The 92,625-nt window shown below is 41.8% G+C and carries 91 protein-coding genes, 1 pseudogene and 1 riboswitch; of the genes and pseudogenes, 15 read left to right on the top strand and 77 right to left on the bottom strand.

What is annotated here, in order from left to right; genetic code table 11:
* Positions 1 to 177: 177 nt before the first annotated feature.
* The 11 genes from RYK49_RS06800 to RYK49_RS06850 form a co-directional block, all read right to left on the bottom strand.
* Positions 178 to 888 (bottom strand): ABC transporter ATP-binding protein, encoded by a 711-nt coding sequence (locus tag RYK49_RS06800; protein ID WP_002894681.1) that lies wholly within the window; start codon positions 886 to 888, stop codon positions 178 to 180.
* A complete protein-coding gene (locus RYK49_RS06805; protein ID WP_314831566.1) occupies positions 888 to 1,652 on the bottom strand; it encodes an ABC transporter ATP-binding protein in 765 nt (254 codons plus the stop codon). The genes RYK49_RS06800 and RYK49_RS06805 overlap by 1 nt, the downstream gene beginning before the upstream one ends.
* Positions 1,652 to 2,605 (bottom strand): branched-chain amino acid ABC transporter permease, encoded by a 954-nt coding sequence (locus tag RYK49_RS06810; protein WP_314831565.1) that lies wholly within the window; start codon positions 2,603 to 2,605, stop codon positions 1,652 to 1,654. Before RYK49_RS06810 ends, RYK49_RS06805 begins: the two co-directional genes overlap by 1 nt.
* Positions 2,606 to 2,608: 3 nt before the next feature.
* Entirely contained in the window at positions 2,609 to 3,478 is an 870-nt protein-coding gene (locus tag RYK49_RS06815) for a branched-chain amino acid ABC transporter permease (protein WP_002897070.1), read from the bottom strand.
* 245 nt (positions 3,479 to 3,723) lie between these two features.
* Positions 3,724 to 4,884, bottom strand: a complete 1,161-nt coding sequence (locus RYK49_RS06820) for an ABC transporter substrate-binding protein (protein WP_002905096.1) — start codon at positions 4,882 to 4,884, stop codon at positions 3,724 to 3,726.
* A gap of 88 nt (positions 4,885 to 4,972) precedes the next feature.
* A complete protein-coding gene (locus RYK49_RS06825) occupies positions 4,973 to 5,242 on the bottom strand; it encodes a YlbG family protein (protein WP_002920616.1) in 270 nt (89 codons plus the stop codon).
* Between the two features lie 160 nt (positions 5,243 to 5,402).
* Entirely contained in the window at positions 5,403 to 6,020 is a 618-nt protein-coding gene (locus tag RYK49_RS06830; protein WP_223313447.1) for an ATP-dependent Clp protease proteolytic subunit, read from the bottom strand.
* Between the two features lie 80 nt (positions 6,021 to 6,100).
* Positions 6,101 to 6,730, bottom strand: coding sequence for a uracil phosphoribosyltransferase (gene upp / locus RYK49_RS06835; protein WP_002894672.1), 630 nt, complete (start codon positions 6,728 to 6,730; stop codon positions 6,101 to 6,103).
* Positions 6,731 to 6,893: 163 nt separating this feature from the next.
* On the bottom strand, positions 6,894 to 8,060 hold the full coding sequence (locus tag RYK49_RS06840; RefSeq protein WP_314865334.1) for a MalY/PatB family protein: 1,167 nt from the start codon (positions 8,058 to 8,060) through the stop codon (positions 6,894 to 6,896).
* Position 8,061: 1 nt separating this feature from the next.
* A complete protein-coding gene (locus RYK49_RS06845) occupies positions 8,062 to 9,219 on the bottom strand; it encodes a cystathionine gamma-synthase (protein ID WP_314865336.1) in 1,158 nt (385 codons plus the stop codon).
* 97 nt (positions 9,220 to 9,316) lie between these two features.
* Positions 9,317 to 10,945 (bottom strand): polysaccharide biosynthesis protein, encoded by a 1,629-nt coding sequence (locus RYK49_RS06850; protein ID WP_314865338.1) that lies wholly within the window; start codon positions 10,943 to 10,945, stop codon positions 9,317 to 9,319.
* Between the two features lie 87 nt (positions 10,946 to 11,032).
* On the opposite strand from RYK49_RS06850, the gene RYK49_RS06855 reads away from it, so the two are divergent.
* A complete protein-coding gene (locus RYK49_RS06855) occupies positions 11,033 to 12,478 on the top strand; it encodes a UDP-N-acetylmuramoyl-L-alanyl-D-glutamate--L-lysine ligase (RefSeq protein WP_314831166.1) in 1,446 nt (481 codons plus the stop codon).
* 45 nt (positions 12,479 to 12,523) lie between these two features.
* Here RYK49_RS06855 and RYK49_RS06860 read toward each other — a convergent pair whose 3' ends face one another.
* On the bottom strand, positions 12,524 to 13,279 hold the full coding sequence (locus tag RYK49_RS06860) for a CPBP family intramembrane glutamic endopeptidase (protein ID WP_314831169.1): 756 nt from the start codon (positions 13,277 to 13,279) through the stop codon (positions 12,524 to 12,526).
* Between the two features lie 220 nt (positions 13,280 to 13,499).
* Between RYK49_RS06860 and RYK49_RS06865 the strand changes: the two genes are divergently transcribed.
* The 4 genes from RYK49_RS06865 (at position 13,500) to RYK49_RS06880 (ending at position 17,412) form a co-directional block, all read left to right on the top strand.
* On the top strand, positions 13,500 to 14,285 hold the full coding sequence (locus tag RYK49_RS06865; protein WP_314831165.1) for an ABC transporter ATP-binding protein: 786 nt from the start codon (positions 13,500 to 13,502) through the stop codon (positions 14,283 to 14,285).
* Positions 14,286 to 14,364: 79 nt separating this feature from the next.
* Positions 14,365 to 15,300 carry an iron-hydroxamate ABC transporter substrate-binding protein gene (locus tag RYK49_RS06870; RefSeq protein WP_032907673.1) on the top strand — a complete coding sequence of 312 codons (936 nt, stop codon included), beginning with the start codon at positions 14,365 to 14,367 and terminating at the stop codon, positions 15,298 to 15,300.
* Positions 15,301 to 15,398: 98 nt separating this feature from the next.
* Positions 15,399 to 16,418: an iron ABC transporter permease gene (locus tag RYK49_RS06875; protein ID WP_314831164.1), complete on the top strand. Its 1,020-nt coding sequence runs from the start codon at positions 15,399 to 15,401 to the stop codon at positions 16,416 to 16,418.
* On the top strand, positions 16,408 to 17,412 hold the full coding sequence (locus tag RYK49_RS06880; RefSeq protein WP_314831163.1) for an iron ABC transporter permease: 1,005 nt from the start codon (positions 16,408 to 16,410) through the stop codon (positions 17,410 to 17,412). The genes RYK49_RS06875 and RYK49_RS06880 overlap by 11 nt, the downstream gene beginning before the upstream one ends.
* Positions 17,413 to 17,439: 27 nt before the next feature.
* Here the strand turns inward: RYK49_RS06880 and RYK49_RS06885 are convergent, their stop codons facing one another.
* The 8 genes from RYK49_RS06885 to treP form a co-directional block, all read right to left on the bottom strand.
* On the bottom strand, positions 17,440 to 17,634 hold the full coding sequence (locus RYK49_RS06885; RefSeq protein ID WP_314831162.1) for a CsbD family protein: 195 nt from the start codon (positions 17,632 to 17,634) through the stop codon (positions 17,440 to 17,442).
* Positions 17,635 to 17,734: 100 nt separating this feature from the next.
* Entirely contained in the window at positions 17,735 to 18,388 is a 654-nt protein-coding gene (locus RYK49_RS06890; protein WP_314831161.1) for a DUF1803 domain-containing protein, read from the bottom strand.
* Positions 18,381 to 18,893: a YiiX/YebB-like N1pC/P60 family cysteine hydrolase gene (locus RYK49_RS06895; RefSeq protein WP_161542827.1), complete on the bottom strand. Its 513-nt coding sequence runs from the start codon at positions 18,891 to 18,893 to the stop codon at positions 18,381 to 18,383. The genes RYK49_RS06890 and RYK49_RS06895 overlap by 8 nt, the downstream gene beginning before the upstream one ends.
* 92 nt (positions 18,894 to 18,985) lie before the next feature.
* A complete protein-coding gene (locus RYK49_RS06900) occupies positions 18,986 to 19,921 on the bottom strand; it encodes a manganese-dependent inorganic pyrophosphatase (RefSeq protein ID WP_314831160.1) in 936 nt (311 codons plus the stop codon).
* 139 nt (positions 19,922 to 20,060) lie between these two features.
* Positions 20,061 to 20,870 (bottom strand): pyruvate formate-lyase-activating protein, encoded by an 810-nt coding sequence (pflA, locus tag RYK49_RS06905; RefSeq protein WP_002905907.1) that lies wholly within the window; start codon positions 20,868 to 20,870, stop codon positions 20,061 to 20,063.
* Between the two features lie 222 nt (positions 20,871 to 21,092).
* Positions 21,093 to 23,330: an endonuclease/exonuclease/phosphatase family protein gene (locus tag RYK49_RS06910; RefSeq protein ID WP_314831159.1), complete on the bottom strand. Its 2,238-nt coding sequence runs from the start codon at positions 23,328 to 23,330 to the stop codon at positions 21,093 to 21,095.
* Between the two features lie 187 nt (positions 23,331 to 23,517).
* Entirely contained in the window at positions 23,518 to 25,149 is a 1,632-nt protein-coding gene (gene treC, locus RYK49_RS06915; RefSeq protein ID WP_314831158.1) for an alpha,alpha-phosphotrehalase, read from the bottom strand.
* Between the two features lie 71 nt (positions 25,150 to 25,220).
* Positions 25,221 to 27,218 (bottom strand): PTS system trehalose-specific EIIBC component, encoded by a 1,998-nt coding sequence (treP, locus tag RYK49_RS06920; protein ID WP_314831157.1) that lies wholly within the window; start codon positions 27,216 to 27,218, stop codon positions 25,221 to 25,223.
* Positions 27,219 to 27,406: 188 nt separating this feature from the next.
* Between treP and treR the strand changes: the two genes are divergently transcribed.
* Entirely contained in the window at positions 27,407 to 28,120 is a 714-nt protein-coding gene (treR, locus tag RYK49_RS06925; RefSeq protein WP_314831156.1) for a trehalose operon repressor, read from the top strand.
* Positions 28,121 to 28,532: 412 nt separating this feature from the next.
* Here treR and RYK49_RS06930 read toward each other — a convergent pair whose 3' ends face one another.
* The 10 genes from RYK49_RS06930 to RYK49_RS06975 all read right to left on the bottom strand — a co-directional run bounded on the left by RYK49_RS06930 (position 28,533) and on the right by RYK49_RS06975 (position 36,759).
* On the bottom strand, positions 28,533 to 28,874 hold the full coding sequence (locus tag RYK49_RS06930) for a hypothetical protein (RefSeq protein ID WP_314831155.1): 342 nt from the start codon (positions 28,872 to 28,874) through the stop codon (positions 28,533 to 28,535).
* A gap of 8 nt (positions 28,875 to 28,882) precedes the next feature.
* Entirely contained in the window at positions 28,883 to 29,176 is a 294-nt protein-coding gene (locus RYK49_RS06935; protein WP_002914579.1) for a hypothetical protein, read from the bottom strand.
* 8 nt (positions 29,177 to 29,184) lie between these two features.
* Positions 29,185 to 30,696 carry a hypothetical protein gene (locus RYK49_RS06940; RefSeq protein ID WP_314578548.1) on the bottom strand — a complete coding sequence of 504 codons (1,512 nt, stop codon included), beginning with the start codon at positions 30,694 to 30,696 and terminating at the stop codon, positions 29,185 to 29,187.
* A complete protein-coding gene (locus tag RYK49_RS06945; protein WP_314578543.1) occupies positions 30,687 to 31,295 on the bottom strand; it encodes a hypothetical protein in 609 nt (202 codons plus the stop codon). Before RYK49_RS06945 ends, RYK49_RS06940 begins: the two co-directional genes overlap by 10 nt.
* A gap of 119 nt (positions 31,296 to 31,414) precedes the next feature.
* Complete coding sequence (locus RYK49_RS06950) at positions 31,415 to 32,020, bottom strand: hypothetical protein (protein ID WP_314578541.1); 606 nt, start codon at positions 32,018 to 32,020, stop codon at positions 31,415 to 31,417.
* Positions 32,021 to 32,063: 43 nt separating this feature from the next.
* Complete coding sequence (locus tag RYK49_RS06955) at positions 32,064 to 32,672, bottom strand: hypothetical protein (RefSeq protein ID WP_314578539.1); 609 nt, start codon at positions 32,670 to 32,672, stop codon at positions 32,064 to 32,066.
* 44 nt (positions 32,673 to 32,716) lie between these two features.
* Entirely contained in the window at positions 32,717 to 33,325 is a 609-nt protein-coding gene (locus RYK49_RS06960; protein ID WP_314578536.1) for a hypothetical protein, read from the bottom strand.
* A 44-nt stretch (positions 33,326 to 33,369) separates the two neighbouring features.
* Positions 33,370 to 33,978 carry a hypothetical protein gene (locus RYK49_RS06965; protein WP_314865339.1) on the bottom strand — a complete coding sequence of 203 codons (609 nt, stop codon included), beginning with the start codon at positions 33,976 to 33,978 and terminating at the stop codon, positions 33,370 to 33,372.
* 164 nt (positions 33,979 to 34,142) lie between these two features.
* On the bottom strand, positions 34,143 to 35,483 hold the full coding sequence (locus tag RYK49_RS06970) for a hemolysin family protein (RefSeq protein WP_314865340.1): 1,341 nt from the start codon (positions 35,481 to 35,483) through the stop codon (positions 34,143 to 34,145).
* 151 nt (positions 35,484 to 35,634) lie between these two features.
* Complete coding sequence (locus tag RYK49_RS06975; RefSeq protein ID WP_002897049.1) at positions 35,635 to 36,759, bottom strand: AI-2E family transporter; 1,125 nt, start codon at positions 36,757 to 36,759, stop codon at positions 35,635 to 35,637.
* A 74-nt stretch (positions 36,760 to 36,833) separates the two neighbouring features.
* Here RYK49_RS06975 and RYK49_RS06980 point away from each other — a divergent pair, with 74 nt between their 5' ends.
* The 3 genes from RYK49_RS06980 to RYK49_RS06990 all read left to right on the top strand — a co-directional run bounded on the left by RYK49_RS06980 (position 36,834) and on the right by RYK49_RS06990 (position 39,673).
* On the top strand, positions 36,834 to 37,628 hold the full coding sequence (locus RYK49_RS06980; RefSeq protein WP_311154549.1) for an ABC transporter ATP-binding protein: 795 nt from the start codon (positions 36,834 to 36,836) through the stop codon (positions 37,626 to 37,628).
* Positions 37,625 to 39,187, top strand: a complete 1,563-nt coding sequence (locus RYK49_RS06985) for a beta-carotene 15,15'-monooxygenase (protein WP_314831153.1) — start codon at positions 37,625 to 37,627, stop codon at positions 39,185 to 39,187. The genes RYK49_RS06980 and RYK49_RS06985 overlap by 4 nt, the downstream gene beginning before the upstream one ends.
* A 111-nt stretch (positions 39,188 to 39,298) precedes the next feature.
* Positions 39,299 to 39,673, top strand: coding sequence for a hypothetical protein (locus RYK49_RS06990; protein ID WP_314865342.1), 375 nt, complete (start codon positions 39,299 to 39,301; stop codon positions 39,671 to 39,673).
* A 180-nt stretch (positions 39,674 to 39,853) separates the two neighbouring features.
* On the opposite strand, the gene RYK49_RS06995 is transcribed toward RYK49_RS06990, so the two are convergent.
* The 6 genes from RYK49_RS06995 to RYK49_RS07020 all read right to left on the bottom strand — a co-directional run bounded on the left by RYK49_RS06995 (position 39,854) and on the right by RYK49_RS07020 (position 46,790).
* Entirely contained in the window at positions 39,854 to 40,408 is a 555-nt protein-coding gene (locus RYK49_RS06995; RefSeq protein ID WP_314865344.1) for a class I SAM-dependent methyltransferase, read from the bottom strand.
* The gene (locus tag RYK49_RS07000) at positions 40,402 to 41,349 is read right to left on the bottom strand and encodes a TIGR01212 family radical SAM protein (protein WP_314830875.1); all 948 of its coding nucleotides are present in this window, start codon (positions 41,347 to 41,349) and stop codon (positions 40,402 to 40,404) included. The genes RYK49_RS06995 and RYK49_RS07000 overlap by 7 nt, the downstream gene beginning before the upstream one ends.
* Positions 41,350 to 41,408: 59 nt before the next feature.
* Entirely contained in the window at positions 41,409 to 41,708 is a 300-nt protein-coding gene (locus RYK49_RS07005) for an MGMT family protein (RefSeq protein ID WP_314830874.1), read from the bottom strand.
* A 389-nt stretch (positions 41,709 to 42,097) separates the two neighbouring features.
* Positions 42,098 to 44,731 carry an FtsX-like permease family protein gene (locus RYK49_RS07010; RefSeq protein WP_314830873.1) on the bottom strand — a complete coding sequence of 878 codons (2,634 nt, stop codon included), beginning with the start codon at positions 44,729 to 44,731 and terminating at the stop codon, positions 42,098 to 42,100.
* Between the two features lie 12 nt (positions 44,732 to 44,743).
* Complete coding sequence (locus RYK49_RS07015) at positions 44,744 to 45,445, bottom strand: ABC transporter ATP-binding protein (RefSeq protein WP_002905129.1); 702 nt, start codon at positions 45,443 to 45,445, stop codon at positions 44,744 to 44,746.
* A gap of 1 nt (position 45,446) precedes the next feature.
* Positions 45,447 to 46,790 carry an MATE family efflux transporter gene (locus tag RYK49_RS07020; protein WP_048772982.1) on the bottom strand — a complete coding sequence of 448 codons (1,344 nt, stop codon included), beginning with the start codon at positions 46,788 to 46,790 and terminating at the stop codon, positions 45,447 to 45,449.
* A 340-nt stretch (positions 46,791 to 47,130) separates the two neighbouring features.
* On the opposite strand from RYK49_RS07020, the gene RYK49_RS07025 reads away from it, so the two are divergent.
* A complete protein-coding gene (locus RYK49_RS07025; RefSeq protein WP_002923562.1) occupies positions 47,131 to 47,703 on the top strand; it encodes a TetR/AcrR family transcriptional regulator in 573 nt (190 codons plus the stop codon).
* 205 nt (positions 47,704 to 47,908) lie between these two features.
* On the opposite strand, the gene RYK49_RS07030 is transcribed toward RYK49_RS07025, so the two are convergent.
* From RYK49_RS07030 to RYK49_RS07040, 3 genes are all read right to left on the bottom strand, one after another.
* The gene (locus tag RYK49_RS07030) at positions 47,909 to 48,559 is read right to left on the bottom strand and encodes a phosphatase PAP2 family protein (RefSeq protein WP_048772978.1); all 651 of its coding nucleotides are present in this window, start codon (positions 48,557 to 48,559) and stop codon (positions 47,909 to 47,911) included.
* Positions 48,549 to 49,106: an ECF transporter S component gene (locus RYK49_RS07035; RefSeq protein WP_002923560.1), complete on the bottom strand. Its 558-nt coding sequence runs from the start codon at positions 49,104 to 49,106 to the stop codon at positions 48,549 to 48,551. The genes RYK49_RS07030 and RYK49_RS07035 overlap by 11 nt, the downstream gene beginning before the upstream one ends.
* A gap of 131 nt (positions 49,107 to 49,237) precedes the next feature.
* Positions 49,238 to 49,388, bottom strand: a riboswitch (FMN riboswitch).
* A 116-nt stretch (positions 49,389 to 49,504) separates the two neighbouring features.
* Positions 49,505 to 50,008, bottom strand: coding sequence for a tRNA (cytidine(34)-2'-O)-methyltransferase (locus RYK49_RS07040; protein ID WP_032908092.1), 504 nt, complete (start codon positions 50,006 to 50,008; stop codon positions 49,505 to 49,507).
* Positions 50,009 to 50,349: 341 nt separating this feature from the next.
* Here RYK49_RS07040 and trkA point away from each other — a divergent pair, with 341 nt between their 5' ends.
* Positions 50,350 to 51,699, top strand: coding sequence for a Trk system potassium transporter TrkA (gene trkA / locus RYK49_RS07045; RefSeq protein ID WP_314865348.1), 1,350 nt, complete (start codon positions 50,350 to 50,352; stop codon positions 51,697 to 51,699).
* Between the two features lie 4 nt (positions 51,700 to 51,703).
* Positions 51,704 to 53,143, top strand: coding sequence for a TrkH family potassium uptake protein (locus RYK49_RS07050; protein WP_314865350.1), 1,440 nt, complete (start codon positions 51,704 to 51,706; stop codon positions 53,141 to 53,143).
* 50 nt (positions 53,144 to 53,193) lie between these two features.
* Here the strand turns inward: RYK49_RS07050 and yidD are convergent, their stop codons facing one another.
* From yidD to RYK49_RS07120, 14 genes are all read right to left on the bottom strand, one after another.
* Entirely contained in the window at positions 53,194 to 53,448 is a 255-nt protein-coding gene (yidD, locus tag RYK49_RS07055) for a membrane protein insertion efficiency factor YidD (RefSeq protein WP_314830866.1), read from the bottom strand.
* The gene (locus RYK49_RS07060; protein WP_125353167.1) at positions 53,445 to 54,173 is read right to left on the bottom strand and encodes a pseudouridine synthase; all 729 of its coding nucleotides are present in this window, start codon (positions 54,171 to 54,173) and stop codon (positions 53,445 to 53,447) included. The genes yidD and RYK49_RS07060 overlap by 4 nt, the downstream gene beginning before the upstream one ends.
* Positions 54,160 to 54,729 (bottom strand): SMC-Scp complex subunit ScpB, encoded by a 570-nt coding sequence (gene scpB, locus RYK49_RS07065; protein ID WP_002894610.1) that lies wholly within the window; start codon positions 54,727 to 54,729, stop codon positions 54,160 to 54,162. Before scpB ends, RYK49_RS07060 begins: the two co-directional genes overlap by 14 nt.
* Complete coding sequence (locus RYK49_RS07070) at positions 54,722 to 55,432, bottom strand: segregation/condensation protein A (RefSeq protein ID WP_002905143.1); 711 nt, start codon at positions 55,430 to 55,432, stop codon at positions 54,722 to 54,724. Before RYK49_RS07070 ends, scpB begins: the two co-directional genes overlap by 8 nt.
* A 2-nt stretch (positions 55,433 to 55,434) precedes the next feature.
* On the bottom strand, positions 55,435 to 56,166 hold the full coding sequence (xerD, locus tag RYK49_RS07075) for a site-specific tyrosine recombinase XerD (protein WP_048772963.1): 732 nt from the start codon (positions 56,164 to 56,166) through the stop codon (positions 55,435 to 55,437).
* The gene (gene cbpB, locus RYK49_RS07080) at positions 56,163 to 56,624 is read right to left on the bottom strand and encodes a cyclic-di-AMP-binding protein CbpB (protein WP_002894606.1); all 462 of its coding nucleotides are present in this window, start codon (positions 56,622 to 56,624) and stop codon (positions 56,163 to 56,165) included. Before cbpB ends, xerD begins: the two co-directional genes overlap by 4 nt.
* Positions 56,621 to 57,142, bottom strand: coding sequence for a metallophosphoesterase (locus tag RYK49_RS07085; protein WP_002905880.1), 522 nt, complete (start codon positions 57,140 to 57,142; stop codon positions 56,621 to 56,623). Before RYK49_RS07085 ends, cbpB begins: the two co-directional genes overlap by 4 nt.
* Complete coding sequence (locus RYK49_RS07090; RefSeq protein WP_314830865.1) at positions 57,121 to 58,125, bottom strand: nucleoside-triphosphate diphosphatase; 1,005 nt, start codon at positions 58,123 to 58,125, stop codon at positions 57,121 to 57,123. The genes RYK49_RS07085 and RYK49_RS07090 overlap by 22 nt, the downstream gene beginning before the upstream one ends.
* Positions 58,122 to 58,916, bottom strand: coding sequence for a glutamate racemase (racE, locus tag RYK49_RS07095; RefSeq protein ID WP_002899734.1), 795 nt, complete (start codon positions 58,914 to 58,916; stop codon positions 58,122 to 58,124). Before racE ends, RYK49_RS07090 begins: the two co-directional genes overlap by 4 nt.
* A gap of 98 nt (positions 58,917 to 59,014) precedes the next feature.
* Entirely contained in the window at positions 59,015 to 59,263 is a 249-nt protein-coding gene (locus tag RYK49_RS07100) for a YneF family protein (RefSeq protein WP_002894600.1), read from the bottom strand.
* A 56-nt stretch (positions 59,264 to 59,319) separates the two neighbouring features.
* Positions 59,320 to 60,570, bottom strand: coding sequence for a diaminopimelate decarboxylase (locus RYK49_RS07105; RefSeq protein ID WP_314865352.1), 1,251 nt, complete (start codon positions 60,568 to 60,570; stop codon positions 59,320 to 59,322).
* A 104-nt stretch (positions 60,571 to 60,674) separates the two neighbouring features.
* Complete coding sequence (locus RYK49_RS07110; protein WP_002894597.1) at positions 60,675 to 61,358, bottom strand: Bax inhibitor-1/YccA family protein; 684 nt, start codon at positions 61,356 to 61,358, stop codon at positions 60,675 to 60,677.
* A gap of 25 nt (positions 61,359 to 61,383) precedes the next feature.
* Positions 61,384 to 61,875 carry an HD domain-containing protein gene (locus RYK49_RS07115; protein WP_314830863.1) on the bottom strand — a complete coding sequence of 164 codons (492 nt, stop codon included), beginning with the start codon at positions 61,873 to 61,875 and terminating at the stop codon, positions 61,384 to 61,386.
* 44 nt (positions 61,876 to 61,919) lie between these two features.
* Complete coding sequence (locus RYK49_RS07120) at positions 61,920 to 62,660, bottom strand: RNA methyltransferase (protein ID WP_314865354.1); 741 nt, start codon at positions 62,658 to 62,660, stop codon at positions 61,920 to 61,922.
* An 84-nt stretch (positions 62,661 to 62,744) separates the two neighbouring features.
* Between RYK49_RS07120 and RYK49_RS07125 the strand changes: the two genes are divergently transcribed.
* Together RYK49_RS07125 and yidC are read left to right on the top strand one after the other, a co-directional pair.
* The gene (locus RYK49_RS07125) at positions 62,745 to 63,023 is read left to right on the top strand and encodes an acylphosphatase (RefSeq protein WP_314830861.1); all 279 of its coding nucleotides are present in this window, start codon (positions 62,745 to 62,747) and stop codon (positions 63,021 to 63,023) included.
* A gap of 81 nt (positions 63,024 to 63,104) precedes the next feature.
* Positions 63,105 to 64,028, top strand: coding sequence for a membrane protein insertase YidC (gene yidC, locus RYK49_RS07130; protein ID WP_314830860.1), 924 nt, complete (start codon positions 63,105 to 63,107; stop codon positions 64,026 to 64,028).
* Between the two features lie 115 nt (positions 64,029 to 64,143).
* Here the strand turns inward: yidC and RYK49_RS07135 are convergent, their stop codons facing one another.
* From RYK49_RS07135 to nrdR, 16 genes and pseudogenes are all read right to left on the bottom strand, one after another.
* Positions 64,144 to 65,379 (bottom strand): cell wall metabolism sensor histidine kinase WalK, encoded by a 1,236-nt coding sequence (locus tag RYK49_RS07135; RefSeq protein WP_002913140.1) that lies wholly within the window; start codon positions 65,377 to 65,379, stop codon positions 64,144 to 64,146.
* Positions 65,363 to 66,064, bottom strand: a complete 702-nt coding sequence (locus tag RYK49_RS07140) for a response regulator transcription factor (RefSeq protein WP_314830877.1) — start codon at positions 66,062 to 66,064, stop codon at positions 65,363 to 65,365. Before RYK49_RS07140 ends, RYK49_RS07135 begins: the two co-directional genes overlap by 17 nt.
* Before the next feature lie 4 nt (positions 66,065 to 66,068).
* Positions 66,069 to 66,689 (bottom strand): GTP pyrophosphokinase family protein, encoded by a 621-nt coding sequence (locus tag RYK49_RS07145; RefSeq protein WP_314830859.1) that lies wholly within the window; start codon positions 66,687 to 66,689, stop codon positions 66,069 to 66,071.
* 153 nt (positions 66,690 to 66,842) lie between these two features.
* On the bottom strand, positions 66,843 to 67,325 hold the full coding sequence (gene greA, locus RYK49_RS07150) for a transcription elongation factor GreA (protein WP_002894584.1): 483 nt from the start codon (positions 67,323 to 67,325) through the stop codon (positions 66,843 to 66,845).
* A 145-nt stretch (positions 67,326 to 67,470) separates the two neighbouring features.
* Positions 67,471 to 68,970: an endolytic transglycosylase MltG gene (gene mltG / locus RYK49_RS07155; RefSeq protein WP_311154921.1), complete on the bottom strand. Its 1,500-nt coding sequence runs from the start codon at positions 68,968 to 68,970 to the stop codon at positions 67,471 to 67,473.
* A 50-nt stretch (positions 68,971 to 69,020) separates the two neighbouring features.
* On the bottom strand, positions 69,021 to 69,536 hold the full coding sequence (locus tag RYK49_RS07160) for a GNAT family N-acetyltransferase (protein WP_314830858.1): 516 nt from the start codon (positions 69,534 to 69,536) through the stop codon (positions 69,021 to 69,023).
* Positions 69,536 to 70,048, bottom strand: coding sequence for a GNAT family N-acetyltransferase (locus RYK49_RS07165; RefSeq protein WP_314830857.1), 513 nt, complete (start codon positions 70,046 to 70,048; stop codon positions 69,536 to 69,538). Before RYK49_RS07165 ends, RYK49_RS07160 begins: the two co-directional genes overlap by 1 nt.
* 11 nt (positions 70,049 to 70,059) lie before the next feature.
* Positions 70,060 to 71,394, bottom strand: coding sequence for a UDP-N-acetylmuramate--L-alanine ligase (murC, locus tag RYK49_RS07170; RefSeq protein ID WP_314830856.1), 1,335 nt, complete (start codon positions 71,392 to 71,394; stop codon positions 70,060 to 70,062).
* 280 nt (positions 71,395 to 71,674) lie between these two features.
* On the bottom strand, positions 71,675 to 72,334 hold the full coding sequence (locus RYK49_RS07175; protein ID WP_314830855.1) for a cystathionine gamma-synthase: 660 nt from the start codon (positions 72,332 to 72,334) through the stop codon (positions 71,675 to 71,677).
* Positions 72,335 to 72,388: 54 nt separating this feature from the next.
* Positions 72,389 to 75,490 carry a DEAD/DEAH box helicase gene (locus RYK49_RS07180; RefSeq protein ID WP_314830854.1) on the bottom strand — a complete coding sequence of 1,034 codons (3,102 nt, stop codon included), beginning with the start codon at positions 75,488 to 75,490 and terminating at the stop codon, positions 72,389 to 72,391.
* A 127-nt stretch (positions 75,491 to 75,617) separates the two neighbouring features.
* Positions 75,618 to 75,806, bottom strand: a pseudogene (gene engA / locus RYK49_RS07185) (ribosome-associated GTPase EngA); the annotation flags it as partial.
* A 385-nt stretch (positions 75,807 to 76,191) separates the two neighbouring features.
* Complete coding sequence (gene der / locus RYK49_RS07190; RefSeq protein ID WP_314830853.1) at positions 76,192 to 77,502, bottom strand: ribosome biogenesis GTPase Der; 1,311 nt, start codon at positions 77,500 to 77,502, stop codon at positions 76,192 to 76,194.
* Between the two features lie 42 nt (positions 77,503 to 77,544).
* Positions 77,545 to 78,261, bottom strand: a complete 717-nt coding sequence (locus RYK49_RS07195) for an NADPH-dependent oxidoreductase (RefSeq protein ID WP_314830852.1) — start codon at positions 78,259 to 78,261, stop codon at positions 77,545 to 77,547.
* Positions 78,258 to 79,157 (bottom strand): primosomal protein DnaI, encoded by a 900-nt coding sequence (gene dnaI, locus RYK49_RS07200; RefSeq protein WP_314830851.1) that lies wholly within the window; start codon positions 79,155 to 79,157, stop codon positions 78,258 to 78,260. Before dnaI ends, RYK49_RS07195 begins: the two co-directional genes overlap by 4 nt.
* The gene (locus RYK49_RS07205; RefSeq protein ID WP_314830850.1) at positions 79,158 to 80,312 is read right to left on the bottom strand and encodes a DnaD domain protein; all 1,155 of its coding nucleotides are present in this window, start codon (positions 80,310 to 80,312) and stop codon (positions 79,158 to 79,160) included.
* Positions 80,313 to 80,786, bottom strand: a complete 474-nt coding sequence (gene nrdR, locus RYK49_RS07210) for a transcriptional regulator NrdR (protein ID WP_002894570.1) — start codon at positions 80,784 to 80,786, stop codon at positions 80,313 to 80,315.
* A gap of 212 nt (positions 80,787 to 80,998) precedes the next feature.
* Between nrdR and RYK49_RS07215 the strand changes: the two genes are divergently transcribed.
* Positions 80,999 to 81,493 carry an excalibur calcium-binding domain-containing protein gene (locus RYK49_RS07215; protein WP_314830849.1) on the top strand — a complete coding sequence of 165 codons (495 nt, stop codon included), beginning with the start codon at positions 80,999 to 81,001 and terminating at the stop codon, positions 81,491 to 81,493.
* 36 nt (positions 81,494 to 81,529) lie between these two features.
* Here RYK49_RS07215 and RYK49_RS07220 read toward each other — a convergent pair whose 3' ends face one another.
* The 8 genes from RYK49_RS07220 to RYK49_RS07260 form a co-directional block, all read right to left on the bottom strand.
* Positions 81,530 to 82,345: an endonuclease/exonuclease/phosphatase family protein gene (locus RYK49_RS07220; RefSeq protein WP_314830848.1), complete on the bottom strand. Its 816-nt coding sequence runs from the start codon at positions 82,343 to 82,345 to the stop codon at positions 81,530 to 81,532.
* A 17-nt stretch (positions 82,346 to 82,362) separates the two neighbouring features.
* Positions 82,363 to 84,555, bottom strand: a complete 2,193-nt coding sequence (locus RYK49_RS07225; protein WP_314830847.1) for a PTS transporter subunit IIBC — start codon at positions 84,553 to 84,555, stop codon at positions 82,363 to 82,365.
* 286 nt (positions 84,556 to 84,841) lie between these two features.
* Positions 84,842 to 85,531 (bottom strand): response regulator transcription factor, encoded by a 690-nt coding sequence (locus RYK49_RS07230; RefSeq protein WP_314830846.1) that lies wholly within the window; start codon positions 85,529 to 85,531, stop codon positions 84,842 to 84,844.
* Positions 85,532 to 85,540: 9 nt separating this feature from the next.
* Complete coding sequence (gene gndA, locus RYK49_RS07235; protein WP_314830845.1) at positions 85,541 to 86,965, bottom strand: NADP-dependent phosphogluconate dehydrogenase; 1,425 nt, start codon at positions 86,963 to 86,965, stop codon at positions 85,541 to 85,543.
* Between the two features lie 696 nt (positions 86,966 to 87,661).
* Complete coding sequence (locus tag RYK49_RS07245; RefSeq protein WP_314830844.1) at positions 87,662 to 88,648, bottom strand: hypothetical protein; 987 nt, start codon at positions 88,646 to 88,648, stop codon at positions 87,662 to 87,664.
* Positions 88,641 to 89,240 (bottom strand): hypothetical protein, encoded by a 600-nt coding sequence (locus RYK49_RS07250; protein ID WP_314830843.1) that lies wholly within the window; start codon positions 89,238 to 89,240, stop codon positions 88,641 to 88,643. The genes RYK49_RS07245 and RYK49_RS07250 overlap by 8 nt, the downstream gene beginning before the upstream one ends.
* Before the next feature lies 1 nt (position 89,241).
* The gene (locus RYK49_RS07255) at positions 89,242 to 91,134 is read right to left on the bottom strand and encodes an AAA family ATPase (RefSeq protein ID WP_314830842.1); all 1,893 of its coding nucleotides are present in this window, start codon (positions 91,132 to 91,134) and stop codon (positions 89,242 to 89,244) included.
* Positions 91,135 to 91,138: 4 nt separating this feature from the next.
* The gene (locus RYK49_RS07260) at positions 91,139 to 92,377 is read right to left on the bottom strand and encodes a hypothetical protein (RefSeq protein WP_314830841.1); all 1,239 of its coding nucleotides are present in this window, start codon (positions 92,375 to 92,377) and stop codon (positions 91,139 to 91,141) included.
* Positions 92,378 to 92,625 lie beyond the last annotated feature (248 nt).

The raw sequence follows: 92,625 nt of genomic DNA on the forward strand, positions 1-92,625 counted from the left end.
CAACGACATAAAACCGTTGCTTTTTTTGGAGATAAGGGACTATTGTCCCAGACTCCTAAATGTTAAGTTACTACCGTAACTTTCTATTAACAACCTAAAAATGTATCCCAGACATTTTAAAGAAAACTCGCTGCCGCGAGTTCCCATTTGCAACCTGAAACAATCCCCCGGATTGTTTCAGCCACCTAGATATGCTTTGCGGACTTCGTCAGAAGCGAGGAGCTCTTGGCCGGTTCCGGACAGAACGATTTTGCCTGTTTCAAGAACATAGCCGCGGTCGGCGATAGAGAGAGCCTTGTTGGCATTCTGCTCAATCAAAAGCACAGTTGTTCCTTGTCGCTGAATATCTTGGATAATATCGAAGATTTCCTGGATAAAGATCGGCGCCAAGCCCATAGAAGGTTCATCCAAAAGCAAAAGTTTAGGAGTAGACATCAGCGCCCGTCCCATAGCCAGCATCTGCTGCTCACCACCTGAAAGGGTTGCAGCATCTTGATTTTTACGCTCTTCCAAGCGTGGGAAACGAGAGAAGACCTTTTTGAGATTGGCTTGATTTTCTTCGCGGTTTGTTTTGAGAAAGGCACCCATTTCCAAATTCTCCAAAACGGTCAGTCCTGGAAAGACATGTCGACCTTCTGGTACTTGCGAAAGTCCGGCTGCTACGATTTTTTGAGCAGGAACTTTTTGAATTTCATTGCCTACAAATTCAATTTTACCAGCACTTGGACGAACCAAGCCTGAAATAGTCCGGAGAATGGTTGTTTTCCCAGCGCCATTAGCACCAATCAGGGAAACGACTTCTCCTTCGTTTACTTCAAAGCTGACATCACGGACAGCCTGAATCATGCCATAATGGACAGAGAGATTCTCAACTTTAAGCATGGACATTAGGCTTCACCTCCTAGATAAGCTTCAATAACGCGTTTGTCATTCTTAATTTCATCAGGTGTTCCGTGCGCAATCAAGCGGCCGTACTCCAAAACATAGATTCGCTCAGTGACTTCCATTACCAGACTCATGTCATGCTCAATCAGCATGATGGTAATGTTAAATTCGTTTTTAATCCGTCGAATCAATGCAGTCAGCTCTGCTGTCTCCTGAGGGTTCATCCCTGCAGCCGGCTCATCCAAGAAAAGAATCTTAGGCTCTGTTGCCAAGGCCCGAACAATCTCCAAGCGACGCTGCTGACCATAAGCTAGGTTCTTAGCCAAGGTTTCTGCTTCCTTGTCCAAGTCAAAAATTTTCAGCAACTCCAAAGCCTTGTCTTTGAGTTCTTCTTCGTTTTTGTAGTAGGCTGGCAGGCGGAAGAAGGACGCCAACACATGAGCCTTATGATGATTACCAAAGGCAATCAGAACATTATCCAAAACACTAAGGTCCTTAAAGAGCCGGATGTTTTGGAAGGTTCGCCCCAGCCCTAAAGCAGCAATCTTGTAAGGAACCTTACCATTTAGCAAGTGACCATCTAGTGTCACTGTCCCTTCACTCGGCTCATAAACGCCCGTTAAGAGATTGAAAAGAGTCGTTTTTCCTGCACCATTAGGGCCAATCAGACCAACCAGCTCGCCCTTGTTGAGTTCCAAGGTCACATCGCTGACAGCAGTCAGACCGCCAAAATTTTTAGTTAGATTTTTCACATCAAGAAGTGCCATTATTCTTTGACCTCCTTATTCTTTTTGAAGAGCTTAGACAAGCTCAGCTCCCAAGTTCCTAAAAGTCCGCCTGGGCGGAAAATCATGACCAAGATTAAAGCCAAAGAATAGACAATCATCCGAATGCTGGATACATCCTGCAGCAGCATATTGAGAACTCCTAATACTACTGCAGCTACAATGGTTCCAGTCATAGAGCCTAGACCACCAAAAACGACAATAATCAAGATATTGATAGTGTTGGTAAAGGAATAGTCCTTAGGAACAACTGAACCAACGAAGCCAGCTTGAAGAGAGCCAGCAATAGAAGCCGTGATAGCTCCTAAAACAAAGGCTGTCACCTTGATTCTAGTAGTATTAACCCCAACAGACTCGGCAGCAATCTCATCCTCACGGACAGATAGAGTACTGCGACCGATAGGACTGCGCAGGAAATTCAAGGTCAAAATAGTTGTGATAACAACAAAGACATAGACCATCTGCCAAGAAGTAAAGGGCGGAATGGATAGGATACCAGCTGCGCCATTCGTCAAAGTACCGCCATTAATAATCAGAATCCGGATAATCTCTGAGACACCAAGAGTCGCAATGGCGAGATAGTCCCCTTTAAGACGTAGTGTCGGCAAACCAACTGCCAAAGCCACAATACCAGCAATGACAGCTCCCACCAGCATAGCGATGAAGAAAGCGCCATAAGTTGGCGATTTAGAGCCAATAATGGCTACAGCGTAGGCACCGATAGCCATAAAGCCAGCATGCCCAAGAGAGAATTGACCCGAGAATCCGACGATGAGATTGAGCCCCACAGCCAAAATAATATTAATTCCGATCTGCTCTAAGATTTGAATGTAAAAAGCGTTGAGAACACCGGCACTAACCAATACAGTCATCAGCAGGTAGCCGATTAAGACAAGGCCAAGCCAGAAAATATTTACCTTTAAATTCTTTTTCATACCTTACACCTTCTCTTTCACATTTTTGCCGAGGATACCAGCTGGACGGATCAGAAGAATGACAATCAAAATCGCATAGACAATGGCATCGCGGAAATCAGATAATCCAAGCGCTGTCGCAAAAGTTTCCAAAAGACCAATAACAAAGCCACCAAGCGCTGCACCAGGAATGATTCCAATACCACCGAGAACGGCCGCTACAAAAGACTTAATCCCTGGAGTCATCCCCATCAAAGGCTCCAATGAATTATAGTAGAGGGCAATTAGAACACCGGCAGCTCCTGCAAGAGCTGAACCCAACGCAAAGGTGAAGCTGATTGTCCGATTGACATTGATTCCCATCAGCTGAGCAGCATCACTGTCTACGGATACGGCCCGCATAGCCTTACCCATCTTTGTCTTCTGCACGATGAACTGCAGAGCCACCATGAGGAAAATCGAAATTCCCAAAATCAGCAGCTGAATATTTGAGATAGAAATCGGCCCTAAGTTAAAGCGTACTGTTTTAATAACCTGCGGGAAGGAACGGGTATTGGCACCGACAAAGAAAATCATGCCATACTCAAGAAGAAAAGAGACCCCAATGGCTGTAATCAAAGCCGCAATCCGAGTCGAATTTCGCAGAGGACGATAGGCTAAAAACTCAATAACCACACCGAGAATCGCTGTCCCAATCATCGCTAAAATAAGAGAAAGGAAGAAATTAAACTTCAGGATATTAATCAAGTAATAGCCCATAAAGGCACCAATCATATAGATATCGCCGTGGGCAAAGTTAATCAGCTTAATAATCCCATAAACCATGGTATAACCCAAAGCCAGAAGCGCATAAACACTACCCAGGATTAGACCGTTGACTAATTGTTGGAGCATTAGACACCACTCTTTCTATAATAAAATAAGGAATGGGAGAAAAATCAGCAGACTAGGTCGTGATTTTATCATCCCACTCCCAAAATACGAATAATAGTTGATTGAGAAACGAAGAAGAATAGATTATAAAACGATACTCTTTCAAATCCGCAGATTCATAAAGAAAGAAATCATCTACTAATTTGCTCAAGCAACTAGAAATAGAAAACAAGTCAAAGACTGGGATAGCCCCAGCCTCATAACTCTTATTCCGCTTTAACTGTTTCTACAGTATCTACTTGACCGTCTTTCAAGCCAATCATCAAAGCTGTTTTCACTGGATTGTGATCTTTATCAATAGTGATTGAACCAGTCACTCCATCGAAATCTTTAAGCTTAGCCAAGTTGTCTTTGATATCTACAGAAGTTTTAGCACCTTTGGCTGCTTCTGCTGCCATATAAACAGAGTCATATGCCAGAGCTGCAAACATAGATGGCTCTTCTTTGTACTTAGCTTTGTATGCTTCAACAAACTTCTTAGCTTTTTCTGACATTTCACCAGAAGTTGTAAAGCCAGATACATAGTAAACATTTGTAGCTGCAGCTGGAGTTGCTTGCTCAACGAACTTAGCATCACCAAAGCCATCAGGACCAACGATTGTTTGGTCAATGCCCAAACCACGCGCTTGATTGACAATTTTACCAGCTTCTGTATAGTAACCTGGAACAACCAGAGCATCAAATTCTTTGCCCTTAATCTTTGTCAAAGCAGCTTGGAAGTCTGTATCCTTGGATTGGAAAGTTTCTGTTGCTACAATCTCACCCTTGAATTCCTTCTTGAAAGCATCCGCCATTCCTTTAGCGTAGTCACTAGATTGGTCGTAGTAAAGAACGACTTTCTTAGCTTTCAAGTTATCAGTAACATACTTAGAAATGATTTTACCTTGGTAGCTATCAATGAAGGTTGCACGGTAAAGATAATCTTGCTTGTTGGTCAAATCATCCTGAGTCGCACTTGGTGTAATGATTGGTACACCTGCTTTAGCAGCATTTGCAGTAGCTGAAGCTGTAGCTCCAGAAGTCGCAGGGCCGATGATTGCATTTACCTTGCTTTGGGTAACCAAGCTAGTAGTGATGGTAGATGCTTCAGCTGTTTCTGATTTGTTATCCTTATCAGTAACTTCAATCTTCTTGCCATCCACACCGCCAGCAGCGTTGATCTCATCAACTGCCAACTGAGCACCATGTTGTTCAGCTGTACCGTAGGCTGCTACTTCACCTGATTCTTCAAAGTTGAAACCAAATTTAATCGTATCGCCAATTTCTGTACCAGTTGCAGTTGAGTTGTTATTGGATACTTCTCCACAAGCTGCGAGAAGGGCCGCACTAGCAAAAGCTACTAGGGATAGTGCAAATTTTTTCTTCATTCCGAAATCTCCTTAAGTGATTTGATTGATGATATAGTAAGAATATATCGAATTATCTGACAATTGTCAACCCTTTATAGAAATTTTATCAAATGATAACGTTTTCTTGCTCTCTATACAGGCTTCCAACAAAGTTTTGATCTAGTTCTTTTATGTGAGAAATCCGAACTTGCTTAACATAGCGCTCCTTGGGCAGATTCTCCTGTAAGTTCTGGGCTTCCTCTTGCTTGACATAGAGATGCAGATAGCGATGCTTCTTAGAATGATAAATAATATCACCGAAGTTAGCCAGCTTTTTGGCATCTCGATTATAGTAAAGATAGACAATCAAGCCCACTCTTTCTTCTCTCTCTATCATAAAACTCCTTTCCGGTCCATGTAGTTCTTAGATGATTATAGCAAAGATAGGGCAAAAAAACTAGCCCTGAAAAGCTTTATGATTAGCTTAAAACACCTGAACTTGGTAACTTGTCAGACTCAAAGCAGCCAAAAAGGAGCCGCTTTTGGCTCCTCCTATGTTAGCTTAAATTGCTATTTTCCATGATTTCGTCAATAAAGCCGTATTCCAAGGTTTCTTGAGCGCTCATCCAGTAATCGCGTTCTGCATCCTTGTGGATCTGCTCAACAGACTTACCAGAGTTTTCAGCCAAGATTTTTTCCAAGGTATTCCGAGTTCTAAGCAAATGCTCAGCTACAATGGCCATATCCGTTTGCTGGGTACCACTTCCAGCTCCTCCCATTGGTTGGTGAATCAGATATTCTGCATTTGGAAGCATGAAGCGTTTGCCCTTAGCACCACTGGAAGCAATGACCGTTCCCATGCTGGCAGCTACACCCATAACAATGGTCTGAACATCAGACTTGATGAAGTTCATAGTGTCCACAATGGCCAGACCTGCTGAAACAGATCCACCTGGCGTATTTACATAGAGATAAATATCTTTAGTATTGTCCTGTGCATCCAAGAAAAGGAGCTGGGCAATGACTGAATTAGCCATATTATCCTCTACTGGACCAGTCAGCATGATAATCCGATCTTTTAATAGCCGAGAATAAATATCATAGGAGCGCTCCCCTCGGCTGGTTTGTTCAATAACTACAGGAATCATAGTTTTCTCTCTTTCTCTTTTTAAAATTTTCTATCAAACTAGGGAATAGAATTTCAAATTACGAGACTATTATATCCTTTTGGTCAAAAAAGGTCAAATAGAAACTTTTACTTGGTACCGAAAAGACGATCTCCTGCATCTCCCAGTCCTGGTACGATATAACCATGGTCATTGAGGTGATCATCCAGGGCAGCAGTGAAAATATCAACATCTGGATGAGCTTCCTGCAAGGCTTTTACTCCTTCAGGCGCAGAAACCAAGCAGACAAATGTAATGTGGCTAGCACCACGTTTCTTGAGAGAATCCACCGCCAAGATCGCAGAACCACCAGTAGCTAGCATTGGATCTACAACAAAAATCTGACGTTGGTCAATATCTTCTGGCAGTTTCACCAGATATTCAACCGGCTTCAAGGTTTCCTCATCACGGTACATTCCGATATGGCCGACCTTAGCTGCTGGAACCAAGCTCAGAAGTCCATCCACCATGCCAATACCAGCTCGCAAGATTGGTACAATAGCTAATTTCTTCCCTGCAATCTGTTTTTGGACTGTTTTAGTAATTGGTGTTTCAATTTCTACATCTTCAAGTGGTAAATCGCGCAAGACCTCATATCCCATGAGCATTGCGATTTCATCTACTAATTCACGAAATGCCTTGGTAGAGGTATCTGTACGACGCAAGATAGACAATTTATGCTGAATAAGCGGATGAGCGATAACTTCAAGTTTTCCCATGATTGGATTTCCTTCTTTCAATTTATTCTTCTTATTATATCAAAAAAAGTGTGAAAAGGCTTGCTATAAGCAAGCCTTTTCAACGATTTTCTGCACTTTACTTCCGTAGACTATAACACATGATATAAAGGTATTTGTGAAATAAATTAAAAAATTTTTTGATTTATTTTGGCAATACCTCTGCAATACGGGAGCAGATTTCTTCAACCATGGTCTCTGGAGCAGCAACATTTAGGCGGGCATGACCTTTACCTTCTTGACCAAAATCACTTCCTCGATTCAGGACGACCTTTGCCTCTTCTCGCAGCAGCTGGAAGAGCTGGTCATCTGTCAGGCCATAATCTGAAAAGTCCAGCCAAATCAGATAAGTCCCTTGAGGCTTCATGACCCGCAGGCGCGGTGCTTCCTTGGCAAAATAATCAACCACAAAATTTACATTTTTCTCCAGAACTTCCTTGAGTTCCATCAACCAAGACCAACCGTAACGATAGGCTGCTTCTGTTGTTAAAAAACCAAGGCCAGGAATTTCATGCTGGTTATTGGCCAGCTGGCGTTTTTTAAACTGATGCCGCAAGCTAGGATTCTCAATCACTGCATAGGAATTTTTGGTCCCAGCAATATTAAAGGTCTTAGTCGCACTGGCTAAAATCAGGCTAAAGTCCTTAAAGTCAGGCGAAACAGTATTGAAAGACTGATGTTCATGACCAAACAGCGTCAAATCTTGGTGAATTTCGTCTGAGACCAGGAGGACGCCGTACTTTTGGCAGAGGCGGCCAATTTTCTCTAACACTTCCCGTTCCCAAACTCGACCTCCGGGATTGTGTGGATTGCAAAGAACATAAATCTTGACTTCATTATCTGCAATGTCACGCTCCAACTGCTCAAAGTCAATCTGAAAAAGGCCGTCCTTCTCTATCAAAGAATTGGTAATAAGCCGACGATTATTGAGCTTGACACTGCGGGCAAAAGGTGGGTAAACAGGAGTGTTGATTAGAACGGCATCACCTTCCTTGGTAAAGGCTTGGATAGCCATTGAAATAGCAGGAACAACCCCTTCTATAAATACCAAGGCTTCCCGATCAAAGGTATAGTCGTGCTCATCCCGCTCCCAATCTAGCACGGCATTAATCAGCTCTTCACTGGCATAGGTATAACCATAAACTAGCTGATTAGCATAGTCATGAACAGCTTGCTGGATTTCAGGCAGGACTTCAAAATCCATATCTGCAATCCAGGCTGGCAGAACTTCTTTGTCTTTCTCCGCTTCTTTCCATTTATAAGTATGATGCCCTACACGACAGGGTGCTTTTTCAAAATTATATCTTCCCATATTATTCATTCTCCAAGGCTGCACGTAAATCGTCTACCAAATCTCGGCTATCCTCAATTCCAATCGACAGGCGTAGCAAATCATCAGTTAAGCCATAAGAATGACGCACTTCCACTGGAATGTCTGCGTGAGTCTGGGTCGTCGGATAGGTAATCAAGCTCTCCACTCCTCCTAAACTTTCCGCAAAGGTAAAGACTTTCAGGCTATTTAGGAGATGAGGAATCTTGCTTTCGTCCACAACTTTAAAGGAAATCATACCACCCTTGCCTGGATAGAGAACCTCTTTTACCGCAGGAGATTGCTTCAGAAAAGCGACTACTTCTTGCGCATTCTGAGTAGAGCGCTCCATACGAAGAGCCAATGTCTTGAGACCGCGCAAAAGCAGATAGCTGTCAAAAGGAGACAGGACCGGCCCAGTTGTATTGAGGTTATAGAATAGCTTGTCATAAATAGCAGCATCATTAGTCATGATGGCTCCAGCCAAGACATCATTGTGTCCACCCAGATACTTGGTCGCAGAGTGCAAAACAATATCAGCTCCATCCTCCAGCGGTCTTTGATAAATGGGACTATAGAAGGTATTATCCACAATGACAGCTGCTCCTCGCTCATGAGCTGCTTGGGAAATGCGGGCAATGTCAAACTCTACCATAAGAGGATTGGTCGGTGTCTCGATATAGACAATATCTATATCCTCTGTTAGACTATTCAGAAGTTCTTCTTCTGTATTGGCATAGCTAAAGGCAAAACGCCCTTCTGCTTCAGCCTGAGCAAACCAGCGGAAAGAGCCGCCATAGAGATCCCGAACAGCCAAAACCTTGCTGCCAACTGGAAAGGCACTAAAGGCCAGCACAATAGCCGACATACCAGAGCTAGTCGCTAGAGCATAATTTGCACTTTCGATAGCAGCCAGAGTCTCTTCCAAGCTAACCCGCGTTGGATTCTTGGTTCGAGTATAGTCATAACCTGTTGACTGGCCAAACTCAGGGTGCTGGTAGGTCGTTGAAAAATGCAGGGGTGTTGTCAAAGCACCGGTTGCTTCATCTTTTTTTACCCCAGCCTGAGCCAGTAGTGTATTTAATTTTACGTCCTTACTCATATTAACCTTCCAATCCTTCGCTAATATTTCACCCTCTATTGTAACATCTTTTGAAAACATTTATCTTTTTTCTTTCCAAGAGCTAGCTATAGTTTGAAACTATAATGTTGATGTTTTAGACATAATAAAGATAAAAATTAAAAAGCCCTGCGGCTTTTTAATAGATATGAAAGCGTCGGCGCAGACTAGCCGCTTTTGAACCGATAAAGCGATCCATAAGGCGAACTTTGAGCGCCAGACCGCCATAGACAGCGAGGCCAATGCCGCCGATAAGAGCTATATAGACAAAGCTGGAAATCCGACCGCTTGGATGAAGGAAGAGACCGATAAGAAGCTCTGCCACCAAGACAAAGATGGTCATCAGAACTGTCAGAATCACTGACAGGAGGCTTCGTTTAAAGAGGTTCTTAGGATTCAGACCAGTTACCTGACGGATTTCCCGATACATGAGCAGGATTGGGATAATCAAGCCAATTGTCGTCGCAAGAAGAGGACCATAAGCTTTGAAAATATAAATCAAGGGTACTTGCAGCACCAGCTTGACTCCTACTCCATACAGGAAGTAAATAATCGCCTTTCTATTCTGGAAGAGGGCCTGAATCATCGGAGCCAACACCGTATATAGACTGAGGATAATGGTCTGCAGCATAGCAAAGATGAAAAGTCCCAGTGCTAAGCCGTCTGGCTTACCATAGAAAACGGTATATAGAGGTTCCGCTACCAAAACAGCACCAATGGTTGCTGGCAAGATAAAGAAAATCAGCATGCTGAGATTGTCCTGCACCAAGCGTGCAGCCGATCGGAAATCACCTTTGACATAGTTCTCGGTCAAGAGAGGAATCCCAACACCACCGATAGAAGTAGCCACTGCAATTAAAATCATAGTAATTTTATTAGGATTTGCTGAGAAATAGGCAAACTGAACCAGCAGCTCGGACTTGCTGTACTTGCTGATCCAGCCCATGACATGGATAAAGGTATTTTGGTCAATAATCTGAAAAAGCTGAATGGCAGATCCTGTGATAATGAAAGGAATGGCTTCTCGGATTGTATCCCAGAGGAGGGCACGGCTATTGATCTCCCCTGCATTGGTAGACTCATGAAGGATAGAAGTCAGCATACCTGTCTTCCAGAGATAGAAAGCTAAGACAGCCATGCTAGCCAGCATACCAATAAATGCTGCAAATGTTGACTGGGTAACCGCTTCTACATAGTTGCCAGAACCAATCTTCATGATAAAGAAGGCGGTCAGGAGCATCCAGATAACCCGAATGACCTGCTCCGCAATCTGACTGATGGCATAAGGCTTGAGATTGTTAAAGCCCTGGAAAAAGCCGCGGATAACACTCATGGATGGGAATATCAAAACAGCCAAAGAGAGGCTCTGCATAACAGGAACCAAGTCCGCTCCGCCGCCTGACATAGAAGCAAAAACTGGTGAGAGCAGGTACATAATCACTGCAAAGACAGCTCCCAAAAGCAACATAAACTTTAGAAACTCTCGGATGAGAGTAAAGCTGTGCTCTTCCTTGTCAATGGTATTGTACTTAGCTACCTGCTTGGCCACTGCCACTGGCACGCCGGCTGTCGAAATCAGTAAAAACCAGGCATAGATATTGTAGCCCATAGTAAAAAGGCCGTTGGCCTCAGCGCCGTGCTTGCCCATCCAGATATACCAAGGAATGATATAGATGGCACCCAGAAGACGACTGATAAAATTGCTGGCAGTTAGCCAGGCAGTTCCCCGCAGCATCTGCTGCTGCTGGCTTGTTGTTTCTTGGCTCATAGAAAACCTCTTCTATTTATTCTTCTTTATATTATAAACTTTTCCTTGCCTCTTGTAAAACCCAGCTATAAGGTTTACAATAGATTTATGATTAAAATTGAAACCGTATTAGATATTTTAAAAAAAGACCATAATTTTCGTGATATTGTCAAAAACGGAGAATACTTTTTCTCCTATAGCGGCTTGACTTTCGATAGTATCAGCTATGACAGCAGGGAAGCGGATGCCTCTACCCTCTTTTTTGTCAAGGGTGAGGCTTTTAAGAAAGAATTTCTAGAAAAAGCCGTCACAGCTGGCCTGCGCTTTTATATCAGCGAGACAGACTTTCAAGTGGGCATTCCGGTCCTCTTGGTCAACGATGTCAAGCAGGCCATGAGTCTCTTAGCCATGGAATTTTACGGCCATCCTGAGAAAAAGCTCAAACTGCTGGCCTTTACTGGCACCAAGGGAAAGACAACTACAGCTTATTTTGCCTATCAAATCTTTTCCCAAAGCCATCGTCCTGCCCTGCTCTCGACTATGAACACTACTTTGGATGGCGAGACCTTCTTCAAGTCAACTCTGACAACACCAGAGAGTATGGATCTTATTAAAATGATGGCCCAAGCCCTTGCAAATGATCGGACTCATCTCATCATGGAAGTCTCCAGTCAGGCTTATCTCAAGAAAAGGGTCTACGGCCTGACCTTTGATGTCGGTGTCTTTCTCAATATCAGCCCCGACCATATCGGCCCTATCGAGCATCCAACCTTTGAAGATTACTTCTACAACAAGCGGCTCTTGATGGACAATAGCCGATCAGTTATTGTGAATAGCGGCATGGACCATTTCCAAATCGTGAAAGAGCAAGTCGCTTCTATGGAACATGATTTCTATGGAGCAAGCTCTAGTAACACTATCACGGATTCTCGGGCTTTCAGCTTTGAAGCGACTGGCAAGTTAGCTGGCCACTACGATATCCAGCTCATTGGCCACTTCAATCAAGAAAATGCAGTAGCGGCTGGTCTTGCCTGTCTGCGTCTGGGTGCTAGCCTCGAAGACATCAAAAAAGGAATTGCCGCAACCCGAGTCCCTGGCCGTATGGAAGTTCTGACTCAGAAAAATGGCGCCAAGGTCTTCGTTGACTATGCTCACAATGGCGTCAGCCTAAGCAACCTGCTGTCTGTGGTAGAGGAACACCAGAAGGGCAAGATTATTCTCCTTTTGGGTGCTACCGGAAACAAGGGTGAAAGTCGCCGCAAAGACTTCGGTCTCCTGCTTAATCAGCATCCTGAGCTGACTGTCATCTTAACTGCGGACGATCCCAACTATGAAAATCCTCTAGACATTGCGGAGGAAATCGCATCCTACATCTCCTATCCAGTGGACAAAATAGCCGACCGTGAAGAAGCCATCAAAAAAGCTCTCAGTCTGACAGACCGAGAGGGAGATGCTGTCATTCTGGCCGGTAAAGGAGCGGATGCTTACCAAATCGTAGAAGGAGAAAAAGTAACCTATCCAGGAGACTATACCCTTGCAGAAAAGTATTTATAAGAAAAAAGGCGTGGATATCGCCTTTTTATTGTCGTTTTGTAAAAATTACCGCCATTTAATCAGAACGTACATCAAGCTGGAGCCAAACATATCCGCCAAGGCGTGCATGAGAAAGAAAGGCAGGAGGTTCTTAACCTTGTATTTGTAAAGGAAATAGTAAAAGAGGCCATATACCACTCCGATAACCAAGGCCCACAGCATGCCCTGATAGGTATGGAAAGAAATCCGAATGATAGTAGAGTAAGCCAGAGCCCACCACTTATACTTATCCTTAACAGAGGTCATAAGCCCCAGAAAGAAGAATTCCTCATAGAAGCCATTGAGAAGCCCGTAGAGAATAGCCATAGGTGTCAGTTCAGCAAATTTCCGAAAGATTTCTAGAACATCTACATAAGACCAGAGAGTTGGATCAAAGTAATTATACTCGCCGCTCAGTGTCGTCACAATATCACCAAAGAACCCTACCGCTACAAAAATAAGGGGAGTCCAAAGGAGAACCGACCAGCTCAGACGGATAGGAAGCTGCTTAAAGTCAAAGCGCCGAAGCAATAGATAAAGAATGGTCAAAAACAGCATCAGTAGCTGAAAATTGAAATTGCTAGAAAAAGCCGCTCCTTCAGTGGCTATATTGGTCACCGTTTCAGTCGCTCCTGTGCTGGCGGCTGGTGCAAAGCTAGCTAAATAAAGCTCCGTTGAGCGATAAATAAACTGCCCAAACATGAGCAGGGTAATCACTGCAATATCAAACCACCTCAGCTCTTTCAAAGGCTTAGAGGGGCGTAGGTTTGTCAATAATTTCATCATATTTCCTTTCACCACCTGTAAATTTATATCATCATTTCAGGTTCTTTTTTATATTTCTATCTTAGCATGAAAAGCTTAAATTTTTATTATTTACAAATTTATAAAACTTTTTTATTTTATTTTTATTAAATTGTCAGAAAACTCTTTTTTTAGAAAAATTTTTATGATATAATAAAAATTGAAATTCTGATAGAAGAATCAGACAGAAAGGAAGTCTATGTCCACTATCTCTGCAGCAAGTATCCAGGTCGCCTACGATCAAAAGGTTATTATTGACGGACTGGACTGCCAACTCGCCGAGGGAAAGATTACAACTATTATCGGTAGCAATGGCTGCGGTAAATCCACTCTTCTCAAGTCCTTTACCCGTATTTTGCCGACAAAAGCTGGCAGCATTACCCTGGATGGACAGTCCATCACCCTACTGCCGACCAAGGAGGTGGCGCAAAAGATTGCCTTGCTGCCACAAACCATGGAGGCGACCGATGGCATCACCGTCTATGATCTGGTCTCCTATGGTCGCTTTCCGTACCAAACTGGCTTGGGACGGTTAAGTACAGAAGACCGGGAAAAAATCTGCTGGGCTATGGAAGCAACTCAAGTCAGCGAATTTTCGGACTGGCAGGTGGATGATTTGTCTGGAGGTCAGCGCCAGCGCGTCTGGATTGCTATGGCCTTAGCTCAAGATACAGAGACTATTTTTCTGGACGAGCCGACCACCTATCTGGATATGAATCACCAGCTGGAAATCTTGGAGCTGCTCAATGACCTAAACCGACTCAGCGGAAAAACCATTATCATGGTTCTGCATGATATCAACTTAGCTGCCCGCTTTTCCCATCAGTTGATTGCTATGAAAAATGGGCGTATTCAGTACCAAGGAAGTGTTGAGCAGGTCATGACCTCGGATATTCTGAGAGATATTTTTCAGATTGAAGCCCAGATTATTCGGGATCCTATTCAGGATAAGCCGCTCTGCCTCAGCTATCAGCTCGTTAAATAAGTCATGTATTAATAGATAAGTTTCCCATATCTTCTTCATGGATACAGCTTCTAAACTTTTTATAGAATTGGAGGAAAAAATGAAAAAGTTTTTATCATTTGCTACCCTTACTGTCACCATCTTCCTTTTAGTTGCCTGCGGCAGCTCATCTAAATCTGAAAACTCTGCCTCTTCAGACAAGGTCGAGCTATCCAGCAAGCCCAAAATTGATGGATTTCACTACTACGGCGATATTCCTAAAAATCCAAAACGCATCGCCAGCCTCTCCTCTACCTACACAGGCTATTTGCTACAATTAGGCTTCGACCCTGTCACTGTAACATCCTATGATGCTAAAAACCCTGTCCTCAAGGAAAAAGTCAAAAATGCCAAGGTCTTGATGCCAGAAGATTTAGAGTCTATCGCCAAGCAAAAGCCAGACCTTATCGTGGTAGATGCCAGTGACAAAAATATCGATGAACTAAAGAAAATCGCTCCAACTATTGCCATTGATTATGGAAAAAATGACTATTTAGAAATCCTGAATCGCTTTGGCCAAATCTTTGGTAAGGAAAAAGAAGCTGATCAATGGATTGCCGATTGGAAGAGTAAAACAGCTGATATTGGCAAGCAGTTAAAAGAAAAGCTGGGACAAAATGTCACTTTCACCGTTGTCGGACTATATGAAAAGGAAATCTACCTCTTCGGTAACAACTGGGGACGAGGCGGAGAAGTTATCTACAAGTCTCTGGGATTTGATGCCCCACAAAAAGTGAAGGATGAAGTATTCCCAAGTGGCTACTTGCAAGTCAGCCAAGAAACGGTGAGTGAGTATATTGGCGATTATGTCTTGGTTGCTGCTGAAGATGATAAAACAGGCAGTGCTCTTTACGAAAGCGATGTTTGGAAATCCATTCCCGCTGTCCAACAGAACCATATCTTAAAAGTGGATGCCAACGCCTTTTATTTCAACGATCCATTGACACTTGAATACGAACTCAAAACCATTCAAGATGGCCTTGAAAAAATGAACTAGGCCATTCCTTACAGGAACTTAGACTAGTAAAAAACATTGCTAGTAAGCAATATATCTCATGTCAGCTATTTTATTTTCGACTATATAAAGGATACCAGATGACGCTTCATTCACTCTTCACTCAAAAAAATAGGCCAAACATCTTTTGGCTTGTTTTTTTCGCCTTAATTCTCCTGCTGATTGGCGGACTCTATATCTACCTACGCTTTGGCATTCCTAGCTACTCCCATCGGCAACTGATAGAAACGCTGAGCCATCCTTTCAAGGAAAGTCCAGCCCAGAACATCATCATAGATCTGCGCTTGCCTAGAGGAATTGCAGCTCTGCTAGTCGGAGCTAGCCTTGCCGTTTCAGGAGCCATCATGCAGGGGATTACCCGCAATGCCATTGCTGATCCGGGACTTTTGGGTATCAACTCAGGAGCTGGCCTAGCGCTTATCTGCGGTTATGCCTTTTCTAAGAGTATACACTACAGTAGCATCCTCCTGCTCTCTCTTGCAGGAGCCAGTCTAGCCAGTATTCTGGTTTTTAGCCTCTCCTACCATCCTAGAAAAGGTTTTGAGCAACTACGACTCGTCTTATCCGGTGCCATGGTAACAACACTCCTGACTGCTATCGGACAAGGCTTGACCATTTACCTCAACCTGACCAATGCAGTCATCGGTTGGCAAGCTGGAGGGCTTCTAGGAACCAATTGGAAAATGCTACAAATCATTGCTCCCTTTATCCTATTAGGCCTTTTACTGGCTCAGCTCTTTTCTCACCAACTAACCATTCTTAGCCTCAATGAAACAGTAGCCAAGGGCTTAGGCCAGCGAACGACTCATATGACCCTGCTCTTTCTAAGCCTTGTTCTACTGTTATCAGCGGCAGCTGTTGCCCTAGTAGGAAGCCTAGCCCTTGTCGGACTGATTATTCCACACTTTGTCAAAACCATCAGCGGAAAGAACTACCAAAAAATCCTGCCACTGACGATGCTAGCAGGAGCGCTCTTTCTACTAATCTGTGATTTTGCTGCGAGTCATATGGTCGGTCTGCCTCTTAGCTCTATTATCAGTCTCGTTACGCTGCCAGTCTTCCTGTGGCTGATGAGAAAGGGGACTTTCTATGAGAGATAAAAAACGGATTCTTTTGATTCTAGTAAGCCTCAGCCTCCTGACTTTCCTAATTTTCCTACTGTCTCTATCATCAGGCGATCAGGAATTTAATGTCGGAGAAGCTTTTCGATATCTGCTGGGGCAAGGAGATGATGGCAGCGCCTTTATCATGGAGCAGATCCGCTTGCCCCGAATTCTAGTCTGCCTTCTAGCAGGAGCTTCGCTAGGGATGAGCGGTGTACTGCTGCAGACCTTTACTCGAAATCCACTTGCCGATTCAGGAACCTTGGGAATCAATGCCGGAGCTGGTGTTATCATTACTCTTGCTATCAGCAAGCTAGAAGTGACCGATCCTTTCTATATTCGCTATCTTCCCTTTATCGCAACCTTTGGCGGTATGCTGACTGTAGCCCTTATTTACCTGATCTCACATCAAAAAGGCCAAGCTATAAGCCCCGTCAAGCTCATTATCGCTGGTGTGACCTTGTCAACCATTCTGTCTTCTAGTATGATTGCCATCACCGGCCGTGTCAATCAGAACAAACTGACCTATGTGGTTAGCTGGCTAGCTGGTAAGATTACGGGTAATAACTGGGAAAGTCTAGCTATTGCTGGCCCCTTCTTGCTTTTATTCTGGCTGCTGACCTATCTGCGCTCCCACAAGCTCAATATTCTCAGCCTAAATGATGAAACAGCTCTAGGCCTGGGGCTTCATCTAAAAAGAGAGCGGCAGATAACCTTGTTATTAGCCAGTGCTCTCGTCGCCTTTAGCTTATCTCTAGCTGGAAATATAGTCTTCATCGGTATGTTGGCTAGCCATATCAGCAAACGATTCCTGCCTAGCGATCATCGCTTACTCTTTCCAGCCGCTATGCTACTAGGTTCCTTTATCATGACAGGAGCAGATACGATCACAAGAACCTTCCTCATCGGAAGCTCCGTCCCGACAGGCATTTTGATTTCCATTATTGGAGCCCCCTACTTCCTCTACCTTATGTATCAGCAAAAAAAATAATCAGCCGAATAATCGACTGATTGTTTTTTATTTATCCAAGCTGTTTTTGATACCTTCAACGGCACCTTCTACAGCTTCTTTAGCATCTTCAGCAACTTCTTTGGCTTTAGCAACAGTTTTTTCTACAAAGCCTTCTGCTTCAGTCTTGTTATCGCCTGTAGCTTTGCCCACGCCTTCTTTAACAGCGCCTTTAGCTTGATCGAATTTATTTTCTAGTGACATAATTTTGCCTCCATTCTTTTTTACGGTTTCTGATACCGTTTACAGTAGTATATGTTTTTTCTTTTCAAAGGTCAAATATTCTGCTCATTCTATGAGAAAATCAGTCCAGCTGAAAAGTCAATCTCTCCTTATCAAAGCTGGCCTGCAACTCATACTTGCCTGCTTCGTTTTGCCGGATATAGCCCAAAATCACTAGGCTATCGACAAAAATGTCCCGCCGCTTCTGCATGAGCTCATCCTTGTGGACATACTTGAGAAGAAAGGTCGTCATATACTTTAGTGCATACTCAGGATTGACATCGCCCAAGACAGCATAGAGGGGCTTTTGTGCCTCAGACAGCGGATAGTGGCGCTGCATCTTGTAAAAATAATTAGCCAAGGTCAGCTTATCCCGCAGAAAATCTGTCTCTTCCAGCAAGACCGCCGCATTGGTCTGATTGGAAAGCTGGGTCTCAAAGCGTAGCTCCAAGAGTTCCTGATAGAGGGGACTGTCATCACGGATAAAGACTTCCTGGTCCAAACGCAAGTCCTCCAAACTTTCCACAAGAGGCAGAGTCAGGTAATAGCGCTTGTTCTCCCGCCGGATATAGCCTGCCTTAATATACTCTTCTATCGAGCGGTCAATATTAGCCACGCCCTCAAACTCTCGCTTAATCTCACGTAGATTCACAGCCTCATGCTGATCCAAATAATCAATCAGCTCCTGAAAAAAAGGCTGGCGCGTCAAACGGCTGGGATTGATGATTTTAATCATGAAGTTCTCCTTTGTAGATGAGTTTTCTTGACTGAGCCAACTGGCTAGGATTCGTCCCAGGCTGATTTAAGGGCACATCTAAGCCTAATTCTCGATAATACTCCTGCCAAAAATCAGAAATTAGATTTTCCTCGTCTCCAAACTGCATGGGAATCGTATCAAAAATCGGCAAAATTTCCGCAATATACTCCGAGCAGTAAAAACCATCGGACTGCGGATAAAAGCTGAAATTGTATGGCTTTCCTAGATGTAATTTGGCCCTTTTAAAGACAGCTTCTGCTTCAATAGCTGGATAGCAGTACACGTCATAAACATCCTCATCTTGTAAAAAATCAGACAAATCTTGATTGACAACACCCTTCTCATGGGTTGCATGATAAATCTCACCATTAAAAAAGATGGCCACATGGCTGTATGAACCAGTTGCTGCTCGGATTGCTGCAGCAATTTCTGAAGCTCCGACTGTAAAAATCAAATCTCCGTCTTGTAAATCTTGAATCTTCATTTCTCTCGCCTATCAAAAAAGGAGCCGAAACTCCTTTTTAGTATGAGGGGAATAGCCTCTCATGTAGTAACTAATCTATTCAACTGGGCTATTTAAGCATTAAAACTTGCTGTCAGTTGAGGCACCACTTGCTTCTTACGAGAAACAGCGCCTGCTAGGAAAGCATGGTTATTCTCAAGAGCAAAGTTAAAGGCTGCTTCGACCTTGTCCATATTGCTTCCGATAGCCAGAATCTCTGAGTCTGAGTTGATAATGTCTGTAATCATCAAGACGAAGTCAGAGTAGCCATTGTCAGCAATTGCTTTTTCAATAGCCGCTTCGATTTCTGCCTGACGCTCCAAAACTTCGGAAATGTCAACAGTGTTGACCTGTGCCACACGGACATTGTTTCCGTTCAATTCAAAGGTTTTAGCATCAATGTCAATCAATTCTTCTGCAGACTTGCTAGCCAAGTTTGTACCTGCCTTGAGCATAGCCAAACCATACTCTTCCAAGTTGACACCAGCCAGCTCAGCCAATTCTGGTGCAATGGCCTTGTCAGTTGGATGGGTAGTTGGGGACTTGAGCAAGAGAGTATCAGAAATCAAACCAGACAGCATCAATCCTGCGATCTCTTTTGGAACTGCTACACCGTGCTCCTTGAACATGCGGTAAACAATAGAGGAAGCAGACCCCACTGGCTCCAAGCGCATGTAAAGGGGACTAGCTGTTTCAAAGTTGCCTACACGGTGGTGGTCCACCACGCCATAAACTTCAACTTCTGCAATATCTGCCACAGACTGCTGGAATTCATTGTGGTCTGTCAGGATAACTTGCTCAGCTCCCTCTGCCTTTGCAGATGTAATCACGCGCGGTGCTGCCACGCCAAAGTAATCCAAAACAAAGGCTGTTTCTTCATTAGGCTCACCCAGAGCAACAACTTCTGTATCCAAGCCATAAGCTTCGCGAGCCAAGTAAGCAAAAGCGTAAGATGAACCAATGGCATCTGAGTCAGGATTTTGGTGACCGAAAACTAAAATTTTAGACATGATAAACCTCTTCTTTTATATAATGTTTATTGCATTTATTTTACCACAATTACAGGCATTTCACAAAAGCATAAGGACATTTTCTTAAGAAAAATGGACTGGTCAGCCCACCAGCCCATTTATTCATACTCAAAGTAGATTAGCTATTATGCACCCGATTCATATACTCTGTATAGGACTCAGTCTGCATAAGTTCCTTGGCATTCTTGACCCGATCAGCTGTCGGAGGCTTAACCCCTTCCAGCTTGTAAGGGATGCCTAGCTCCCGCCATTTGAATTCTCCCATAGTATGGTAAGGTAGAATTTCAAACTTATCAACATTCTTCAGCGTCTTTACAAACTTACCTAGCTCAATCAGGTCATCATCGCGGTCGGTCAATCCTGGCACCAAGACGTGACGAATCCAGACTGGCTTTCCAATGTCAGACAAGTACTTGGCACAAGCCAAGATATTCTTGTTGGTCTGGCTGGTCACGATTTTGTGCTGTTCTTCGTTAATCTCCTTGATATCAAGCAGGACTAAATCCGTCACTGCCATAAGCTTGTCAAATTTTTTCAGATAACGAGGCGTATTTCTAAAAGGCAGGGCACAGGTATCCAAAGTACAGTGGATGCCCAGCTCCTTAGCCTTGGTAAACAAAGCAATCAGAAAATCAATCTGCAGCAAGGCTTCTCCACCACTGACGGTGATGCCGCCTTTATTGCCCCAGAAACCCTTATAACGGAGAGCTTCTTGCAAGACATCATCCACTGTCCGCAGCTGAGATTTGTTGGTCTCCATCTCCCATGTGTCTGGATTATGGCAATACTGGCAGCGCATGTGACAGCCCTGCAAAAAAACAATAAAACGGATACCCGGTCCATCAACTGCTCCAAAACTTTCGGTGGAGTGGACCATGCCCGTTACCTTTCCATAATCAACTGCTTCTTCAATTTTCTCTTCAACCATGACGCAACCTCTTAACTCTGAAAACGTTTTATAACTAACTACATTATAACATGATTAAAGCAAAAATAGACTTAATTTGCCTATTTTTTAGAAAACAAACTGTTTTTCAGTTTCATTTTCAGTGTTTTACAACAGATAAAACTTTAGAGAGAAAGCAGTAGGCAAAAAAATCAGGGCAGAATCTTTATTCCACCCTGATTTCACTTTTTAAATTGATTTTAGTTAATTTCTACTTCTCTTTTTGAGAGTAAAAGCAAACATCAGCAAGGTCAATCCCAAGACTGTCCAGCCACTGTTATTTTGGCCGGTCTGCGGGAGTCCCTTCTTCTTGCTGCCAACTGTCTGACCTTGTCCAGTTTGATTGGACGATGGAGAATTGGTCTGAGACGGAGCTCCTTGCTCTGCTGCTACAGAAGATTGTCCAGTTGATTGAGACGGTTGGGAGCTGTCAGAAGACGAAGCTGCGACATCCTTAGAAAAGTCCAGCTGCACCACTACGGGATCATGGTCTGAAGCTCTGCCATGTTCCTCCATGAAAGAGGCATTGATATGGACAGGTGCAAAGACTGCCTTGCCTGCCAGGTTCTTCGAAATGAAAATATTGTCCAAGCTTTGGTTGCTGCCGCGGTAGAAATAGGAATAACGGTCAGCCGCATCATGCTCCTGCATAAGATTAATCAGTTCATTACCCGCCAGTGCTTTAGCCGTTTCGGAAAATTCAAAATCATTAAAATCACCAGTCAGTACAAACTTGAGATTAGGATTTTGTCTCAGCCCTTCTTGAACAAAGCTATTTAAAATTTTCGCCTGCTCAATTCGGGCTGCCTGCGTATGCTGAACTGCTGGCTGAGCAGAGCCATAAACGGCATCATCCCCAATCTTGGACTTCAAATGATTGGCAATAACGACGATATGCTGTCCCTTGAATTCAAACTCAGCTGCCAAAGATTTACGAACCTTGGTAAAGGCTGGATTTGTTGGAGCAATCCGGGCAGGATTCTTAACCAAATGGCCACCGGAAAAGCTAGCTGCTTCGTCACTCGTACCAGCTTCTTTTTCGACTAACTTCACTCGGTTTGGATCGTAGAGAAAGGCCACACGGATATTAGAGCCAGGCTTGCCTCCATCTTGACCGTCAAATGGTGCAACTTCAGTGTACTTGTAAGTTTTTCCGCCCAGTTCTTTGATGCGGGCTGCTAGTTTCTCACCGCTTTTGACACCGCTGGTCGTTCCGTCATTGACACTGCCATTCTCATCTTGAACCTCAATGAGCGTGATGATATCTGGACTGTGGATTTCATTGATGAAGGAATTAGCGATTCTAGTCACTTTTTCCTCAGGCGTTTCACCTTTTTTAGCATTAGCAGAAAAATTCTCGATATTGTAGGAAGCAATAGTAAGCTTGTCTTCGCTTGGATAGATAGGAGAGACCTGTCTCTGCAAGCCACCATCCACTAACTCAGGCAGCTGAGTCGGCTCCAATTTGTAAATCTTTCCACGATAGGTCACGACTCCGACCACATCACCATTGAAATAATCCTTGGCCTTGGCAATAAATTTATTGCCAACATAGACTGGAATGGTTGCGGTATTTTGGGCGTTTGGACGAAGATTGAGACCTCCGATATTGTTTAATGGTAAAGCCTGATAACCTTCTGGCAAGACATAAACATCACCTCGGTACTGAGGTCCCAGAATATGCGGTTTCTTCACCGTCGTCAACATTCCTTCCAAACTTTCCCAGTAGTCCAACGCTTCACTTTGAGGCTGATAATTATTAATATCGTTATCGACCGTATCCTGAGGCATATTAGCCACGATGTCAACTGGAGCAGGCAAATCAGCTTTCCCTTCCTTGGTCACCTTGGAAGCGACAAGCATGGTGACTGTCAAACTATCGCTAGGCTTGTTGAAAGTTTGCCCCTGACGAACGCTGAGCTCTTCCATATAACCTTCTTTGACGCGTCCTTCAAGACTAAGTTTGTCTCCGACATCGACTTTTTCTTTAGAAAGGACATAAAGAGCATCAGAAGTCCTGCCATTTCCATCAGGAGTCAGGTCTTGAACATAAAAACCATAGCGGTCTGTTTTCGTCACAACTACATTGGAAACTTGAACCTCTTTGTCCTCATAAGGAGAGGCTTGTGATTCTCCCTGAATGGTTCCCACATTGGGCACAACCTCTGGTCCGCTAGCCGCAGCTGGGGCTTGGTCTGCCTTTTCCACTGTCTCTGTAGAAGCTGCCTTTGACTCTCCTGATTCTGCTGATGCACTCTCTGCTTGACTGGCAACCGACGCATCACTTACAGCCGGATTCTCTGTAAGAGCAGCCGCCTCAGAAGTCGACGAACTTACCGCTTCTTCTGCTCTGACCGGTCGGACAGAAAAAAGCAGGGATAGAAAAGCAGCTAGCAAAACCGCTGTGGGAAAAAGCTGCCTGTCAGAAATTTGTTTTTTCATGAACTTCTCCTTTTTTGTATAAATGTATATTATCCTATTTAATTTTTATTATAAAGAAAAGAATCAAATGTTGCAAAGGCTTTCTTAAAATTCTGTATTAGTTTCTCTCTGTTCAGAAAAATACTTGTCTAGGCTGGCCCAACACATAAAAAAGAATCTGAAATTTTTTCCAGATTCTTTCGAGACTTTAGTTTTCACCTACTAAAATTGCCATGGTTTCGTATGGCTGCAGGGTCATCACATGGTCAATCTGAGTCTTGCCGTAATTGGATAGGAGAACCTGACCATTTTGATAATCCGGCAGGATGTCCACCGTAATCGGATCAGCATAGAAGTTGTTAAGGACTAAAAGTTTTTGTCCTTGCCACTCCCGCTCAAAGGCATAGACCTGAGGACTGTCCTCATAGGCTGGCTGATAGCTGCCCTCTGCGATGATAGGTAGTTCCTTACGCAGGGCAATCAATTTCTGATAAAAGGTAAAGATTGGTCCCTTGATTTCATTTTCCACATTGATGAGAGGATAGGATTTGCCCGCCTTCAGCCATGGAGTTCCTGTTGTAAAACCTGCATTGGCTGAATCATCCCACTGCATAGGCGTCCGAGAATTATCACGAGATTTAGCCTTGATGATCCTGAAGGCTGCTTCTGGCGATTGACCTTCAGCAAGCAGAGTCTGGTAAGCATTGAGAGACTCGACATCCATATAATCTTTCATGGAGTCATAGTCAGGATCCACCATGCCAATCTCCTCACCCATGTAGATATAAGGCGTCCCGCGCGACAGATGAATACTAGCTGCCAGCATGGTCGCTCCTTCATTACGAAAATTCTCTACATCGACAAAGCGGTTGAGAGCTCGTGGCTGATCATGGTTGTTCCAAAAGAGAGCCGACCAGCCTTCATGATTGCTCATTTCCTTACCCCAAGTATGGAAGAGGCGTTTTAACTCTTCAAAATCAAAAGCCTTAAGAGTCCACTTCTGTCCAGCTTCATAGTCCACCTTGAGATGATGGAAATTAAAAGCCATAGATAGCTCCTGCCGATCTGGATCCGTGTAAAGAATGCAATTTTCAATCGTCGTAGCGCTCATTTCACCAACCGTCATAACGGAATCGTCCTGCCCAAAGGTTGCTTCGTTCATCATACGCAGATAGTCATGGACGATTGGCTTATCGGTATAGGCTGGCTTGCCCTCCTGCTCTGGACAGTCCGTCAGTACCTCATCTTTTCCAATGACATTGATGACATCAAAGCGGAAGCCCTTGACTCCTTTATCCCGCCAAAAATTCACCACTTTAAAGAGCTCTTGACGAACATTGGGGTTGCGCCAGTTAAGGTCAGCTTGAGTCACATCATAGAGATGCAGATAATATTTGCCCGTATCCCCAAATGGCGCCCAGGCACTGCCACCAAACTTGGACAGCCAGTCCGTTGGCTCATCTCGCAGGATAAAGAAGTCCTGATAGTAGGAATCCCCAGCCAGCGCCTTTTGGAACCACTCATGCTCAATCGAGCAATGATTGAGAACCATATCCAGCATAAAGTCAATACCATGCTGCTGGCCGACCTTGACCATCTCTTCAAAATCTGCCATATCTCCAAAGATAGGATCAACCGCAGTATAGTCAGAAATATCATAACCATTGTCCCGCTGTGGACTCAGATAGAAAGGATTGAGCCAGATCATGTCCACTCCCAGCTCTTTCAAGTAGGGAAGTTTCTCAATAATCCCACGAAAATCTCCCAAACCATTGCCAGTCGTGTCTTTAAAAGATTTTGGATAAATTTGGTAGACAACCTTTGTTTTATCAAGTGTCATATTTTCTCCTTTTTTGAGAAAAGGGACAGATTTTAAAGCACCGTCCCTTTCTATAGTCATTTCATTTTTCTTTAAAGTGGCTTAACGTTCATCAACTGACTGCCTCGCTCAACTGCCCAAGGAAGTTGTTCAAGCTCCTCCACCTGATAACTGTCTGAGTTTGTAATGATGACTGGTGTTTCCGTTACATAGCCCGCTTTCTTGATCATGTCTATATCAAAGGAAATGAGCTTGTCGCCAACCTTGACCTTATCTCCCTGAGACACATAACCTTCAAAGCCTTTGCCTTCCAGATTGACCGTGTCCATTCCGATATGCATCAGGATTTCAACCCCTTCATCTGACAAGATGCCGATTGCATGCTTGGTTGGGAAGAAGACTGTTACAGTACCATTGACTGGTGAAACCAACTCACCTTGGCTAGGAACAATGACAACTCCACGCCCCATCAAACCTTGTGCAAAGACAGGATCTGTTGCCTGACTCAATTCTTTGACTTCTCCTGCCAGCGGACTAGTAATAGTTACGGGAGCTGATGAATCAGCTGCTTGCACCTCTGGAGATGACTCAGCTTTGGATGGCTCGGCAAATTCAGCCTCTTCCTGAGCTGCAAACTCTGCCTGCAATTCTGGATCTTCCTCTGTCTTCGTCAAGAAGCCTGTCTTGTGGAAAAAGAAAGTCAGGAACATTGGTACAAGAATTGCTACAAGCATAACTCCTGCAAATGGAATCATATATTTTGCTTGGATAGAAAGGATACCTGGTAAACCACCAATACCAATGGCATTTGCTGTTATATTAAAGGTTACAGAAAGCAGACCCGCAATAGACGAACCAATCATTCCCGCAACAAATGGATAAACGTACTTGACATTGACCCCGAAGAGAGCAGGCTCAGTAACACCAAGGTAAGCTGAAATGGTTGCAGGCAGGGAAATTTGCGCTTCCCGCTCATCATGGCGTTTCATAAGGTAATAAGCAAATACAGCTGAACCTTGAGCAATATTAGACAGAGCAATCATTGGCCAAAGACCAGTACCACCGGCATCAGCTACCAACTGAGTATCAATGGCATTGGTCATATGGTGAAGACCTGTGATAACAAATGGAGCATAAAGGGCACCAAATACTGCGCCAAAGAGCCATTTAACTGGACCAGTTAAACCTGCAAGTACAACTGTTGAAAGCCCCTGACCGATTGTCCAACCGATAGGACCCAAGACAGTATGAGCCAGAATCAGAGCAGGAATCAATGATAAGAATGGCACAAAAATCATAGACACTACTTCTGGAATATGTTTACGCCAAAAGATTTCCAGATAAGATAGAGATAAACCTGCTAAAAGGGCCGGAATAACCTGAGCTTGGTAACCAACACGATTGACAGTGAAGAAACCGAAATCCCAAACCCAGTCCTTAGCGATTTCAGCTGCTGGTGTCGATGCTACTGAATAAGCATTGAGTAATTGTGGTGACACCAAACAGATCCCCAAGACAATACCAAGAATTTGGCTAGTTCCCATTTTACGAGAAACAGACCAAGTGATTCCAACTGGCAGGAATTGGAAAATCGCTTCTCCCGGAAGCCACAAGAAATGGTTGATGCCAGACCAGAATTTGGATACCTCTGTGATTGTTTTCCCATCCAACATAGACCAATGCACGCCTTCAAGGACATTACGGAATCCCAGTATCAACCCTCCGACAATCAAAGCTGGAATGATCGGGGTAAAAATTTCTGCCAGAGTGGCCATAACCCGCTGAAGGGGATTTTGCTTGCTCTTAGCAGCAGACTTGGCTGCTTCTTTTGATACTCCCTCAATACCTGAAACAGCTGTGAAGTCATTGTAAAAGATTGGCACATCATTTCCAATGATGACTTGGAATTGCCCAGCATTTGTGAAAGTTCCCTTGACCACTGGAATTGCCTCAATAGCCTTGACATTGGCCTTTTTATCATCTCCAAGTACAAAGCGCATCCGCGTTGCGCAGTGGCTAACTGCTGTGACATTCTCTTTGCCGCCGATTGCATCTAGCAGATCTTTAGCTTCCTTCTCAAATTTTCCCATTTGACTACTGGCTGAATGAGAATCCAGCACTCTCCTTATATTTTTTTACGAGTCGGTTTTTCAACACACTCCTACAAATTATTGTAATCGATTTCAAAGATGTATGCAAGTTGTTCGTTGAAAAAAACTCTCATTTTTGATAAAATTTTCTAGGTTGTATGTAAAAAAGAAAACAAGTGGAGTTTATGATGAAGAAATACAAACAATTGTTCAAACAGATTGAGAAAGATATTTTAGAGGAACGTTATGCAGTCGGAGACTTCTTGCCAAGCGAGCATCAGCTGACGGAAGACTATCAGGTTAGCCGCGATACAGTCCGCAAGGCTCTGGCGCTGCTGCAGGAAGAAGGATTGATTGAAAAAGTCCGCGGACAGGGCTCCAAAGTCATCAAGCATGAACAGTTTGACTTTCCTGTATCTAAGCTGACCAGCTATCAAGAAGTAGTCAAGCAGAATAATATGCAGTCCAAAACCAATGTTGTCAGCTTGGAAAAAATTACCGTGGACCAGAAATTGTCCGACATCACTGGCTTCCCTCCCTACCGACTGGTTTGGCGAATCGTCCGTCAGCGCGTTGTAGACCAAATCGCCTCTGTCTTAGATATTGACTATTTAGACAAGGGCATCGTCCCTGACTTGACAAGGGAAATCGGTGAGCAATCCATTTACGCCTATTTGGAAAATGACTTAAAGCTCAACATCGCCTATGCCAAGAAGGAATTTACCATTGACCACGCCAATGACCGAGACAAGATACTCATGGACCTAGGCAAGGACCAGCAGGTCGTCTCAGTCAAGTCTCAGGTCTATCTGGCAGACGGCCGCCAGTTTCAATATACCGAGAGCCGCCACAAGCTCGACAAATTTCGCTTTGTAGATTTTGCTAAGCGTCAGAAAGAGTAGCCTTCTTCTTTCCATACTACAAAACCACCCCTGCCTTCCAGCTGGCAGAGGTGGTTTCTTTTATGAGTAGTCTAAGGCTGCCTTGTTTTGGAGCGACAAAGAGCCTCAAAATTTCTTTATACTTGTTTTAGGAGATTTATATGAAAAAATTAGTTAAGGGCTTCTGCTGCTTTTTAAACGTTACTGATTCGTATTACTTCCTTTCCTACTTTTGCGCCTGAGAGAATGTCAATATTTGCTTATCATATAGGGTAACTTTAGATGTCATTGGACTGTCCTCATTTCTATTTTGATGCTATTAGTATAACCCCAGAAACTTAAGACAGACTTATAAAAAACTTGAAAGAAACTTAAAAGGCTGACATTAAATATCACTTTTTCATACTGCATTGATATATGACATTTTTAAAGTCTATACTTGAGAATTCTCAGATTTCCTTCTTTTATAATATTCATCCTCCAATCGTTCTAAGTCTTTCCGATATTTAGCGGTTATTTCTTCCCTCTCTTCACTAAGTGCATCAAAAAATTTTCTGAAAGACAAATCAAATTGTTCCATATTGTCATTCATCTTACTAACTGCCCGATATATCTCATCAGTTGAATGATTTCTAGAATAGTAAAGCAATTGTTCACTCAATAAATCCGTCTTTCTCCGAGCATCTAATCTCATAGAATCCAGTACTTCTTCAACTTGCTCTATTTTCTTTAATTCTTGCTTATATTTCTCTTCTAGTCTGAATATCTGTTCCATAGCAGACCTCATTTAATAGGGTTTTGCAGATTTGGTTGTGGGATATTTGTTAGATAATTTGTCGCAGCTGTCGCAGCATTCCCAGAAAATCCACCCTTTAGACTGTTATTGAGAGTAGCAGTAGCAAAATCAGACATCTGTAGCTTTTGCTCAGCCAACCAAGCAGCTAAAAGACTAGACTGCGCTGTAACCTTAGATTTCTCCGATTGAATCAGAGCATCGATCATCTCCCGTTCTTGAGCCTTCATTAGTTCAACAAGATTATTATTCGCTGTTAATTCTATTCTTCTGAGATTTACCATAGTTCCTCCTACTTGCTACTAAACTGTATACTTCCTTGACGATCCACTTCTTCGAGTCTATCAGCTGCTTGGCGTATATTAGAACCAAAAATATCCAATTTTTGTTTGTAAGAAGCCGCCTCACTTAGCGTTGCTTCTTCAACCCCACTATCCCAACAAGTCTCCAATGTAAATTGGGACAAGATCGATTCCAACTCATCATCCGATAAATAGATTCTGCTACCATAAGCTATCAATCGGAGTGATGTCACCATGTTTTCAATATTTTGCTTATATTCACTCAATTTTTGCTTGATTAGCTCTTCAAACTCTGCTCCTTGCTGTTCAGCTAAATCCGCAACTGCAGTCACAAGATCTTTTCGCAGATAAACCAGCTGGCTCCCACTAACGCTTGAAAAACCAGACTGAGCCGAAGAAATTGTCTCAATCGCACGATTAATAGCCAATAAGCGCTTATATCTAGCCTCAGATATAAACTCACCGTATATCTTTTTATACTCTTTAACATAGTATTCTTCATCGTGTTTGTCCCAGAAAGGTGACTGTTCGGCTTTAATTTTAGCTGCTTTACGCACCTGCTTCTCCGTCATACCAACAAAGAATTCACCTTTTTTTGCATACCAGTCTAAATCCAGCATATTACCAATCTTGGGCGGAAACTTTTCATAGTATTCTCGAATGAAGTAAGCTTCATCGTGTTTGTCCCAGATAGGGGTTCGCTCAGCTTTGATTTTAGCAGCTGCACGTACCTGATCTGGAGTCATCCCTGATACAAACTCACCCCTCTTAGCATACTTTTCTGTATCAAGTCTATTGCCAACAATATAGAATGCTGCAGGGTTGTGATCTTCTGCAGGGGAATGCAGTCCTTGCGTTCCTTCACGGGAAATAATATTAGCATAAGGAATCCGTCCACCGCTACTATCCATTATGGTCGTATCTTTCGTATTAGCATCATAGGTCGTAACATGTCGATTGATATATGCTAAATCACTGGCAGTAAAATTCCCCTTATCAAGAGCAGCCTGAGCACCCCAGTCTGTATAATTGACGACCATAGGGACGTTATGTTCCGCTGCTATCTTGACAACTGGAGTTGCCGATTGACTAAAGCCACTCATGGCATAAATTCTGACCGGCTGGTTTAGCTTCTTGTCACCTACTTCTGTAATCTTCTGGACACGCTGATAAAAAGCTTCAATATCCTCATACTGAGCTGTCATTCCATCCCCATAAGCACCCCCAAATGCATTGCTGGTTGATGCCCAATGGTCTGAACTGATAGGGTTGGCAAAAACTGGCTGGGTTCCTGCGACTGTCACAATAGTCTGGGAAACAATGGGCTCCCCATTAGCATCCAAGGGAGCTACTGCAATAGCCTGAGTCACCCCCTCCATTCGGTCAATGATTTGAAAATTTTGGCCTGTAGCTTTGTTTTCAATTATCTTTTCTGATGGATTTGTTGCGTAAAATTTTGTATCAGATTGTATACGCTGAATATCCTGGTGGGTTACTCCCATTTACCTACCTCCCGTACATCTACTCGTCTGATTTCTAAATTATAGATAATCTCAGCCTTGGGACTACCTTGGCTATTTTTTTCTACTCCTTTTAGCGATCCTTTTTGTGAATAAGCAGTAATTATAGCATCAGTACTCTTATACGTCTTCAATTTTAGGTGTTCTGGGAGATGTTGATATTGTCCTACTTCAATAGATTCATTTTTTTCATTATATAAATATATAATTTCTGAACCATCATTGACATTAAAATCCAACTCAATTCCAGAAGTCAAAACATAATTAGGAACTAAAGTATCAATAGTTCCATCATTTCTAAGATAGACTTTATTACCATAAGTATCATAAACTACTGGAATTATACGAGCGTGGACAAACCCTTCCCCTCTTCCTCCACTTTTAAAAATAGGAGAAAATTCGATTTTGCTGATACCGCTGTAATGCTCTTTTAGGTAGGTTGCGATTTGTTCTTCATAGAGCTGAAAACCATGCCGGTAGAGATTATCCACTTTCATTCGATCCATATAAAATTTACCTCCTATTACTAGTACAAAAAAACAAAGCAAAGATAAAAGAATAGATTTTGTTCGTTTAGACATACAAACCTCCTTTTCTTTATATATTAATTTTACCACAAAAAAGAAGAACGAATGAAAAGAACTCAATTAATCATATGGAAAATTCTTCGTATGTATCTTTTCCTAAATAAATTAGTGTGTTACTGCCATTCGAAAGCCTCTCTTCCCTGCACTCGCCTAATTTCCAAATTATAGATAATCTCAGCCTTGGGACTGCCTTGACTATTTTTTTCAACTCCTTTTAGAAGTCCTTCATTCACATAGGCCGTCATAACTTCATCCATGATATCATCCTTCTTTAACTTTAATTCTGGAGGCAGGTGCTGATACTGATCAGCTTGTATATATTCTTTCTCATCATTTAACAAATGAATAAACTCGGAGCCACCGTACGCAAAATCTAATTCTAGACCGGAAAATGTTCCATAACGAGGTACTCCAATATCTAGGGGTCTGCCATTTTGGAGATAGGCTTTATTGCCATAATTATCATAAATCACAGGTATAACCCGAGAATGAACGAAGCTTTCTCCCTTTCCTCCACTAATAAAAATCGGAGAAAATTCGATTTTATTGATACCGCTGTAATGCTCTTTTAGGTAGGTTGCGATTTGTTCCTCATAAAGTTGAAAGCCGTGACGATAGAGATTGTCTACTTTCATTCGATCCATATAAAACTTGCCGCCTATCACAAGAACAACAAAAACTATAAAAGAAAAAAGAATAGATTTTGTTCGTTTAGACATTTAAAACTCTCCTCATTCTATCTCAACTTACTAAATTAATCGGTTACTTCCATTTATCCAAGTCCCTTTCATCAATTCGTTGAATTTCTAAATTATAACTAATCTCAACTTTGGGACTACCTTGGTCATTCTTTTCTACATCTTTAAGATATCCCTCATGAGAAAAAGCTTCCATCGATTCATCTGTTGTCTCGTGGTCTACCCATTTCAAATTTTCAGGTAGAGGTTGCCCCCAAATAACACTATTGTGTCTTCTTTTATCATCTCTTAGATTAATAATTTCCGAGCCATCATTAACATTAAAATCCAAATCAGTCCCAAATACCATCTTATAATCCACAAGAACCTTCTCAACAAAACCATCATTTCTGAGATAGACTTTATTTCCATAACTATCATAAACCACTGGAACTACACGGCCTTGTAAAAAACTTTCCCCATTTCCTCCTGTAATAAAAATAGGGGAAAACTCTATTTTACTGATACCGCTGTAATGTTCCTTTAGATAAGTCGCGATTTGTTCCTCATAAAGCTGAAAACCATGCCGGTAAAGATTGTCTATTTTCATTCTATCCATATAAAACTTACCTCCTATTACAAGTACGAAAATGCAAAGCAAAGATAAAAGAATATATTTTACTCGTATAGTCATACAAACCTCCTTTTCTTTCTAGTCCAACTTACTAAATTGGTGGGTTACTTCCATTTGCCTATCTCCCGTACATCTACTCGTCTGATTTCTAAATTATAGACAATCTCAGCCTTGGGACTGCCTTGACTATTTTTTTCAACTGCCTTTAGATGACCCTCACGGGAAAAAGCAGCCATCACTTCATCCGTAAATTCCTCTTTTTGTAATTTTAACTGTTCTGGAAGGTGTTGATATATTTCTGAGCTTACAGACTCGCGTTCATTATTTCGCAGATAGATAATCTCTGACCCGTCATTGACATTAAAGCTTAAGTCAAGACCAGCAAGGGTTCCATAATCTGGCACTGCCATATCTAGCACTCCATCATTTCGTAGATAGACTTTATTTCCATAACTATCATAAACAACTGGGACTATTCGAGCGTTTACAAAACTTTCTCCTCCTCCCCCACTTTTAAAAATCGGAGAAAATTCGATTTTACTGATACCGCTATAATGCTCCTTTAGATAAGTCGCGATTTGTTCCTCATAAAGCTGAAAACCGTGCCGGTAGAGATTGTCCACTTTCATTCGATCCATATAAAACTTACCTCCTATTACAAGTACGAAAATGCAAAGCAAAGATAAAAGAATTGACTTTATTCGTTTTGACATATAATTTTCCTCTTCTTTCTATCCAAACTTACCAAATTCGTGCGTTACTTCCATTCATAAAACTCCCTTCCCTGTATGCGTCTAATTTCCAAATTATAGACAATCTTAGCTTGGGGACTGCCTTGGCTATTTTTTTCTACTCCTTTTAAATACCCTGCACGAGAAAAAGCCTCCATCTTTTCATCAGTAATTTCATCCTTATTCAATTTTAATTCATCTGGTAGATTCTGGTAACTTTCTACACTAATAGACTCTTTCTGATTATTACGCAAATATATTATTTCCGAACCGTCATTGACATTAAAATCTAAATCAATTCCGGCTGTCATTTCATAATCTGCCACACCCATCTTTAAAACACCATCATTGCGCAAATATACTTTATTACCATATGTATCATAAACAACTGGGACTATACGAGCATAGACAAAACCTTCTCCACTTCCTCCACTTTTAAAAATTGGAGAAAATTCGATTTTACTGATACCACTATAATGCTCTTTTAGGTAGGTTGCGATTTGTTCTTCATAGAGCTGAAAACCATGCCGATATAGATTATCCACTTTCATTCGATCCATATAAAATTTACCTCCTATCACAAGCACAAAAAGGCAAATCAGTGATAAAAGAATAGATTTCACGCGTTTCATCATACAAAATACCATGTCTTTCTATATATAGTTTACCATAAAACTAGAGCCTTTTCCGCAATTTTACTATTGAATCATCTCTACCTCAATGACACAAACCTCCTTATTGGGATAATCAAAAACAGACCTTCTTTATAAGAAAGCCTGTTTGATTTACAAAGAGTCAACTATTTATTAGCTTCCTCATCGATTTCCACTTGTTCTGAAATTTCAACTTTCACCTTCGTGACACGGCCATTTTTAACCTTGTCATTGGTCAAAATGAGTTTCTTATTCTGACTTTCGACTTCGTAGCTAATGCGTTCTTTCGGATCTGGAATAGTCCCTACACAAGTCAAGTAATAACCAGCTATCGTATCTACATCGTCGCTTTCAATCTCAACTTCAAAGTATTCATTAAAGTCATTGAGGGTCATGGTTCCTAAGACGATGTAGGTATTCTCACCGATTTCATGGACTTCGATTTCAGCCTTGTCAGTCTCATCGTCGATCTCACCGACAATCTCCTCCAAGAGGTCTTCCAGTGTGACCAGACCAGCCATACCTCCATACTCATCCAAGAGAATCGCCATTTGATTTTGCGTGTTGCGCAGCTCCTTGAGCAAATCATCGACAAACATGGTTTCCGGTACAAAGAGCGGTTCCTGCAGGATTTTACGCAGAACGATATTGTCAAAACCATTGATGAATCCTTCATTGAGCAGTCGCTTGGTATGAATCAGACCGATGACATTGTCCTTATCCCCATCATAGACGGGAATTCGCGAGAAGCTCTGTTTGAGAATGCTTTCAATAATTTCTTTGGTATCGTCCTGAATGTCCACCATAAAGGCATCCGTCCGCGGCACCATCAGTTCACGCGCCATCAGCTCATCCAGAGAGAAAATCCCCTGCAGCATCTCAATTTCGTCCGCATCCAAGGTCTCTTCGCTCTTAGTCAGCATATACTCAATCTCGTCCCGGGTCATCTTTTCGTCTGCATCATCAAACTTCATCGGCGTTATCCGGCTCAGCAGGTTGGTTGATGCTGACAGCAACCAGACGAAGGGGCTGACAATCTTGCCAAGAAAGATAATGACTGGTGCAGCCCGTACAGCTAGATTGTCTTTCAGGTTCATGGCAATGCGCTTAGGATAAAGCTCCCCCAAAACAATGGAAATATAGGTCAATAGGATCAGGGCCAAGAAAGTTCCGATAGCACGTGCAGTTTCGGAATTTCCCATCCAAGAAGAGAAAAGTTTTCCCAGATTATCCGCAAAGCTGGCCCCAGACAGGATATTGATAACCGTAATCCCAACCTGAATAGTTGATAAGAAGTTATTGGGGCTTTCTAAGACTGCTAAGAGCCGGATATACTTGAGGTCGCCCTCTTCAGCCTTTTGCTCCACACGCGCCCGATTGAGCGATACCATTGCCATCTCAGCAGCTGAGAAAAAGGCATTTAACAAAGTCAATATAAACAGTAGTAAGGCTTGCCATAACATATTCTGACTGCCAGGGTCTTCCATTGATTCTTTCTCCTCGAAAAGTATAGGTAAATCTGATTATATCATATTTTTAAATTTAGTGCACAGGAAATGAAAATAAGACGGAAGGCCATTCTTCCGTCTTATTTTCTAGTCTCGAGACTCTGGATTCAATCGAATTCCAAACTCATCCTTATTTATTAATAATACCAAACTCTTCGTTTTTCTTCTGCTGCTGGGCTTCCTTGTGATTATCATAGAGGTTAGCCAAGAACTTAGCGATTTCTTTGAGGATAGAATAGGTCGGGATTGCCACAATCATCCCCAGCACACCATAGATATTGCTGGATAAGAGCAAGAGCACCATGATGGTAATAGGATGGACCTTCATCACACCACCAACGATACGGGGATAGAGGATATTTCCATCAACCTGCTGGATAATCAGCATGTAAATCAAGGCCGCCACCATCTTCTGAGGATCCGTAAAGGCATACGTAATGACCATGGGAATCAAGCCGATACTCGGTCCCACATAGGGAATCAGATTAGCCAGACTAGAGAAAATAGCAAAGACCAAAGCGTACTTGAGTCCAATGACACTATAGCCAATATAGGCCAGAGCACCGATAATCAGGGCATCGATTGAAATTCCGCTGATATAGCGGGCAACAGTAGCATTGAGATTGGTCAGTAAACTAGAGATATTGAGCTTATCCCGCTTGAGGACTGTCCGCTCCAGCATGGGCAAAAGCTTATGGCCGTCCATGAGGAAGTAAACCAAGAAAATCGGCGTCATAATCAAAATCATCAGCGTATTGACAACTGCTGACAGAACACTTCCCAGACTATTGGTCACACTGTTAAGGATATTTTGCAGAATGTCCACATAAGACAGGTTGAGCTGCTGGATGGTGGATTGGATATTCAGATTTCGAAAGAGCGGATTTTTAGATAATTGATTGACAAAACTTTGAATTTCCCAATAAAGGCCTTGCGTTGAATTAATCAGGCTGCTTAGCTGATTAATCAAAATCGGCAAGAGGTAAATAACGCCCAAAGCAATCAAGCCAAACAGAAGGCTGAGCGTAATCAGAATCCCAATCATTCGGTTGATTTTGAGCTTCTCCTGGAGAAATTTCACCAGCGGATTGGTGATATAGTAAAGGAATCCTCCCACAAGAAAGGGAATCAAGATTGTATTCACAACGCTAACAATCGGGGTTATCATATCCCCCATCTGGCGCCAGATAAAGAAGATAATCGTTAGCAAAAGGACCTCGCTGGTCCAAAACATCAGCTTACTTTTATGAAACATTTGACTCCTCCTATCAGTTATTTTACCATAAATTTTGTTATAATAAAGGAGATTTAACGAAAGAAAGAGTAAAAATGGAAAAGATTATCAAACTGGAAAATGTAAGCTTGGCTAAACAAGGCCGAACCATCTTAAAAGATCTCAACTGGCAGGTGAAAAAGGGGGAGCATTGGGCTATTCTCGGTCTCAACGGTTCTGGAAAGTCTACTCTCCTGCGCCTGCTCATGGCTGAACATTGGAAGACCCAGGGCAAGGTAACAGTTCTCGGTACTGAATTTGGTGCCGGCGACATTCCCCAGCTGCGAACTAAGATTGGAGTAGTCGGCTCCTTCATTGCTGAACGACTACCCAGCCATCTCAGTGCCGAAGAAATCGTCCTGACAGGCAAGTATAAAAGCAGTATTCTCTATGCTCCTTATGGACAGGCAGAGCTGGATCAAGCTAGGGAAATGCTGGCTTCCATTGGCGGACAAGATTTGATTGGCCGGAGCTACATCAGTCTATCTCAAGGGGAAAAGCAGCTCTTGCTGATTGCGCGCAGTCTTATGGAAAAGCCAGAATTGCTTATCTTAGACGAAGCGACCAGCGGTCTGGATCTCTTTGCCCGCGAGCGTCTGCTGGATCAGATTGGTAAGATTACACAGATGAATCAGGCTCCAACCATCCTCTATGTCACCCACCATGTAGAGGAAATCACTGCTGCTATGGATCATGTCCTGCTCCTAAAAGAAGGTGAAATCATAGCCCAAGGTCCTAAAGAAAACATACTTCAAAAAGAGGTCATGGATCGCTTCTATCCTCAGCCAGTCGAGCTGATTGAGCTGGGAGAAGACCGCTATTTCGTCAAGGTGGAGGTCAGATCCTCATGAAGCAATTTTCTAATACCATCTTCAATTTGGGCTACTTCCTGATTCTGACCATGACTGCGATTGCCTTGCTCTTCCTGTCTGGACAGATTCTGCTATCCCATACTTACATCCCTTTGAGGATTGCTGAAGGAGTCCAATTCGTCAGTAATCCTTGGTATTTCTACCCTATCCTCCTGCTCTTTCTCCTCAGCCTCTTTTTAATCCGGCCCCTATTGGAAAAGGTTCAGACCAAGCATCTTTTTTGGTTTCTGTCCTTCCTCTTTATAGCAGCAGCGATTTTTCTGATAACGGCCTACGATGGCCGCATCCGAGCTGACGCCAAGCATGTTTTCAATGCAGCGTTGGCCTTTAACCGAGGAGATTACAGCTCGCTGACAACCGTCGGAAGCTACATGTATCGTAATCCCCATCAGCTAGGACTGATGACTCTGGAGCGACTTTATGCTTTTATTTCTCCAACGACTCAGTTTGCCTTTAGCATGAATGTCGTCTGGACTTTACTCAGTCATTTCTTGATTTACAAGATTACTGCCCTGCTCAATGCCAGAGAAATGATTCAGAAATACACGATTCTGCTGACTTTTCTCTTTCTACCACAGCTATTTTTCATCCTCTTTGTCTACGGCACCATTCCTGGACTCTTCTTCTGTCTGCTCAGTCTCTATGCTTTTATCAAGCTGGACCAAAAAGGAAACCTGCTCTATGCCTTGCTGGGAGCGGCCAGTATCAGTCTAGCCTGCCTCCTGCGCAACAACTACATTATCTTTGCCATTATGCTGATTGGCGTCTACTTCCTGTCCATTTTTTATAAATGGTCTTGGAAGAAACCCTTAACCATCATCCTGATTTTAGCCGGTATCGTCCTTTCAAACAAGGGTCTGACGGCCTACTATGAGCAGCTGATTGGGGGCAAGATTGGTGTCGGTACCCCAAAAATCGCCTACATCACTATGGGCCTGCGGGATGATCCCAATCGGCAGACCTTAGGAGGCTGGTACGATGCCTACAATACCAAGATTCTCAAGCGCAACAAATATGATGAAAATTTGGCTACAGAAATGGCCACTCGGGATTTGAAGGACATTTTGATTCACTTCAGCAAACATCCTGCTTATGCGCTCAAATTCTTCTACGAAAAGGTCAAGTCTACCTGGACTGAGCCAACTTTTCAGTCTATTTGGACTGGGCCGCAGATTGAACGCCAGCAATACATGAAGCCAGCTGTCCTGCGCAGCATTTATGAGGAAAGAAAAGGTTATCAGATTGTTAATTTCCTGCTCTTGACCCTGCTAGCCAGCATCTATCTGCTCTCCTGTTTCTTTATCCTGCATAAATTTTTCGTCGCCGAGGAAAAGCTGACGCCTTTTGACCTCTATCCCTTCATCTTTCTCTTGGGGGGCGGCCTCTTCCACTTCTTCTGGGAAACCAAGAGCCAGTATGTCTATATCTATGTCCTCCTTCTCATCCCTTCCGCCGCTCAATCCTTAGTCGACCTGAGCGATTGGTGGAAGAACAAAGGAAAAGGGAAATCAACAGACCAGCTTGAGAAAAACCTATAAAACTTGAACACTTGATAAGAATTCCTTATAATTTTATAGGAACATTAAGTGAAACAAAGTTGAATTTGTAATGAAAATTTTTTGTACTTTACGAAGGGAGAATAGCGATTTATGTTTTCAATATTAGGTGCAGTATTATTTGGAGTTATAGCAATTATGACAGTTCTTGTTGCTTGCGGTCTGCCTTTGGGCGAATATACAATGGGTGGACAACATAAAATCTTACCTAAGAAATTTAGAATTGCGGCAGTCATTTCGGTGGCTATCCAAATATTTGCCATGATCATTATTTTGCAAGCCGGAGGTTTCATTCCCTTGTGGCTGTCTTTTAAGGTTACTAAATATATTTGTTTCTTCTTTGCCGCTTACCTATCCTTGAATACGATTATGAACATGATTTCAAAAAGTAAGAAAGAAAAATATGTTATGACTCCGATTTCACTTATAGCTGCAATATGTTTTTGGATAACAGCATTTCAGATGTAGTATGTAAGCGAGAATAACCTACAGTGAGTCAATTTGGACGTTGGGAATAAGAATTTGTCTAATTGAATAGAAAAATTTTTAAAACAGTAAATCACAAAGGTTTACTGTTTTTTTGCTCATTTTCCAAATAAAAGCGTCAATAAATTAAAAAGTCACTTGACCAAACGCTTCCTGAGGCGTTTAACTAAGCACTTCTCTCAATTTCTCAATCATGACCAAGAAAGGCGGGTTGTTAATCTGATTGATGGTCTTGTAGAGGGCGACGGTGAAGTCCTGCTGGGGCAACTGACTAACATAGTCAAGTACCGCATTTTTTTCAACCTCTCCACCATCATGCCCATAGTAAATCATGATAGCTGCACGGCCCCCTTTTTCCAAGCCTCGACAGACCTTTCCCAGAGCTTCCAGCGTTGTATCAGGTCGGGTAATGACTGACTTGTCCGCCGAAGGCAGATAGCCCAGATTAAAAATAGCAGCCTTGAAATAGTCTGTGTATTGGTCCAGAGTCTCATGCCCAGCCATGATTAGCTGAGCATTGTCCAAGCCAGCTTCTGCCAAGCGCTTGCGGGTCTTTTCCACAGCCTGCTCCTGAATGTCAAAAGCATAGACCTGCTTGGCCAATTGAGCCAGAAAGAGGGTGTCATGTCCATTGCCCATCGTAGCATCCACAACAGTATCTTCCTTGGTCACGACTTCAGCCAAAAAGTCATGGGCCATCTGTAAGGGTCTTAACATACGAATCTCTGCTCCTTTGCTTTACAGCCTTGCTTGCTGCCACGACGACGCATTTCTGCCTCGATGGCATTGAGAACTTCCCATTTATTGAGGCTCCACATGGGACCAATCAACATGTCTCGCGGAGCATCGCCCGTGATACGGTGGATGACAATATGCTCGGGGATAATCTCAAGCTGGTCGCAGACGATGGAGACATATTCCTCCTGACTGAGCAGCTGCAGCCGCCCCTCATGATAATCCCTCTGCATACGGGTATTAGTCATCAAGTGAAGCAGGTGGAGCTTGATTCCCTGAATGTCATTATCCGTCACGCAACGGCGGACATTCTCCAGCATCATCTCATGGGTTTCGCCCGGTAGGCCATTGATCAAGTGAGAGACAATCTCCGCCTTGGGGGCTTGCTTACGAACTCGCTGGACCGTCTCCACATAGAGCTCATAAGAATGGGCACGATTGATGAGGTCCGAAGTCTCCTCATAGGTAGTCTGAAGCCCCAGTTCCACAGTCACATGCATACGCTCGGATAAGTCAGCCAAGTAGGCTATGGTCTCATCAGGCAAACAATCCGGCCTAGTCCCGATATTGAGTCCAACGACACCCGGCTCGTTAATGGCTTGCTCATAGCGCTCACGGATTACTTCAAGCTTCTCATGAGTATTGGTGAAGTTCTGGAAATAGACCAGATACTTGCGAACATCCGACCACTTGCGGTGCATAAAGTCAATTTCCTTATAGAACTGCTCGCGAATGGGCGCATCCGGCGCCACAATGGCATCACCAGAACCCGAAACGGTACAAAACGTACATCCTCCATGCGCTACGGTTCCATCCCGATTGGGACAGTCAAAGCCCGCATCAATAGGCACCTTAAAAGTCTTTTCTCCAAAAAGTTTTCGATAATAATCATTCAAAGAATTGTAAGATTTCATACCTTTCATTCTACCACAAAAAGGGGCATAGAAACAAAAATTCCCTCTTTCATAAGGAAAGAAGGAAGTCATAGCTCCCACTGATAACGCTTGAGATCTACACAGCCATTGGCCTTCAAGTCCACTCCCTCCGCCCAGAGCAAGTGTCTCTGGTCCTCCCAGCCAGGTGCGAGGCGCCCTGCTGCATTGACTACCCGGTGGCAAGGATGTTTGCCACCATAAAGTTCCGACTGACTGAGAATCTTTCCCACCAAGCGAGCGTTTTTAGGCCGCCCAATCAAACGAGCAATCTGACCATAGGTCGCCACGCGCCCAGAGGGAATGCTATCTACTAATGCTAAAACAGCATCTATGATTTCTTGATTCAAAACGGAAATGGCCCTCCTTTTTACAAAGTAGATCAGAAAGGCCGGAACACTACCCTTCGTTTTAGAAGCTATATTATTAAACCTCTTTCATTGATGATGTACTCATATCATTTCCGAGCAACTTCCATTCCACTTATAGATATAAAGCTTTCTTGACCTCCAGTCCATGGCAAGATTGTTCCTACGATGGTAGTAATCGAAACTTACTTCTACAGCTTTATTGATTAGCTAACTCTCTAAAAAAATTCCAATAATGAAGGTTTAAGAGGTTATAAGTTTTTATACATTCCATTCTACCACAAAATCTGGCAGTGACTCGAAAAATCCCTTCTTCCATAAAGAAAAAGGGATAAAATTATACTCAAAAAAATATATAATGCAAAATATAATCAATCTACAGATTTTAATGCTTCTAACATGTTTACATTTTTTAAACGGAAATTTACCACAAAACCTAGAATAGATAAAATCAAGATTATGGTCGCTACTGGTATCAAGTATACAGTTAACTCAACCACTTTGGGATATACAGTATCTTTGCTCATCATCGTAATAATCGCATTATGTAAGTAATAACCTCCTACTATTCCCAATAAGATTCCTATGGCAGAAAGTATCATTGTCTCTCTATAGATATACATCGTTACTTCCTTATCAAAGAACCCGAGGACTTTTATAGTAGATAATTCTCTAATTCGTTCAGCCACATTTATATTCGTTAAATTATATAATATTACAATGGCTAACAATACAGAAACAACTACCAAGACCGTCATTGAAGTCCCCAAAGAATTTACTGCTGTTCTAACAGTTTTAACTAAAGCAGAGTTTTGAGATAGCGCGGATATTCCTGATTTATCCAAGAAAATTTTAGAACTATTAGAAATGTTTGAAGCAGACTTATTTTTTAAGTTAATCAAGTATGCATTGTTTTCTGCGATTTCACCAAAAGTTTTATGATAGTAATCATTACTCATAAAAATATAATGCCCAACATTCATCTCAACAATATCAGCCACTTTTATTTTGTAATTTTTCCCATTATTATCTTTAAAATTAAAATATTCTCCTTTTTTTACATTATAATAATCAGCCAGCTTTTGGGAAATCAAAGCTCCCTTATTAGAAAGTTTTAACTCTTTACCTGATTCAGTATCTCTTAATGTAATGAAAGAATCCAGTTTTCCATCACTACTTATAACAGAGATTGACTTCTTATCAATCTGACCTGAAATTTTCTCGCTAATACTTTTATAATGTATTTCTTTAAATTCATTCACTCTCTCAGACTTCAAAAGATTATCAATTTCTTTTTGCTCATCTTGACTAATATTATTTTTTTTAACAGCTAATATATCAAAACGAGTTATTTCTTTGAATTGATTATTTACTACCTTACCAATAGAAGACTGAATCCCTAATCCTGCAAAAAGTAAGGCAACAGAACCAGTAACACCCAGCACCGTCATCATCATTCTTTGCTTATATCTAAAAATATTTCTAGCTGTTACCTTTTGAGTAAAATTCAAACCATTCCAAATAAAGCCAATCCTCTCCAAAAGAATCTTTGAACCACTCACTGGAGGCTTGGGCAACAATAATTGAGCAGTATTTTCATTCAACTCTTTTCTAGCTACCAGAAAAGTAGGCATAACAGCGCTTATTAGAGTAAAAATCAATGACAAGAGTGAAAAGGAGCAATAGAAATAAAGCTTTGGACCACCTATAATCATCGTATTTGAAACAGTTCGGGTCACGATGCTAGGTAAAACATACTGACCTAAAGCGATTCCTAATAGTGTTCCGGTAAAACCAGCTACTGTTCCATAACAAATAAACTTTTTCAAAACATCAAAATCTGAATAACCGAGTGCCTTCAATATCCCTGAATTGATCCGTTCTTCGTTGACGAAGCGAGTCATCGTAGTAAAAGTGACTAGTGCAGCAACAAGGTATAAAACTACAGGAAAAAGGTTACCTATATTACCAATATTGTTTTTTATTGACTCATAAGTTCTATAGCCTTCTCCCCCTGGAAAAGTTGTACGCGTATATGTGTTATAACTAGGTGCCTCTAAAGAATCAATTTTATTTTGACCATTCTTTATATCTTCTTCAGCTTTATTAATTTTATCCTGTGCCTCAGAAAATTCCTTATTAATCCCGTTTAACTGGGTTTCTGGCAAATTCGCAACTGCTTCTCTTTTTTTAGCTAAATTCGATTTTGCTTCTTCAAGTTGAGCTTTTTTTGAATTTATTGACGATTGCTGTGTCTTTTTTATATCAACCAATCTCTGCTCTCCATTATCAGAAAGCAAGTCATCTAGTTGTTCCTGTTTTTTCTGAATGATTTCTGAATATTTGTCTGAATAAGGATTTACTCTATCAGTTTCATCATACTTTAATCGTGCAATTGTATATACATCACTTGAAAATGAATCTGAACTGACAACTCCATAAGCCGATAAAGTCCCATCACCAGCTGTTGTGTTCCCTAAGTTAGTTGTTGACCAGATTTCTGCAGAATTAACAAAACCGACAATTTCATATTCATCCCCCTTTAAAATTGAATTTTTTTCCTCTTTAAATTCAATTTTGTCTCCCACTTTATAACGATCTTTTAAATTCGATGATAAAGCAATTTCCTTACTATTTTGAGGGAATTTCCCAGAAACTAAGTCATATAAAGAGATATCCTTACTATCTGAAAAAACTCTCATTGACTTGTTACTATCTTTTATGGAAGTATCAACCATATACCCGTATTCAATAGTTACATCCTTTATACTGTCCAATTCAGCTTTATCTTTCTTATCTAAACCAGCATTTGATATGACTGCTAAATCCATCGTTTTTTGTTTATCCAAATATGCTCTAGCCGTTCTTTCCATATCTGGCGGTGTAGCTTTTAAACCGGTTAATGCAAATGAACCAAGAAACATTAACAACATAATCGAAATGAATCGTCCCTTGGATAAGGCAAAAGATTTCCTTATATCTTTCCAAAATGTCGTTTTTTTCACTTTTCATACTCCTTAATATTCTATTGATTCAATATCCTTAGGATTGTCATTAATTTCTACTGAACTAATTTTTGCATCATGCATGTAAATTACTTTATCCGCAATAGGAGTAAGTGCAGAATTATGAGTGACAATGATCACGGTTGAATTCTTATATCGAGACATATCCTGTAAAATTTTTAGCACTTGCTTACCTGTCTTGTAATCTAATGCTCCTGTTGGCTCATCACATAACAATAATTTAGGATTTTTTGCAACTGCTCTAGCTATTGAAACCCTTTGTTGCTCTCCTCCTGATAACTGAGCTGGAAAATTATTCATTCTTTTTTCTAACCCCACACTCCTCAAAGCTTCTTCAGCATCCATAGAATCTTCAACAATCTCTGAAGCAAGTTCAACATTTTCCTTAGCTGTCAAATTAGGAACTAGATTGTAAAACTGAAAAACAAAGCCAACATCCTTTCTTCGATAATTCGTCAATTCTTTCGCACTATAATCAGAAATATCATTTCCATCGATAATGACCTTTCCTTCATCATTACTATCCATGCCACCTAAAATATTTAAAACAGTTGATTTACCAGCTCCTGATGCTCCTAAAATAATAACGAGCTCCCCTTTATCTATTTTGAAATTGATATTATTATTAGCGACAATCTCGCTGTCTCCTGATTTATATCGTTTAAAAGAATTACACATCTCTATATAGGTCATTTTATGCCTCCATAATTTTTCTTAATTTAGTCATCATAAATTTTAGCCAAAACATTATAATCACAAGTATCAAAAAATCTGAAATAAAATAAGAGGACCATAGGCCAGTTATTCCAAACAAAATTGGTAAAAATAACGCTAAAGGTATTTGAAAAATGATCTGTCTCAGAATAACTAAAAAAGTAGATATCCGCGAGAAAGAAATATATTGAAAATAGTTAGTTCCGATATTGATGATTCCTTGTACAGGTAACGAAATCATAACAAGTCTTATGGCTGTACTAGAAAACTTTATAAATTTCGGATCGCTTGAGTTAAAAAGTGTAGCTATTTGCACTGCAAAAATTTGAATTACAAGGAACAAGCACAGAGAAAAAATTGTGCTGATTATTAGTGAAAGACTAAGTGATTGCTTTATTCTACTATAATTTTTTGCACCATAATTAAAACTAATTACAGGCTGAACTCCATTTGTAATAGCATTCATCAAAGAAATAATATAGCGATAGATTGAAGAAGTTATAGATAAAGCAGCAAGACCATAAGTACCAGCATAATCAAAAGCAACCCTATTATATAATATCAGTAATATCACAGATATGACAGTTGTGAGAAAGAATGGCAGCCCCATTGCAATAATTTTATTGATAAGTTTTTTATCAATAAATAATAAGCTCTTCAAATCCATTTTTAAATCGTTAGATTTTCCATTGTACTCTCTGAATGTCAAGATAAGTGCAGCAAGATTAGCCAGAACTGTAGATAAAGCTGATCCAAAAAAACCAGTATGAAGTACAAGAATTAGAACTGCACCAGTCCCTGCATTCACAAGAAATGAAATAGCATTGATATGTAAAACTTCTTTAATCTTACCTTGAGCCCGCAAACAGTACAAAAGAGTGTGTGAGACAAAATATATAGGCGCTCCAATAAGAAATGTAAGGCAAAATTCCTTAACATAATGATACAGTTCTTGTGGTGCCCCAAAAATAATCAATAAGCCTTCTAAGGAAAACCACAAAAGTATCGACTGTAGAATTGATAAAATTAAAGAAACTTGGATAGAGGAATCTAAAATTAATCGGGCATTTTTGTAATCCTTTTTGCCAAGTGAGATTGTCAACAAGGATGCTGTTCCTTCACTCGCTAGAGCTGAAAAAGCATAGACCAAAGCGTATATCATAAATGTATATGTATTAGCGGAATTTCCCTCAAGCCCTAAGGTCTGTCCAATGAATATGCCATCAACTAAATTATAAGACCCACTTACTATTGCTGTAACTAATGAGGGAATAATTAGTTGAACTAACAGTTTTTTTACAGATATATTTTCTAATTTATTCATGACTATGTCTCATTTGTTCAAAGCTCTTTCTATTCCTAAAGATTCTTCCAGTCATATACTCTTTTAGAAAACATTTCCCATTTTGATAAAGAGCATAGACACAATACAAATTACATAATAACATTTTCATTATACTGCTTCCAGTACCAAAAATTTACAAAATGTAGCCAAAATATCTCGCTTTTACAGAATAATCAAAAGCAATTTAGAAAATTTTTTACAAACTGTAATTTTTTTGTTAGTATTGAATCTAATTAATTATACTTAGACTAAAATAATTTTTTACTAATAACATTAGAAGTACTAGGCTACATATTGACTGACAAGGAGAATAACGGCAATGACCAAAGATACGCGAGAAAATATTATCACTGCTTTCTTTCGACTTTCTGAAAAATATCCTGATAAATCTAACTTTTCTTTTTCTGAGATTGCAGAAGAAGCAGGCATAGCGAGACAAACAATCTATAAAAATCATTTCAACTCTCCTAACGAAATAATTGAAGCTATTCATCATGACATCGACGAACGAATAATGTCAAAAATGCTAGATTTTGTACCAGGTTCAAATGAATCCGATAATGCTCTTTTTATTAACTACCTTGCTTCTGAAATAATACCATTAATTTATGAGAATAGAATCTGGCTAAAATATCTTTATTCAACTGCAGCTGATCCTAATTGGGAACTTTTTTTAAAGAAACAATATAAGACTTGGATCAGCCAAAACATTCAACTGTCTAGTAAAATGGGTTTATCTAAAGAGTTTACCGAAGAATTACTTGTTAATTATACTCTATCAATTATAAAGTCATGGATTACACAAGCAATTCCAGAATCTCCTGAAGTCTTTTCTAAAAAATTCAAATCACTTTGCAAGCTATCTATTCAAGATATTATTCAAAATGCTTAAAACTTAAAAAAACACCAAATGAACTACTTACCATGTCCATTTGGTGTTTTTCAACAATTCAATTATAAGTCATTTTTTAACGGCCAGTGTATGATAACTGTAAATCCAAAACTAAGTTTGAATTCTAAAACTCAAGAATTATGCCATAAATGATTTTTCGACTCTGTAACTCTGTTCTTATTGATTATTCTTATCAAAGTAAACGCTATTTCTGCTTTCCCTTGAAACGCCACTGAAAGCGCAGCTTGTCATAAAAGGGAAATTCGATATTGAGAATGGCAAAGCCCATCAAGGCCCCTCCGATAACATCTGTCGGATAATGCACGCCCAGATAGACTCTGGATGCCATAACAGTGAAGATATAGACCAGGAGCAAACCTTGTACCAAGCGCTTGATTTTTTGGTTCTGAATTCGTTGCTGAGCGATAATAATCAAGGTCCCAACAACAATGGCTGTCGCCATGGCATGTCCGCTCGGGAAAGAGTAACCACCTTCTTTGACCAAATGCGAAATACTAGGCCGACTTCTTTGGTAAACGAGTTTAATCAGCTTAATCAAAATCCCGTGTAAGACCAGATTTCCCGCCAGCAAGGCAGCCTCCAGCTTCCATTTTTTGTAAAGGAAAAAAAGGACAAGAGCTGAAACCCAGATGATAATCCCCATCGGATCAATCACACTGGTTACAAGTTTGAAAAAAGTCGTCAAAGCTGCAGGCAAGTCTCCCCGCAACCAGGTCTGAATCGGGGTGTCAAAGCTGGTCAGCTGCTCAGGATAAAACTTGACCATGTAGCCTAGAATGACGAAAAGTAAAAGGGCAAAAGAGCCCTTTGTTAGATAAGATTGTTTATTTTTCATAGCGTTTTAGGACGGGCTGTAAGAGTTTGTATATTAGCCAAAAGACGAGAGCCCAGATTACTCCTTCTAATAGGTTAAAAGGGACAATCATAGTCAGCAGATACTTGGAAAGACCAAATGCCTTATTAATATCAAAACCAGCAAACCTCGCATAGAGAGGCACAGCATAAATGACATTTAGAATGATCATAGTAATCGTTAGACCAAGTGTTGCTGCTAAGGAAGCCTTCACATAGCTAGATAAGCTATTTCTTTTTTTCCACAAGAGGGAAAAAGCACAAACAAAGACAGCTACCGCTAGTATATTCATGGGTAGACCGATTAGAGTGCCTACGCCATTATTATTCAAAGCTAGCTTTAAGACAGAGCGAATCAAGAGCACTGCTAGAGAGCTTTTTAGATCCAAGACTACCAAAGCCAGTAAAATCGGAATAATTGAAAAATCCAACTTTAGAAACTCAGTTATCAAAGGAATCTCATAAAGCATGAGTAGAAATGATAGAGCAGATAAAACTGCTACAATCGCCAACTTACGAGTATTTGTCATCACAGGTTCCTCCAATTTATAAAAATTAGAGAAGCCGGAAAGGCCACTGAAAAAAGCTTGTCAGCTAATGATTATTTAGTATAAGGCTCAGCCCTTAAATAAAGATTAAACGGCAAGAATGCTTCACTGCCTCTCGTCTTCTCCCATCCAGACTATACTGTCGGTTGTGGAATCTCACCACATCAGCTTGCGCTCGCGGACTTGATTTTGCATTAAGGAAAAAACATTTCCAAGCCAAAAATTACCGCCGGTCGGGAATCTCACCCTGCCCTGAAGACATCATTATCATAACAAAAAAAGCCTGCCAGAGCAAGCAATTTGATTGATGTAATTAAAAATGTTTCAACAATAGTATTCTATCTATTAGGAAAATTAACTGCTTAGATACATTCATTCCGCTACTTCAGCTTGTCCGCTTCATACTCATGTACCAGTTCAAGGCCAGCAAAATTCTGCTGACGCAGGGCCTCGTAAACAATCATGCAGACTGTATTTGAAACATTAAGACTTCTGACATGCTGGTCATTCATGGGAATACGCAGGGCCTTTTCTGGATGACGACGCATAAATTCCTCTGGCAACCCCTTGTCCTCACGACCAAACATAAAATAGTGCGAACCTTCTGCTGCAAAATATTCCTCAGAATAGACCTTCTCTGCAAACTTAGAAATCAGATAAAGTTTGCCGTCCATCTGCTCCATAAAATCGTCTAAACTCTCATAATAGGTGATGTCCAGCTTATCCCAATAGTCCAGCCCCGCCCGTTTCATCTTGCGGTCATCAATGGGAAAGCCCATGGGCTTGATGATGTGAAGCGGCGAATTAGTCGCGGCGCAAGTACGGGCAATATTTCCGGTATTCTGCGGAATCTGAGGCTCAAAAAGAACGATATGATTTTTCATAATAAGAATATTTTTCCTAGTATTTTTCTTTAGATAAAAAAATAGCCACACTGCCCGGAGTCAAGCTCAGCAAACAGCGTGGTTAAGGCTTCATTAACTTACATCACAACAGGTTTGAGGTAAACCAATGAAGGTACTCATTTAGTATAACACTTTCAGCCTACAAGTCAATAAAAAATGCTCAAAAAGTTGTACTTTTTTTAAAAATATCACAGGAAGATACCATTTTGGTAAAAAAATATTGGCAATTCTATAAATAAGCAAGCTATTCTGTATTTTATAGATGAAATTTAAATGAAAAAAGAGTATGATAGATACATACTTTGGAGGAATCTAAACTTATGAAAATTATCGTTGTTGGCGGCGGGAAGGTCGGAACGGCCCTCTGTCGCTCCTTAGTGGCTGAAAATCATGATGTTATCCTGATTGAGCAGGATGAGGCTGTTCTCAACCAGATTACCAAGCGCTATGATATTATCGGTATTTCTGGCAATGGAGCCAACTTCAAAATCCTAGAACAGGCGGATGTTGGGCACTGTGACATCTTCATCTCTATGACCGAGCATGATGAGGTCAACATGGTTTCAGCTGTTCTGGCCAAACGGATGGGGGCTAAGGAAACTATCGTCCGAGTGCGTAATCCTGAATATTCCAACCCTTACTTTAAGGAGAAGAACATCCTAGGCTTCTCGCTGGTGGTCAATCCTGAGCTCCTAACTGCTCGCTACATCGCTAATATCATTGACTTCCCTAATGCCCTGTCAGTAGAGCATTTTGCCAATGGGCGGGTGGCACTGATGGAGTTCAAACTCAAGGAAGACAGCAATCTCTGCCAGATGAATATTTCCCAGTTCCGTAAGAAATTTGGAAATATCATTGTCTGTGCTATTGAGAGAAAAGGGCACTTGGAAATTCCTGACGGCGACTTCACTTTGGAGGCCGGGGACAAGATTTATGTAACAGGTAACCGCCTAGACATCGTTCAATTCCACAATATGGTACGCCCTAGAGTGGTTAAGAGCCTGATGATTATCGGGGCTGGCAAGATCGCTTATTACCTGCTCAATATTCTCAAAAACAGTAAAATTGAGCTCAAAATCATTGAATCCAACCGTGAGCGGGCAAACTTTTTCAGTCAGGAATTTCCTGACCTCTATGTCGTCCATGGAGATGGTACTGCCAAGGACATCCTGCTGGAGGAACGCGCCAATAACTTTGATGCCATCGCTACCCTGACTGGTGTGGATGAAGAAAATATCATCACTTCCATGTTCCTTAATAATCTAGGTGTGCAGAAAAACATCACCAAGATTAACCGGACTAGTTTGTTGGAAATCATTGATAACCAAGATTTTGCCAGCATTGTGACGCCTAAAGGTATCGCTGTTGATACCATTATGCACTTTATCCGCGGTCGCTACAATGCTCAATTCTCTAACCTAGAAGCTCTGCACCATGTAGCCAATGGCCAAATTGAAACCCTGCAATTCCAAATCAAGGAAGAAAACAAGATGACTGGTATTCCTCTGTCTCAGCTTCATCTGAAGAAAGATGTCCTGATTGCGGCCATTATCCGTCAAGGCAAAGCCATTTTCCCTACCGGTGATGACGACCTGCAAGTTGGAGATAAGATTATCGTTACCACTCTGCTGCAAAATATCACGCAGATTTACGATCTGTTAGCGAGGTAGGCCCATGAATAGATCTATGATTCGCTACCTGCTGGCAAAATTACTGCTGATTGAGGCGGCACTGCTGATTGTGCCCATTATCGTAGCTCTAATCTACGGTGAGCCCTTAAAAATCTTTCTCTCTATCGGGGCGACCATGGCCATCCTGCTAGTTTTAGGGGGAATAGGCTCTTATTTCAAGCCCAAGGACTTGCATATCTACGCCAAGGAAGGTGTCCTGATTGTAGCCCTTTGCTGGATTCTCTGGTCCTTCTTCGGAGCTCTGCCCTTTGTTTTTTCTGGGCAGATTCCAGACGTTATTGATGCTTTCTTTGAGATTAGCTCTGGCTTTACCACCACGGGAGCGACTATCCTTAACGATGTCGGCGTTCTCTCCCATTCGCTGCTCTTCTGGCGCAGCTTTACTCACTTAATCGGAGGGATGGGAGTGCTGGTCTTTGCCCTAGCTATTATGGACAATGCTAAAAATGGTCACTTGGAGGTCATGAAAGCAGAAGTTCCGGGACCAGTCTTTGGCAAGGTCGTTTCCAAGCTTAAGCATACTGCTCAAATTCTTTATATCATCTATTTGGCTCTCTTTGCTATCTTTGCTCTGCTTTATTTCCTAGCGGGCATGCCCCTCTTTGACAGTCTGGTCATTGCCATGGGAACTGCTGGCACAGGAGGATTCACCGTATACAATGACGGTATTGCCCACTACAACAGCTCGCTGATTACTTATCTGGTCAGCTTTGGGGTCTTGGCTTTCGGGGTCAACTTTAATCTCTACTATTACTTGCTGATTCGTAAGTTTAAAGCTTGCTTTGAAGATGAGGAGCTCAAAGGCTATCTCTGGATTGTCTTTCTTTCCACAGCCTTGATTGCCTTTAATGTCTTCCACCTCTATCAAGGCTTTGCCAAGAGCGTGGAGATCTCCTTCTTCCAGGTAGCCAATGTCATCACAACAACTGGATTTGGCTATGGCGATACAGTCAAATGGCCGCTCTTTTCTCAGGTTATCCTGCTCCTGCTCATGTGTATCGGGGGCTCAGCTGGATCAACAGCTGGGGGATTCAAGGTCATTCGGGGAATTATCATTTCCCGCATTGCTAAAAATCAGATTCTATCTACCCTGTCACCTAATCGCGTCCTAACCTTGCATATCAATGGTGCGGTCATTGACAAGGATACTCAGCATAAGGTACTGAAATACTTAGCCGTTTATATCTTGATTATTCTAGCTCTCATTTTCATTGTCAGCTTGGATAATAATAACTTTATGACAGTTGTCAGCGGGGTTGTCTCTTGCTTCAACAATATCGGTCCCATGATTGGGACGACAGATAATTTTTCTATCTTTAGTCCTTTTTCTAAACTGCTGCTAGCCTTTGCTATGATTGGCGGTCGCTTGGAAATCTACCCGATTCTCCTGCTCTTCCTGCCTAAGACTTGGTCTAGAAGATAGGAAATATTCGGAAAATATAGATATATATAAAAGTCACACTAGATACTTATCTAGTGTGACTTTTTTCTTGAATTATTTCTTCTCAGGCTAAAATGGTCTGGTACAGAATCCTCTCCTGGCTGAGACCAGGGATGACAGCGGAGAATACGCGCCAAGCCCATTAGGACACCTTTGGCTCCATGCCTCTGGATAGCCTCTATCATATAGTTAGAGCAGGTGGGCCGAAAGCGGCAAGATGGAGGGAAAGCAGGCGATATGAAGCGTTGATAAAAGCGGACAAGAGCAATAAGCAGTTTCTTTATCATTTCTTGGTCTTGGTTACAGCCAGTGTATGCAGCTGGCTGACTTCTTTTTTATTGAGCTTACGATACTCACCAGGCTTGAGGCCAGTTAAGTCCAAATGACCAAATCGAGTCCGTGAAAGCTTATCCACTTGCAATCCAACCGCCTGGAACATCTTCTTGACCTGATGATTACGGCCTTCGTGGATGGTCAGCTGAACGACCGAGCGATTTTTCGCCGGATCAACCTTGATAATCTCATAAACTGCTGGCTTGGTTTTGCGCCCCTCTATCTCAATACCTCGAGTCAGAGGACGAAGAACTTCTTTATTGGCCAATCCTTTGACACGCGCCACATAGACCTTGTCAATCTCATTGCGGGGATGAATCATCTCGTCGGTAAAGTCCCCGTCATTGGTCAGAATGAGAATGCCAGAAGTATCCCAGTCCAAACGACCAACCGGATAAATCCGCTCCTTGACCTGAGGCAAGAGCTCTACGACCGTCTTACGTCCCTTGTCATCACTGACAGAGGAAATGACCCCGCGCGGCTTATTGAGGAGGTAATAAACCTTCTCTTCGTTATAGATAGGTTGGCCTTCTACTTCCACACGGTCGCCAGACTTGACGTTCGTCGCCAACTCACGTACCACTTGGCCGTTTATACTGACCTTCCCCTGCCTGATTAGCTCTTCTGCCTTACGACGGCTGGCTATCCCAGCATGAGCGATGTATTTATTGATTCTCATCGATATCTGTCCTTTCAATAAAGAGCTGGCTTTCTTCAGCAACTAGCTCTGTTTCTTCGACAATCGGCAGCTCATCTAGGTGATTGATCCCCATATAGTCTAAGAAATAATCGGTTGTCACATAGAGATTTGGCCGGCCAATGACTTCCTTTTTGCCATCTTCTCGAACCAGTTCAAAAGCCAAGAGCTTAGCCAAAGCACCGCTGGAATTAACCCCGCGGATGTCATCTATTTCTACCCTTGTAATCGGCTGCTTATAGGCAATGATAGACAAGGTCTCAAGGGCTGCCCGCGACAGACTTTGATTGATTGGCGCCCGTGAATAGGCCCGCAGAATCTCAGCAAACTCTGGCTTAGTGACCAGCTTGTACGTTTTTGAGGTTTCCAGCAGGGTCAGGCTAGAGTCCGGATTGGCCTCATATTGCTCGGCTAACTTCTCCAAACTCTGAATAACCCCGGTCGGCGGCAAAGAAAGGATTTCTGCTAATTGATGAACCTTGAGTCCATCTTCACCCGCCACAAAAAGCAGGGCTTCAATCTCTGCTAACTTACTCATTTCCTCTTCCTACTAAATAAATATTTCCAAAGTTTTCTTCTTGAATGACTTGCACTTCCTGCACCTTGACCAATTCTAAGGTCGCCAGAAAGAGTGTGATAACCTCATTCATGTCTTTGGTCTCTGCGAAAATCTCCTGCAGAGCCAGACGGCTCTTACCAGCACAGCGCTGACGCACCACATCCATCATGTCCTCAATCTTGTACTCGTCTCGCACAATGGTTGTATGGCTCTTAGAAAACTCCTCTTGCTTCTTGGCGATAACCTTGGAAAAAGCCAAGAAAAGATCTATCGTTGACTTGTCATGCAGGAGCTCAGCGTCTTCATAAACCAGCTCCAGCTTAGGCTTAGAGTAATAAAGAGCCCGGTCATCATGTTGGAGCGACATTTTCTCTCCCAAGAGTTTGAACCTGCGGTATTCCTCAATCTGGCTCAAGAGGTCTTGCTCTAAATCATCTTCCAACTCAGCATTATCCGCCACCTTAGGCAGAAGCTTGCGGCTCTTAATCAGCATGAGCTGGCTTGCCATGACCATGTACTCCCCCGTCACTTCCAACTTCATGGCCTGCAAAGTAGCCACATAAGCCAGATACTGCTCGATGACCTCCGTAATAGGCACATCATAAATATCCACCTGGTATTTAGATACGAGGTGGAGCAGCAGGTCCAGCGGGCCTTCAAAATCTTTTAGTTTGATATCCATTTTTATCTGTATTTTTCTAGTGTAATCATGGTTTTCAATCCCAAATCTTGGGCAATATCATAGAGACCAATCCCCTTCTCCCGCTGGCGCAAAATAAACTGCTCACGCAGGCTTTGGGCAGATAGACTGGCTTGTCCCTGCTCAATCAAGAAGGCCTCTAGCTGACGGAAGCCCCATTGACGAGAATAGGATTTGCCGTTTTTCTCAAATAAATATGTCCCTGTCAGATAGTCTTCTAACTCAACCGTCAGACTCTCAGGAATCTTTATGACCCGCTTCTGACCGGCCTTTTCAATCTTCAAAACCTGAAAGTCAAGATTGACATCTGCCACTCTGACCTGCAGAATCTCACTGGGCAGCAAGCCCATTTCCAAAATCAGAAGAGCCATAAGCCGCCCTCTGGGAACGCTTGATTCCTGCCAAAAAGCAGACAGGTCCAGCAGTTCATTTTCCTGCTCCTTCGATACAGATACCTTAGGCAAGACTAAGCGGTGAAACTCCTCAATAAGCTGCTGCTGATAAAGGAAGTAGAGAAATTGATTGACTGCTGAGAGCTTCCGCTTCTGAACAGCTGCCTTAAAATCCTTAATAGAGGCCTGGTAAATCCGCAGATTGGTCTCGGTAATCCGACCATGTACTTCCTCGATAAACTGCTCCAAATCATAAGAATAGGCAATTTTAGAATTTTCTGAGATATTTTTTTGATTTAAAAACGGTCTAATGTATTCTTTCATTTTTTGCGAATTTCGTACTTCTTGCTAAAGCCGTGCAACAAAGAATTGACAGCTTTCAAAATAGACTTTCTAGTAATAATTCCGTAAAAATGCTGATCCTCGCCCACAACCGGCAGGAATGACTCGTCGACCAGCTTATGAAGCACATCTGATACAGTATAATCTGGCCCAACTGTCAAGTCGTCCATTTTGGTCATGTGGACGATGTCTGTCATCATGAATTCCTCTTCTGGCAAATCATGGCGCATGCGATAGGACATGATGTCTGTCAGGGAAATCGTGCCAACAAACTTTTTATCTGCCGTCACGACTGGTACACGTGAGTATGTCATCTGACTCAATAGTAAGATAGCATGATCCACATTATGGGTGTCAATCATAACCGCCAGATTTTCCCCAGGCGTCAAAAAAGTTTCTTCATGTTCCAGCAGATAGTCTTCAAATTCCTTAGCAATCATCGGCTAAACTCCTTGGACAAGCTTGGATAAAGTTCATGATTTCGCGTATAGTAATCAACTTTAAAGCGGTCATCATCAATCTCTACCTTAGCGTAGAGACGTTCGTTGATCAGGCCGCGTGGCTGGCTAATGGAGCCCGGATTCAGAAAGAGCGTTTTGCCTTCCATTCGAGCATCTGGGATATGCAGGTGACCATAGAGACAGATGTCTGCATTAACCTCTTGCGCCCACAAATCCAGCTTTTGAAAAGAAAAGTTGATATGGAAGAGATGCCCATGGGTCTGGGCAATAATGGTCCCCGCCAAATCCGTCACCAAGCGTTCTGGATAGCCGTCGTAAAAGTCCATATTCCCTGCAACAACCTGAATCCCTTGCCATACCTCATCATCAGAAGGAAGCTCAGAGTCTCCGTTATGGAAAATCGCATCTACCTTTCCAATATAATGATTCCTAATTTCTTCTACAATAGCACGGTCGCCATGAGAATCACTCATGACTATAATGGTTTGCTTTGCCATGCTGGAAATACCTCCACTAATTTCTTAACTGCCTGAGCCCGATGGGATTGCGCATTCTTTTCTTCCATCGTCAGCTCGGCAGACGTTTTTCCTGTTTCTCCCACTAAGAACAAAGGATCATAGCCAAAGCCATTTTCCCCTTTTGGCTCATGAGCAATGTAGCCCGGCCAATCCGCTTCAACTACCAGAGACTCCCTGTCAGGACTGGCCACCACTAGGGTCGTATGGAAATGGGCAGAGCGGTCCTTGACATCAAAAACCATAGCCAACTCATGCAGGAGCTTGATGTTGTTTTCATCGTCTGTCGCACCTACTCCAGCAAAGCGAGCAGACCAGACGCCAGGCAAGCCGCCTAAAACATCGACCTGCAGACCTGAGTCGTCAGCTAGCACCATTTTACCGGTCAGCTTACTGATTGTCTCTGCCTTAAGCCGCGCGTTTTCCTCAAAGGTGGTTCCCGTCTCTTGCACTTCTGGCAAATCAGGATAATCATTGAGATTTTCAACCTTATAGCCCAGCTTCTCAAAGAGTTTGCGAAACTCTGCAGTCTTTCCTTCGTTGCGAGTCGCAATCAAAATGGTATCTCCGACAGCCATCTCAGACTCCTGCCCCTGACCAAAAAAGTCGGTCATCTTAACTCCATCTTTAGACAGGAAGAAAACCTTGCGTAGCAAGTCCTTTTCTGTAATCAGAATAGCCCCCTTATGACTGGTCGCCTTAAAATCCCGCTTCTGGCGGTCGTTAATCATATTGAGGACAAACTGGATATAAGACATGGGCGAGCCGTATTTGACCACAACTGTGGTAAAAGCATTGTAGTCTTCATCCAAATCCCGCTCAATGAGCTCGCTCAACTCTGCATCTATATGCTCCAAGAACCTGTATGGGATGTCGTTGAAATGATAGCCAGCCTTACGAAAGCGAGTCCATTCTCCGATATACCAATTGTTCTCGTCAATGTATTCATAAATTTTATTTGTCATAAGCTTACATGCTCCACATTCACTTTCAGGCCCAGCCAGCTTTCTGCAATCTCCGAAAAGCTCTTGGCATTGGCAGTTGTGTAAAATTGGTGATTGAGCTCCTGTTTTTCCCGACTGCGGTTGATTTCAAAGTAATTGAGCAGGACAGAAATATCCCGTACGCACTCTGCCCCGCTATCAATCAGCTTCACATTTGGTCCCATCCTATTTTGAATAATAGGCCGGAGCAAGGGATAGTGGGTACAGCCCAAGACAAGGGTGTCTACTCGGCCAGCCAGAGGTTGCAGGGTTTCATAGACCACTTTTTTGGTAAGACTGGAATGAAGTTCATTGGACTCTACCAAAGGTACAAACTTAGGACAGGCCAAACTTTCCACCTGCATCTCCGGCGAGAGCGCTTCAATCTTCTGACGATAAATATCAGAAGAAACAGTCATTGGCGTTCCAATAACACCGATGCGGCCACTGGCAGTTGACTTAATAGCTGCACTAGCCCCCGGCAGAATCACGCCCAGTACTGGAATATCCAGCTTCTCCTTTACTTCTTCCCAGACAACGGCAGTCGCAGTATTGCAGGCGATAACAATCATCTTAACATCCTTGGTCAGGAGGAAGTTGACCAACTGCCAGGTATAAGCGCGAATCTGCTCGGCAGGCCTAGGACCGTAAGGAGCCCGCGCTGAATCTCCGATATAAATGACCTCTTCGTGGGGGAGCTGCCGCATGAGCTCACGGACTACAGTCAAACCGCCCACTCCTGAGTCTAAAAAACCGATTGGTCGATTATCCATAAGGTCTTCTTTCTAAAACAAGGGACTGGAAGCCGATTCCAAATCCCCATTTTTTTATAAATTTTCTCTACTGGTATTAAAAGCCAAGCTCTAGAAAATTATTTTTTCTTTTTGCTCTTAGCAAGCGCAGCTTTCTGCTGGCTGATAATTTGACGATAAACTTGCTGTACTTTCGCTTCATTTGGCCGTTGACCGCTAGCGCTAAGCAAGGTCCGAACTGCTTCTACATTCAGACGCGGATTTTCTGCAAATTCCTTCTCCACTTGCCGACGAAGCAGATACATACCCAAGATCACGCCTCCAGCAAATGCTGCCATAATCAAGAAAATTGCTAAAACTAAATTCATATCGAGAACTCCTCTATTTCCATTTTTACATTGCTCTTCATTATATCAAATTTTCTCTATTTTTCAAAATCAAAGCCATATAGTGTCGCAAAATAATCTTCTGGTTTTTCAGCCCGACGAATCATGCGAACATTGCCATCTTGTTCCAAGAGAATTTCGCTGGAGCGGAGCTTGGCATTGTACTGATAACCCATAGAAAAACCATGAGCCCCCGTATCGTGAATCACTAGTGTATCGCCAATTTGACTGACGGGCAGCGAGCGATTAATGGCGAATTTATCGTTATTCTCACAAAGACTGCCGACAACATCCACAATCTCTGTCTCACCCTCGGGTCGATCCATATTGGTAATGTGGTGATAAGAACCGTACATAGCAGGACGCAGCAGATTGACCGCTGAGGCATCCACCCCCAGGTAAGTTCGGTAGATCTGCTTCTTATGGGTAACTTTAGTGATAAGTAGGCCATAAGGTGCCAACATAAAGCGGCCCAGCTCCGTATAAATCTTTACCTGTCCTAGACCAGCAGGTGTCAGAATAGCTTCATAGGCCTGACGAACTCCTTGACCAATAACCGCAATGTCATTTTCCTCACCTTCAGGCTGATAATTAATGCCGACACCACCAGAGAGATTGATAAAGTCCAACTCAACTCCTGTCTCAGCCACTACTTCCACAGCCAGCTCAAAAAGCTGACGGGCCAGTTCGGGATAGTAGTCATTGCTTACAGTATTAGAGGCCAAGAAGGCATGAATCCCAAACTTCTCAGCTCCCAAGTCCTTGAGCTCTTTGAAAGCTTGAATCAGCTGGTCCTTAGTCATACCAAACTTAGCTTCTTCTGGATTATCCATAATGCTGGTTCCCAGCTCAAAGACACCGCCAGGGTTGTAACGGCAGGAAATGACCTTGGGAATACCAGCAGCTTCCTTTAGAAAAGCTACATCTTCATAGGCATCCAGATTGATAGTCGCTCCAAGGTCACGCGCAAACTGAAATTCCTCAGCCGGTGTGTTATTGGACGAAAACATGATATCCTGTCCAGCAAAGCCCAGCTTTTGGCTCATGAGGAGTTCGACATAGCTAGCACAATCTACCCCGCAGCCTTCTTCTTTGAGGATTTTTAAAATAGCAGGATTGGGAGTGGCCTTGACGGCAAAATACTCTTTAAAGCCTGGATTCCAAGAAAAGGCCTCATGCAGGGCACGCGCTCTTTCCCGAATCCCCTTCTCATCATAAAGATGAAAAGGTGTTGGAAACTGCGCCGTAATCTCAGCTAACTTTTCACGACTGACAAAAGGAGTTTTCATACTGTTCTCGCTTTCTATTTGCTGGGTTTATTATACCATAAATCCATAGGAGAAACAAAAAGCACTGGAGCAAACGTCCAATGCTTGAGTCTTATTTAGCTGAGTTATTTGTTTCTTCCAAAAATACGCAGCAAGCTGAGGAAGAGATTAATGAAGTCCAGATACAGATGCAGAGCCAGAGAAATAGCCCAGCCATTTCCTGGATTGCCATTGGTCTGCTCATAGACATAGCGGATTTTCTGATTGTCCCAAGCGATAAGCCCTGAGAAAATAAGGACGCCAACAATACTTACAATAAAGTCCAAGCCACTGCTTCTCAAGAAGATATTAAGGACGCTAGCAGCGATAATACCAATCAAACCGGCCATACAAGCTCTGCCCATTCCAGAAAGATCCTTCTTGGTCACCTTGCCGATGAATCCCATAGCAAAGAACATAACGGTCGTTGTCAGAAAGGCTAAGAGAACAGTTGACTGAAGATACAGCGCCATGATAATACTTAAGGTAAAACCATTGATGGCTGAGTATCCTAAAAACATTGGCAGCGCTGCCGGACTATTGCTCCGAGCTGCCCCAGAAGCTACCAACACAAAGATAAACTCAGCTGCAATAGCCGCATAGAAAATCCAGGTGGAGCCTGTCAGAACAGAGATAATAATGTCCTGAAAGAAGTTCAGCATCAAGAGGGATACGATTGCTGAGATTCCGATACCGACGCCAACGATAGAATAAATCTTGGCATAGAAAGAATTAATATCTGATTGATCTTGAATAATAGAATGATTCATAGTTACTCCTTTTATAATAAAACATTTACGGTTTCAGCATCTTTCGATGAAAGAGCTTGCGATTACCGCCCTTGCGTCTCCAAGGTGCCGTCGCTTCTTTGACGGCCCAATACTTGTCCACCATCGTCACAACGAATGACTCTTTGTAGCGAGGCGGTGCCAAAGTCAGGCCCCACATATGCTTGACGATAATGTCCTCTTCGACCTTATTGAGCTTAGTAATCTTGCGAGCATTGCGAACTGCCAGCCTCGGATGAACCCAAGCATGACTCTTCTTAAACTTGGTCACACGCCAGTCATAGTAGAATAAGTCATGAAGCAGGGCGCCGCGTGCCGTGCTGCGAGCATTCCAGCCAAATTTTTTGGCAATTCTGTAACTAGTATAACTTACATTGATGGAATGTTCAAGTCTATTGGAATAAATATGATGGGGAATTTCTTTCAGACGCTGCACACTGGGCTTTTCAATCAAGTGCCCAACATAGGCCATAAATTCCTCGTCCTGTTTGTAAGGCATAGAATCACCTCCCTTGCCAACTATTATATCTCTTTTTCTGATTTTTAGCTTAAATGAAAGATTAAAATACCCGCAGCGACAGCAACATTGAGACTTTCTGCCTGTCCCTTCATGGAAATATGGACCAGAACATCAGCTGCTGCCGTCATTTTTGGACTAATTCCCTGCCCTTCATTGCCCATGACTAGAGCAAAGCTCTCTTTACTATCCACCTCTCTGTAATCGATAGATGTTGACGACAAGGTTGACGCCAGAATTGGCAGACTGGAAGACTGAGCCAGCCTAATAAAATCAGCTGTATCCATCCGATAAACAGGCAGATGAAAATGACTCCCCTGCATAGAGCGCAACGTTTTTAAGTTATAGATATCTGCTGACAAACGAGAGATGAAAACCCCATCAAAGCCAGCTGCATCCGCAGTCCGAATGATAGTGCCGACATTCCCTGGATCCTGAACGTCCTCCAAGAAAAGATAGCGTCCGCTTAACTCCGCCGGTATTTCTTCCCTTTCAAAAGCCACTTCCGCGACAATCCCTTGTGGTGTCTTACTATCAGCCAAATCTGCTAAAATCTCTGGACTGACAAAAATCACCTGAGAAAAATCAGCTAATCGCTCTGCGTATTCCGCTAAAGCAAAAATCCGAATCAGCTCTGCCCCGCTGCTGACAGCCTCCTCAAATAAATGCCAGCCCTCGATCAAATAAGAATCCTTGCGGTATTTTTTGTGATGAAGTTTTTTAGCTTTTTTTACCACATTATTGGCTTTTGAGGTTATAATATTCATAAGAACATTATACCATAATTTAGCAGACTTGCACTCATACTGAGGGCTTAAATCCCCTCGGTCCGCTCACTAAAGGAGGACACCATGCAGAAAGTAAAAATGATAGCCCAAGGACGAGTACAAGGGGTCGGATTCCGCTGGGGAGTCTATTCTCTAGCGCTGGAAATCGGAGGTATTACCGGCCGGGTCTGGAACAACGATGACGGTACTGTTGGCATTCTGGCTCAGGCTGATGACCCAGCTCTGATGGCCAAATTTATCCAAGAAATCCGCAAGGGACCGACACCTTTTTCTAAGGTCAGTTATTTGGATGTCACTATGGCCAATTTCGACTCTTACTCTGACTTTAAAATTTCAAATTAGGTCTGCAGAACTATTGTATATTTTGCAAAAAAACAGTAGAATAGATAGGTATTATTTTTTAGAAACAAAGGATATGAACTCGTGAAACATTTCAAACGCTTTTTATTCTCAGGTATGGGACTGGCTGCGCTTCTTTTCCTGTCTGGCTGTGTAGGCCGCGACAAGGCCGGCAATCCTTCTGGTCTGATCTGGGATGTGATTGGTCAGCCCATGGCGGATGGTATCCAATTCTTTGCCAAGAATTCAGGCCTAGGTTATGGTCTGGCGATTATTATCGTTACGCTCATCGTGCGGATTATCATTCTGCCGCTGGGTATCTATCAGTCTTGGAAGGCTACTCTTCAGTCTGAAAAGATGAACTACTTTAAGCCGATTTTTGCCCCAATCCAAGAGCGAATCAAAAATGCCGAAACTCAGGAAGAGAAAATGCAGGCTCAGCAAGAACTGATGGCTGCTCAAAAGGAAAATGGACTCAGCATGTTTGGCGGTATAGGCTGTCTGCCTCTGCTCATCCAAATGCCTTTCTTCTCAGCCCTCTTCTTTGCAGCCCAGTATACTCAAGGAGTTGCAGGCAGTTCCTTCCTCTGGATTAAAGACCTGGCCAAAAGCGACTGGGCTTTGACTGCCATTGTCGGTATCCTCTACTATATCCAGTCAGTGCTCTCTCTGCATGGCATTGAAGATGAAACTCAAAGAAACAGCATGAAACAAGCTTCTTATATGAGCCCTATCATGATTGTTGGTTTCTCATTCTTCTCTCCTGCTGCAGTTACTCTCTACTGGGTAGTCGGTGGTTTTATCCAAATCATCCAGCAATTTATCATTAACTACATCATTCGACCTCGCCTGAGAAAACAGGTGGCAGAGGAATTTGAAAACAATCCTCCTAAAGGTTTGAAAAAAGCTAGCCGGGCTAAAGATGTCACTCCAAAAGCTCAGCCGGCTATTGAGCAAAAGAACAAAAAGAAAAAGAACCGCAATGCTGGTAAGCAACGGTCAAGATAAAGAAAAATTCTTCTAGCTAATACTAGAAGAATTTTTTAATCTCAAGTAAGAATCAGCGTAACCGATATAAAAAACTCAGCAAACAAAGCAATAACTGATGAACGAGGTGACTCTATCACAATAAAACGGTAAAGCCAATCAAGCCTTTCTTATATGAAACCCAAATCCTGCCCTTAAAAATCCGAACCAGACTTTCTGCCATGGATAGGCCAATCCCGTAGCCAGGCTGCTTCTGATTGTGCGATTCGTCTTCGCGATAGAAACGATCAAAGAAACGGCTGTAATCAACATTTTTGCCGTCCGCGTAACTATTGGCCACCGTCAAACGGGCTCGTTTCCCGCGCTTAGCCTTGGTCAGGGTGACAAAAATTTGCCCATCTTCGTCACAATACTTGCAGGCATTGTCAATCAGGATACTAACCAATTCATAAAGTTCATCTTCAGTTGCCTTAACATGGATATCTTCCTGCAGCTTGATCTCATACTTCTTGCCTGCCTTCTCAATGACAGACTTGAAGTTCCCAGCCACTTTTTTGACAACTTCTGAGAAATTCACATCTACCAAAGTAACATCTGGTTGCTCTTCCAGACGGGCCAGAACAACCATTTGATTGATTAGATTACTGAGACGCTTGACCTGGTCCTTGGTGCTTTCTGTCCATTCATTTTCGCCAGTCATCAGCTCTTGCAGCTCCGTATTGGCTGAGATGATTGCCAATGGCGTCTTCAATTCATGTCCCGCATTAGTGATAAAACGCTTCTGGTTTTCATAGTTTTTGATATAGGGACGGATGGCAAAGTTGGAAAATCCAGACACTACTAAGACAAAGAAAATAAAGCTATAGAAGCATAACTGGATAGACAGCCAGAAAAAGTCATTGCGGCTTTCGAGGTAATTGGTCGAATCTAAGACCACCAGTAAATAGCGCTTGGTCTTGGAATCCTGCGTTATCTGGTAGGAATAAAATTGACTACCTACCTTAAAAACTCCACTGCTACGACTGTCCTTAATCACTTTGTTAGCGTAGCTAAGCGCCTGCTCCTTAGATAGATTGGAAAGATGGTCTAAGTTGGTGGAGTAAAGTGTTTTGTCTTCCTTATAGACCACACTGAAATAGCGGTATTGGTAGATCGTGTCAATGGTGATACGGTCGTTTTGCAAGCTCTCTGCCGTTTCTTCTACGCTGGGAAAATCTCCATTATTGGCAGATAGAATATTGAGAACGGCTTGGATTTCTCCGTTGGTCTGCAGAAAGCGAACGGAGTTTAAGACAGCAATCATGGTCAGCAAAATACAGACAATAGCTGCCGAAGCCAACAGAATGAACCGAATTTTAAGCTTCCGAAACATGGCTATCTCCTTCCAGCGGCACCAGAGTGAAACTGCCGCCTTCCTCACCCAAGATAGCAAGATCAGCATGAATAGCCTTCAGCTTCTGACGCAAATAGGAAATATAAATCCAGACGAAGCCTTCGTCCAAATCCTCATCCTCATCTTTGGACCAAACATGGCGGAAGATTTCCTGAGTAGAAAGACTCTTCTGAGCATTAAGCATGAGAAATTCCATCATTCTAGATTCCTTACCGGCTAGGCGGATGGAGTTGGAGCTAATAAGCTCATGTTCTCCGACATTGAGACTGGTTTGGCCAATCTGCAGCAAATTGGGGGTGAACGTCGCTACTCGTCTGGACATAGAGCGTAGGCGAGCCAGAAGCTCTTTCAGAGAGAAGGGCTTGGTCAGATAATCATCTGCACCGGCATCCAGCCCTGTGACCTTGTCATCCACCTCTGACATAGCTGTCAGCATGATGACATGGGTCGTATTGCCGGACTGGCGAATTTCTTTCAAGGCTTCAATGCCTGTCTTGACCGGCATCATGATATCCAGAATCATCAAATCATAGGCATTTCCCTTGGCTAAGTCCACAGCTTCCTGCCCATCAAAGGCTGTATCAACCTGATAGCCTTCATGGGTCATCGCTGTTTCCAAAACTCGGGACAGCTGTTGCTCATCTTCAGCTAATAAAATTTTCATCATATCACTCACTTTCTCGAATCAAATTGCGGATGGTCTGCATGGTCACATCACAGGAAGCCAGCTCATCAGCACAGCGTTTTAGCTCGCGGACAATCCGCTTGCTGTCTTTAATCTCATGCTTGTACTTCATCTGATGCTCTAAGCTGGCCCAAGAATCCATAGCAATGGTCCGAAGCTGGATTTCTACAAAATAGCGGCCGGGGTTTTGACCATGACAGTCCTCATAAGGAGTCTCCACCTCTAATATCAAGTGGTAGGAGCGATAGCCATTAGGCTTGGCAGCTCGGATATAGTCCTTTTCCAGAACAATCTCACAGCCCTCCAGCTGACGAAGCACCTCAATAGTCTGATAGATGTCCTCAATAAAACCGCAAACAATCCGAATCCCAATCGCATCACGAATTTCTTTCAGGGCAGACTCTGGCACCCTAGGCAGATTCTTACGTTGACATTTCTCTTCCATACTGGCTGCCTGCTTGACCCGTGCATTAAAATGCTCAAAAAGCTTCTGCCCTGTTTCCTGCTTGACTCGTTCATTAGCCTCTTGAATACGCTGACTAAGATCATCTAAAATCTTGGGCAGGTAGACACCATATTTCCCATAAATATCTTGCTCTTGCATACAGTTCTCCTACTTTTCTAGCTTATTCTCATTATAGCATAACCATCTGTCTTTTCTCTATTTTTCCCCTGCTCTTCTTATCTAGCCTACACTCTCTGTCTTAAAAGAAACGAAAAAAGAACCAGTCTTCTAGCCAGTTCCTTTTGGTATTTATTAAACGGTTTTTTCAACCTTGAGAATTTTAACATCGTAGCTGCCAACCGGTGTTTCGACTGTTGCAGTATCACCTGTCTTTTTGCCAATCAAAGCTTGACCAATCGGGCTTTCATTGGATACCTTGCCTGCAAAAGCATCTGCACCAGCAGAACCAACGATAATGTAGACTTCCTCTTCGCTTTCGCCTACTTCTTGGATGGTAACTGTTTTTCCGATAGCTACTTCATCCTTGGCTACAGCGTCACTGTTTACAATCTCAGCATAACGGATCTTGGTTTCCAGACTAGAAATCTGACCTTCCACAAAAGCCTGTTCGTCCTTAGCAGCTTCGTATTCACTATTTTCTGACAAATCGCCGTATGAGCGGGCAATCTTAATACGTTCTACCACTTCTGGACGACGCACCAATTTCAATTCTTCTAATTCTTTTTCTAGTTTTTCCTTTTCCTCTAGGGTCATAGGATAAGTTTTTTCAGCCATTTTTTCTCTTTTCTTTTATTTTCTTTTATTTTAAAACTAAAACAAGAGGCTGAGACAAGTCTGTATCAGTCCCTTTTTTATATAGCAGGACTGAGAAAGCTAGAACAAAATGAGCTAGCTTTCTCTCGTCTGCAATGACAGCAGTCTAATTAGAACTGCTACTGGATTGAGTGAGCTTGCTATTGACATGCTCCTCAACATTTTTGGCGTGTTCCTCATAAGTATTAGCGAAGTAAACAGCGCCTGTTTCAACATTTGCCACAAAGTATAGGTAGTCCGTCTTACTTGGATTAATGGTAGCCTCTAGAGCAGATAGGCTCGGACTATCAACTGGCCCAGGCATAAGCCCTTCTTTTTTATAGACATTGAAAGGCGAGTCGATATTGGTATCAATCTCAGCGTCCTCTTTCAGAGTCGTTTTCTTTCCTAGCTTGCCTTGAGCATAAAGGATAGCGATATTACTCTGAAGCGGCATCGCTTGATTGAGACGATTATAAAAGACGCTGGCAATATCTTTGCGGTCCTGGTCTGTCGAACCTTCTTTTTCTACCAGAGAAGCAAGAGTCAGAACTTCATTAACCGTCAAGTTCTTTGATTCAATAGTAGAGTAGTAAGAAGATAGATTGGTATTCATAGCGCCCAACATCTGGTCAATCAAGCTTTCCAAATCCGCATCCTCACCATAGTTATAAGTGGCAGGGAAGAGGTAACCTTCTAAGCGATACTTGACTCCGCTGTCCTTACTTGGCAATGTGCCCAGCAGCTGTGGATATTTAGCCGCCATCTTGGAAATGAAAGCTTCATCCTGCACCTTAGCTAGGAAATCGTCCTTGCTAAAAGGTGTCTTGCTAGTCTTTTTAGAAGTTGCAGCTGCATTAACCGTCACAGCCTCTGCAATCTGCTCCAGTGTATATCCTTCAGGAATAGTAACCTTGCCAACAACTGGTGGTTGCGGCGTATCTGTTCCACCTTCCTGAAGCTGCCGAGCAATGGTATCTAGGTCCATACTCTTCTGGAGATTGTAATAGCCAGACTGGTAATTGTTAAAGCTTTTAATCTTGGAATAGAGACTAAAAACTTGGGCATTTTTAATCAGCCCCTTTTTTTCGAGGATTTCCCCAATCTGCTTAGAGCTTGAGCCTTCTGGTACTTCAACCGTCACATACTCTGTTGCGTTTGCATCAACGGGTTTAAGAGCTGAAGATACATAAGTATAGCCGACAACTCCTGTGACCACAAGTCCCAGCAGGACAATCAGCAGAACCGTTGTCATAATCCTGCGGGCTAAGGTGTTTTGACGTTTTTTCTTGACCGTATTGTTGGCCCGATTAGCCCGAGATAGGACCTCATTGGGCTTCTTATCTTCCTCATCCACTCGGCCATAGACCTGAGGGTGAGCCTTTTCATTCTCTGAAACCTTGTAGGAAACATCTACCGAAGCCGGTCTAGCTTCAAAGTCCTCCGCAGCTGCTGTTTCTTTTGCAGAAGCAGAGTCCGCTTCTGATTGGCTAGTTGAAGAGGGAGTTTGTTCTTCCTTTTCTCCAGCTAAATCTTTCAAAATCTGCTCTTTAAAGCTCAGATTCTTCTCTTTGTCTTGTGATTTTTCAGTCAAAAATTTGACCTCCTTCATCATAATCCCTAACATTATATCTTAAAAGTCAGATAAATGCAATAAGAGTAGGATTTTCTAGCTTATTATTGGTTTTTTTGCAGTTTGAGTCTAGGATTTTCCCAGACCATATCAAACCAAGTAGCGCCTGCATAAGTTGATTGTGACAAACCTTCATTTACAAAGGCATGCTTCTCGTAGTAAGCGGTGAGGTAGTCGTGGCAAGTCAGATTGATGCCGTGGCGTTCATCTGCTATAGCAATTTCTTTCATAGCTTCCAGTAGCTTGCGACCGACTCCCATCCCCTGAGCATCCTTCGAGATAGAAAGGCTGGTCAGAGAGATAAAGCCACCGTCCAGATGACCATAATCTTCAATCTCCTCTGTAAAGGAAATGTCCTTTAAATAACGTTCTGGACGGACAGGTCCCTCCAGATAGCCCATAATCTTACCGTCCTTTTCTGCCACCAAAAAAGTCGAAGATAGGGTTTGGATATGTGCTGCTAGACTTTCGCGGCTAACAGCCTCTTCTGGACTGAAATTCTCCAATTCGATAGCATAAATGGCATCTAAGTCAGCCATTTGAGCTTGACGGATAATCATCACTTCTCCTTAAAATTGGGATTTTCCCACACCATATCAGACCAGACAGCTCCACCATGAGTTGAGTCAGAAATCCCTTCGTGGACGAAACCATTCATCTCATAATAAGGTATCAGCTCATCATGACAGGTTAGGCTAATGCCCTGTCGATTTTGCTGAACAGCTGTCTCCTTGAAAGCTGCAAGCAACAAGGTTCCGACCCCCTGCCTCTGAAAATCCGGATGGACGGACAGACTTTGGACGGCAATGAAGCCACCTTCTGGAGGATTAGCACCCACCTTGCTATAGAGATCATCTGTCAGATATCGCTCCTGAACAGCTGGTCCAACAATATAGCCCGCCAGCTGACCATGCAACTCTGCTAGCAAAAAAGTATCTGGAATCTGCTCAATCCGCTCTTTGATAACTTCGGAACTGGCTGCTTCTGCTGCTGGAAAATTTAGCTGCTCAATTGCAAGAATTTCTTCCCAGTCGCTCAAGTCGGCCTGTCTGATTCGAATCGGTGCTTCCATCAAGTCTCCTCCTACTGAACGTTGCTTGTCAGATTGGACAGGAGGCGTTCAAAGGAATATTCATAGGTCTGGATGTCTCCAGCTCCCATAAAGACATAAACGGCATTATCGTGATCAAGAAGCGGAGAAACATTATCCACGTCAATGACCTTGGCCCGCTTCACAATCTTTTCAGCCAAATCTTCGACCTTAACATCACCATTGTCCACCTCACGCGCAGATCCGTAAATCTGAGCTAGGTAGACTGAGTCAGCCTGATTAAGGGCATCCGCAAATTCGTCCAAAAGAGCAATGGTCCGAGTGAAGGTATGCGGTTGGAAGATTGCCACGATTTCCTTGCTTGGATACTTCTGACGAGCTGCATCCAGAGTTGCGATAATTTCTGTTGGATGGTGAGCAAAGTCATCAATGATAACTGTTTCGTTGACAATTTTCTCTGTAAAGCGGCGCTTAACTCCGCCAAAAGTCTTGAGGTGTTCCCGAACTAGATTCAGATCAAGACCTGCAGTGTACAAGAGGCCGATGACTGCTGTTGCATTCATAATGTTGTGGCGGCCAAAGCTTGGAATTTGGAACTCACCCAGCTCTTGCCCGCGGAAAGAAACTTTAAAGCCTGATCCGCTGGTAGAACGTAAGAGGTCGTGAGCGACAAAGTCATTTCCCTCTTCCTTGAAGCCATAGTAGTAAATCGGGGCATTGGACGTAATCCGGCGCAATTGCTCATCTTCTCCATAAATGAAGAGTCCTTTGGTAATCTGCTTGGCATAGTCATTGAAAGCGTTAAAGACATCTTCCAGGCTCGTGAAATAATCCGGATGGTCAAAGTCGATATTGGTAATGATCGAATATTCTGGATGATAAGGCATGAAATGACGCTCGTACTCGTCTGACTCAAAGACAAAGTACTTGGCATTGGCAGAACCGCGACCTGTACCATCCCCAATCAGATAGCTAGTATCCGTAATATTGGAGAGAACGTGGGAGAGTATACCCGTTGTTGAGGTCTTCCCGTGGGCACCAGCCACTCCCAGGCTGACAAAGTCACGCATAAAGCCACCTAAAAATTCATGGTAGCGTTTATAGCCAATACCGTTAGCGTCTGCATAAGCAATTTCTACATTGTTATCTGGACGGAAGGCATTGCCGGCAATGATTTCGAAGTCTGGCTGGATATTCTTTTCATCAAAAGGCAGGATGGAAATGCCAGCCTGCTCCAGACCGCGCTGAGTGAAATAATATTTATCAACATCACTGCCCTGAACCTTATGGCCCATCTGGTGCAGCATCAAAGCCAAAGCGCTCATACCAGAGCCCTTAATCCCGATAAAATGATAGGTTTTCGTCATGATTACTCCTTAAGATACAAGGCCATAAAAGCAAGTCAAAAGAGGAAAATCTCCGCAGACCCTAATCAGCCCGCAGGGATTTTCTTTATGTACAAGCTTTTAGGCACCACCAAAACACCAAAGAAGCCGGACCAATCAGTAGGTCCCAGCTTCTAGCATCAGTCTTCTTCAACCGATGATGGATGTTATATGCAGATAGATTTTACATTTACATAAGCAAACAGCAATTTCCTTTATACATTAGAAAATTGCAGGCAGAAAATACTCGAGCAAGCCAGCTTTATTCACTGTCCAAGCCTGTCAAGTTCAGCTCTTGAGCCTTGGAATGCTTCAACTGCTCCTCCTTAGCCCTATCCTGATTATAGATCTGACTGGTTTTTAAAAAATCATAATTGTTCTTCTTAGGCTTTTCTTCCGTCTCCTGTGGCTGAGGGCTATACTCAGGCTGAATATCTGCCAAAATATAGTTATCCTGCTGAAGCCTATCGCCAAACTTCGTAAATTCGCCCGATGTATTCTTTTGAAAAGGGGCTGTTGGCTTCGGTCTTTCCGCATTAGAAGCTGTCGGAAGCTTTCTGCTGCGGACCTTAGTCGGAAGGTCGCTGGTCAGATAAGACGCTGAACGCTTCTTTTTCAAATCTGCCCGAGCCTCCTCGCGTGCCTGCTCAGCATAACGAATGGCCGGATCTTTCTTATCAATCGGCTTTTTAAAATCCTTGAAAGCAGATTGCTTTTGCAGCGGTCTTCTGATAGCCTGACTGGCAGCGATGGGAGCATGCCTACTGGAGTCCACAATCGGCATCCATTCCAAATAATTACGGTCTGTATAGTCTCCGGTAATGTTACTAATGAGATCCAATTCATCATAAAGATTCATATGCGGCATTTCCGTCAGCATGATTTCATCATCTGACACCAGAGGAAATTGTTTATCAGTCATATCTTTTTCCTTTCAACCCTTCATTATTATAAACTATTCAGGCTATTTTTCAAGCTATTCTGCCGAAATTCCCAGAATTTCTCGAATTTCCTCCACAGAGAGACTGGATTTGGCTTCTGCTCCGTCAAGAATAGTCGAAACCAGATTGCGCTTGCTCTCCTGCAACTCCTGTATCTTCTCCTCAATCGTTCCCCGTGTAATCATCCGATAGACTTCGACATTGCGCTCCTGACCAATACGGTGGGCGCGGCCGATAGCCTGGGCCTCAACCGCTGGATTCCACCAGAGGTCGACCAAGATGACTGTGTCTGCACCAGTCAGATTGAGACCGACACCTCCGGCCTTGAGGGAGATTAGAAAGGCTGAACGCTGGCCCTCATTGAAGGATGTTGTCATGTCCTGACGCTCCTTGGCTGGAGTAGAGCCAGTAATCTTAAAGGACTCCATGCCCATCTTGTCCAGCTCACTCTCGATAATATCCAGCATACCACGAAATTGTGAAAATATGAGGACACGGCGATTACCATCTTGTATCTGTTCAAGTAATTCTCGCAAACTTTCCAGCTTACCGCTCTCGCTCTCGTAATCTTCCATAAACAGCTTCGGAGTGTCACAGATCTGGCGGAGGCGCATAAGACCTGACAGAATCTCTATCTTGCTGCGGTTGATTTCATCTTCTGTCGCATGGATGATTCTGTCCTGCATCTGCTTGAGCAGAGCCAGATAAATAGTCTTCTGACTATCTGCCAATTCATTGCGATAGGCAACTTCAATCAAATCAGGCAATTCCTGCAGCACATCTTCTTTCTTGCGCCGCATGACAAATGGTTTGATATAGCGAGCGACTTTCTCAGCCTGCAGTTTTAAAAATTCCTTTTTACTTGGCAAAAGTCCTGGCATGACAATTTGGAAAATAGACCAAAGTTCTCCCAGATTATTCTCAATCGGCGTTCCAGAAAGGGCATAGGTATGCTCCACTTCAAAATCCCGCAAATACTGGGCAATCTTGGTCTGGTCATTCTTCATTACCTGAGCCTCATCCAAAATCAGATACTGGAAGTGGTTGTCCCGGTATTCTTCCACATCCTGCCTGAAAGAAGCATAGCTGGTAATGGTAATCTGATGTTTCTCCGCAATCAGCTCATCACGAACATTTTTCAGACCATACACCACCGCCACATCCAAATGCGGAGCAAATTTAGCGAACTCATCGCTCCAGTTGTAAATCAGGCTGGATGGTGCCAAGATTAAAACTTTCTTAGAATCATCTATACGCGAACTCAGAAAAGAAATCGTCTGCAGGGTCTTCCCTAGTCCCATATCGTCAGCCAGAATTCCACCAAATCCATACTTATCCAGCATAGATAACCACTTGACACCCGTCTCTTGGTAATCCCGAAGGTCAGCCTTGACTTGCAGCTCAGGAAGAGGGAATTCCTCTGGGTGAGTCAGGTCAAAGGCCAGTTGCTGCACATCTTTTGAAAACTGTACCCTATCCTTGCCCTTGAAAAACTCTGCCAGTTGATAAGCTGCCAGACTGCTGGTCTGAATGAAGCCATTTTTAGTCCGCTTACTCCGCAGCTGCTGCAAAGTCCGACTCATCTCCTTGGTCTCTTCATCGAAAATCAAGACTTGCCCAGACTTACTGATAAAGAAGTCCTGCTCCTTGAAGAGCGAATCAAGCACTGCATCGACCTCTGACTGCGCAATACCGGCAAAATCGAAACCAACATCCAAGAGGCCTCCATTAAGTTGGACTGAAACATCTGGTTTTGCAGAAACTCCTAGCTCCTGCAATTGATCAGATAACCAAACCTTACCCAATTTTCTAAATGACGGAATAACCTCAGAAAAGAAATGATAAATCTCCTCCGATTTCAGAGGTAACCGTCGACTGACAAAATTGTCAGAAAAACCATTAGATACCATCGTTTTAAAAATGTCTTGCTCATGAGTAAAATCACTAGCATATGGTAATTTTTCTAGTTCTTCTCTACTCGTTATCTTTCTATCCTCAAATTCAAAAAGGAGAGTCAAAACGATTTCCCGATTTTCCGCAATGTCAAAACTAAAGTGAGGCGTAAATTCATGTATCATTAATGATTTCGGAGCTTCAACCCGACCAACTTCACTAAACATGGATAAACTACCTGCCAATTTATCTTTCTCAGTCCTATCAAACTGCAAATGCTTTTCCCCGGCTTGACCCATAGGTAAATCTCTTAATGCTTTTATTAAAGTGATTTGTTTATGATTTAATTGGTAAAAGGTATTGCTAGATAAAATATATTGACCATCATATAACATTTTATAATTTTTTTCTGAAACCGCTAATTCAAAGTAATCAGCATTTTCTTCAACCTCAAACTGATAAATCCCAGCATCCTCATGAAAATCCTGAAACATAACTTCTCTGTAACTATAGAAGCCACATTCCAACTGAAATGAAGTGAGATTCATTAACAGATTGACTCCTTCTTCAAATAGACTTGCAGGAAAAAATAAGTTGCGTCCTGTATTTGGAAAAATGAAATTGGATTCTTTTCCTTGGCAATCCTTTAATAGCCCCTGTAAAAAAATGAGAAGTTCCTGACTAGCCTCATCAAATTCTTCAAAGCAAATTGATTCATAATAGCTTTTTCCAATTTGGTAATATCCTTTTTTTACCACGGTCCTCAAAAAAGATAAAATATCTCGAATGACATAGGAACGTTCATCTGGTAAACGTGAAATTCTAAGAGTCCAAAGAATATGTCCAAGGTAATCATCTTCTTGACCAAAAGCAGATAATTCATATCGAACATCCTCTTTAGATTTTTCAGAAAAGATTTTATCTAGAAATAAACTTCCGAAAGATACTAATTTTTGTGTCTCCTGCTGTGAAGTTTCTTTTTTCTCCATATTTTCCAAAAAAGTCTTACCATCTATATCATTTTTTAGAAAATATTCTAAACCAGCTAAATGAGCACAGTATTTTTTCTTTTTAAAAAAATCGCAAGAACAAAAAATAGCATCATCATTTAAACTATACCGTAAATTTTGTTCATCAATCCGAGCGAATAAAAAAGAATCCTTGGCTTCTAAAATTTCAATTTTTCCAGCTTCGGCTAAGTTTATTCCTTCTGTCCGAATCTTACCAGGAATTAATTTTGCCATAATTACCACCTTACATTTATCTCACCATTATACCATACTTTCGACATAAAAAAAGAAAAGCAAGCTCTTATGCTTACTTTCATTTTTACATATAAACGTATGTTTGTCAAATTGCTACTTCCCAACTCTACTTCCGCTTCCTTGCTATCAGGTGAATGGGCGTCCCTTCAAAGACAAAAGCTTTGCGGATTTGATTTTCCAAGAAACGCAGGTAAGAGAAGTGCATAAGCTCTTCTTCGTTGACAAAGATGACAAAGGTCGGAGGTTTGGTCGCTACCTGAGTCGCATAAAAAATCTTGAGACGCTTGCCCTTGTTTAAGCCGCTGTGCTTTGAGAAGAATTTTTCACTAAGAACATACCAATTGTAACATACAGTGATATAACTAGAATAAGCTTAAACAAAGACCATAGCATAAGCAAAAAAACAATAGCCTTCTCATAAAAACTATAATAAGTTTAACTCAAATAGTGACCTTGCACTTGTACTTCAACTCCACTGAAAAAAAGTTGCCAAAGCAGAAGAAAGAAAGCCAGTAAATAAATAGTTGCAAGTATCCAAAACACTATATTATTCCCTAGATATCTCCTTAATGCCCAAACTACAAGCAGAAATACAGACAAGAAAGTTATTATAAATAATTCAAAATATGACACTTTCTATCTCCTCATAGTAAAAGTAGAAATCCCCAATCTTCCAGCTTCTACTTCCGCTTCCTTGCAATCAAGTGAATCGGGGTCCCTTCAAAGACAAAAGCCTTGCGGATTTGATTTTCCAGGAAACGCAGGTAAGAGAAGTGCATAAGCTCTTCTTCGTTGACAAAGATGACAAAAGTCGGAGGTTTGGTCGCTACCTGAGTCGCATAAAAAATCTTGAGACGTTTGCCCTTGTCAGTTGGTGTCGGATTAATGGCGATGGCATCCATGATAACATCATTGAGCACCGCTGATGGAATACGGGTGTTTTGGTTTTGACTGATTTGCTTAATCATGTCCGGCAGCTTATGGAGACGCTGCTTGGTCAGGGCAGAGACAAAGATAATCGGTGCATAAGACAGATACTGGAACTGGTCACGAATATCTTCTTCCCAGTCTTTCATGGTATGGTTGTCTTTTTCCAGTGTGTCCCACTTATTGACAACGATGACAATCCCTTTTCCTGCTTCATGGGCAAAGCCAGCGATTCGCTTGTCGTACTCACGAATTCCTTCTTCGGCATTCAGCACCATGAGAACGACATCTGAGCGATCAATGGCCCGCATGGCCCGCATGACAGAGTATTTCTCTGTATTTTCATAGACCTTACCTGACTTGCGCATACCAGCCGTGTCAATCATGGTAAATTCCTGACCTTCACTGTCCGTAAAGACCGTATCAATAGCGTCACGCGTAGTACCAGCAACAGGACTGGCAATAACCCGCTCCTCACCCAAGATGGCATTGATCAAGCTCGACTTACCGACATTAGGACGGCCAATCAAGCTAAACTTAATCATATCAGGATTTTCAGCCACTTCTTCATTAGGCAGATTTTCAACAATAGCATCAAGAACATCCCCTGTACCAATCCCATGGACTGAGGAAACCGGGAATGGATCACCCAAGCCCAGCGCATAGAAATCAAAAATCTCATTGCGCATTTCAGGATTGTCGACCTTATTGACCGCTAAAATAATCGGCTTATGAGTCTTATAGAGCATGCGAGCCACATACTCGTCCGCATCCGTAATACCTTCCTTGCCAGACACGACAAAAACGATGACATCCGCTTCATCCATGGCAATCTCAGCCTGGTGCTTGATTTGCTCCATAAAAGGCGCGTCAACATCGTCAATTCCGCCCGTATCAATAATACTAAACTTACGGTTGAGCCAGTTTGCGGTCGCATAGATTCTGTCGCGGGTCACCCCTTCGACATCTTCCACAATGGAAATTCGCTCACCAGCAATCCGATTGAAGAGCGTTGACTTGCCGACATTGGGACGGCCGACAATGGCAATAGTTGGTAAGGCCATGTTTTTCCTCTTTCATTCTTTAGGACAGAGCCAAACTCCGCCCTATTTTTCTAATTTCTTTTCTTTGAACAATTGGTCAATAGCCTGATTAGGCTCCTGACCAAATTGGGCAGCTAGGCGCTGACTCCAGGTTTCCTTAGCTCGCTCGCCAGCATATTCAGTCTGTACGCGGTCATAGGCTTGAATAGTTGAACAATCCTGTTCACGATATTCTTCCTCAAAGATCACTGCTTCATAAGGCAGACGTGGCTTGACTGCATGGTTCTGGTTGGGAGTCCCCAGAGCAATCCCAAAGACCGGATAAGTGTAGTCCGGCAGCTTGAAAAGCTCTGCGATTTGACTGGAAGCATAACGAACCAGTCCAATGATTACCCCACCATAACCCAAACTTTCAGCTGCTAACAGGGTATTTTGCCCCGCCAAAGCGGCATCTACTGAGCTAATCAGGAGATTCTCCGCCCCCTCAGGATAAAAGTCTTCCGTATGCAATTGAACGCCCTTTTGGGCACGATTGAGGTCGCCAACAAAAAGCAGGAAAGCCGAAGACTGCCGAATGGATTCTTGAGGCACCAGGTCAAAGAGGGCTTCTTTTTTCTCTTTGCTTCGCACCACAATGATAGAATAGGACTGGAAATTCTTCCAACTGGACGCAGCTCGACCAGCATCAATGATGGCACGTAATTCCTTATCCGAAATCTGCTCCTCCGTAAATCGGCGAACAGACGTATGAGATTTCATTAAGTTAATCGTTTCATTCATCGGCGGTTCTCTCCTTCTAGGCGTACCTCCTGAGCCAGAAACTTAATTCGCTCCATAACCCGCTTGGCCTGCCAAGTCTCATCGCCATTCTTAGAGCTGGCAAAGTGACGCTCTAAATCCGCAAAACTAAAGTTAGAAGTAAAGAAAGTTGGCAGATTTTCCTGCATGCGGTGCTGGAGAATGACCTGCAAAATCTCATCTCGCATCCAAGGACTAGACTGCTCTGCTCCGATATCGTCCAAAATCAGCACTTGAGCTGTCTTAACCTGGTCAATCTTCTCCTTGACCAAGCCGGAACTAATCGCATTCTTCACATCCAAAACAAAGCTTGGATAATGGAGCAGAGTCGTTGAAACACTGCGTTTTTCTGACAAATCATGAGCCAGAGCAGCCATCATGTAGCTCTTCCCGACTCCAAAATCACCGTAGAGATAAACAGCCTTCTGATAATGCGGAAACTCCGCGACAAAGTTGGTCAATAGTTCAAAAGCCTTGTAGCGACCAACATCATCCAGATCCACCTGAGCTAGACTGGCCTCCTTGAGACTGGCTGGTAGACTGATAAGATTGAGACGGTTTCTAATGGCCTCCTGTCTCTCCTGCTCAATCAACTCAGGCGTCTCTTCATAGGCAACATCCGCATAGCCTTCATTTTTCACCAAGATTGGCTTATAGCCCTTGGCAATATAGGTCTCGTCCCCCAGCAAAAAGCGGTTGCGCTCCGTAATATACTGGTTAAACTTGGAGACACTACGCTGAATCTCAGCTTGGGTCAGCTTTTCCTGCTGGATAAAGGCTGCCACATCTGGGTCGGCCATAATCTGCTTGACCAGCTCCTGATAGTCAAACTGCCGCACCCTATTCATATGAGGCATATTCTGTCCTATTTTCTCCATTTATTCGCCTCCTCCTTCAAGTTTGGCTAAGAGCCGACGTTTCTGTTCTTCTAGCTCGGCCTGCTTCTCTGCACTCGTTTCATTTTTATAATCCGGCTGACTCCAGTCAGGTACGTTGCTCTTGGTAGAGCCTTGTCCAGATTTAGCTGGACGGTTCTGGAGCTGCTGGTTGCGCTCACGGATTTTCAGGACCGCTTCCTCAGCTGTCGTCACCTTTTGATAAGAAAAATCATTGGCTACCTTGAGGGCATACTTTTCATTGAGATTGGCTGAATCCACCTTATTAAAGGTCAAGAGCAAGATTACGTTGATAACCTCGTCCAAAAGGCCTAATTCAGCTAAATCCAGCAAAAGCTTTCTCTCCGTCCGCGTAATAGTAGCCTGACGAGTTCTTTTGATTTCTGCCAGAAAGACCATTGGCGATGTTCGTTTCGCTTCTTGGATAATAGACTGCTCCTGCTTAGAAAACTGACCTTCTGCTGGCTTCTGAGCTAGCTTTTGCTTCATCCGTTTGGTAGAAATGACCTGAGAAACAGCAGTTTCTCTAGCCAAGACATAGGTCTCATACCAAGTCCACTTCTTCTGCTCAGCAATTGCAAACAATTCTAACAAATCTTCCTTTTCATTGGCAAAGCGAAGATTGTCCTGAGCCATCCGTTGCTTGAAATACTCCAAGTCAAAATCATTGGCCTTTCGCACTGCTCTTGTCTGCTCAGCTTCCATACCAAACACCTGCATAAAAGGCTTAACCAATTTCTCTCCACTAGGATTTTCTGGCCGCAGGGCATCTGCAGCAGCTTCGCCGATTTTCTTTTCCAAGAGCCGGCTGTACACATTATGGCTGAAAAATTCCTCCGCCGTTAAGGTCGGGTGGAGTTGAATCAGATAATGGTCATCTGTTTGATACAGGTCCACTAGCTTAATCGCCGCTAAACGCTCAAAACTTTCTTCTAAAATATTAAGTCCAAAATCTAAATGATTGAGAATCTGACTGAAGAGGTGCTGCTTTTGCCCATTATCCCCAAAAGACAGCAGATAAAGATAAAGTGATACCGCTTCTCTCCCCAAAATCGGCAGATAGAGCTTGGTCAAGATAGCAATATCTGGGCTGACTGCATTATTGCGCAAGAAAGAAAACTGATGGTTTGGTTTCATTTATTTGTCCTTTTTCTTCTTGGACCCCTTGGTAATCTGCTTGAGCAGGCTTTCTAGCTCTCCCACATCCTTGAAACTCCGGTAAACACTGGCGAAACGAACGTAGGTGATTTCATCCAGCTCTGCTAGTTCATCCATGACTAAGGATCCAATATACTCACTATTGATTTCATTGTCGCTCTGACTGCGGACCTTTTGCTCGATTCGGTTGACAATCTCCTCTATTTCGTCACTAGATACTGGTCGCTTTTGAGCCGAGCGAATAATACCGTTAAAAATCTTATCTCGAGAAAATTGCTCACGTGTCCCGTCCTTTTTGACAACCACTAGGGTTCTCTCTTCGACGCGCTCGTAGGTCGTGAAGCGGTGCTGACATTCCTCACACTCACGGCGGCGGCGGATTGTATTTCCATCTTCTGCCTGTCTGCTATCAACTACACTTGATTTATTCCCACCACATTTCGGACAACGCATACCATTTCCTCCTAGAATCCTAATACTTCATTATAACACGTTTTCAAGAATAACAAAAGACAGCCGTTTGGGGTAATAACAGTTGAGAAAATCTTTTTTGTTTATTTTTTTGATAAAAATTAGACAATAAATGCCAATCTGTTATTTTTTTCTATATAAATTTTTATACAATAGATTTGAAAACGTTATCATTTTACTTAAAGGAGATTATTATGATATTAACAAATAAGAAAATAATCGCTTACTCTTGCATCTTGCTAGCTTGCGCATCTCTTGCCGCTTGCTCTTCAGACACAAATAATACAGAGGTTCTTCCTAGTCTCTCGTCATCCTCTTTAAATATTAGCTCATCAAGTAGTAGTTCATCTACACAAAATGATTCAGAAAAAAAAGTTAAAGCAGAAAAAGCTAAAACTGAACAAGAAGAAAAAGAAGCTGCTGCAAAAGCTGAACAGGAAAGAATAGCGCAAGAGGAAGCTCAAAAGGCTGCGGAAGTTCAAAGACAACAAGAAGAATCTGCCGCTGAGGCTCAAAAGCAACAAGAGGAAGCAGACGCTCAAGTAGCTCAAGAACAGCCTCAAGCTAATGTTTATTACAAAAATTGCTCCGAAGCAAGAGCAGCTGGTGCTGCACCCGTTTACCAAGGACAACCTGGATATGGTCGTCACCTTGATAGAGATGGTGATGGTATCGGATGTGAGAAATAATTAAAAGCAGTTCAAATTGAACTGCTTTTAATTATACTAACATGTCACTTGCACTTCTAAACCAAAGTGGTCACTGACAACAGGTATTTCTTTCCCGTCAAAAACGACAGCGGAGCGCTCAACGTCCATCCCTTGACTAGTGAAAACATAATCAATCTTCAGAGCATGCTTATTGTCGTCCCAGCCTGCAATAGTCCCTTCTACTGTCGCCTCTCCGATAGCTTCTTTTGCAGCAGTATGACTATCTTGCAGCTTCAGGGGACTGGCTAAGATGGTCTGGTAGCCTTGCTGACCGACCGGGTTGTTGAAATCACCCATGAGGACCAGAGGAGTTTCTGCTTTTAGCAGCTCTGCTTCAAGCTTAGCCCATTCCCCTTGGAAACCTTTGTCCCACCAAGACAGATGGCAGGAGGCAATTGTCAACAATTGACCATCTACCTCAGTCTCAGCTAGCAAGACCTTGCGGGTATGGTAATCCCTAGGATCATTAGCCTCTGATACCAGGACTTCTCTAGGAGCCATAGGATTTCTAGATAGGATTGCCACTCCTTCGTTGTAAATATCAAATCCAATATGATTATAAGCCCAGGACCAATGATAGTCCAGTCCTGCCTCAGCCAACTTTTCTACCAGACATAGAGCAAAATGGTCTTGATGGATCGCAATCGCTCCTTCAACCGCCTGATAGAAAGGAGCCTGAACAACCTGTTCAGACTCCGTTAATTGATTGACTTCCTGCAGGCAAATGACATCATATTTTTCTTGAAGAATGCGTTCTGCAAGCTCATTAAGCTTGGTTTCTTGCTCTTCTTCCATCCAACTATGAGTATTTAATGTCAGGAATTTTGCCATGATTTCTCTTTTCTATTTTACAATTCAACCTTAGCAACAACTGTCTTAGCAGATGCTTGACCAAGTTTTTCTACTGTTACAGACTTGATAGCTGCTGCATTTGTGAAGACTACGATTGTTGAAGTTTCACGTCCTGCTTCCTTGATTGCTTCCAAGTCAGCCGTGACTAGAAGATCTCCAGCTGCAACTTTTTGACCTTCTGAAACATGAACTTCGAATGGTTTACCTTCAAGGCTAACAGTTTCCAAACCAATATGTACCAAAACTTCTAAGCCGTTATCTGTTACAAGACCGATAGCATGCTTGCTAGGGAAGACGCTAGTTACTGTACCGGCAACTGGTGAATAAATCTTACCGTTTTCAGGCTCAACTGCAAATCCGTCGCCCATCATTTTTTGTGAGAAGACTGGATCTTTAACGTTTGCCAAGTCAATGACTTGACCGTCCGCAACAGTTTCAACTTCCTCAGTCACACCTTTATAAGTAACTTCAGCAGCTGCTGATTCTGCTTTTTGGCTAGGAAGTGTTTCAGGAATCACTTCACCAGAATCCAACAAGTCTTGAATATCAGATTTGAGAACGTCAGCTTTTGGTCCGTAGATAGCTTGAACGCCTTGACCTTTCATAACCAAGCCCATAGCGCCTTCAGCTTTCCACTGTTCTTCTGTTCCAACTTTTTCAGCATCTTTGACAGTCACACGCAGACGAGTCATACATGCATCTACATCTACGATATTAGCGCGACCGCCCAGAAGGTTGATAACATTTACTGCTTGAGATGCTTCAGCAACTTTACCACCAGTTGACTCTGATGAAGAAGCTTCATCTGAACCATCTGCTGTTTCATAGTTACCGTTACGTCCTGGAGTTGCATAGTTGAACTTCTTGATCATGAAGTTAGAAATGAGGTACATCACAACACCAAAGAGGATAGTTACCCAGATGAAGTTGATGATATCCATTCCCAAGCCAGCATTGATGGCCATAGGAGTACGGGTCAAGAATTCGATAGAACCGAATGAGTGCACACGAAGGTTAACGATGTCAGCCATTGCAAACGCAGCACCTTGTACAAATGCATAAATGATATACAGTGGTGTTGCAACGAACATGAACATGTACTCGATTGGTTCAGTAACCCCTGTCAAGAAGGTTGCCAAAGCAGTCGCAATCATCATACCTTTGTATTTGTGCTTCTTGTCAGTATCCACGTTGTGATAGATAGCTGCCGCTACCCCCATAAGGATACCGAATGAACCAATCATCTGACCAACTTTAAAGCGAGCTGGATGAACTGTATCAAGCAAGTGTTGGTAAGTAGAAGGATCAGCTGATTTCGTACCAACCAAGTCAGTTACCCAAGCCAACCACAGTGGATCTTGACCAGCTACAGTTGTTCCCGCACCAGAACCAGTAATAACGTGATAAACACCACCTAGTTCTGTGTAGTTCATTGGGATGGTCAACATGTGGTGCAAACCAAATGGAAGCAAGAGACGTTCCAAAGTACCATAGATGAATGGTGCCAAAACTGGTGCAGTATCTTGTGAGTTAGCAATCCAAATACCAAAGCTGTTGATACCTGATTGAACAACTGGCCATACGAATGACAAAACAATTGCTACGATTACTGAGCGCAAGATAACAACGAAAGGTACAAAACGCTTACCATTGAAGAATGACAAGGCATCTGGCAATTTACGGAAATTATAGTATTTGTTATAAGCTGTCGCTCCGACAAAACCAGCGATAATTCCGACAAAGACACCCATGTTCAGAGCTGGTGACTCTAGAACGCTGATGAAATAATCAGAAACCTTAATAGATGCGCCAAACATTGTTTTAACTACAGCTGCCTTATCTGAGAGCATATCGCTGGTAACGCCAAACATAACACCAGTAATACGGTTAATCAGGATAAAGGACAGACCTGCTGCGAAGGCACCGCCTGCGCGTTCTTTTGCCCAGCTTCCACCAATAGCCAAAGCAAAGAGGATATGCAGGTTACCGATAACCCCCCAACCAATCTGCTCTAAAACACCACCGGTAGTGACTAAAACACCTAGATTTGGATTAATCATCGGGATAGACTTACCGATACTAATCATCAGTCCTGCTGCCGGCATAACAGCAACGACCACCATCAAAGCTTTACCGAATTTTTGCCAAAATTCAAAGCTAAAAATGTTCTTGAATGAATCTTTCATCATTCAGACCTCCTTATATTTTTTACAAACCACTCCTTTTTGTGAAATCGTTTGCATGTCGATACATCTATTATAGCACGATTTTTTATTTTGTAAAGGCTTTTATAAAAAATTTTTCTCTTTTTTTGCACCTAAAATACTGTGTTTTCTCTTCAAGAGTTATATTTTTGATATATTTCAACGAAAACGATTGCATAAAATAGTTAGAAAAATCCCATTAGTTCTCCTATCTATACTATAACAAGCGCAAAAAACTCCGTCTCCTAAGGAGAACAGAGTTTTGATTTTTTTATTCTTGCATGGCATAACCAACACCGCGAACGGTTTTGATATAGCTTGGCTGCCCTTCCACATCAATTTTACTGCGCAGATAACGAATATAAACATCTACAACGTTGGTCTCCGTTGCACTCTCGTACTTCCAGACACGCTCCAGCAGCTGCTCACGGCTCATGACCTTATTGCTGCCCATCAGGGTCACCAGCAGATCGTATTCCCGCCGCGTCAGTGCAATAACTTCCTCGCCACGGTAAACCGTGTGATTTTTAATATCTACTCGCAGATTGCGGTAAGAGGTCGGAATTTTCAAGAGGCTGCAGTGCTGGTCAATAAAGTCGCGCCCGCGGAAAATGATGGAGACACGCTCCACTAAGTCACTGATAATGAAAGGCTTGACCACATAGGAAACGGCAAAATGCTGGATTGCTTCCTGCTGCTCTGCAATCTCTTCGCGACTAGCCAGAACGATAATGACGGACGCTGGCTTAATCAAGCTCAGCTGCTGAGCAAAATCGCTGGCAGTCATATCTTGAAGATCATAGTTGAGCAAGAGCAAGTCATAATCCACATCTTTGGCCAAAGTCAGTCCCTCTTGGCCAGTCTCAGCTAAATCTACAAGAAAGCTTTCCTTTTGCAGTTCCAAGCTCACAAATCGGGCAAGATTTTTTTCATTTTCTACTAGTAAAATTCGCTTTGCCATAGGCCTATCCTATTTTTCGTCGTACCAAGAATAGTGGTAGGTACCTTCTTTGTCTTTACGGTTGTATGTATGAGCACCAAAGTAATCACGCTGTGCCTGAATCAGATTAGCTGGCAGATTTTCCGCGCGGTAGCTATCAAAGTAAGCAATGGCACTGGAGAATGTTGGCACTGGTACTCCCGCTTGCACAGCCAAGCTGACAACATCACGTACTGCCTGCTGATACTTAGCCGTAATATCAATAAAGTATTCATCTAAGAGCAGGTTTGCAAGATCAGCATCACGGCCGTACGCGTCTGTAATTTTCTGAAGGAAGCGGGCACGGATGATACAGCCAGCACGCCAGATAGAAGCAATCTCACCGAATGGCAGGTTCCAGTTGTTTTCCTTAGAAGCTACACGCAGCTGCGCAAAACCTTGAGCATATGACATGATTTTTGAGAAGTAAAGAGCCTGGCGGATCTTTTCAATCAACTCCGCCTTGTCTCCCTCAAAGGTGAAAGCAGCTGGTTTTGGCAATACCTTGCTGGCAGCCACACGCTCATCTTTGTAGGTAGAAATGTAACGCGCAAAGACTGACTCTGTAATCAATGGCAGTGGCACACCTAAATCCAGAGAAGATTGACTGGTCCACTTACCAGTTCCCTTATTGCCAGCCGCATCCAGAATGTAGTCAACGATTGGACCATCTTGACCTTCATCGTCCTTACGTGTCAAGATATCCGCTGTAATCTCAATCAGATAGCTGTCTAGCTCGCCTTTGTTCCACTCTGTGAAGATGTCTGCCATTTCACTAGCTGAAAGCCCCAGCAAGTGCTGCATAAGGTCATAACTCTCAGCGATAAGCTGCATATCTCCATATTCAATCCCGTTATGGACCATTTTTACATAGTGACCAGCGCCGTCAGGACCGATATAGGTCACACATGGTGCGCCGTCTTCAGGAGCTTTAGCAGAGATTTCTTCCAAGACATCTGCTACCAGCTCATAAGCTTCTTTTTGACCACCTGGCATGATAGACGGTCCTTCCAATGCGCCCTTTTCACCACCGGAAACACCTGTACCGATGAAGTTGATACCAGAGTTAGCCAACTCTTCATTACGGCGAATAGTATCTTTGTAGAAAGTATTCCCGCCGTCAATCAGGATATCGCCCTTATCCAAGTGAGGAAGCAAGGCCTGAATAGTCGCATCTGTACCAGGACCAGCTTGCACCATCAGCATAATCCGACGTGGCTTTTCGATAGAGTTGACAAAAGACTCCACATCATAGCTTGGCACAAAGTTTTTCTCAGGATGAGAGGCAATGACATCCTCTGTCTTGTTTGCTGAGCGGTTATAGATGGCAACTGTATAGCCACGAGATTCGATATTTAGGGCAAGGTTACGGCCCATAACAGCCATACCAACAACACCAAAATTTGCTTTAGTCATTATGTTCTCCTATAGTTTGTTTGTCTTATTTTATCATTTTTAAGGCTTAAAAGAAAGTATTAAGTCGGAGAGGGATGAAAGAGGAGAGGTATAGAAAAACCAAGCTCAGATGAAACTGAACTTGGTTGTGGGAGTTTATAATAAAGTAGAGACTTTCATAGTAGTCTCCAAATGCCTAGTTGGAAACGCCTTCTTGCTGAACATCGTGAATATCACGACCATCCAGATGAGTGTATAGGTGATTTAACTTATAAGACTGACGTGCATACTAATTGACTACTGGCATACACCACTCTGAACTCGTTGGTCTGTTCAAATTTCAACTTAATTCCCCCCAACAATTGAGAATAAAGCTGGAATTTTTTACTTTTCAGGTTGGTTCGAACTTACAGAATTTGTCATGTGGTAAGCTGCTTTCTAAAATGTTGGCATAAAGATTAATATAAAAATGATATCTAAAAAATTTATTCTCTTGATGAAATAACTATACAGTGTTAGGAATAGAACATATGAGAAATTGAAATCTCAGTAGGAAATAAATAAATGTTAAAAGATAATTTAATTATAAAAAGCAAGAAATACTTGCTGGTAATATAAAACATATTAAATTTCTAATAGGAAAGAGTGATATCTCAATCTATTAAACAAATATAGGATGTCTATATGTAAGGAACTATACTAGATAACATTTATTATCTACAGTTTACTTTTCCAGAGCGCAAGATTATTAAAAATTATTTTTTGATAAATTGAATAAAATGCATCAGATAAAGTTTTACCGTCAACGTAGTTATGGATATGTGTTTCAACATCTAGAAGTTCTTGTTCATTATTCGCGTTATGAAAAAACATATAAACAAAACCATACTCGACTATCCTGTTATCTTCTTGTAAATGTTTTGCATATCTATCAAGTTGTTCAATTCCTAGTAGACATTTATCTTGTAATTTATAGTAACTTTTTCCTTCATAAATAGACCTTAAAAATGAAAATTTCACTTCTATAATTGCTTGTTCTTGACCATCATTTAAATATATATCCACGGATTCCTCATCTCTTATAATCGATGTGCAGTATTCGATAGAAACTTCACCCTTCATTTTATTTCTTAAAAATTCTAATAAAATATTACGTAATTCCTGCTCTTTTATCTCAGCTTTAATTTTACCTCGGGAATTGAAACATTTGTTATAATAGTACTCTTTATATTGACACTCTACATTAAAGGTTTCAAACACTTCTTTTAACTCTGAAATTGGCTTTAATAAATTTAATTGATCTTGCATTGTTTTAGTCTTTGCTAGGCATGCCTCTACCTCTGTGTTTATCACACCATTTTGAGCAATTAGTTTTATCCCTTCATTAACAGCATAGACAATACAATTTTTTTTCCTAGAAATCTCTAAAACCATATTAATAAATTCAGGATCAGAAATTTTACGTAAGGCTATTTCTTTAGAAGTAAATTCAGATTCATTTATATCGATACAATGTATCTTAGCAATAGGTAAGAACCGTATTTCTGCCAATAACTCATCCAATTGTTCTGTAATACTTAGACTCGATTGTGTACAGATCACGACAACTTTACTATATTCTGCAAAGATATCTAATAATTTACTCTCACTAGTTACACTTTCAGTTTTTGAAGCTCTTTCTAAAAATTTCTCAGCATCAAGCATCTATCTCTTTTCCTTTCAGATATTCTTCGAAAATATAGTCTAACCAAGCAATAAATACATCATATTTGTCTAGATCAACATTAGAAGATTTTGCTTTATTCTGAAAGTTTTCCAATAATTTATAAAGTTGGTTGTTATTCAATAAAATATTAGTTTTGTTCCTACTCAAGGCCTCTTCAATATTTGGTTCGTTGAAAAAAATAGATAAAACAATCTCATCGCTATATGATGAAATCATATTTACAAAATAAGCAACTAATTTTAAATCATTCTTGAATTTTTCAGAATTTTTCAGATTTTTCCCACATTCTGCTATCAATTTATCACAAATATTGATTTTAAAACCAATAAGAGAAATATAGTCTTGAGAGTTTAAAACTCCCAATGTATATTCCATTTGATATGAATTAACTATTCCAATTTTAGGCTCAATTATCAATTCATCTAGAATTTCATTTTCATCACTATTCAAGAAAGAATTCGAAACAATGAATATATAAATATAACGAAAAAGTGAACTTTTTGTTATATTTTTTTTATGTCTAAGCGAATATAAAAAAAGCGACATATAATAATACAATTTGTGATTCATACTATCTCCTTAACAATTTATAAATATCCAATTCTTCTATGTCTTTATATTGTTTATTTGCATGTCTTGAAATTTCTAATAAATTAATAATTCTAATTGAACTATTTTTCTTTATAAGCGAAGTGACCAACGAACTATTGCGTGCATTGGCAGAAAGAAATAAAGTATTCCCTGATTGTAAATAACTATTAAAAGTGTCGACAGCATTCTCTTCAAATAAATAATCGAGAGTACTGTCCGGTGTTTCACTTATAAAAAAAGTATCTTTATGAAAAAACTCTAATGTAGAAAGCCTGAAAGCCATATCAATGAAAATTCTTTGTGACTCAGAAAGAGATTCCTCACTTTCACGTGCTGAATTGTTTAGGAAAAATTTAAAAAGTGTATTATCTCCACTACCAACTAATTCTAATCTAATATTTGAATCATTTCCTAAGAAAGAATAAGCATACTTGTAAAATATTTTACTAAAATTTATAAATACACTTTTTATACTTTGATCGATATCGTTAGCTAATTGATTTTCTTTTTTCTTAGTTTCTTCTAATTTATTTAAAAAAAGCTCTTTTTCTCGATTTAATTGGTTATATTTCTCAAGATTCTCATTAGACTCATTATTTATTTTGCTTTTTATTTTTAACTTTTCTTTAGTTGTTTCAAAAAGTTCACTCTCTCCATCTTTTATCATCCTATCAATATCTTCAATTTCTTGTGTCAATTCCTCATACCTTGAATCTAGTTTCCCTTTTTTAATTTGTAGATTCTTTTGCTTTATCTCTATTTCTGTTAAATTTGTATTGGTGTTGATATTTATCCTACTCTTACAAAAAAAACACTCTAAAATATCGATATGAAAATCAATATGTTCAGTTCCACAAAATGGACATACTCCTGAACTTAAAACTGGGGTAAATTTATCATAAAAGTCTTGATAGGTATTGGGAAAAATATTCTTATACCACTTTTTTTCAAGATCTGCAAGTTCTGCTCTAACTCTATCGATTTCTATTCTATTCTGGAGTCTCTGTTGAGATCTTTTATTTAAGAGTTCTCTATATTCATCGATTTTTGTATTGATTGTCTTAACTTTAAACTCCACATCTTCTAAATCTTTAAGAGAGTATACTTCATCGCCAGATTTATTTAAGTCTTCTCCTAAAAACTCTTTAACCATTGACATTTTATAGGATTTCAATCGCGCTTGGCTATCATATTTTTTTATTAATTTTTGAGTTTCACTATATTCAAAATACTTCTCTCTAGGCATAAATTTACTTAAAACCAATTTACTAAGATTTTCATCCCAGAAAACAAAATTTCTTGCTTCTGAGAAAAACATTATTTCGGTTAACATCAAAATAAATGAGTTTATATCTGGAAACCCTGAAGATTTAATTAACGCATTATGATACTTATTGATTAAAGATTCGCTTAGTTGTTCATCATTTATTGAAGAAAAGTATTTTTTTTCATATCTCTCATAATCCAGTTCTTTCTCTCTTTCATCCTCTTTTTTTCCATTAACACTAAAACTAATTAGCCTATGTGAATATAAACTGTGCTTTGTTACAAATGTATCATTTGCAATAGAAAATTCAACTTCAACTTCTGCTACATTTAAAGGAAATTCCATTCGATTTTTAAAATAATCCCTATCAAACATAGGGCGTCTGGATTTTTGCTGATCCTTATAATTCCTAACCTGTTCTCTTCCTTTATATGGCCCTATTATGGAATACCTTATTATGTTTAGTAATGTTGTTTTTCCCAAACCATTAGTTCCAAATATAATATTTAATTTATCTGATAAGTCTATTTCAAGAGGACATTTATATAAATCAAAATTATCAATTTTTAGCCGTTTAATCTTTGGTAAGTAGTAGTTAAATTCCATCGTATTATTTCTCCAATACTATTACACCTTCAAGTAATTTGCCAATCTTTTCCTTCTGCTGAGGACTTGGATTTAAGTAACGTGCTTTTCTTATTTCAACAACTTCAAATCCTATAATTTCAGCAATTTCAGAGCAAATCTCTAAAGTATTAATTAACACTCCAAAATAAGCAGAATTTGAAACATTAAAATAGATTCGCCGCCCTTTTTTTAGCTTTTGATACATTCCATTAAAAATGATCTCCATATCTTCAAAATAAGCAATAATCATATTTTGAATTTCTGTATTCCATACTACTGAATCTTTGCTTAGAGATTCCATTTCAGATATGGTAGCTTTAAGAATCTTACTTTGTATCCCCTTTAAATTTTGTATTTTTAACTGGACATGTGAGCGTATAGTCTGTTCTCGTAATTTTTTTATATCATTATAATTTGTTAAAAAATCTAGCGCTTTCAATTCTAACATATAAGAATCTGTATAATCCCTTGAATTCAGATACGGAGGAGAGGTAATAATTAAATCTACAGAGTTATCATCCACATTCTCAAAAATTAGTTTCCTTGTGTCACCTAAATATAATAAATTATGATTAGAAAAGTTGTCGATCCCTATCTTCTCAAGATCCTCAATGATAACATTATTAATAAAATTAAAAAAACTTGTTATTACTTGTTCTTGTGAGTATAAATTTTTTTTCCAATCTTTTTTGTAAGATAAACATTTGCCATTTCGATATAAATTACTATACTCTAATAATATATTTGCTAAACAAACAATGTATACTTCTTTGTATAAATTTGTCGACAAACTATCAATAGCACTCTTAAGTTTTTCAATTGCAATAAAAACTTCACGGTCTATATTCCACTTCTTTTTTTCTTTCCCCTCAATTAAAGTGGAAAATCCACTATACAAATCAATCTCGTTATCATTTAAAGAAATTATGTGTTTCTTCATTTTTAAAATATGAGACTTAATTGTTCGTTTTTTATATTGGGAAACTTTTAATTTAGCTTTAGACAAGGTAAACATAAAAGGGTTTACCTCAAACGATATACAACTTATTCCCTTTATAGATAATTCCAAAGCAGTTGTACCACTACCCGAAAACGGTTCCAAACAGGATTCTACCTTTTGGGTCTGTTCGTTTACTATGGCCTCAATAAATTCTTTTGAGTATCCCTCAACAAAAGGATACCATCTATGTATACAAATATCTTTATTTTTATTAAATTGCATAATTCTTCCATATTCATTAACATAGTTCACATATCTATACATTCTAGCTCTCACTTTATTCAGTTCATATTTCTTTATTAGCAAATAGACTCGTTTCAATTATACCACAAAACACGGCATTTCACCGTGTTTCTGTGTTTATTTTACTAGCTTCTTCATCTCATCAATCCGCGCTACGGTCGCATCGTACTTGGCTTGGTAGTCGGCTTGTTTGTCGCGTTCTTTTTGGACGACTTCTGGTTTGGCGT

Source organism: uncultured Streptococcus sp. (assembly GCF_963525625.1).
In the GTDB taxonomy this organism is placed as follows: domain Bacteria; phylum Bacillota; class Bacilli; order Lactobacillales; family Streptococcaceae; genus Streptococcus.

Bases quoted from the DNA above. Each gene is read 5' to 3' on its own strand.
- RYK49_RS06800 (WP_002894681.1), bottom strand. From the start codon at position 888: ATGTCCATGCTTAAAGTTGAGAATCTCTCTGTCCATTATGGCATGATT.
- RYK49_RS06805 (WP_314831566.1), bottom strand. From the start codon at position 1,652: ATGGCACTTCTTGATGTGAAAAATCTAACTAAAAATTTTGGCGGTCTG.
- RYK49_RS06810 (WP_314831565.1), bottom strand. From the start codon at position 2,605: ATGAAAAAGAATTTAAAGGTAAATATTTTCTGGCTTGGCCTTGTCTTA.
- RYK49_RS06815 (WP_002897070.1), bottom strand. From the start codon at position 3,478: ATGCTCCAACAATTAGTCAACGGTCTAATCCTGGGTAGTGTTTATGCG.
- RYK49_RS06820 (WP_002905096.1), bottom strand. From the start codon at position 4,884: ATGAAGAAAAAATTTGCACTATCCCTAGTAGCTTTTGCTAGTGCGGCC.
- RYK49_RS06825 (WP_002920616.1), bottom strand. From the start codon at position 5,242: ATGATAGAGAGAGAAGAAAGAGTGGGCTTGATTGTCTATCTTTACTAT.
- upp (WP_002894672.1), bottom strand. From the start codon at position 6,730: ATGGGAAAACTTGAAGTTATCGCTCATCCGCTTATTCAGCATAAATTG.
- RYK49_RS06840 (WP_314865334.1), bottom strand. From the start codon at position 8,060: ATGGGAAGATATAATTTTGAAAAAGCACCCTGTCGTGTAGGGCATCAT.
- RYK49_RS06845 (WP_314865336.1), bottom strand. From the start codon at position 9,219: ATGTTTTCAAAAGATGTTACAATAGAGGGTGAAATATTAGCGAAGGAT.
- RYK49_RS06850 (WP_314865338.1), bottom strand. From the start codon at position 10,945: ATGAGCCAAGAAACAACAAGCCAGCAGCAGCAGATGCTGCGGGGAACT.
- RYK49_RS06855 (WP_314831166.1), top strand. From the start codon at position 11,033: ATGATTAAAATTGAAACCGTATTAGATATTTTAAAAAAAGACCATAAT.
- RYK49_RS06860 (WP_314831169.1), bottom strand. From the start codon at position 13,279: ATGAAATTATTGACAAACCTACGCCCCTCTAAGCCTTTGAAAGAGCTG.
- RYK49_RS06865 (WP_314831165.1), top strand. From the start codon at position 13,500: ATGTCCACTATCTCTGCAGCAAGTATCCAGGTCGCCTACGATCAAAAG.
- RYK49_RS06870 (WP_032907673.1), top strand. From the start codon at position 14,365: ATGAAAAAGTTTTTATCATTTGCTACCCTTACTGTCACCATCTTCCTT.
- RYK49_RS06875 (WP_314831164.1), top strand. From the start codon at position 15,399: ATGACGCTTCATTCACTCTTCACTCAAAAAAATAGGCCAAACATCTTT.
- RYK49_RS06880 (WP_314831163.1), top strand. From the start codon at position 16,408: ATGAGAGATAAAAAACGGATTCTTTTGATTCTAGTAAGCCTCAGCCTC.
- RYK49_RS06885 (WP_314831162.1), bottom strand. From the start codon at position 17,634: ATGTCACTAGAAAATAAATTCGATCAAGCTAAAGGCGCTGTTAAAGAA.
- RYK49_RS06890 (WP_314831161.1), bottom strand. From the start codon at position 18,388: ATGATTAAAATCATCAATCCCAGCCGTTTGACGCGCCAGCCTTTTTTT.
- RYK49_RS06895 (WP_161542827.1), bottom strand. From the start codon at position 18,893: ATGAAGATTCAAGATTTACAAGACGGAGATTTGATTTTTACAGTCGGA.
- RYK49_RS06900 (WP_314831160.1), bottom strand. From the start codon at position 19,921: ATGTCTAAAATTTTAGTTTTCGGTCACCAAAATCCTGACTCAGATGCC.
- pflA (WP_002905907.1), bottom strand. From the start codon at position 20,870: ATGGTTGAAGAGAAAATTGAAGAAGCAGTTGATTATGGAAAGGTAACG.
- RYK49_RS06910 (WP_314831159.1), bottom strand. From the start codon at position 23,330: ATGAAAAAACAAATTTCTGACAGGCAGCTTTTTCCCACAGCGGTTTTG.
- treC (WP_314831158.1), bottom strand. From the start codon at position 25,149: ATGACACTTGATAAAACAAAGGTTGTCTACCAAATTTATCCAAAATCT.
- treP (WP_314831157.1), bottom strand. From the start codon at position 27,218: ATGGGAAAATTTGAGAAGGAAGCTAAAGATCTGCTAGATGCAATCGGC.
- treR (WP_314831156.1), top strand. From the start codon at position 27,407: ATGAAGAAATACAAACAATTGTTCAAACAGATTGAGAAAGATATTTTA.
- RYK49_RS06930 (WP_314831155.1), bottom strand. From the start codon at position 28,874: ATGGAACAGATATTCAGACTAGAAGAGAAATATAAGCAAGAATTAAAG.
- RYK49_RS06935 (WP_002914579.1), bottom strand. From the start codon at position 29,176: ATGGTAAATCTCAGAAGAATAGAATTAACAGCGAATAATAATCTTGTT.
- RYK49_RS06940 (WP_314578548.1), bottom strand. From the start codon at position 30,696: ATGGGAGTAACCCACCAGGATATTCAGCGTATACAATCTGATACAAAA.
- RYK49_RS06945 (WP_314578543.1), bottom strand. From the start codon at position 31,295: ATGTCTAAACGAACAAAATCTATTCTTTTATCTTTGCTTTGTTTTTTT.
- RYK49_RS06950 (WP_314578541.1), bottom strand. From the start codon at position 32,020: ATGTCTAAACGAACAAAATCTATTCTTTTTTCTTTTATAGTTTTTGTT.
- RYK49_RS06955 (WP_314578539.1), bottom strand. From the start codon at position 32,672: ATGACTATACGAGTAAAATATATTCTTTTATCTTTGCTTTGCATTTTC.
- RYK49_RS06960 (WP_314578536.1), bottom strand. From the start codon at position 33,325: ATGTCAAAACGAATAAAGTCAATTCTTTTATCTTTGCTTTGCATTTTC.
- RYK49_RS06965 (WP_314865339.1), bottom strand. From the start codon at position 33,978: ATGATGAAACGCGTGAAATCTATTCTTTTATCACTGATTTGCCTTTTT.
- RYK49_RS06970 (WP_314865340.1), bottom strand. From the start codon at position 35,483: ATGGAAGACCCTGGCAGTCAGAATATGTTATGGCAAGCCTTACTACTG.
- RYK49_RS06975 (WP_002897049.1), bottom strand. From the start codon at position 36,759: ATGTTTCATAAAAGTAAGCTGATGTTTTGGACCAGCGAGGTCCTTTTG.
- RYK49_RS06980 (WP_311154549.1), top strand. From the start codon at position 36,834: ATGGAAAAGATTATCAAACTGGAAAATGTAAGCTTGGCTAAACAAGGC.
- RYK49_RS06985 (WP_314831153.1), top strand. From the start codon at position 37,625: ATGAAGCAATTTTCTAATACCATCTTCAATTTGGGCTACTTCCTGATT.
- RYK49_RS06990 (WP_314865342.1), top strand. From the start codon at position 39,299: ATGTTTTCAATATTAGGTGCAGTATTATTTGGAGTTATAGCAATTATG.
- RYK49_RS06995 (WP_314865344.1), bottom strand. From the start codon at position 40,408: ATGTTAAGACCCTTACAGATGGCCCATGACTTTTTGGCTGAAGTCGTG.
- RYK49_RS07000 (WP_314830875.1), bottom strand. From the start codon at position 41,349: ATGAAAGGTATGAAATCTTACAATTCTTTGAATGATTATTATCGAAAA.
- RYK49_RS07015 (WP_002905129.1), bottom strand. From the start codon at position 45,445: ATGACCTATATAGAGATGTGTAATTCTTTTAAACGATATAAATCAGGA.
- RYK49_RS07020 (WP_048772982.1), bottom strand. From the start codon at position 46,790: ATGAATAAATTAGAAAATATATCTGTAAAAAAACTGTTAGTTCAACTA.
- RYK49_RS07025 (WP_002923562.1), top strand. From the start codon at position 47,131: ATGACCAAAGATACGCGAGAAAATATTATCACTGCTTTCTTTCGACTT.
- RYK49_RS07030 (WP_048772978.1), bottom strand. From the start codon at position 48,559: ATGAAAAATAAACAATCTTATCTAACAAAGGGCTCTTTTGCCCTTTTA.
- RYK49_RS07035 (WP_002923560.1), bottom strand. From the start codon at position 49,106: ATGACAAATACTCGTAAGTTGGCGATTGTAGCAGTTTTATCTGCTCTA.
- RYK49_RS07040 (WP_032908092.1), bottom strand. From the start codon at position 50,008: ATGAAAAATCATATCGTTCTTTTTGAGCCTCAGATTCCGCAGAATACC.
- trkA (WP_314865348.1), top strand. From the start codon at position 50,350: ATGAAAATTATCGTTGTTGGCGGCGGGAAGGTCGGAACGGCCCTCTGT.
- RYK49_RS07050 (WP_314865350.1), top strand. From the start codon at position 51,704: ATGAATAGATCTATGATTCGCTACCTGCTGGCAAAATTACTGCTGATT.
- yidD (WP_314830866.1), bottom strand. From the start codon at position 53,448: ATGATAAAGAAACTGCTTATTGCTCTTGTCCGCTTTTATCAACGCTTC.
- RYK49_RS07060 (WP_125353167.1), bottom strand. From the start codon at position 54,173: ATGAGAATCAATAAATACATCGCTCATGCTGGGATAGCCAGCCGTCGT.
- scpB (WP_002894610.1), bottom strand. From the start codon at position 54,729: ATGAGTAAGTTAGCAGAGATTGAAGCCCTGCTTTTTGTGGCGGGTGAA.
- RYK49_RS07070 (WP_002905143.1), bottom strand. From the start codon at position 55,432: ATGGATATCAAACTAAAAGATTTTGAAGGCCCGCTGGACCTGCTGCTC.
- xerD (WP_048772963.1), bottom strand. From the start codon at position 56,166: ATGAAAGAATACATTAGACCGTTTTTAAATCAAAAAAATATCTCAGAA.
- cbpB (WP_002894606.1), bottom strand. From the start codon at position 56,624: ATGATTGCTAAGGAATTTGAAGACTATCTGCTGGAACATGAAGAAACT.
- RYK49_RS07085 (WP_002905880.1), bottom strand. From the start codon at position 57,142: ATGGCAAAGCAAACCATTATAGTCATGAGTGATTCTCATGGCGACCGT.
- RYK49_RS07090 (WP_314830865.1), bottom strand. From the start codon at position 58,125: ATGACAAATAAAATTTATGAATACATTGACGAGAACAATTGGTATATC.
- racE (WP_002899734.1), bottom strand. From the start codon at position 58,916: ATGGATAATCGACCAATCGGTTTTTTAGACTCAGGAGTGGGCGGTTTG.
- RYK49_RS07100 (WP_002894600.1), bottom strand. From the start codon at position 59,263: ATGAATTTAGTTTTAGCAATTTTCTTGATTATGGCAGCATTTGCTGGA.
- RYK49_RS07105 (WP_314865352.1), bottom strand. From the start codon at position 60,570: ATGAAAACTCCTTTTGTCAGTCGTGAAAAGTTAGCTGAGATTACGGCG.
- RYK49_RS07110 (WP_002894597.1), bottom strand. From the start codon at position 61,358: ATGAATCATTCTATTATTCAAGATCAATCAGATATTAATTCTTTCTAT.
- RYK49_RS07115 (WP_314830863.1), bottom strand. From the start codon at position 61,875: ATGCCTTACAAACAGGACGAGGAATTTATGGCCTATGTTGGGCACTTG.
- RYK49_RS07120 (WP_314865354.1), bottom strand. From the start codon at position 62,660: ATGAATATTATAACCTCAAAAGCCAATAATGTGGTAAAAAAAGCTAAA.
- RYK49_RS07125 (WP_314830861.1), top strand. From the start codon at position 62,745: ATGCAGAAAGTAAAAATGATAGCCCAAGGACGAGTACAAGGGGTCGGA.
- RYK49_RS07135 (WP_002913140.1), bottom strand. From the start codon at position 65,379: ATGTTTCGGAAGCTTAAAATTCGGTTCATTCTGTTGGCTTCGGCAGCT.
- RYK49_RS07140 (WP_314830877.1), bottom strand. From the start codon at position 66,064: ATGAAAATTTTATTAGCTGAAGATGAGCAACAGCTGTCCCGAGTTTTG.
- RYK49_RS07145 (WP_314830859.1), bottom strand. From the start codon at position 66,689: ATGCAAGAGCAAGATATTTATGGGAAATATGGTGTCTACCTGCCCAAG.
- greA (WP_002894584.1), bottom strand. From the start codon at position 67,325: ATGGCTGAAAAAACTTATCCTATGACCCTAGAGGAAAAGGAAAAACTA.
- mltG (WP_311154921.1), bottom strand. From the start codon at position 68,970: ATGTTAGGGATTATGATGAAGGAGGTCAAATTTTTGACTGAAAAATCA.
- RYK49_RS07160 (WP_314830858.1), bottom strand. From the start codon at position 69,536: ATGATTATCCGTCAAGCTCAAATGGCTGACTTAGATGCCATTTATGCT.
- RYK49_RS07165 (WP_314830857.1), bottom strand. From the start codon at position 70,048: ATGGAAGCACCGATTCGAATCAGACAGGCCGACTTGAGCGACTGGGAA.
- murC (WP_314830856.1), bottom strand. From the start codon at position 71,394: ATGACGAAAACCTATCATTTTATCGGGATTAAGGGCTCTGGTATGAGC.
- RYK49_RS07175 (WP_314830855.1), bottom strand. From the start codon at position 72,334: ATGACTGATAAACAATTTCCTCTGGTGTCAGATGATGAAATCATGCTG.
- RYK49_RS07180 (WP_314830854.1), bottom strand. From the start codon at position 75,490: ATGGCAAAATTAATTCCTGGTAAGATTCGGACAGAAGGAATAAACTTA.
- der (WP_314830853.1), bottom strand. From the start codon at position 77,502: ATGGCCTTACCAACTATTGCCATTGTCGGCCGTCCCAATGTCGGCAAG.
- RYK49_RS07195 (WP_314830852.1), bottom strand. From the start codon at position 78,261: ATGAATGAAACGATTAACTTAATGAAATCTCATACGTCTGTTCGCCGA.
- dnaI (WP_314830851.1), bottom strand. From the start codon at position 79,157: ATGGAGAAAATAGGACAGAATATGCCTCATATGAATAGGGTGCGGCAG.
- RYK49_RS07205 (WP_314830850.1), bottom strand. From the start codon at position 80,312: ATGAAACCAAACCATCAGTTTTCTTTCTTGCGCAATAATGCAGTCAGC.
- nrdR (WP_002894570.1), bottom strand. From the start codon at position 80,786: ATGCGTTGTCCGAAATGTGGTGGGAATAAATCAAGTGTAGTTGATAGC.
- RYK49_RS07215 (WP_314830849.1), top strand. From the start codon at position 80,999: ATGATATTAACAAATAAGAAAATAATCGCTTACTCTTGCATCTTGCTA.
- RYK49_RS07220 (WP_314830848.1), bottom strand. From the start codon at position 82,345: ATGGCAAAATTCCTGACATTAAATACTCATAGTTGGATGGAAGAAGAG.
- RYK49_RS07225 (WP_314830847.1), bottom strand. From the start codon at position 84,555: ATGATGAAAGATTCATTCAAGAACATTTTTAGCTTTGAATTTTGGCAA.
- RYK49_RS07230 (WP_314830846.1), bottom strand. From the start codon at position 85,531: ATGGCAAAGCGAATTTTACTAGTAGAAAATGAAAAAAATCTTGCCCGA.
- gndA (WP_314830845.1), bottom strand. From the start codon at position 86,965: ATGACTAAAGCAAATTTTGGTGTTGTTGGTATGGCTGTTATGGGCCGT.
- RYK49_RS07245 (WP_314830844.1), bottom strand. From the start codon at position 88,648: ATGCTTGATGCTGAGAAATTTTTAGAAAGAGCTTCAAAAACTGAAAGT.
- RYK49_RS07250 (WP_314830843.1), bottom strand. From the start codon at position 89,240: ATGAATCACAAATTGTATTATTATATGTCGCTTTTTTTATATTCGCTT.
- RYK49_RS07255 (WP_314830842.1), bottom strand. From the start codon at position 91,134: ATGGAATTTAACTACTACTTACCAAAGATTAAACGGCTAAAAATTGAT.
- RYK49_RS07260 (WP_314830841.1), bottom strand. From the start codon at position 92,377: ATGCAATTTAATAAAAATAAAGATATTTGTATACATAGATGGTATCCT.